The sequence below is a fragment of the Gaetbulibacter saemankumensis DSM 17032 genome (genome assembly GCF_000425645.1).
GTDB lineage: Bacteria > Bacteroidota > Bacteroidia > Flavobacteriales > Flavobacteriaceae > Gaetbulibacter > Gaetbulibacter saemankumensis.
Genome location: NZ_KE384430.1, coordinates 1,419,540 through 1,534,882, shown reverse-complemented (window position 1 = coordinate 1,534,882; position 115,343 = coordinate 1,419,540). Strand labels below are relative to the sequence as shown.

Here is a 115,343-nt window from a genome sequence, read left to right as displayed (position 1 = left end):
GTCTGTTAGCACAAAACGAGGTCGCTTCTGGATAATTAAAAATAATTAACTCCCCTCCAGCCGATGTAGTTCCTGATTCCGGACAAGGATCGGCAAAAGCTTGATTTAAACTAAAAAATGCCGCAATAGCTAAAAAGTAGATTTGTTTCATAAATGGTTGGTTTTGGTTGATTTATAAAGTTAATAATTTCTTACAAAACTAGATATTTTTTTTCAATTATTTTGAGGCTAAATAACTCTGTAATATGAGCGTAGCACTAATTTCGTCTACGAGGGCTTTGTTTTTCCTTTGACTTTTTTTCAATCCACCATCAATCATGGATTGAAAAGCCATTTTAGAAGTAAAGCGTTCATCTACTCTGACTACAGGAATGTCTGGGAATTGCTTTACCAATTTTTGTAAAAATGGGGTAATTAATACTTCACTTTCGGATGCTGTATTATTCATTTGTTTTGGCTCTCCCACCACAAACAATTCAACTTTTTCTTTAGCCGTATAAGTCTTTAAAAAACCAAGTAACTCTGGTGTATTTACCGTTGTTAATCCAGATGCGATAATTTGCAACTCATCAGTAACCGCTAAACCAGTCCGTTTTTTACCAAAATCTATTGCGAGTATTCTTGCCATAATAATTCTTTAGACAAAAATAATGTAATAAAAACAAAAGGCTGTCTTAAAGACAGCCTTTTTATTATCGAGAGTTTTTGTTGATATTAAGCTTTTGCAGCTTTATGTATTTTTGGGAAAAGTAAATTTAGATTATCCACTTTTCTTACTCGGTTTAAATATATTCTAATATCGCTAGCACTTTTAGCTATGGACTCTTTTAGTTCCTTAGCGTCAATTAATACTGCCTCATTAATTTCTGTATTCTCATTATTATTAGAAACAGAAACCGCTTTAACATTTTCATTATTTACAACTTCAACTTTATTTTGAGCACCTGCGAAAGAAACAGTTAATAAGAAGATAATTAATATGTAAAAATTTGTTTTCATTTCTATTTGGGGTTGTTTGATGATTCAAAGATATATTCAGATAAGAGGTTGAACACAAAAAAATAGTTGTAAATCACTGTATTTTCGATTAGTAGAGGAGTTGCTGTTTTCGCCCGATTAACTGATAAAAACCCTGTTTTTACGGATAAAAAACAAGCCTTTTGCATTTAATCGAAAAATGCAAAACGTTCATAGGTAGGATTACAACTTCTCCTACTAAAAATCACGCCTTCAATATGTACTTTATCGACCTTGAACAACATATTCTAAACACTAAATTCTCGTTATTTAAGTAAGAGGTATTATATTTGCGCAAAACTATTTAAAATGACAGAATTAAGACAAATTATAGAAGCGGCTTGGGAGAACAGAGAACTTCTTAAAGAAGAAAAGACTACAAACGCTATTAGAAAAGTTGTTGATTTATTAGATAAAGGAGAGTTACGAGTTGCAGAACCTGTTGATGCTGGCTGGCAAGTAAATGAATGGGTGAAAAAAGGTGTTGTATTATATTTCCCTATTCAAAAAATGGAAACAATAGAATGTGGTCCTTTAGAATTCCACGATAAAATACCTTTAAAGACAGGTTATGCTGAAAAAGGCATTCGCGTAGTTCCGCATGCGGTAGCTAGACATGGAGCATATATTTCTCCTGGCACTATACTAATGCCTAGTTATGTGAATATTGGAGCTTATGTCGACGAAGGTACCATGGTTGATACCTGGGCCACTGTAGGTAGCTGTGCACAAATAGGCAAAAACGTTCACTTATCTGGTGGTGTAGGTATTGGTGGTGTTTTAGAACCTTTACAAGCAGCTCCTGTAATTATTGAAGATAATGTATTTGTCGGATCACGCTGTATTGTAGTTGAAGGTGTTCATGTTGAAAAAGAAGCCGTATTGGGAGCCAATGTTGTTTTAACTATGAGTACTAAAATTATAGATATTACTGGAGATACCCCTATTGAAATGAAAGGTCGCGTTCCTGCCCGCTCGGTTGTTATTCCTGGAAGTTACACTAAAAAATTCGCTGCAGGTGAATACCAAGTTCCTTGTGCATTAATTATTGGAAAACGTAAAGAAAGTACCGATAAGAAAACATCTTTAAACGATGCCCTTCGCGATAACGATGTTGCGGTATAAATGAAGATTCTCATTATACAACAAAAAATGATTGGTGATGTGCTTACAAGCAGTATCATGTTTGAAGCACTTCACCAAAAATTTCCAAACGCTCAATTAGATTACTTAATTAATGAGCACACTCTTCCGGTTGTTAAAAACAACCCATTTATAGATAATTTCGTTTTATTCACGCGACGAGATCAAAAAAACATAATTAGCCTTTTTAAATTTACTTTAAAAATACGTCGACAAAAATACGACATCGTAGTAGATGTATATTCTAAATTATCGAGCAATATAATTAGCTTACTTTCTGGTGCTGAAACAAAAATCTCTTATTTTAAACCTTATAGCGCTTTCTTTTATAGTAATAATATAAAAAGAGATAAAGAATCATCTTCAACTAATCTTGCCTTAAGGCACAGATTACAACTTCTGGAACCTCTGGATATTCAAATTTCCAGTGTCATTCCAAAAATCTATTTAAGCAATGAAGAGATTTCAGAAAGTTCAAAGTTGCTATTAGAAAATGGATTAAATCTCGATAATCCATTGTATATGATTAGTGTTTTAGGAAGTGGCAAAAATAAAACCTACCCTTTAAATTATATGGCAGAGGTTATTGATACCATAATTAGTGAAAAACCGAAGGCTCAGATACTGTTTAATTATATACCGGCGCAGGAGTCTGATGCAAAAAACATCTATAATCTTTGTAAGCCAGAAACACAAAACCGTATATTTTTACATGTTTTTGGCAATAGTTTGCGTCAATTTTTAGCGATTACTTATCACTGTAATGCCCTTATAGGAAATGAAGGTGGCGCGGTAAATATGGCTAAAGCCCTCAATGTTAAAACATTTTCAATATTCTCCCCTTGGATTGATAAATCTTCATGGAACCTTTTTGAAAACGAAAGTAATATCGGTGTTCATTTAAAGGATTACGAACCTAATATCTATACTAAAGCAGAAAAGCACTATAAGCAAGAATCTGAAACATTATATCTTAAATTCAAACCAAATTTTTTTAAAAATAAACTCATTAAGTTTTTAAATTCTTAATACTCACCCCCTAGCCTCCCCTTTAAAGTAGATTAATATTTACCAAAAGATAATACATTTTAACGGTCTATTTATTTAATGTAATTTTGCAGAAAATTAAAACATATAGATGTACGACTATTTAATTGTTGGTGCCGGACTGTTTGGTTCTGTATTTGCTCACGAAGCAAAAAAAAATAACAAAAAATGTCTGGTAATAGATAAAAGAAATCATGTGGGAGGAAATGTTTATTGTGAAAACATTGACGGTATTAATGTTCACAAATATGGTGCTCATATTTTTCATACGAATGATAAATCTATTTGGGACTATGTTAATCAATTTGCTGAATTCAACAATTATATAAACTCACCGGTATCCATATCGAAAGGTAAACTTTATAATTTACCTTTTAATATGAACACTTTTTATCAATTATGGGGCACTAAAGCACCAGATGAAGCAAAAGCAATAATTAACAAACAAATCGAAAAATTTGGAGTTAAAACACCTCAAAATCTGGAAGAACAAGCACTTTCTCTTATTGGTAAAGATGTTTATGAAGTTTTAATAAAAGAATATACCGAAAAACAATGGGGTACCAAGGCAACTAAATTACCTCCATTCATAATTAAAAGACTTCCCGTTCGATACACTTTCAACAACAATTATTTTAACGACAAATACCAGGGGATTCCAATTGGAGGTTATAATAAAATTATTGATGGGTTGTTAGCAGGTATAGAAGTGAGAACCAATGTAGATTTTTTTAAAAACCGAGAAGCCTATAAAAACATAGCAAAAACTATCATTTTTACAGGTAAAATAGATGAATTTTTTGATTATAAATATGGTAAATTAGAATATCGTTCGCTTCGTTTTGAAAATTCCACCTTAGAAACAGATAACTTCCAAGGTAATGCCGTTGTTAATTATAATGATGGTGATATTCCTTATACGAGGATTATAGAGCACAAACATTTTGAATTCGGCACCCAGCCAAATACGGTAATAACCAAGGAATACCCTGAAAAATGGACGCCTGAAAAAGAGGCATACTACCCCATTAACAATGATGAAAACCAAAACAAATATGAACGCTATAGAAAGCTCTCTCAATCTGAGTCGAATGTGATTTTTGGTGGTAGATTAGCAGAGTATAAATATTATGATATGCACCAAATTATTGCGTCCGCTCTAAAGAAAAGCAAAAAAGAATTTGGGAATAAAGTATCTTAGCTGTGTTAATTCATAAACCAACCTATTGAGTCTATTCAAATTGAATACTACAAAAAAAATATCTGCATTAATGATTACTTTCAACGAAGTTAATCATATTGATGCTGTATTAGAATCCGTGAATTTTGCAGATGAAATTATAGTGATAGATTCTTATAGTAATGATGGTACTTACGAAAAGTTAAAATCCCATAAAAATGTAAAAACCATACAGCGGGAGTTTATCAACTTTGCCAATCAAAGAAACTTTGCATTAGAGCAGGCTAAATACGAATGGGTTCTTTTTATTGATGCCGACGAACGTATCCCGGAAAATCTAAGAAAAGAAATCATACAACATGTTAACTCAACCGATGATATTGTTGGTTTTATGTTTAAACGTCTCTTTTTCTTTAAGCAAAAACGTATTAGATTTAGTGGATTCCAAACGGATACCACTTACAGATTGTTTAAAAAAGATTTTGTGAAATATAATGAATGTAAAACGGTACATGAAATGCCTGTTTTAAACGGAAAAAGCATGTTACTTAAAAACAAAATGCTCCACTATTCTTTTGACAGTGCTTCGCAATATAAATCTAAAATGGAGCACTATGCCAAATTAAAAGCAGTTGAGTTACACCAAAAAGGTAAGAAAGCAAACATGCTCCATTTTATATTGAGACCAACCTATAAATTTGTTTTAAATTATTTTTTAAGACTTGGATTCTTAGATGGTAAAGAGGGCTTGATTATATCTTACTTAAGTGCCTATGGTGTACATTACAGATATCAAAAATTAAAAAGTCTAACTAAACAATCTTAGCCCGCTTTCCAAAATTTCAGTTTCTTTTTAAGCCGACGTTTACGGTGATATTTTTCTTGAAAAACTTCAGTTTCATACCACATTAAACCGAATACTTCTTCGTAATCATATCCGGAACATTTCGCATACTCATCACTCATAATTTCAACCATAGATTTATGTATGGTTAAACGTGAAAAATTCTTTATACGCGTTTCAAAATCTAGAGACTTAAATTCCATACGATTGAGATCAACTAAATAAAACTTATAATCACCATTATTTAATTTAATTAGAGTATTTCCAGGCGAATGATCTAAGAAATGAACGCCCTTTTCATGTAATTGAAAAGTGAATCGCGTAAATGCTCTTAAAATATTCTCGTAATTAGGAATATCAAAATCGGTTGTTAATTCTCTATAGGTTAACTCACAACTTAAATGCTCACTGATATAATAACTTTTTTTAAAAAGAAAAAAGGTCTTAAAAATATAATACCCTATTGGTTGTGGGGTTCCTATTTCTAATTCTATTAATTTATTGGCATATTCATAAGAGCGTTGTGCCTTACTTTTTCTAAAAAAACGATACGCTATTTGGTTAATTAAATGAGGGACTTTAAAAGATTTTACATTCAATGTTTTATCTCCCAGAGCAAACAACTTTAATGAATTCCTATCCTGATTTCCAAAATTTTCACCTTTAGTATTATAATTGAAAATAATATCATCAAAAAAGGCTATATGTTCCTTAAAATTCTCGTGTATCGTTTTATTAATTATCATTTTTATCTACTTCAACCTTAATAATTGCAATGAACTACTGGTATTTTATTTTTTCAAAAATACTGATGTATTATTGAAATTTTTATTCTTTTATAAAAGTAATTTCATGTAACACTAAGGCTAATTAAAGGTATTTCCCAACACCGTTTTCACACCATGCAGCCTTATTTCTTTTAGTACTTGATTCTATAGAATTATTAAACTCTAATCTATTTTTTGATTTTTCCTGATGATAAATATGAAAAACAATACCCCTATACCTCAATCTGCGACCTTGAAGACCATAATTATGTAGACGAAGTGCCAACTCAGAATCCTCTCTACCCCAGCCTTGAAACTCTTCATTATAACCATTTACGGCAATAAAATCCTCTTTAAAATAGGAGGTATTGCAGCCTCTGTATTTTTTTGAAAAATTTGGTTTTGGCAAATACAATCTACTTAGTAAAGGAAAACGCAATGCCCGGGTGCGCTTTTTTATACCCTTTGAAAATACTGAAAAATTTGTCTGCTTTATTTCGAAAAGACTTCTTAAATGAGCCTTCTGAATATTTACTCTGCTTCCAAATAAATAGTAACCCTTTTGAGCAAATTCTATATGATCTTTAACAAAACATGGATGCAAAATACAATCGCCATCTGCCTGAATAATATAACTTCCTTTAGCTTCCGCAATAGCTTTGTTTAGAATAGCCGATTTTGTAAACCCAATATCCTTATGCCAGACATGTTTTATTGGAACTGGAAATTCTTGATTAAATGCTTCAATTAAAGTTTTTGTTTCTTTTGTCGACCCATCATCTGCTATAATGACTTCATCTGGAAACACCCTTTGCTTTTTTACACTCAGTAAAACAAGTTCAAGAGCTTCAGGCCAATTATATGTTGATAAAATTAAACTAGTTTTCAAATCCTTCTACTTAAATAAATATTTAAAAAATTGTCCAAGATTCTTCTTGAATATAAAGAAATTGGATTTATAAAGCCCTTGTTCTTTTTCCTTTCTAAAATTTTCAAACAATTCGGAAAAATTACTACCTGCAACAAAATCCAAATACTTCCATTTTTCTGGCTCTAAAAAAAAGAAGTTCTCCTTTTCTTTATAATTCAATTCGTTTACGCTATCCCATTTGTTCATAAATCTTTCTAAATCGACTTCTTCATTATGTCCCCAATTAGTCAATTTTTGCACCAATTCTTCGCGTGTTCTGGCCAAACATTCATGCAAAATTAACGCATTATAATAAATTACTCTCCCATTGGTCTTTCTACCAACAGTATAATCAGGATAATTAGTTGCAACCACTGTTTTAGTGGCTTTATTTACATACAAATATCCATTTTTAGTCTTCTTGTATAAACTTACATGAAATGGTTGTATTAATACTTTATGTTTTTCTGGAGAATTTAAATAATGATTTTTGCTCTTCAAAAAAGAAACAAAACGCTCAAAATTTATGAAATACTCATCTGCATCTAATTGAATAATCCAGTTTCCAATTCCCATCTTTTCTGCCAACATTTTACGCTCTCGAACCTCACATGCCATGGTAGACATTTCGTTTACGTAGAAGTAATCTTCATATAATTGAATTTTATTATCAACATCAATAGATTTTATCCAAGCAAAAAACTCGGGAGCAATGTGAATATGGTTTCCATTCCAAGTTTTCCTATCTTTGTCCACAGCAAGATAAATGGTATCGGCATGTTTATATACTAATGGAATGGCATTTTTTAACAATTCATAATCATAGGACACTAAAAAACCTACCTGAATTTTGTTCATCGTTGCAAAATTTGATAAATGGACGACAAATATACGTACTTATGCTTACACATTATTATAAATAAGCAACATGTATACACTTTCAGATATTAATAAAAATACTAATTATTATTATCTATAGTTTAGATATTTTATCTCAACCAAAACAACAACTTATACGTATATTCAACTACAAGAAGATTTATGTTAACTTAAAATCCGAATGGTAAAAATTTTCATCATAACTCACCAACAAACACCTGCTTTAAATAACAACCTGTATATTCCATTACAAGTCGGCTCCAACCATGAAATTTTCAAAGGCATTTTAAATGACCATACAGGAGACCATATTGCAGAAAAAAATAAAAACTTTTGTGAATTAACTGCTGCCTATTGGATATCAAAAAATTATGATGAGGCTGATTATATAGGTCTTTGCCACTACAGAAGGTATTTTAATTTTTATAAGAATCCTTTAAGTTTAAAACCATCAACACAAAAAAAAATAACCGAAGGGACATTTAAAAAATCTAAACTATACAAAATAGCTCCCGAAAAACAGGAACAATTAATTTTAGACATTTTTAAAAGTTATGATGTCATTTTACCTGTTTCATACGATTTAGGTATTTCCTTATCAGAAAATTATGCTATTGGCCACCAAAAAGAAGATTTCGATTTAACCAAACAAATAATACTCGAAAAATACCCAGAATACGAATCAAGTATTGAAAAATATTTAAACAGGGAATCGAAATTCTACGTCGCCAATATGCTTATTACTTCAAAAAAAATCTGGCAAGCGTATTATAAATGGTTATTCGATATATTATTCGAATTAGAAAAACGAATTTCTATTCCAGAAGACTCATATCAAGCTAGAATTTTTGGTTTTATATCTGAAAGGTTAACGGCCTTATATTTCCAACACCATAATTTTAAAATAAAAGAAACCCCTTTATACAAAATAATTTAATTTGAAAATACTTATTGCCACACATAAAGACAAAACCTTTATAAATAATAATCTAATGACACCTATTCAGGTGGGAGCAGATTGTTCTCAATCGGTTATTGACGAATCGTACCTTTTAGATAATACAGGAAATAATATCTCTCTAAAAAACATTAACTATAATGAACTTACTTCTCTATATTGGATGTGGAAAAACATGGCTAATGAAAATGTTGTAGGCCTTATGCATTATAGACGATACTTTCATTTTTTCAAAAAACCTTTTAGCAGAAAATCATCAAGGTTAAAAAAAATAGATAGTAATAGTAAACTTATTACAAAAACACAGGATAAACATGATAAAATAGAAGAAAAAATCACTAAATGGCTTTCAGAATATGACATCATACTTCCGTTTCCTAGAACCTATACTGTTCAAGATGCACCAGCAACTATTGCAGAAGACTACTGTTTTCATCATAGAGCCTCTGACTGGAATACAGCTATGGAAATCATTAAAACGAATTATCCAGAATATAAACCAAGTATAGAAAAATATTTATATAATAGCTATGACCGATTTTATATGGCCAACATGTTTATTGCTCAATATGATTGGCTAAATGATTATTGCTCATGGCTTTTTGATATTTTGTTTAAACTGGAATCTCGAATAACCATAAGTGAAGATTCCTATCAAAAAAGAGTCTTTGGTTTTTTATCTGAACGTCTTCTTTCACTTTATATTCATCATAATAAATTCAAAGTAAAACATTTACCACTTTTATTAGTGAATGACTTTTTTGAAGATAATCCAGAAATCACAAAACCAAACGAATTTATCGAATAAAAAGGATCGTCTTTTCAACTCTACCATTTTTTAAATCAAACAATTACATATCATAATATCTATAATCCTTGATTAAGAGTTTAATCAAGGATTATAGTACTTTTTTAAATCCGTAGTCTAATTTGATTACTCCATCTGTTCATTTTTGTTGCTACTTGAATCTCAATATAAAATTAGTCATCCCATATTGTTGTAAGTTAATAACATCAATAAAAAAAATATTAAATTAATACCTTTACCCAATAGACAATTTAATGATTTAAAGAAAACTTAATGAATTTAAAGAAGGGGCTCAGCAGTATTTTTCCTGTTTTAGATAGTGATAAGAGAAAACTAAACGTGATAAATTCTGTAATGGAATCGGCTCAAAAGAATCATGACGTTATAAACATCCACAGACACGATGTTAATAATGTAGGAGATTATTATTGCGCTCCTCACTTATATTTTGAAGTTCTTAAAGACAAATATTTAGATATAAGTGATTTTAGAAGCATTTCTAAAAAAAGGCGAAATAATTGGGTTGAAAACATATCAAACGATTCCTTAATCATTGGAGGTGGTGGTTTACTAAATCTTCGTCATTTTGAAATGCAGATGAAACTCTTTGAACAGTTAAGTGTAGATGGTAAAAAAACTGTGATTTGGGGTGCTGGACACAATGAAATTAAATCAAAAAATACAGGTGCTTTTACAAATTACAATGTAGATATTAAAAAATTTGGCTTAGCAGGTACTAGAGACTTTAGTATGAAAAATGAATGGGTTCCTTGCGTTAGCTGCTTGCACCCCATTTTTGATAAAAAATTTAAAACAACCCAAGAAATTGGAATTTTATTTGGAAAGGTGTCAACAAAAAATAAAAAGCTACAAAATAAATTAAATCATTTTCCCGTTAGTTCGAATACAACAAGTTTGGATGAAATGGTTTCATTCATAGGTAAATCTAATACTATCGTCACAGATAGTTACCACGCCATGTACTGGGCTATTCTATTAGGTAAAAAAACCGTTGTTATTCCAACAACATCTAAATTTTATGATTTCAAATACCCTCCAGTTATAGCTTCTTTTGATAATTTTGAAAGTAAACTAAAAGAAGCCCAATCTTATAGCGGAGTGCTTGAAGAATGTAGAGAGATAAATAATATATTTGCCATAAAAGTATTTGATTTTCTTAACTTATGATACATAAAGAAGTTGCAAACGCATTAACTATTTTAAAACAAGGCGGACTTATTCTCTATCCTACCGATACTGTTTGGGGAATTGGCTGTGATGCTTCAAACCATGAAGCCGTGAAAAAAGTTTACGATTTAAAACAACGTGTCGATAGTAAAGCCCTAATCTGTTTAGTTGCTGACGATAGAATGCTAAAAAAATACGTAAAAGAAATTCCTTATGCAGCTTTAGATATCATAGATATTAGTGACAAACCAACAACTATAATATATGATGAGGCCCAAAATCTGGCTCCTAATTTAATTGCAGATGACGGAAGTATTGCTATTCGAATTCCAGATGATGAATTTTGCTATCAACTTACAAGACGGTTTAATGGAGCTATAGTGTCTACCTCAGCAAATATTAGCGGACAACCAACCCCAAAATCCTTTGAAGAAATAGCACCTGAGGTTTTAAAAGGTGTAGACTATGTTGTAAATTTGCACCACGAAAAAATCTGCGCTAAACCATCGTCTATTATTAAGTTGAGTAACAATGGTATTGTTAAGATAATTCGTAAATAAAGTCATGAATTTTATTAATGAATTACAAAGAAGCTTTACAAAACAAAATTTTTGAAATAATTTCTCAATCTGCCAAAGAATTACAGCTGGATAGTTATGTTATAGGTGGTTTTGTTCGCGATTTTATTTTAAATCGAGGTATTCCAAAAGATATTGACATTGTAGCCATTGGCGATGGTATTAAATTGGCCAAGCAAGTAGCCAAAAATCTACCTAACAAACCTAAGGTTCAAGTTTTTAAAACTTATGGCACAGCCATGCTACGCTACAAGGATATAGAAATTGAATTTGTAGGGGCTCGTAAAGAATCATATCAGGAAAACAGTAGAAATCCTGCGGTTGAAAACGGTTCTTTACAAGATGACCAAAATCGCCGTGATTTCACTATTAATGCGCTTGCTTTAAACCTGAATGAAACCGAATTCGGAAAATTACTAGATCCGTTTGGAGGTATTCAAGATATAGAGAATAAAATAATCCGCACCCCGCTAAATCCAGACATCACTTATAGTGATGATCCTCTGCGAATGATGCGTGCGATACGATTTGCAACACAGCTTAACTTTTCAATTGAGGAAGCTTCTTTAAATGCCATTACTAGAAATGCCGAACGCATAAAGATTATAACGAAAGAACGAATTGTTGTAGAATTAAATAAAATTCTCGAAAGCCCGGAACCCTCAGTTGGGTTTTTACTCTTAGAAAAAACAGGGCTCTTGCAATACATTCTTCCAGAATTACTAGCTCTTAAGGGGATAGACGAAGTTGAAGGTCAACGCCATAAAGACAATTTCTATCACACTCTAGAAGTAGTCGATAACATTGCAAAAAACACCGACAACCCTTGGTTACGCTGGGCTGCTTTATTACATGATATAGGCAAAGCACCTACTAAGAAATTTAGTAAAAAAGTAGGATGGACCTTTCATGGACATGAATTTAAGGGATCTAAAATGGTGTATCATCTGTTTAAGCGATTGAAAATGCCTCTGAATGATAAAATGAAATTTGTTCAGAAAATGGTTTTAATGAGTTCGCGACCTATTGTTTTGGCACAAGATATTGTTACCGACTCTGCCGTTAGGCGATTAATTTTTGATGCAGGTGATTATGTTGAAGATTTAATGACGCTTTGCGAAGCTGACATTACCACAAAAAACCCTAAAAAATTTCAAAAGTATCATAACAACTTTAAAATTGTTCGTCAGAAAATAGTTGAAGTAGAAGAACGCGACCATGTTAGAAACTTTCAGCCACCAGTATCTGGAGAAGAAATTATGGAAACCTTTAATATAAAACCTTCAAAAGAAATTGGTATTATCAAAGAAGCCATTAAGGAAGCTATTCTGGAAGGCGAAATTCCAAACGAACATAAGGCTGCATTCAATTTAATGGTTAAAAAAGGAGAAGCCTTGGGCTTAACGGTTGTAAAATAAAAGATAAATCACACCTTCTAAAACGTACTTATCACATGAAAAAAGACAACAATGCAGTTATTTATTGGTTATTAACAGGCTGTTTCATGATTTTTATTATGGTAGTCGTAGGAGGTATCACCAGACTAACTGATTCCGGTTTATCCATTTCAAATTACAAACTCATTACAGGCACCGTTCCTCCGATTGGTGATGCCGAATGGCAGGAAGCTTTTGAATTGTATAAACAGTATCCCGAATATCAAAAATTACACAGTCACTTTACTCTTGAAGACTTTAAAAGCATTTATTTTTGGGAATGGTTACACCGTGTTATAGGGCGTTCTATTGGATTGGTATTTATCATTCCGTTTTTATATTTTCTTATCAAAAAAAGACTTACCAAAAAGACTATAAAAAAATGTTTGGTCCTATTGAGTTTAGGAGCCTTTCAAGGTTTTTTAGGCTGGTACATGGTAAAAAGTGGCTTGGTAGACATGCCTGATGTCAGTCACTTTAGACTAGCAGCCCATTTAACTACTGCTTTTCTAACGTTTGCAGCAACACTTTGGGTAGCTTTAGACTTAAAGTTTCCCGATATAAAACCAGCCAATAAACCAATGAAAAAATTTATTATTGCGGGTTATATCGTTTTAATAATTCAAATTGTTTATGGAGCCTTCGTTGCCGGTTTAAAAGCAGGGCTATTACACAATCACTGGCCAATGATGAATGAAGGTAAGTTTCTTCATTTTTCAGCGCTCACCTATGAACCATTTTATTTAAATTTAATAGAAAACCCCAGCGGCATACAATTCATACATCGCACCCTGGCATATCTGGTAGTCATTTTTACATATGTCATCTGGCGTAAATCAAAATCATTCTCTTTAACTCCGGAACAAAAACTGGGTATCAACGCTCTAGTTTCACTGGTTTTACTTCAGTTTATATTGGGTGTATTTACTATTTTATTGCAGGTTCCTTTATGGTTAGGTGTAGCCCATCAAATAGGCGCATTTTTCTTATTAACAGCCATGACTTTTGCCTTGCATCGTTTCTCGAGATAATTAAAAAATGATACCTTTGCATTATAATTTTTTACCATGATTTACAGATTTAGAGTTATACTTGATAACGATACTGAGGAGGATATTTTTCGCGATTTAGAAATCCGTGATACCGATACACTTGAAGACTTACACAATGTCATTACCCAGTCTTTTGGATTTGATGGTACTGAGATGGCCTCTTTCTACTTAAGTGATGACCAATGGAATCAAGGTGAAGAAATATCACTTTTCGATTTGAGTGAAGATGGTTCTGCCAGACTTATGGAAGAAACATCTTTAAGTGATACGGTTCATACGGAACAACCTAGACTAATATATGTTTACGACTTTTTAAGTATGTGGACTTTTTATGTTGAATTGGCTGAAATCGCAGAAGAAACAGAAGGTATAGATTACCCGAATTTAATGTATGTACATGGCCAGATACCAGACACTGCTCCGGAAAAATCTTTTGAAGCCGATACGGAATTCGATGATTTCAACGAATTTGATGATGCTATGGATTTAGATGATTACGATAGTTTGGACTTTGATGAAAACTGGAATTAACCTTATCTAAATTTTTCCATATTTACATTCTCATAGTTTTGAGTTAAATAGTTCAAAGCACATTTTAATATATCACCCATAGTTTTAGACTTTTTAAATTTTCGATCTAAGGTATAATCAAATATCTTAGACTTAAGCAAATCGATATTTTCTTTCTTAGAAATCACATCGTCTTGCATACATTCTAATAATTGATCAATTCTATTGTGATAACTTTTTAGACGTTTAACTAAAATAGACCGTTCTTCGATTTTATACTGATCGATGGACAAACGCTGAAAGGTTTCAGAAACCAGCTCTACCATCTTTAAATTCTCTTTAAAAAACTGAGGACGATAAATATTAAACTTACCTTCATAAGATTGTTGATCGAAATCTATCGCTCTAATTTTATATACTACATGATCAAAATCGTGAGTGGGTACAATCACATAATTGTAAGAACGCATATCGCCTAAGAGACGAATCATACAGCGCTCGTTAAACTTCACAAATTCTTTGGCTATTTGCGACTTTTCGGACTTATCACATTTAGGTAAAAAATTCTTAATAAATTCATCACCTGGAATTCCCGCAATATGCTCTTCAATTAATGTGTTTTGATATACCAAAAAGTTAAGATTGTAGGGAGATAACATATGCTCTAACTCCAAACCATAAATCCGAGAAGCATCAGCGGTTTTTATATAGAAATACGTGTAATTATCATTTAAAATGTTTCTTATTTTTATTCTGAAGGGTTTCGAATTACCGAAAGTACAATAATCAATAGCATCAACGCTTAAAAAAGGAATAGTACTTTCATTACCATCAGAATGTAAAATAGTATAAACTTTCTTTAAAGACAACTCAATTTCTTCTCTTTCATATTCATTATAATAAACACGGATCCATAGTGTGTCGTTATCATCTTTATCATACACAACTATAGAGCCCTGAAAACGTAACAAATCATCATAAAAAATTGGTAACTTTAAATTTCTATTATATTCAGAAAGATAGTTATGCAATTTTTGTGAGATTGGGTAAGAAGGTTTCCTTTTAGATATTTTTAAATCGTCCATACATAATAAGAAATTAGTCAAATTTAAAGTTTTTATTTTAAGACTGTAACATTTTATATCCCCTTTCGTCTTATTTTAAAACTAACATAGTCTAATTTTAACCAAAAAAGAATTATACATATCTTGGAGCCTATACTTACTATCAATAACCTCACAAAAAAATTCGGACACCTCACTGCTGTTAAAGACCTATCCTTTCAAATAAACAAAGGCAATGTTTATGGCATACTAGGACCTAATGGAAGCGGAAAATCGACCACACTGGGTATTGTTTTAAATGTGGTTAATAAAACTTATGGTGATTTTAAATGGTTCGACGGTGAAACAAGTACCCACGATGCCTTAAAAAAAGTAGGTGCCATTATAGAGCGGCCAAACTTTTACCCCTACATGACTGCCGAACAAAATTTAAAATTGGTGTGTAAGATTAAGGGAGTGAATCATAGTAAGATTGACGAAAAACTTGAAATTGTCGGGCTTTTAGATCGAAAAAACAGTAAATTCAGAAATTACTCTTTGGGTATGAAACAGCGTTTAGCCATTGCTTCTGCCCTCCTAAATGATCCCGAAATATTAGTTTTAGATGAGCCTACTAATGGCTTAGATCCACAGGGTATTCATCAGATACGTGAAATAATTAAAGAGATTGCCAACAAAGGTACTACCATTTTACTGGCATCACATTTATTAGACGAAGTAGAAAAAGTTTGTACCCATGTTGTTGTTCTCAGAAAAGGTGTAAAATTATATTCGGGTCGTGTAGATGACATGATTTCCAGTCATGGCTTTTTCGAACTGAAATGCAACAATCAAGAAACCCTTGTTAAATATTTAGAAAATCATTCTGCAATTTCTAAGGTTTTGGTAAAAGATAAATTAGTGACTGCCTTCTTAAATGAACCCTTCGACACCGAAGCCTTTAATAAAGAATTATTTAATCAAAACATCATCCTTACCCATTTGGTACAACGTAAAGAAAGTTTAGAAGAACAATTTTTACAATTAACCGATAATAATTAATCTACAAAACCAGCCAAATGTTACGATTACTCAGTTTAGAACTACAAAAATTATTACTCAACAGAACCAGTAAAATACTCATTTTCATATCGTTTATTTTACCTTTTTTTGTTATTCTGCTATCTTCTTTAAAAATTAATGTTTTTGGATTTTTCACCTTAGAATTAGGAGAACTCGGGATTTTTAATTTTCCTGTTATCTGGCATTTAACAACCTTCTTTGCCTCTCAATTCAAATTCTTTTTTGCCATTGTAGTAGTTAGTATGATAGGCAACGAGTATAGTAATAAGACCATTAAACAGAATTTAATTGATGGCCTAAGCAAGAAAGAATTTATACTCTCTAAGTTTTATACTATAATTTTCTTTTCAATAGTTTCTACTTTATTAATTGGTATGATTTCTTTATCAATAGGAATGTACTATTCCAGTTATACCGAATTTTCATTAATTATAAGAGAAACTAATTTTTTACTGGCTTACTTAGTTAAGTTAATTGGTTTTTTTAGTCTCTGCTTATTCTTTGGTATGCTCGCAAAACGATCGGCATTTGCTCTCGCTTTTATTTTTATTCTCTTTATTCTGGAATGGATTTTATTTGCATTAATGACCTGGAAAATTAATATGGATATCGCTGAAAAAATTCAGAATTTCTTCCCTTTAAAATCGATGTATAATTTAATAGAGCAGCCTATACAAAGAATTGCTATGACTAAGATTCCGGATAAAACTGCCATCGTCTACGATTACGCCGTTCACTGGTATGAAATAACCATTGTATTAGGTTGGACAGCCCTCTTTATCTTTTTATCGTACAGATTGTTAAAAATACGAGATTTGTAATTTCTTTTAATAGATTTGTTACTAATGAAAAAGAAAATAGTAACATTTCTTGTTATGGCTATAACGGCCATTACTTTCAGTCAGAATGAAGCTTCCAATTGGTTTTTTGGTGAAAATGCAGGCATTACATTTAATTTAAATGCGGCTTCAATTTCGAATAATTCAAATGGACGCTTATACACACGTGAAGGTTGTGCGTCTATCTCTGATGAAAATGGGAATTTGTTATTTTACACCGACGGCACAACAGTTTATAATGGGACACATCAAATCATGCAAAATGGTACCGGATTGTTGGGTGATGAATCCAGTACGCAATCAGCAATAGTAGTTCCTAAACCTGACAACCCCAATATTTATTATATTTTTACCGTAGGGTCTAGTCAGCGTAACACAGGTTTAAACTACTCTACTGTAGATATGACACTAGATAGTGGACGTGGAGGAATCGTTTCGAAAAACAATAGCCTCTTAGAACTTTGTTCTGAAAAAATAACGGCCGTTTTAAAAGATTGTATTACTAAATCCATTTGGGTAGTAACCTTTGCTTCTAAAAATGGGCTCGACCAAGTTTATGATACTTTTCATGCGTTTGAAGTTAATAACAGTGGTGTGAACACTAGTTCTGTTACATCAACATTTGAAATTGTAATTGGTGATGCCCGGGGTTATTTAAAATTATCTCCAGATGGAACCAAGGTAGCCTGTGCCAATGTATTTAATGGTTTATACATTTATGACTTCGACACTAATACTGGACAAGTAACGAATCAGGTTCCATTAACTATAAACACTCAAAATGACAGTAGATATCCTTATGGTGTAGAGTTTTCCCCTAGTAGTGAATTACTTTATGTACATGCTTCCAACGATTATTTTAATCGTGATGATATTGATGAAAATGACAACCCTGACAACCACACCTCGATTTTAATACAGTACGATTTAACACAACCCGATATTCAAAATTCGCAGGTTACAATAGACAATCGAAACCTCTATCGCGGTGCTTTACAATTAGGCCCTGATGGTAAAATTTATCGAGCACTGAGCTCTACTTACGATTTTGGCTTATCCTATTTGGGAGCCATTAACAATCCTAACGCTCGAGGTTTAAGCTGTAATTATGTGCATAATGCCGTAAACTTGGCACCAAATAAATCGTCACAAGGCTTACCTCCTTTTATATCATCATTTTTTAATTCTGAAATAGACATTATAAAAAACGGAGAAAGTACCATTTCGCTTAATTTATGTACTAACGATTTGTATACCTTATCTTCCATAGATATTCTGGGAGCTACTTACACCTGGACAAAAGACAATATTACATTACCTGAGACTGGTTTTGAATTAGTAATTTCTGAAGCTGGTCATTACCAAGTGTATATAGACCCTCAAAATGGCGATTGTGCTTTCGAAGGTCAGGCATTTGTAAATTACAATGCTATTCCGATTGCTAATAACCATATACTTTTTCAATGTGATGAAGATGGCATTAATGATGGGATTACCATGTTCAATCTCAATGAGGCTAACAATGTTCTTACCAATGGCGAACCTGAAACACGTCGTTTTACGAAATTTTACTCAGATATTAAGAGAACGACTGAAATTAACGCTGCCAATTATCCCAATACTTCAAATCCGCAAACCGTTTATGTTGAAGTATACGATTCGAAATCACTTTGTATGAACACCTCCGAACTCATATTAGAAGTTAGCGTTACCTCTGCTAATAATGTGGTATTACCACCTGTTTGTGATGATGATGGTATAGAAGATGGCTTATACGAATTCAATTTAAAATCTATCGATCCCTATGTTCTCAATGGCCTGCCTGCAGGTTTAGATTTAAAATACTACGAATCGTATAACGACGCTCTTTTAGAAACCAACGAAATAGTTTCTACTTACCGGAATAGGACTGCTTACTCACAAACAATTTATGCCAGAGTAGAAAATACAAATAATTGCTATGGCATTAGTGAAGTATTGTTAACAGTTAATAAACTACCAGATATTGAGACAGAAGCCACCGCTTATTACTGCCTTAATAAATACCCTGAACGTATAACTATTGATGCTGGTATTATAAATGATTCTCCGAATAACTACACTTACAAATGGTCTACAGGCGAAGACACCTATGACATACAAGTAAACCAAACAGGAACTTATGATGTTGTAATAACGAACAACAATGGTTGTTCAAAAACCAGAACAATAACGATCATAGCTTCCAACATTGCTAGCTTTGAAGCTATTGAAATTAAAGATGCCAGCAGCAATAATAGTGTTTCCGTTATCACAACAGGAGACGGGTTATATGAATATGCCCTTTATGATGAAAACAACCTCTTAATTATGCCTTACCAAAGCAGTAATTTATTTGAAAATGTGAAACCTGGGTTTTACACGGTTTATGTTAAAGACATTAAAAATAATTGTGGCATCGTTACCAATAAAATATCTGTTATTGGTTTCCCAAAAGTTTTTACACCAAATAATGATGGCTATAACGACTTTTGGCAAGTATATGGGGTTTCAAATATGTTTCATCCTGATACCAAAATTTTAATTTATAATAGACTAGGGAAACTATTAAAAGAATTAAGTCCCAAAAGTAAAGGTTGGGATGGTCAATTAAATGGAGAAAAACTACCCGCCGATGATTATTGGTTTTGGGTAAAACTTCAGGATGGCCGGGTATTCAATAGTCATTTTACACTCAAACGTTAATCTATTACATCCTGAAATCTTATTAAATTGCATTTCGTCGTGTTTATTTTGCGTTTCATCCAAATAATAAGTAATTTTCGCCTTGATTTTTAATCAATTAGATTTATTTACCCAAATAAACCATACGTGAAACACAACCTACAATTCCTTCTGATTTTAGCTATTTGTTTTTGTAGCTTTAATGCGACATTCTCTCAGCAGATAACCATCGACAATTCAATATCAGTTCAGGATTTAGTGCAAAATAATTTAGCAAACGACTGTGTTGAAATTTCGAATATAGATTCACCAGTTAACGGAAGTGTTGATGGACTCACAAGCTATGGTGCATTTAACCGAGGAAACAGTTCTTTTCCTTTAGAGAGTGGCATCATAATTTCTACTGGAAATGCGGCTTCTGGTGCTAATACTACAATATCAACCGATTTAAGTGAAGGCTCACAAAACTGGGGCACCGATCCAGATATCGAAGCAGCCTTGGGAGTTAGCAACACACTTAACGCTACTGTTATTGAATTCGATTTTGTAGCACTATCAGATGTGATTCAGTTTAATTATTTAATGGCTTCCGAAGAGTATTATGCTAATTACCCTTGTAATTCATCTGATGGATTTGCGTTCTTAATTCGTGAGAGCACCAGTACTGGTCCCTATCAGAATATAGCACGCGTTCCTGGCACCAACGACCCCGTAACGATAAGTAATATTCATGAAGAAATATTAAATATATGTTCAGCTTCTAATGAATCTTATTTTCAAGGCTACAATACAGGAAACACCAATTATAATGGTAAAACAACGGTTATGACCGCTGCCAGCGCTGTAACTCCCAATGTACAATATCATGTCAAGTTAATTGTTGCCGATCAGGCTAACGACCCAGAATATGATACAGCTGTATTTATAGAAGCTTCTACCTTCTCTTCTCTAGATTTGGGTGAAGATATTAATACCTGTTCTGGAAACGTAACATTAAATGGAAATATCAATAATCCGGAAGCGACCTATGCTTGGTTCCAAGATGGTGTGGAAATTATAGGTGAAACTTCACCAACCTTAACAACTTCCGTAAGTGGTTTATATCAAGTACAAATTAGTATTGATGGGTTAAACTGTACCATTACAGATGAAGTAAATGTTACTATCGACACTGAATTAATGGCTAATTACATTCCGCCATATCAATTATGCGATGATAATGGAGACGGAGAAGAGACTTTTAATCTAAGTTCGAAAAATTCAGATGTTGAGAATGCCATTCCTAATTTACCAGCTAATTATAGCATCAATTATTATGAATTAGAGAATGACGCCAGAAATAATCCTTCAAACAATATTTCTGGTCCAATCACTAGTGCTTCTCAAACCATTTATGTTCGTGTTGAAGATACCGATATGGGATGCTTAATTTATGGATCGTTTGAATTGGAAGTAAATGAAATTCCTGCCATAACCCAACCATCCACTTTAGAAGTATGTGATAATGATGGTACTCCAGATAGTAGAACTGAGATAGATTTAAGAGTTAAGGATGATGAAATAACTGGTGGACAAAATAATCTAGTAGTCACTTTCCATTACAGCTCAAACCACGCTGCTTCGGGATTTAATGCCATCCCGCCTCCTTATAGGAACACAAATACAATAGAGACCCTATATGTAAGAGTTACCAATACCATTACCGGCTGCGTAAATACTACAACCTTAAATATTGAATTAACAAATGGTAATACCGGTATTGTTAGAGACACCCAATATATCGATGCTTGTGATCCCGACCATGATGGTTTTGCAACATTCGATTTAACTTCAGTGATTGATAACATACTAAACGGAGAAACTAATTTCCTTCCTCCCACTTACCACACAAGTGAAGCCGATGCCGAATCGGGAACTAATCCTATTCCTAATCCAACAGCATACAATAATACAACTCCAGAACAAGAAACTATTTATGTGAGATTGGAAGATAGTACAACGGGCTGTTACGCCATTATACCTATTGAAGCCCATACAAATATCCTATTAACGGGAACCGATTTGAGTGATTTTGCATTATGTGATGAAGAAGACAGTAACGGATTTATAGATTTCGATTTAATCACTGTACAAGGGTATATTGCCAATGATTTACCATACAATATTAGCGTAACGTATTATGACAATCAAAACGATTTAGATAACCGAACCAATCCTATTGACAAAACGGCCCTTTATCCAGTAAGCACTACCGAACCCAAAACTTTATATATTGAAATTGACAAAGGTGACTGTACGGATGTATCAGAAATTATCTTGCGCGTAAATCCCATACTATTATTTAATCCTCAAGATCCTTTACCATATTGTGATACAGACAGCGATGGCACTACTACCGTATATTTGCCTTCATTTAATGATAATGTTACCGGAGGAAATACAGACTTTGGTGTAAGATATTTTGCTTCCGAAGCAGATGCTATAGAAAATCTAAGTACACTTCCAGACAATTACGATGTTACAAACTCCGAAACCATTTGGGCACGTATCGAACATATGGAAACAGGATGTAGAACTTATAATAGCTTCGACATAACAATTATTCCTGCTCCGGAGGCTACCGCTCCTAACCCAATTATTATATGTGATGCCGACAGCGACGGATTTTCAAATGTAGTATTAGAAAATGTTATCGATGAAGTGGTTTCAGACAGAACCGGATTAACCATTGAATTCTATGCTTCAATAAATGAAGCCGAAAACAATCAGAATCCGTTAAATAAAAACGCTTACAATGCACAAACACAAACATTATATGTTCGCGTTGATAATACACAGTGTTATAACATTCAACCGTTAGAAATTACAGTGAATACCTTACCTCAAATTCCAACAATAACCCCCTATAAAATTTGTGAAGATGATGGCAACCAATTAGAAGACTTTATTTTGTCAGATAAGGATGCCGAGATACTTAATGGCCAATCTGGAAAAGAAGTATTTTACTTTGAAGACTCCACATACACGACACTTATTGATAAAAATAGCCCCTATTCAAGCAGTGGCTCGCAAACCATCTATATCCGTGTTGAAAATATATTAGATCCCAATTGTTTTAGCACCGCTACATTCACTTTAGAAGTAGCCCAAAATCCAACTTACAATACTAATTTCACCGATTTTCCTCCAGTATGTCAAAGTATTCAACGAGATTACACCTTTGATTTAGATTCTAAACGTCAGGAAATTGCTCAGGGAAGTCCTGATGATTTAAATATTAACTTCTACTTAAGTACGAGTGACGCCATAAACGACTCAAATGCATTACCTGATTTATTTACTTACGATGCACTTCAGGGGCAGTTTTATGTGAGAATTGAAAACACTAATAACTCATGTGTGGTTTATGATGAAGTCCGGTTTATTACATTCCCGACACCATATATTGCTTCTGCTCAAATTGCTCCAGTATGTGATACAGATTATGACGGCAGCTATTTTGTAGATTTAAATACCGCCATATTTGACATAGAAAATGTAAGGTTTAGTGATGTGTCCATCTCGTTTTTTGAAGATGAAGAATTAAACACCCCTATTGCAAATGCACAAATAACCAATTATCCCGTTACAAACAGTAAAACTATTTATGTAAAGGCTGAAATAACGCAAACTCAATGTGATCATGTTGCACCTCTTGAATTACAGATTAACTTACCTCCGGCCACCAACAATATTGACACTATATATATTTGTGATAATGATACTAATACTTATGATTTATCACAAGTAGATGAGATGCTAGTTGATAATACCAACCAAGTAAGTATTTCGTATTACAACTCTCAAAATGATGCAAGCAATAACATCAACCCTGTTGGCCCGATATATAATTATACCAGTAATTTACACACCCTATTTGCTCGGGTCACAGATAATAATAACGGGTGTCCTATTATTACAAGTTTCAATCTACAAATAAATCAAAACCCGATAGCAAATACACCTCCTGATTTAGTTAACTGTGATGACGATTTTGATGGTTATTATGAATTTGATTTGGATGAGAATAAAGACATCATTCTAGGAGGGCAGGACCCTTCCCAATTTAACGTGTATTACTATAACTATGACATTAAAAATGCCATTGAAGACACTAACCGATTAAGCAATTTTCACGCGGCTGTTAATGGTGAAACTATTTTTGTAAGGGTTGAAAACAACAATTCAGGATGTTATAACCTTACGCAGTTTAGAACCATTGTAAACCCTTTACCTATTATTCCAATTGATGATATTGAACCACTATGCTTAAATGATTTACCTTTAACTATAAGTGCGGAAACAGGTAATTTTGGTGACAGCTATTTATGGGATAATGGTAACACCTCTCCAGAAAATCTATTTAATGAATCTGATCTTGGTGAACATTGGGTACAAGTAACAACGCCATACGATTGCAGATATACAAAATTCTTTTCTTTAATAGAATCTGAAGCGGCCACGATAAACTTTACAACAAAAGTAGATTTTGCCGATCCCAACAGTATCACCGTAAACATAAGTGGTATTGGTGATTATGTTTACATTTTAGACAATGGAGAACCTCAGCAATCTAATGTATTCGAAAATGTCGCCTTTGGAGTACACCAGGTAACAATTAGAGATTTAAACGGCTGTAATGACGTTACCACAGAAGTAGTCGTTATTGATGTTCCTAAATTCTTTACACCAAATAATGATGGTATTTTTGACACGTGGCACATTGTTGGTATAGAAGAATTGCCAGGTACTGTAGTCTATATCCATGACCGATATGGCAAGCTTCTTAAAACCCTACCTGTTACTTCAAGAGGTTGGGACGGCACATTTAATGGGGCTAATATGCCCTCAGACGATTATTGGTTTGTAGCCCAAGTAATTCAAGATGGCAATGCTTTTGAAGTTAAAGGGCACTTTTCGCTAAAACGATAAACACAGAAATTAGCTATACTTTTTATAATTTAATTCACTTTATCTAAAAAGAGAACAACTTGTTACATTTTTATCAATTAAATATTGAATTTATCCTACCTTAGTATTTCGTTTAAACATTAAACGAAAGATTAATATCTAATTATTACGCACTTAAATGGCATTGATAAATTCTTTGAAAAGGTTATTTATAATAGGTATCCTTTTATTTTGGTTTAATGGGCACTCGCAACTTAGTAAGACGCATTATATCCCGCCACTTACAGAGTCAGGGGATAATTCATCCATACCTCAAGATCAATATATTTACATATCAACACCAAGTAATACTACAGTTACGTTTACTATAAAACCTATTGGGCAAAGTACTAATAGTTATATTTCAGGCACCGTTTCAAATACTATTCCATACGAATATAATATAGGTTCTAGTAGAGATACTCAATTATTTGTAAATGCTAATGAAACCAGCACCATAAAAACTAATAAAGGCTTCATTATTGAAGCAGAGGCTCCTATTTATGTTTCTGTTCGTATTAATGCAGGAGCACAAGCCGGTGCCTTAGTAAGCAAGGGACTTTCTGCTTTAGGCACTACATTTAGAGTAGGATCATATACGAATGAAAACCCACAAACAAATTACTTAAATTTCGTATCTGTGATGGCTACAGAAGCAGATACCAAAGTTACTTTTAGTGATCTACCTACAGGGTTAATTATTCAAAACTATACCGGACCAACACCTATTGACATTACATTAAACGCAGGCGAAAGTTATATAATTGCTACTAATAGTACCGATGCAATTGTTAATAGAGATGGTTTAATTGGCGCCTTAGTTCAATCGGATAAGCCCATCGTTGTGAATTGTGGTTCTGCCAATGGAAGTTTTCATAACGGTAATGGCAGAGATTACGGAATAGATCAAATTGCTGATTATTCAAAAGTAGGTACAGAATATATTTTTGTTAAAGGTGACGGAAGTAATAGCTGGGAAAATATTCTTATCGTAGCACATACAGATAATACAACTATCAGTATTAATGGAAATGCTTCGACTGTTACCATAAATGCCGGAGAATATTATTTAATTGAAGGCAATATGTACAACGCTTCAGGAAACATGTATGTAGAAACCAACAATCCTGTTTTTACATATCAAGGGGTTGGCGCAACCACTTCGGAGGCTAATCAAGGTATGTTTTTTGTACCTCCATTAAGTTGTGAAGCCAAAGGCAACTTAAATAATATAACTCAAATTGAAAAGATTGGTAACACCTCTTATTCTGGTGGTGTATCAATTGTAACCAAGGTAGGAGCTACCATAACAATTAATAATACACCTCTAAGTAATTTTACGTCCTTCGGACCGAATACAGTCACAGGCAATCCAGATTATGTTACTTATAAAATATTAGATCTAATTGGAAATATCTCCGTAGAAAGTAACGACGAATTATATTGTGCCTACTTTAATTATAACGGTGCGGCCACTTCGGGCAGTTTTTATTCAGGCTTCCCGACCTCACCAGAAATTATTTTCGACCCAGAATTTGCTACTTTAGGTAACTGCATCCCCAATATTACGCTCTCGGCTGCAAATACAGATGTCTTTGATAGTTTTCAATGGTGGTATGACGATGGCTTAGGGGGCGGATTCGTAAACACCAATGCAAGCACTCCAGATTTCACACCATTAGTTCCTGGTAAATATAAATTAATAGGCTACATTGCCTGTAGTGGACTAACACTAGAGTCCGTAGAAGTACCTGTAAGCATTTGTCCGGATGATATTGATAATGATGGTATCATTGATAATATAGATATTGACAATGACAATGATGGTATACTCAATTGTACTGAATCCAGAGGTGATGTTATTATAAATTTATCAGACCCCATGAATCCAGAATTTAACTTTCAGGATGGTACCATAAATTCAACTATGGCAAATACATCTTTTTCACAAAATAATAGTTCTGGTTTAAACAACAACACCTTTACCGGGGCTACTTTGGGAGATGCCTCACTTGGAGATTTCACCAGTACCGTTGAAGCAGATAACAATGCAGAGAGTCAGTACACAATGGATTTTACAGAACCCGTTAATATCATTCTTTCTGAAAATAACATAACACATACTATTATTGATGGCGAACACTTTATTGTAAAAATATTACCAACTAATAAAAACATTACACTTATCGATCCTGATAACCGATTATTGATAGACTCTAATTTTGATGGTGATTATGAATCAGGTGTCACACAAATATCCAGTACCGAAATACATTTTAAAATAAATCCGAATCCCAATGGAAATACACCTTACAAGTTTGTTGCCAACCAAGTAGAAAGTTTTACTTTTTCACATCATTTATCAAATGCAAACGATACCTCTTCATTTTCAGCCAATTTAGCACTAACCTGTTTTAATTTAGATACCGATGGAGATGGTATTCATGACAGTCTTGATTTAGATAGTGACAATGATGGTATTCCTGATATCATTGAAGCACAAGGTATCGTGCAAACCATTTCGAACATAGACTCTAATAACGACGGATTAGATGATATATTTAACAACACAGTCCCAATAGATTCCGATTCTGATGGTGTTTATGATTTTTACGATCTTGATAGTGATAATGATGGTATTTACGATTTAGAAGAATCGGGAAGCGGACTCCCAGATTCAAATCAAGATGGTATCATAGATAATGTTTTAGCTACCATAGGTGTTAATGGTTGGGACGATAATGCCGAGAGCGCCTCCGACAGCAATGACCTAGGTTATACCGTATCCGATACTGATTCTGATAATTTATTAAATTATATAGACTCAGATAGCGACGGAGATACCTGCAATGATGTTATTGAAGCTGGATTTTCAGACGGTAATGCAGATAATCAATTAGGCGACAACCCCTCAACTGTAAATACATTTGGTATAGTAAATAATGCTGCAGGTTATATCACACCAGACCCTAATTATTTAATTAATGGTTCTATTAGTATTTCGGTACAACCGATAAACACTACGGTTTGTGAAAATGCTTCAACAACTATTTTTGTTGATTCCCCTGAAGCTGATGCTTTTCAATGGGAACTTAGCACAGATGGAACAAATTGGACGCCTATAAATAATAATGCCGTTTATGGTGGAACCCAAACATCGACCTTAACTATTTCAACAGTTCCGATTAACTATAACAATAATCTATACCGTGTAAAACTCGATAGAACCGGCAACACATGTGGACTATATTCAGACGAAATCACCTTATTTGTTAATCCAGTACCCATCGTTAACCCAACAGTCGAGTTAATACAATGCGACGACGATGACCCTTCAACATTTGGGTATAGTGCATTTAATTTAACCGAAGCAAACAATAAAATATCGACTAATGCTACCAACTTATCTTTCTCCTATTATCTTTCTCAAAACGCAGCCATTGCAGGAGACCAAACAAGCCCAGATTACATAGACAGTCCTACGGCTTACAAAAACAAAACTATTAATACAGATTATGTCTGGGCTCGGGCCGAAAATAATTCAGGCTGTGCATCGGTAAGCCAAATAACTCTAAAAGTTTCAACTACAACCATTCCTTCAAGTTTTTTAAGATCATTCAACCAATGTGATGATTTTCTGGATATAAACGGTGATGATACTATCAATAATGATAATAGAGATGGTGTGGCTTCTTTTGATTTCAGTAGTGCAAAAAGTGATATTGAAAATTTATTTATACCACAAACACCAACTGTAACCTTTTATAGAAATGAAATGGATGCATTAGCCGAACAAAATGTCATTACCAACATTTCTAATTATAGAAATATTGGCTATCCAGAGTCGCAATATATTTATGTAAGAGTCGATAGTGAGATTTCTAATGATTGTCTCGGGCTAGGACCCCATATTTTACTCACTGTTGAGGCTTTACCTGTAGCCTATTCAGTTATCATAAATCGCGAATGTGATGATGATCAGGATGGTCAATTTCCCTTCGATACTTCAAATGTCGAAACCGATTTATTAGGAAATCAAAATCCAGCTGATTTCACTATAACATATACCGATGAGGCAGGCAACAGCTTACCAAGCCCTCTACCTAACCCCTTTTTAACATCCAGTCAGACACTAAGTATCAGAATTGAAAACAACAATACCAATGCCCCAGATGGCCCTTGTTACGATGAAACTACCTTAGAATTTATCGTGGATGAAAGTCCTATAGCAAACCCGATTACTCCGATTACGGTTTGTGATGGCGATGCTGGAGATATTGATGACGATGGCCTATACCCCTTTGAAACATCTTCTTTTACAACCACCATATTAGGATCTCAGACTAACATGGAGATTTTTTACACCTTTATTACCGAATCTGGTAATACTGAAAGAGTAAGCAGCTTACCCAATCCGTTTAATTCAGGAACACAATCTATATTAGTAGAAATCATAAATCCTTTGAATACGAATTGTAGCGCAAGTACAACCATTGATTTAACTGTGAACCCCTTACCAGAATTTACAATTGAAACCCCACAAATTGTCTGCTCTTCAGACCCTACATTTACAATTGTTTTAGATCCCGAAGAAACAAATACAAACGAAAATTTTACTTATGTATGGACCTATGAGGACGGCACTAAATTGGGTACCACCCCTACACTTACCGTTTCTCAACCAGGCACCTATTTCATTACTTTAACAAAAACAGATGGTAGTAACTGTAGCAGAACAAAAGAAGTTTATGTTAATGCATCAGAATTAGCAACAATCACCCAAAATGATATTACTATTGAAGATATTTCTAGCAACAACAAAATTATAATAAATGAAAATAATTTAGGTCTAGGTGATTATGAATACGCCTTAGACTCTGAATTTTCATTTCAAGACGACCCTTACTTTGAAAATGTAAAAGCCGGTTTTCATACTTTATATGTTCGTGATAAAAGAGGTTGCGGAACTAGTAGTATCATCGTTTCAGTGGTAGGATATCCAAAATACTTTACGCCAAATAACGACGGACAAAATGATTATTGGCAACTACTAGGTGTTAATGCCCAATTTCAACCTTCAACAACCATATATATTTTCGATCGCTATGGAAAACTTGTTAAGGAACTATCGCCTAAGTCACAAGGTTGGGACGGTACATCAAGAGGATACCCAATGCCAACAGATGATTATTGGTTTTCTGTTATTTTACAAGATGGCAGAGAATTTAAAGGACATTTTACACTAAAACGATAGCATCTAATTTTTACGTAATTTTGCTACATGAAGTTCAAAATTACATCAGAATTTAGCCCAACCGGTGACCAGCCTCAAGCCATAAAACAATTGGCGAAAGGGATTGAAGACAATCACAAATACCAAACTCTACTCGGGGTTACTGGTTCGGGTAAAACCTTCACTGTAGCGAATGTTATTCAAGAGGTACAAAGACCAACATTGGTTTTGGCACACAACAAGACTTTAGCCGCTCAGTTATATTCTGAATTCAAGCAGTTTTTTCCTGATAATGCCGTAGAATACTTTGTATCATATTACGACTATTACCAACCCGAAGCCTACATACCCGTAACCGGCGTCTATATAGAAAAAGATTTATCTATTAATGATGAAATAGAAAAAATGCGACTAAGCGCTACGTCATCGCTACTTTCCGGGCGCCGAGATGTTTTGGTAGTGGCCTCTGTTTCCTGCTTATATGGCATTGGAAATCCGGTAGAATTTCAGAAAAATGTAATTTCTATTGAACGCGATCAGGTTATTTCCAGAACAAAATTATTACATCAGCTAGTTCAAAGTTTATATTCCAGAACCGAAGGTGAATTTAATCATGGTAACTTCAGAATTAAAGGTGATACCGTTGATATTTTCCCTAGTTATGCTGATGATGCCTTTAGAATTCATTTTTTTGGTGATGAAATTGAAGAAATCGAATCTTTCAATATTCAAACCAATGACATTGTTGAAAAATACGATCGACTCAACATATACCCGGCCAACATGTTCGTAACTTCTCCTGAAGTATTACAAAATGCCATTAAAAGCATTCAGGACGATTTGGTAAAGCAGCATGATTATTTTAAAGAAATAGGGAAACATCTGGAAGCAAAACGTTTGAAAGAACGTACCGAATTTGATTTAGAAATGATACGCGAATTAGGGTATTGTTCGGGCATAGAAAACTATTCGAGATATCTTGATGGACGGCAACCCGGCTCACGCCCATTCTGTCTATTAGATTATTTCCCTGATGATTATTTAATGGTTGTAGACGAAAGTCACGTAACCATTTCACAAGTACACGCCATGTATGGTGGAGACCGCAGTAGAAAAGAAAATTTAGTAGAATACGGATTCCGATTACCGGCAGCAATGGACAACCGTCCATTAAAATTTGAGGAATTCGAAGCCATTCAAAATCAAGTTATCTATGTTAGTGCTACACCAGCTGATTATGAATTGGAAAAATCGGATGGTATCTATGTGGAACAAGTCATTCGACCTACCGGCTTACTGGATCCTGAAATTGAAGTACGTCCGAGTTTAAATCAAATTGATGATTTAATAGAAGAAATTCAACAGCGCGTAGAAAAGGACGAACGTACGCTGGTAACAACCTTAACGAAACGAATGGCCGAAGAACTGACTAAATATTTAGATAGGATACAGATTCGATGTCGCTATATTCACAGTGATGTAGACACCTTAGAGCGTGTAGAAATAATGCAGGATTTGCGCAAGGGTTTATTTGATGTACTGGTTGGTGTAAACCTTTTGCGTGAAGGGTTGGATCTTCCAGAGGTATCGCTCGTGGCCATTTTAGACGCCGATAAGGAAGGTTTTCTGCGTTCGGCACGTTCACTTACCCAAACAGTTGGTCGGGCTGCAAGAAACCTTAATGGTAGGGCTATTATGTACGCTGATAAAATTACCAATAGCATGCAAAAAACTATTGACGAAACCAACTACCGTCGAGAAAAACAAATTGCATACAACACTAAACACCATATTAAGCCTAAAGCTTTAAATAAAAGTCTGGATAATGCTCTTACAAAAAATTCAGTAAGCACATATAGTTACGAATTGGAGGCCGCCAAAGCTGCAGAACCAGAAAGTGCTTATTTAAGTAAGTCTGAACTTGAAAAGAAAATTAGAGAAAAACGAAAGCTAATGGAGGAAGCTGCGAAAGCATTAGACTTTCTTGTCGCTGCACAGTTAAGAGACGAGATAAAGAGATACCAGAATAAATTAGAAAAGCTAAAAGTGTAAACTTTTAGCTTTTCCTACCCTTTGCGGGCAAATAAAACACAAATATTATAAACTTAGCAGATTATTTTAATTATACTGTGTTTTAAATATATCTATTAAAACGTCAGGTGGAACCACTTTATTCGGAAAACTCTCCATTAAATAAAGCACCTTAGAAATGGATTCATGACTTAAGCCCATTCTTAAACCAAAGTTATATAGCTTTATAACATTCTTAGCATTATTATCTGCTTCACTGTCAATATTCATTAATAATACTAATCGGTGAAACTGAACAATGCGTTCGCTATGCGATTTTAAATGAATATAATTAATTGGATGTTCTATTAAATAATCGAAATCTTCACGTGAAATTTCGAGCTGTTTTGCAACACCTAATAAAAAATTATATTCAATACTCTTAATGTTCTTATCATATTTAGCAAATGCAATCATTTCTGATAATAAACTGAGTTTTTCTACTCTATTAACCATATCTCAAGGGATTAAAATGGATTAATTAACTTCACTATAAAGATACGAACACCTCTTATTATATAATCATGCGTAATTTGTAACTTATCGAAAATCAGCGTGTTGTTTATCGAATATTTTATTTATTTCATCTCATAAAATATTAATCTCATAATTTTAAGGTCCATTATTTTTATTTCTAACCTAAAAAAACACGAACACAATAAACATGTATTTATTTGATTTATAGTCGATTACAGAATACACTTCCTTACAAACTATCTCATTTATATTCTAAAAATTTAAAGTATCTTTACGCAAATTATCAAAACATTAGAAAACGAGAGGTTCCATGAAACTTCTAGATGCCTTTCATTTTCGCTTTCCAAACAAGAAATATGACAAATAATGATATTTTAAAAAAATTGCGCGTGGCCTTACAACTACGTGATGACGATATTGTAAAAATCTTAGAACTGGTAGATTTTAGAATTTCTAAAAGTGAATTAGGCGCCTTTTTCCGTCGTGAAGATCATCCTAAATATATGGAATGTGGCGATCAGATTTTAAGAAATTTTTTAAACGGACTGGTTATTCATTTACGAGGTCCGATGCCTCCAAAAAACAAAAAGCCCTTAAAGAAATAAGGGCTTTTAATTTATATTTAATTTTTAGTTTTGAAGGTCAAAAGCAATTAAAAAAATAGGGTTGTAAATTTTACCTTCCTTACCATTTAAACTCTTAATTGAACATCATTCATTCTGTTCTTTATAAAGCTTATTAACGCCTTAGAAGTTGTATCAACCATCAACACAGCAATTTCATTATTTCCGTTAATGATAAACTTAACTTGAGCTTCTAAGCTTTGCGTAGCTTAGAAATGAGGATTTTTTAATAGCTGAACAATCTCATCAGTTACTTGTAATGATTTTTCTTTTTATAATTCAAGTTAGCATTCAGCAAAGTTGTGAATGTAAATAGACTAAGGACTCAGATTAATTTAATGGTTTTCATAATAATTTGACTTTAATAATAATTAATAGATTCTGAATTCCTTCCTATACTGTCAATCAAATACAGGTCAAAATTAGGCAAGAAAAAAGAGTAGTGCTTTACACACTACTCTTATTATAATTGTTCTAATATGTTAAGAATATTACGCTTAATGTTAAGCGAACATCTACTATATTAAGTCTAAGCTAATACTTGTTGAACTTTATCCGCAGCCTCTTGGAATTCTGTTGCACTAAGCACATCTAAACCAGAGTTATCGATTAGTTCTTTAGCGATATCTGCATTGGTTCCTTGTAAGCGAACAATAATTGGCACATTAATATTCCCCATGTTTTTGTAAGCATCAATAACACCTTGTGCTACACGATCACAACGAACAATACCTCCAAAAATATTAATTAAGATCGCCTTTACCGCAGGATCTTTTAATATAATTTTAAAGGCAGCTTCCACACGAGCTGCATCAGCAGTCCCTCCAACGTCTAAGAAGTTTGCAGGCTCACCACCAGCTTGCTTTATTAAATCCATTGTTGCCATGGCAAGACCAGCACCATTTACCATGCATCCAACGTTTCCATCAAGATCTACATAGTTTAAACCTTTTTCTCCAGCCTCTACTTCAATAGCACTTTCTTCTCTAATATCTCTTAAATCTACATAATCCTTGTGTCTGTAAAGTGCATTATCATCAATCGTTACTTTAGCATCAACAGCCAATATTTTATCATCACTTGTTTTTAAAACAGGATTAATTTCAAATAAAGACGAATCCGATTTTACATAAGCAGTATAAAGATTAGTAACAAATTTTGTCATCTCTTTAAATGCTACACCAGATAACCCTAAGTTGAAAGCCACACGTCTAGCTTGAAATGGCATAATACCAACAGATGGATCAATTTCTTCAGTAAAAATTAAATGTGGCGTTTCTTCAGCAACAGTTTCGATATCCATACCTCCTTCAGTCGAATACATAATCATGTTACGTCCAGTACTTCTGTTTAATAATACAGACACATAAAACTCACTTGTTTCACTCTCTCCTGGATAATACACATCTTCTGCAACTAAAACTTGATGTACTTTTTTACCTTCGGCAGAAGTTTGTGGTGTTACCAGATTCATTCCTATTATTTGTCCAGCAATATCTTCAACTTCCTGTAAATTTTTAGCAAGTTTAACTCCGCCGCCTTTACCACGACCACCAGCATGAACTTGAGCCTTAATTACGTGCCAACCTGTTCCTGTTTCTTCTGTTAATTGTTTCGCAGCTGCTACAGCTTCTTTTGCATTTTGGGCTACAATACCGCGTTGGATACGAACTCCAAAACTGCTAAGTATTTCTTTACCTTGATATTCGTGTAAATTCATAATTCGCTTAATAGTTTAAGAGTGGCAAATGTAAATAATCGTAATAACTTACCCTAATATTTAATTATTAAAACTTTGGATTTAAGAAGAGGAAAAGCCTCATGTTAAATAATTAACAAAATGTTTTATTTGTTTAATTTTTTAGTTATTTATTTTTTATTCCTCTTAAAGAAATATCTTTGAGCAAAATTTTGAAAAAGTTATGTCGGAAGATCAATTATTAAAAATCGCCGAAGAATTTGGTAGCCCTGTTTATGTATATGATGCTGAGAAAATTGAGGCACAATACAACAGACTTACAAATGCGTTTAAGGATGTAAAAAAATTAAAACTTAACTATGCTGTTAAAGCATTGTCTAACGTATCTATATTAAAGCTTTTTAATAAATTGGGATCTGGAATTGATACCGTTTCAATTCAAGAAGTACAATTAGGACTTGCTGCTGGTTTTTTACCAGAGCAAATTATTTTTACGCCTAACGGGGTCTCTTTAGCCGAAATAGAAGAAGCTGCTAAATTGGGTATTCAAATTAATATCGACAATTTATCGATATTAGAACAATTTGGAACAAAACACCCAAATATACCGGTATGTATCCGTATTAATCCTCATGTAATGGCCGGTGGAAATGCAAATATTTCTGTTGGTCATATCGACTCTAAATTTGGTATTTCAATTCACCAGATACCTCATATTTTACGTATTGTAGAAAATACTAAAATGAATATTAATGGTATACACATGCATACGGGTAGTGATATTTTAGATATTGAGGTATTCTTATATGCGAGTGAAATATTATTTAAAACAGCTAAAGAATTCAAAAATTTAGACTTTATTGATTTTGGTTCTGGTTTTAAAGTACCTTACAAACAAGGTGATATTGAAACTAATATTGAAGAATTAGGTAAAAAACTTTCAGAGCGTTTTAATGACTTCTGTAAAGAATATGGTAAAGATTTAACCTTAGCATTTGAGCCAGGTAAATTTTTAGTAAGTGAATCAGGACGTTTTTTAACAAAAGTAAATGCTGTAAAGCAAACAACTTCAACGGTATTTGCTCAGGTTGATTCCGGATTTAACCACTTAATCAGACCAATGTTTTATGGTTCTCACCATGACATAATTAATATTTCAAACCCAAATGGACGTGAGCGTTTTTACACAGTGGTTGGTTACATATGTGAAACAGATACTTTTGGTAACAATAGACGCATTACAGAAATTAACGAAGGGGATGTACTTTGCTTTAAAAATGCTGGAGCATACTGTTTCTCCATGGCAAGTAATTATAACTCCAGATTTCGTCCAGCGGAAGTTTTATGGTACAACAATAAAGCACATTTAATACGTAAAAGAGAAACTTTTGAAGATATTATGAAAAATCAAATTGAAGTTGATTTTTCATCTAAAAAACCAAAAGCACTAGCGAAATAATATGTCAATTTTTATATAAATCTTAGTGATTATAAATCCCAACAAATGTTGGGATTTTTTTTATTTCCAAAATTAAACACGCTTTAAAGCTCCTAATTACTCACATTAATTATGCGCAACTTCATTGAAACCAGGCTTCAATAATAAAAATATATTTTATCACTATAATTATTTTTACTATATTTAAAATACTTTCTTACAATAAGTTACCCCGTTTCTCACATTGCTACCTACTAGTGCCCTAAATTAATTTTAAAGTAAACATCAGGTTAAGCATAGGCTTAATCACACTATACTAACTTTTAAAATTAATAACTAATCAAACATTAAACACTATGAGAAAATTACTGTTTTTATTATTTGTACTTCCATTAGTACTAATATCTCAAGAAAATGAAAGTTACCTATTAAACATTACCGAAATTACGGTAAAAATGGGGCATAACGACCAATTTACTGAAGGTGTAAAAGCCTGGAAAAACTGCTATATAGAGAATGAAGGTGAAGACCATTGGAATTTCTGGCACCGCTTTCAGGGCGTTGGCAATGTTTACACTTTAACAAGTAGAATGGCCAATTGGGCTGAAATAGATAAAAAAGACGAAGCAGGAAAAAAATGCCGCATAAAAGTAGTTAACCTAATTATGCCTCATGTTGAAAGTATTAACTACAATATTGCTAGATCCATGCCTGATATTAGTAGAAGTGGAGGATTTCCGGAAGACACAGAAATTGTATGGGTATATAATGTACAAACTTCAAATTCCACACATTTTAAGGAGGTTGCTTCTGAAATTGGTAAATCTGTAAAAAAAGCTGAAGGTGATAGCCGTGGCATCTGGTACAGTACTATGGGTGGAGCTCCTGAAGTCGCAGACTATTTTATTGGAGTCCCTATTAAAAACTTTGCAGCCATGGATGTTGAGCGTGATGGTGTATGGGAAATATACGAAAAAGAACATGGTAAATCTAAGGCTGATGCCTTAAGATCGAAATTTAGATCGGCTGTTTCTTCTGACTGGAGCTACATCTACACCCTGAACAAAGAGTTATCTCATTAATCCTTAAAAACCCAAACTAAAGAAACCTTAATAAAAATCAAATTTATTAAGGTTTCTTTTAGTTGTTTTAAATTTAAATCAAATAATTATCATTTAATTTCGCTAAATTCAATAAATTTCATAATATTATAGGAAATTACCCCTAAGTCTTTTTTAACTAATAACTTTTATTAAACAAAGGCTTATATGATACATCCCTCTCCCTTGTGCATTGTTCCTGAATTTATTGATTATATCACAGAAATATATAGTACTGTATAGCTTAAAAATAAATTCACATTATCACCTTCAACTAATCTAACAAATACAATTTATTATGAAATCATCAACTAAATTATTTCTACTTCTAGTTTTATTAACTTATTACTCTTGTACTAATACTGTAGACAAAAACATTACAACCTATAGTGACGTATGGGATGAAATAATAAACCAAGGTAATCTTGACTTATTCAATTCCAACAATTTTGACGAGCAGGTTACTGTAATAATGACTCCAGAAAATCTAGTTGGTATCGACAATATGAGAAACTTATACTCAAACTACATCACTGGATTTTCAGATCGTGAATTTGCTATTATAGATATTTTTGGACAAGGAGATAAAATAGTTAAACATTGGCGATTTAAGGGGGTTAACACTGGTGAATTCTTCGGCATGCCTCCTACTAATAAGGCAATTGACATTGAAGGCTCAACCATAGCCATAATGAAAAACGGAAAAATTGTGCAAGAACAAGATTTCATGGATAGCATGAGCTTTCTGCAACAACTAGGAATTGTTTCTTCTTCCGACAACACCAGTATCATCCAAGGCATGTACGATGCTTTTAAAATAGGTGATATAGAATCGGTTCTCTCTAAATTAGATAGCCAAGTTATTTGGAATGAAGCTGAAGGAAATGCTTTAGCAGATGGCAACCCATATATTGGTCCTGAAGCCGTTTTAGAAGGTGTATTTTCCAGATTAGGTGAAGAACACGAATATTTCAACTTAGTAGACATAAAACTTCACAACATGGATAATAACCATGTACTTGCCACATTGAGATATAATGCAAAACTGAAAAAAAATAGCGCATTAGTTGATGCTCAGGCGGCACATCTATGGACACTTAATAATGGAAAGGTAACGGCTTTTCAACAGTATGTAGACACCAAACAATTAGATGATGCCTTGAACAAATAGTATATGCCAAAAACTAAGTTTTTAAAACTCAAAAACACTGTTTTATCTGAAAGTGCCATTTTAAGATACTTCTCCTTTTCTTTACTCTACGTATGTGAAGGCATTCCAATTGGTATGATGATATTTGCAGTACCTGCCTGGCTTGCTGCTAACGATAAATCCCCGATGGAAATAGCAGCATATTTGAGTGTGCTTTTTATACCCTGGAGTTTTAAAATAGTCTTAGCACCTTTAATGGACCGATACACCTTTTTACCTATGGGGCGAAAACGTCCATGGATAATTTTCAGTCAAATATTTTTAATAATTAGTTTTTTATCGGTTGCATTTGTAACAAATCCACTTTCAAACCTAGGTGTCGTAATGGTTGTTGGATTTTTTATAAGTTTCTTCGGGGCATTACAGGATATTGCCATTGATGGTATGGCGGTAGATATTATTCCGGCACATCAGCAAGCCAAGGCCAATGGAATTATGTGGGGTTCACGTATTATAGGACAATCTCTGTCTCTATTAATTGGCACTTATTTAATAAATTCTATCGGATTTTCAGATGCTATAGCATCATTATCATTCGTAGTAGCAATACTCATATTTATACCCATATTATTTCGAGAGCGTAAAGGTGAGAAACTTATGCCATGGACAAAAGGCAAACCATCAATCGCTTCTAAAAAAGCTCAATTAACTAACTGGGGCTCCCTACTAAAAAGTTTATACAAAGTTATTTTACTACCTACCAGTTTATGTCTTGGCATAGGGATGATTTGCACTGGAAGTTTGAGTGGACTTATGACAGCGTTCTTACCCATCTTTACCGTTCAGGAATTATCTTGGACTAATACAGATTACTCACACGTCTATTCGACTGCCACATTAATAGGCGGGTGTCTCGGTATGGTTTTAGGAGGCACACTCATTGACCGTCTTGGCACTAAAAAAATGATACTCGTTTTATTAATTGTTATTAGTATGCTTTTAGGAACATTTGTATTGTTTTCTGGATATTGGCATATCACTGGGATTATATACAGCTTTGTGATTATTTATTTTATATCTACAACATTGCTTGATATAGCTATTTTGGCTACAGCGATGAAAATATCATGGGAAAAAGTATCAGCTAGTCAATTCACCTTATATATGACCTTGAACAACTTAGGGAATTCATTCGGTTCCTGGTCTCTAGGATCTTTAAAAGAAAATCTCACTTGGACTTATGTTATTATCATCATTGCTTTAGTTCCAGTGTTAGCTATTCTTATTTACCGAATGATTCAGCTAAAACAACACTCCATTAGCATCAAAAATTTCAATCAACAGGAAAAACTTAACACTTCTATAATTTAAACTAACCAAAAATACTATGCACCTAAAACAATCAATAATTATAGCTTTTTGTTTAACTACAATTCTTGTTGCTGGTTGGGAAATTTACTGGCGATCTACAGGTAGAACACCTTCTATAAATGATGACAAATCGCTGTGGGCTGTTGAACGGTTTAAGGTATCATCAGCCACTGAAAACGATGTTATAATTTTAGGTTCATCACGAGCCTATTTTGATATCCAGATTAAAACATGGGAAAATGAGATTGGCAAAGCTCCTATTCAACTTGCATCCACAGGATCTTCTCCACTGCCAACATTCCATGATATTGTCGAGAACACTAAGTTTAAAGGAACCGTTTTAGTAGGTGTTACACCCGGTTTATTATTTTCAACAACTTATCCTGAAGCCTTTCCATGGGCTAGAGCACAATCTAAAGTAGACTATTACGCGAATCGCACTTATACCCAGAAGTTAAATCACATTTTATCTATTCCCCTTCAAGAAAATTTAGTTTTAATGTCAGGTGATGAAGAAGAATGGTTTGATGATATTGATTTAAAATCTTTACTTAGAAGTATACAAATTGGAAATCGTATATCAGGACCAAAAATGCCTCCTTTCCGTAATTTCGGCGAAACTTCAATACCTAGAAATATGCGTATGATGCAAAAAACAATTCAGGACACTGCCTTTGCAAATAGCATTATACGCGTGTGGCATTTTTTTGGCAAAACAGCACCCCCTCCAGACAAGGATTCAACCATGGCATTTTTTCTTAAAGATATTGAAACATTTAAAAACCGAGGAGGAAACCTAATTTTAGTAAGATGTCCTTCCAGCGGCGGTTTACGCATGGGTGAAAATAAAGGATTACCTCGAAAAGACTTTTGGGACGAATTAATATCAAAGGCACAGGTTGCCAATTATCATTTTGAAGACTATCCCCAATTTAAAAAATTAATCTGTCCCGAGGAATCACACTTATCTTCTAAGGATGCCGATTATTTCACTAAAGAACTTGCTAGACTACTAATTTCAGATGGTATCATCTCTAAACAACCCTAAAATTTAAATATGTTATTCAACTCTCTAACTTTCATAGTATTCTTAGTAATCGTTTTAATACTCTACTACTCAAAATGGTTCAACTGGACAAATAAAAAAAGAATACTGCTTTTAGCTAGTTATATTTTTTATGGGTTTTGGAATCCTCCATTAGTAATTCTATTATGGATTTCAACTTTAGTCGACTGGACAGCAGGAAAGCAACTAGCTATTGAAGAAAACCAAAGAAGGCGAAAGTTCTGGTTAATTACTAGTATGGTTGTAAATTTAGGTTTTTTGGCCTTTTTTAAATATCGAGATTTTTTATTAGATAATTTCACTACTGTAATAAATACGGCATATGGCTATGGTTACCATTCCGAGCCTATGGATATTATTTTACCAATGGGTATTTCCTTTTACACCTTTCAAACAATGTCTTATACTATCGACATGTACCAGCGTAAGACTGAACGAGCCAAAACCTTTTTAGATTTTGCTCTTTACGTAACATTTTTTCCACAACTAGTCGCAGGTCCTATTGTTCGAGCAAAAGATTTAATAACGCAATTCTATAAAGAAAAACGAGCGACTAGCAAGCAGTTTATCTGGGGGCTATTTCTTTTAACCATTGGACTATTTGAAAAAGTTGTAATTGCAGACACTCTGCTTTCCGGCACATCAGACATGGTGTTTGGGTCGAATAAATTACTTCATGGTTTAGATGCCTGGATAGGAACAATTGCCTTTTCAGGACAAATATTTTTTGATTTTGCAGGTTATTCTACCTGCGCTATCGGAATTGCATTATTGTTAGGTATTGTACTTCCAGACAACTTTAAATATCCTTATGCCTCATTAGGTTTTTCAGATTTATGGAAACGGTGGCATATTTCATTATCATCATGGCTAAAAGATTATTTATATATTCCTTTAGGAGGAAATCGCCATGGCATTGTTAGAATGTATGTAGCTTTAATGATAACCATGTTATTAGGTGGATTATGGCATGGAGCCGCATGGACATTTATTGTTTGGGGTGGCCTACATGGTACATATCTAATTTTAGAAAGGCTTCAGAGACAATATTTTCCTTTTAAAATTACCCGTTGGAATGGTATATTTTTAGCTTTTATAACTTTCTCTTGTGTTAATATCACCTGGGTATTTTTTAGAGCAAGATCATTTGAAAGCGCCTGGAGCATGATAAAGTCTATGTTCTACCTTCAAACAGATGGCGAGAAAATATTAGATATGTTTAGCATAATAAAAGTAAGTATTGTTATTAGTATTATGTTTTTGTGTCATTGGTTCATGAGAAATACCTCACTAAAAGAAGTTTCTTTAAAAATTTCACCGTATGCTTTAGGCATAATATGGGCTCTTATGACGTTTTTAATCATAATAGCTCAGGGTAACAGCGAACAATTTATTTATTTTCAATTTTAATAGTCTCATAATATGTCCCTTGTAAAATCTTCACGAATCGAGTCCATTGATATTTTAAGAGGCATAGTCATGGTCATTATGGCTTTAGACCATGTTCGTGATTTTTTTCATTATGGCAGTTTCACTGGAGACCCAACAAATCTGGAAACCACGACCCCTATTCTATTTTTCACAAGATTTATAACTCATTATTGCGCTCCAGTATTTGTGTTTTTAGCTGGCACCTCTGCCTTTTTATACGGGGTGAAAAAACCAAAACAAGAGCTATTCAAATTTTTATTCTCTAGGGGTATATGGCTAATCTTGTTGGAAATTGTGTTAAACAATCTGCTTTGGAAATTCGACATTTACTATAGTCGGGTCATTCTACAGGTTATATGGGCCATTGGTTTTAGCATGTTTAGTCTCTCGTTTTTAATTTATCTACCTAAAAAAATCTTATTGTTGGTTGGTATTCTGATTGTTTTTGGGCATAATGCTTTAGATAGCATTACCGCTGAGGGCAATACTTTTACTTCAATAATTTGGTATGCCCTTCATCAACCAAATATGGTAACTATTTCACCGGAGTATAGTGTTGGTATATTTTATCCGGTTCTGCCTTGGATTGGCGTCATGATTTTAGGCTATAATTTCGGATACCTTTACAAAAGTGATTACGACTCGAGCAGAAGAACAAAATGGTTACTCCTATTGGGTTTCGGCGCCACTGTTTTGTTCTTTATTGTAAGAGGTATTAATCGTTATGGTGATTTAGTTCCTTGGAGTGTTCAAAGAAATTTCACTTACACCATACTGTCTTTTTTTAATGTTACAAAATACCCGCCTTCATTAGCCTATGTATTAATCACTTTAGGACCTTCAATATTACTCCTTTATGGTTTAGAAAAGATAAAAAATAACATCACCAACTTTTTTTTAGTTTTTGGTCGTGTCCCACTATTTTATTACTTCCTACATATTTTTGTTATTCATATAAGCGCTATTCTTGGCTTAATAATTACGGGAGGAAACTGGCGTATCATGATACTGGACAAAAATGCCTTTTCTAACGGACAACTACTAGACTATGGTTATTCTTTACCAACAGTCTATTTAATTTGGGTTGTCACGATTACAATACTTTATTTTCCAACCAAAAAATACATGACATACAAAGCGAAAAACAGAGATAAATGGTGGCTTAGCTACCTTTAGACAATGTGTAAAACTTAGCTAAACAATAATATTATTATATTAGTACTGCTCATAAATAATATTTGTTTTGATAAACCACACACTCACACTGAAACTCCTCGTCATTGTTTTTATGCTATTTGGCTACACTATTAACGGGCAATCATCAGAAGATTCTGAAGAACTAATGGGGTTTAAGGAGGAGATCTTAACAAAAACCAATGCTGACAACAGATATGCTAGCTATAACAAAGAAGGCTCAAAAATTATCTTTGAATCGAATCGCGACGGACACTGGCAAATTTATGTGATGGATATTAATGGCAACTCCCAACGTCGTTTAATAACAAGTGATTCGAACGATAGACGCCCCCGATGGAATCCGTTTAAGGACATGATCTTATTTGAATCCGACAGAACGGGAACTAGTGAAATTTATTCATACGATTTTGAAACAAATCGTGTAGAACAATATCCCATTAACCTTAATGGTAATAAATATTTTGCCGATTTCGCTCCCAATGGCGTACAACTTATTTTCTCACACGCAAAAAACAGCGAATACTTTGATATTTATACGTGTTCAACCAAAGGAAAACGATTAAAAAAAGTCATTAGTAACGAGTATAAAAATTTGTACCCCAATTTAACTCCCAGGGGTGATAACATTATTTATTATTCAAATAAAAATGTCCAAGGTGAAAGCAATATAATTTATACTTACAATCCGTACACCAAAGAAAAGAACCGCCTTACTTATTTTAAAGATGAAAGCTTAACACCTAGTTGGTCTAACGTAAGAGGAAGTCGTATAGCCTATTCTGCGAAAGTCGACGATATGGTGCATTCCGAAATTTTTATCATGAGAAACGACGGGACTCATAAAATCCAAATTACCTATAACGACACAGAGGACATTTTACCCATTTGGTCTCCAAACGACATCAACTTATTAATAACTGGATTTAGAAACGGGCACTACCAGATATGCAAGATTTTGCTAAAAGAACCTTTAAACCCCGAACAAAAGCCTTTAGACTAACTCTTGTTTTTTATTTTCCCTGAAAACAAACTCACATTAGATGTGAACGGATTTCCTGAAGCACGCCTAAAGGCCACAATTTGACCGCAATGCCAAAGCGCGTCCGATATAGGACCATTAATTAAATTCCAAAAAGGAATTTCCGTCTCTTCCAGATTAAACGGATTATCCTTTCTTCTCAAAACTTCTGAAACCAATTTTAAATTTTCTAGCGTTTTTTTTCGCTTGTCTTCGAAACTCAATTCTGCTTTATTAGCATCCTTATTACTTTCTAAAATACTGTTTCTAATAAATTTAGATAAACCATATAAATGCTCAATGGTTTCATCAGATGTTCGCGCCGACTCTATTGTTTTATATGCTAGATCTTCTGGTCTTAAACCTTCCGTAGCCCAGTAATAGCGAAATCCTAAACCATCAATCATACGTGCCGCGACACTAGCTGCAGTATAAGCTTCATCATAATCTGGAATTTCGTAATAAGGCAATGTTTCATCATTCATAGTTTGTGCAAAACTTTGGAAAGTTAAAATTGAAAAAAGAGCGATTAAAAATTTAGTCATAATTATTGTATTCCATATTTATCAAATAAGTAAACTAAGCTCGTCATGGTGGCAGCTCCTAGCTCTAGTTCACGTTTATTAACAGCATCAAATGTGTCAGTACTAGCATGATGATGATCGAAATAACGTTGCGAATCTGGCACTAAACCAACCAATACATTATCTTTCGATTTCAGAGGCCTTACATCTGCACCAGCATATCCTTTCTCAAAATAATGTATTAAATAAGGTTTAAATAATTCCTGCCAACTGAGTGCCTGCTGATAATTAGCTTCACTACAATTAAAATGAAATCCTCGGGGTGTAAATCCTCCAGAATCACTTTCTAGAGCAAAAACATGTGTCTCGCCTTTTTGTTCGGCCTCTTCAGAGTACTTATTTCCGCCACGCAAACCATTCTCTTCATTCATAAACAGCACCACTCGAATGCTACGTTTAGGGTTAATTCCTAAGGTTTTAAACAAACGCAACACTTCCATAGATTGTACCACACCAGCCCCATCATCATGAGAACCATCTCCTAAATCCCAGGAATCTAAGTGCCCGCCCACAAGCATGTACTCATTCGGAAATTCACTCCCTGTAATTTCTCCTATCACATTATAAGACAAGACATCTTTTAACTGTTTGCAATTAGTTTTAAAATAAAGTTTAATATTCTTATCCAGTTGAAGCATGGTACTTAATACCTCTGCATCATTGGTACTAATGGCTGCTGAAGGAATTCTCGACTCTAAAGGTAAATCATTATAAGTCATACTTCCTGTATGTGGCAAATCGTCTAATCGTAAATTCATAGATCGAACAATCACACCAACGGCACCAAATTTTGAAGCCTGAACAGCCCCTTCATAACGTTGATTCACACAACCCGAATAAGCTTCAAAAGTTTGTATTAAGTCCGCTTGCATAGGACGATTGAAAAAAACAATTTTTCCTTCAACCATCTCTTTACCTAAAGCCTCTAATTCTTCAAAATCATGAACCTCAACCACCTGTGCTTTTATCCCTAATGATGGGGTGGCCACAGATCCTCCCAAGGCACATATATTAACCGTAGTGGTTTTACCTGGCACAGTTTCTATGTAGGCGTACTCTTTGGCTCCTCTAACCCATTTAGGAACCATAACAGGCTGTAACCAAACCTTATCTAATCCTAAATTTCCAAGTTCTTCTTTGGTATATTCTACAGCACGTTCTGCACCTAACGATCCAGATAATCGACTTCCAATTTGATTCGACAAGTAATTTAACCAATCGTAGCTTTTTCCATTAGTTAATGAAGCTTTATAAATAGATTTAATTACAGCCTCATCCTTCTGAGCATGAGTATAAGCACCTAATAAAACACAAGTACAAATCAATATTTTTTTCAACATATCATGTAATATTTTACGCTAAAAATACCATTTATGTTAACAAGACTTCCAAATAAAATCTTAAATTAATTAAAGAACCTATTCATTTTCTAATTGTTCTTTATACAAATCAAGATTAGCTTTAACATCATCATCAAGCTCAGGCTCCTGTATATCGGTATATTGACTTAAGGTTTCAAGCATAATTTTTGCTACTAAATATCGTGCCGTAGGTTTATCATCAGCTGGTATTACAAACCAAGGCGCATGAGGCTTAGAGGTTTTATTAATAGCTTCTTGATAACATGCCTGATAATCTCCCCAGAGTGCTCTTTCTTTTAAATCACCTGGAGAAAATTTCCAATTTTTATTTCGTTTTTCTAACCTCCTAAGTAACCTATCTTTTTGTTCTTCTTTAGACAGATGCAAAAAGAATTTAAAAATAACAGTACCATTATTGGCAATATGTTTTTCGAAATTATTAATTTGTTCGAAACGAGTATTCCAGAAGGTTTCGTCAATATCATCAACCGATTTAATTTTTGGAATATTTTCACCCAAAATATACTCCGGATGCACTCTTGTTACCAACACATTTTCGTAATGTGTTCTATTAAATACTCCAAACTTTCCTCTAGCTGGTAAAGCAATATAATGACGCCATAAATAATCATGCTTTCGCTCTAAATCGGTAGGCACTTTAAAACTATGTACAATTATACCACGCGTATTAAACTCCTTAAAAACTTCTCGAATTAAGCTATCTTTACCGGCAGTATCCATGCCTTGCAAACAAACTAACACCGCATATTTACCATGTGCATACATGGTATCCTGCAAATCACTTAATTCGTCTCTCACGTCATCCAATTTCTTTTTTGCTTTATTTATTATAAGATGCGTGGATCTGTTTTTCAATAAAATATCTGAATCTACCTTAAAATCGTCTAGGTTTAATTTCTCCATTAGTTTATTCTTTATTCCTTTTAAATATAGGAAAAAGTATAAATTCGATGAACAGCAAAGCATTTTATTTAGTTTTACCTACATTTGGCTTACCTATTTATGTTTTAACCCTAAAATTATGAAACCCTATCTATTACTTTTTTTATCATTATTTATAACCCACCATTTTTTCGGTCAGGCAAAATGTGGTGATGCCGATTCCTATTTAGTCTATGCATATTCGAATGTTAAAGATTCTTATGAGGCTAATAATATTTCACATTTAAAATATTACGCCCACAAATCATTAGAAAATTTTGAAAAGGCAAAACAAAAATTAAAAGATTGTGGCTGTGAAACAGCTCATGAATTAGCCTTCAATAGTATTGAGCTATTGGCTAAGGTTGATGCTGCTGAGACTTATGAAGATGGTCGTTTTTTCGTTAAACGCGCTAAAGAACTTGCAAAGAACAGCATAATTGAACTGGATAAATTTAACGTAGCTGTTGCTAATAATACACCAACTGAGAGCATTAATGAAGATACCAATGACCTCGCGACCCTAGAAAGTGAGCAACTTAAACTAGAACAACAACAAAAAGCTTTACAACAAAAAGCCTTAGAAATACAGCGTAAACTTGAAGCCCAAAATGCAAAAGCTCTGGAATTAAAAAAAGAAAAACTCATCCAGGATTATGAATCTGTTATTCTTTTGAATATTAATGCTTACAATAATGCTTTAAAAACATGCAATTGCACTAATGACAGTATGGGGTCTAATGACTCTGGTTCTATATCAACCGATAACAGTTTGGAAGAAATAAAATCCTTCTATATATTAAGACTAAAAGCATTGGCCAACAAGTACATAAACTCATTAAACATATGTACTTCTACAACAAATTAAAGCAACGAAACACAATTAAAAAAGCCCTGATTTTATTTTAATCAGGGCTTTTTTTTTCTTAAAAGTTCTAATTATTTAGAAGCAAACAACTGTACATCTTGTTCACTTATCTCTTTACCTCCAAGGATAATTAAACGTTCTACGACATTACGTAATTCTCGAATATTCCCCGTCCAATCATATTCTTGAAGGAGTTTCACTGCCTTATCAGAGAACGATTTGGTTGCCGTACCATTTTCACCTGCCATTTTTTCGGCGAAATAATTAATCAGCAACGGAATATCATCACGTCGGTCATTTAATGGTGGGACTTGAATTAAAATAACAGCTAATCTATGGTATAAATCCTCTCGAAATTTACCTTCGGCAATTTCCTTTTTCAAATCCTTATTGGTTGCGGCAACAACCCGAACATTTACTTTAATATCTTTATCACTACCTACACGTTGTATACGGTTTTCCTGTAAAGCCCTAAGAACTTTAGCTTGTGCAGAAAGACTCATATCTCCGATTTCATCTAAAAAAATGGTACCACCATTAGCCGCTTCAAATTTTCCGGCACGGTCTTTCACGGCACTGGTAAAAGCACCCTTAACATGTCCAAAAAGCTCACTTTCGATTAATTCACTTGGGATGGCCGCGCAATTAACTTCAATCATAGGACCTTTAGAGCGCCCACTCTTTTGGTGTAACCAGTGAGCAACAAGTTCTTTACCTGTTCCATTAGGACCAGTAATGAGAACACGTGCATCCGTTGGTGCTACTTTTTCAATCATATCTTTAATTCGCGTAATACCATCGCTATCACCAATCATTTGAAAATTCTTCCCAACTTTTTTCTTAAGAAGTTTATTTTCAACAACCAATTCTTTTCTATCCAAAGCATTTCGAACCGTGTTTAACAATCGGTTTAAATCTGGCGGTTTCGAAATATAATCGAAAGCTCCTAAACGCATCGTGTTAACGGCTGTATCTAAATCGCCATGACCGGATATCATTACAATAGGGGTTTCTGGTTTCAACTTTTTCGTTGCCTCTAGCACTTCAACACCATCCATTTTAGGCATTTTAATATCGCAAAGAACCAAATCATAATCTTCATTTCTAATTTTTTCTATACCGGCTAAACCATCCTCAGCTTCTTCCACTTGGTAAGTATCACTCTCCTCGGATAATATTTTTACCAGCACACGTCTTATCGCAGCTTCATCTTCAACAACTAATATTTTTGGCATATCTCTATTTCTTTATTATATGAATGTCTCTTTGCGGGAATGGGATTGAAATGTTATTTTCTCTAAACAATCTATCAATTTCAAATCTTATATCACTCTTTGGAATATTGGCATTAAAACTATCTCCCAACGTAAATACGACTTTAAAATCTAAGGAACTATCACCGAAATTCAAAAATTGAACAACAACTTCTGGTTCAGGTAAGACCTCGGGATGTGTACTTGCCGCCTGTGTTAGAAGCTTCTTTACCAACTGTACATCGCTCCCATAGGCAACTCCAACCGTAACACTTTCTCTGGTATTTACTCCATTCTGAGTCCAGTTGTAAAGACTGTTTTCTAAATATAAATGATTAGGTATTACAAGTACTTTATTATCTATAGTTACGGCTCGTGTGGTTCTTAATTTAATTTCCTCAACACGACCTATCTTTCCATCAAGTTCTATTATATCACCTACATGAACCGTTTGATCGACCAAAATAAAAATTCCCGAGATTATATCTTGAAATAAGGTTTGCAAAGCTAAACCAACACCAATTAATAAAGCGGCAGATGCGGCAAATATGGCGGTAACATTTATACCCACGGAATCAAACACTACCAACATGACGATCATATAAATAATCCAACGAGCAAAAGAAAAAACTGTATTAAACTTTGCCTTATCCTCATTAGGCATTTTTCTCGTAACCAAGCTTTTTACCCACCTTAAAAGATAAGTTGTTATTATAAGAACAAATGTTACAAGTAATACATACTTAACTTTAAGAACTATTTGATGAGCTTCCTCGCCAGTGCCACTGGTAAAATCAATTAGTTTATAATTTAAAAACTCTACAATCTTTTCCCAAACAGAACTTTTAGATATTGTCTCTTCTATTTTTTCTAAATCTTGTGTCATTCTAATATTTTATCCATTTAATTAATTCTTTATAACTCGGCTTTTTACCATACATTAAAATGCCGACTCTATATATTTTTGCAGCAAACCAAACCGTTAACCTAAAGGTAGCAATCAAAATCAAAAATGAAACCAACTGTTGCCATATAGGAACCCCAAACGGAATACGCATAAGCATTACTACGGAGGACGTAAAAGGTATAAACGAAAATACCGTTGAAACCGTGCCGTGTGGATCCTCTATAACTGTGAAAATACCAATATAAACAGCCAACATAAGCGGCATAATAACAGGCAACATAAATTGTTGCGTATCAGTTTCATTATCGACCGCAGCTCCTATCGCAGCATACAATGAACTGTATAACAAATAACCTCCTATAAAAAATAGCACAAAAGCCACAATAAGATTGGTTAAAGGAAGATTGAATAAAGCTAATACAAAATTCTGAATCCCAACATTAACTTCCGGATTAGTCATAGCTTGTTTCATTATCTCCTCCTGAGGTGATTGCATTTCGGACATATTAATACCAAATACAAACGATAATACAGTTATCAAAACACCTCCTAAAATTAACCAAATTACAAATTGTGTTATTCCCGCAAGTGAAGTCCCTATTATTTTCCCCAACATAAGCTGAACGGGCTTCACCGAAGATATTATCACTTCAATAATACGACTCGTCTTTTCTTCGATTACGCTTCGCATAATCATGTTGCCATAAATAATAATAAACATAAATAGCAAATACCCCACCGCAATACCAAAGATTAGTTTTACCAGACTATCGGTTTTTGAAGTTTTTTCACCAGCAAAACTTTCCTGTTGTATGTCAACAGAAATCTTTGTTTTGTTAATAATATCAAGGTCTACCCCATTATTACTCATGTTTAAATTAGTGAGTTTTTGTTCTAACTTACTTTCTAAATCCGAAATTAAAGTTAACGATGGTGTCTCTTCAGAATAAAACTTGATACGATTGGAAATAGCTTGAAGACTATCATGCCTTTCTATATAAAGTAATCCGTAAGCACTGGTTTCTTTTACTACATTAATGGCATCGTCTAATGAAAGTTGCTCAAGCAAATTATAGGTAGTATGCTCTGTACTATTAAATACGTCCATTACCAATCTAGATTCATCTAAAACCGCAATGGTACGCACTTTATCTTTATTTATTTGAGATAAATAGGCTATAAATGCTGAAAGGGCAATGACAATAATTGGACTCAAAAAAGTCATAACTATAAACGACTTATTCCTAACTTTCGTTAAATATTCACGCTTAATTATAAGAGGTAAATGATTCATTAATACTAATTATTCTTTACGGTTTCAATAAAAATGTCGTTCACGCTAGGTATTAATTCAACAAAATGTGACAATTCGCCTTTAGTTGTTAAATAATTAATTAAGTCGTTAGGCAAATCGCCATTAACAAGCTTTATATTCAATTTTAACTCATTATCTAGTGTTTTAAAATTTGCCGTTGAAATTTCAAATTTCTCAGCCAACTCATGGGTAACAACCTCATGATTATCGGTTTTTAAACCTACCTCGAAGGTATTAATTTTATACTGTCGTTTAATATCGATTAGCTTACCATCGAGAATTTTATTTGACTTGTTAATTAATGCAATATCATCACAAAGTTCTTCTACTGATTCCATACGGTGTGTAGAAAAAATTACAGTAGCACCTTCATCCCGGAGGTGTAAAATTTCATCTTTAATTAAATTAGCGTTAATAGGATCAAATCCTGAAAAAGGTTCATCAAAAATTAACAGTTTTGGCTTATGAAGCACCGTAACCACAAATTGTATTTTTTGAGCCATCCCCTTGGAGAGCTCCTGAATTTTTTTATTCCACCAGTCACCTATTTCCAACCGATCAAACCAGTATTCTAATCGAGCTTTAGCTTCTGTTTTACTTAAACCCTTTAACTGTGCGAGATACAATGCCTGTTCTCCAACTTTCATCGATTTATAAAGTCCTCGTTCTTCCGGAAGATAACCAATATCTTTAATATGGTTTTCGTTTAAAAATTCATTATCAATTTTTACGGTTCCTGAGTCAGGCATCGTAATTTGATTTATAATACGAATTAAAGTGGTTTTTCCCGCACCATTCGGACCAAGAAGTCCAAAAATACTCCCCTTAGGCACTGATAAAGACACATTGTTAAGGGCTTTAAACTTCCCGAAATTTTTAGAAACCTCGTTAACTTCTAATAAGTTACTCATTTGTATTTTCTGAATTGACTTGTAGCTGTAAATATATTAAATGTTGAGTCATCACCCCCAGAACTTCAGGTTAATTTAAAAAAAGTCAACCTGCATAAATACCTAATTTGGTTATAGCAAACACATTTTAAATTACTTAGCAATTAAAAAACAAAACCCACCCTTTAAAAAGATAAAGGATGGGAAAAAAATTGCTATGAAAAAGAAAAATTATCACTAATACGTGATTAGTGATGAACCAAATATAGTTTTTTTTTCTTAAAAAATGTTAAAAAAATTTAAGAACTTATAAAAAAATGTAGCATAAATATATTAACTAGGAATAAGCTACATTTTATGAAAACATATCTTTTACTTTTTCAAAAAATGATTTATCCGAACTTTCTGGTTTTGGGGAAAAATGCTCATCATCCAACATGTTTTCAAAAAATTCGCGTTGTTGTTTATTCAGTGTTTTAGGTGTCCAGACATTAACATGTACTAATAAATCACCTCGGCCATAACCGTTTATATTTGGAATACCTTTTCCTCGTAAGCGTAAAATTTTACCAGACTGTACACCCGACTCAATTTTAATACGCACTTTACCTGTTACCGTTTCAATTTCCTTTGAAGCGCCTAAAACCGCCTCTGGGTAACTAACATATAAATCGTAATGCAAGTTATCGCCTTCTCTCTGAAGTTTATCATTGTGTTCTTCTTCAATAACAACAATAATATCTCCCGAAATTCCATTACCAGGCGCCTCATTACCTTTACCAGATACTTTTAATTGCATGCCATCAACAACCCCCGCAGGAATTTTGATCGTTACGGTATCTTCGGCAATTTTTAATCCTTGAGCGTCGGCATCAGCAGGTTTTTTATCAATAGTTTCACCCGCACCACCACAAACATTACAAGGCGCAGAAGTCTGCATTCTACCTAAAATAGTATTTGCTATGCGTGTTACCTGTCCTGTACCGTGACATGTTGCACATGTTTTATAGGTAGTTCCAGGGGCCTTTACTTTACGCTTTACCTTGATTTTTTTCTCAACACCATTGGCTATCTCCTCTAAAGTTAATTTAACACGAATGCGTAAGTTACTTCCTTTAGCACGACGTTGACCTCCGCCTCCGCCAAAACCGGAGAATCCTCCACCAAATCCGCCGCCAAAGATATCACCAAACTGACTGAATATGTCATCCATATTCATGCCTCCGCCACCAAAACCACCGCCATTTTCGAAGGCTTGATGACCAAATTGGTCGTAGCGTGCTTTTTTATCAGCATTGCTTAAAACTTCATAAGCTTCAGCAGCCTCTTTAAATTTTGTTTCTGCCTCTTTATTATCTGGATTTTTGTCAGGGTGATACTCTATTGCTTTTTTACGGTATGCCTTTTTAATTTCGGCCGCCGACGCTCCTTTACTTAATCCTAATACTTCGTAATAATCTCTCTTCGCCATGGTTTTGTTTTATTGCCCAATTACAACTTTTGGAAAACGAATCACTTTTTCGCCTAGTTTATATCCTTTCTCCACCACATCGATAATTTTACCTTTTAAATCGTCTGATGGTGCCGGAATTTGAGTAATGGCCTCATGTATATCTGCATTAAAAACATCTCCTGAAGCTACTTCAATCTGCTCTAATCCCTTTTGTTTTAGAGTCGTTTTAAGTTTATTACTAATTAACTCAACTCCTTTTAGTAATTCTTTCTCTTTAGTTTTTGAAATTTCTAAATAAGCTCTGTCAAAATCATCAAGTACTGGTAATAATGACACCATTACATCCTGACTAGCCGTTTTAAATAATTCGACACGTTCCTTTGATGTACGACGCTTATAATTTTCAAATTCAGCGAACAAACGCAAAAACTTGTCTTTTTCCTGCTTTAGTTCTGTTTGAAGTTTTTCTTCCGCCGTTTGCTCTTCTACCTGTTCTTCAACAACTTGCTCTTCAACCTCTACTGCTTCATTTTGCACAGCATCTTGTGGTTCTTTTTCTATATCTTTTTCTTGTTTACTCATTGCTGTATCCTATTTTTCAAATACTAAAATTAGTTGGCAAAAGTACTGCCATTATTATTAAAATGTCATAATGTCACCTAATTATTTTAATCTAAATAGTGAGAATTATAAATTTTATAGAATTTTTTGACTGAAATAATCAATTATGCTAGAATTAATTTAGCTTTTTGAATAATCCGAAGGTATTAAAATGTATAAAACGTGCAGTATTTACTCAAGTAAATTTTTAAGAGCTGGTTGTAAATGATGATATTTAAATAAGAAGCCCTTATCTTCAATTTTTTTGCAACTCACACGTTGACCTTCAAACAAAAGAACATGCATTTCACCTAAAATAATCTTCATTAAAAACTTAGGAATATTAGGCAACCATAAAGGTTTATGCACAATTTTAGCTACTGTTTTTACAAGTTCCTTATTAGAAACAGGATTGGGTGCCACCCCATTAAACACTCCTTCTAACTGATTCTTATAGAGAAAAATAAACATTCTTGCTAAGTCGTAAATATGAATCCATGATTGCCACTGTTTACCATTACCAAATGCCGAACCCAATCCATATTTTATTGGTCGGAGTAATTCCGGAAGAGCCCCGCCATTATTTGAAAGTACCAGTCCAACACGAATCTTGGTAACCTTAATACCCAGGGACTTAAAAGCATCAACTTCTTTTTCCCAGATATGAACAACTTCAGCTAAAAATGAGGTTATGTCTTCATGGTAGCTTTCATCATAATAATTCGTTAAGGAGTCTGGGTAGATACCAATAGCACTAGCCGAAATAATTTGATTAATAGAATGCAACTCTCCTTTTAAAGCATTACATAACAATCTCGTAGTATCACGTCTACTTGATATTATCTCTTCTTTATAACTTGGTGTCCATCTTTTAGAAATGGAAGCTCCTGCAAGATGAATAATAGCGTCTACTTCTTTAAAACAGGTTTCATCAATTTCCTGAGTTTTGGGGTTCCAATAAAATCCATTGTAAAGATTGCTTTGCTTAATTTTAGACTTTCGTGTAGTTAAATAATTAACTGCGATATTTTTTTTTAGACAAAGCTTAACAACCTCTTGCCCAATTAAACCCGTTGCCCCTGTAATTAAAACTTTCATCTAAATTGCTTTTTTTAATGAATCTAATTATCATCCATACCTTCCCTTATGAATCTAACTTATTTTAACTAAAAATACTAAAACAGCCACCCATTACCTACAGATTTATACTAGGTTTAACATATTTAATAAAGCTGTGTATCCTTTTTTAAAGAGGGACCTTTATAAATCAGGTTCTAATACCTTAGTAGCCCTAAGCATTTCTCGTTTTCCAGGCGGTCCAGGAAGTTTTTCAACTAAAAAACCAACTGCTTGCATGGCACGACGCACACTACCTTTTGCGGCATAAGTAACTAAAACTCCGTTGTTTTTTAAAGCGTCATACATGATTTTAAACATATCTTCTGTCCATAACTCCGGCTGAACTCTCGCGCCAAAGGCGTCAAAATAAATTAGGTTATAAATATTGACATCTCTAATATCTGCGAATTTCTTCTGTTGCTTTATAATTGAGAATGTATTAGAAACGACCTGATTTTTCTCCCACGAAACTTCATGAAGTTTAGTGAATTCAGTCAATTTAACTTCTGCCTTTAACTGTTGTACATAATTTAACTGAGCTACTTCTTCTAATGCAACTGGAAAAGCTTCTACTCCAGTATAATTAATATTTAAATTATGCTTTTCGGACTCCAATAAAGTTATAAAGGCATTTAGACCAGTACCAAAACCTATTTCTAAAATACAAATATTATTTTCTAACCTTTTTTTAGAATCAATTTCCAAGATATACGACAACCCGTGTTTTATAAAAACATGATAAGCTTCTTGTATAGCCCCATGTTTAGAATGATACTGTTCATTCCATTCCGGAATATGTATAGTAGAAGAGCCATCAGCTGTAACGATTACTTCTCGTTTCAAATTATTATTTTATTACAAAAATATCATTTTGAATAAATTTTATTTAAAAAATAAAGAAATAATCAATAATTCAATAAACCACTGTTTAAATCCGCAATATTTATTAAATCTTAAATAATTTCAAATAAAATTGATAATTTTAATTAATACCTGTAAATATACCTCTTTTTTAAAAACGAATTTGCTTAAATTTGTAGCTCAAAAATTATTATTTATGAGTGCAATAATCAACGATATAGAGATTATAAAGTCAGAATCATCGAAAATAAATGACGTAGATTTTGAAAACCTAAAGTTTGGCAGTGTGTTTTCTGACCATATGCTAGAATGTAATTATAAAGACGGAAAATGGGAATTACCAAAAGTTGTACCATTTGCTCCTATTACTTTAGATCCTTCGGCTAAAATTTTTCATTACGGTCAATCGGTATTTGAAGGAATGAAAGCCTACAAAGACTCGAATGATGACGTTTGGTTATTTCGTCCGTTAGAAAACTTTAAACGATTAAATATTTCTTCGAAACGTTTAGCTATTCCTGAATTACCAGAAAGTTACTTTATGGAAGGTTTAAAAGCGCTTCTAGAAGTTGATAAAGATTGGATTCCTAAACAAGACGGTAGCTCATTATATATTCGTCCGTTTGTATTTGCTTCAGGTAGTGGTTTTCATGCCTCTCCTGCCGACGAATACAAATTCATCATAGCAACTGCTCCATCAGGATCGTATTTCTCAGGAAAAATTAAGGTATTAATAGAGCAAAAATACTCACGCTCGGCTAATGGAGGCGTAGGTTTTGCTAAAGCCGGCGGTAATTATGCCGGACAATTTTACCCTACACAATTAGCTATTGATAAAGGTTATCAGCAAGTTATCTGGACAGATGATACTAACCACGAATATATTGAAGAAGCTGGTGCGATGAATATTTTTATTCGTATTAATGATACTTTAATTACAGGTCCAACAAGCGATAGAATTCTAGATGGTATAACCCGTAAAAGTATTATTGAACTGGCTAAATCTAAAGGTATCCCTGTAGAAGTTAGAAAAATCTCGGTACATGAAGTTGTTGAAGCCGCGAAAAATGGTAGTTTAAAAGAAATGTTTGGCGCTGGTACTGCAGCTGTTGTTTCTCCTATTTCAGGATTCGGTTTCCAAGATAAGGATTACGAATTACCAGAAATTGAAAGCACTTATGCTGACTTTATTAAGAAGAGCATTACCGATATTCAAACTAATAAATCTGAAGATCCGTTTGGATGGCGCTATAAATTATAATCACCCATTTTAACATAAAAAAAGAGAAGCCATAAGCTTCTCTTTTTTTATTTATCTAATATCGCTGCAATGTCAGGTTTAAAATAATTAGGCCCTTTTAATACTTTACCATCTTCTCTATAAATGGGCTGCCCGTCTTCTCCTAACTTACTCATATTGCTTCGTTGAATTTCTTCAAATACCTCTTCTATTTTATATTGCATACCATGCTCGATTATCGTACCACACAATATATACAACATATCTCCTAAGGCATCAGCAACCTCCACTAAATCATTATTATTTGCGGCTTCTAAATACTCTTCATTTTCTTCTTTCATTAAATTAAATCGCAACGTGTTTTTTTCAACACCTAAATCTGCATGAGGAGATTCTCTATGTCCTATTTTAAAAGCCTCATGAAATAATTTTACAGCTTCTATATTCTTCTTCATTTGCTATTATTTTCGTTAAATTTGCATAAAAATAACTATATGTTCAGTAAAGGTCAAATCATTTTCGGTGTTTTATTTTTTATCGCCTTTTCACTTATTATTGCCTACACGTACCGCAAAGATTTAAAACTACATAAAAAGTTTTATTCAGGGAGCATTTGGATGCTTATAGCCTTTATTAGTTTTATTTTATTTATAGTGGCCATTAAATTTATATTTAAATAAAATTAGGTTAGAATAATATTTATTTGTTTTTTAACGTTTTAAGACGCAACCATTTTATAAGTACCGCATCTTATAATCAACTAACTAAAAAGACTAACCAATGAATATTCTATTAATTATCGGTGCTCTTATTTTTATTAATGCCTTACTATTAATATTTAGTGTAAACAAAAATACTGAACCATAAATAGCACATCAACTAATCTATAGTATTCTATTTATTTTCAGTAATTAGATTTTCAATTTACTGGGGAAGATTTCCTAATGACAAAATCGTTTTTATTTGATTATATTTGTTATAACCACTCCCTATATTATGAAAATTTTAAAATTCTTTTTGCTATTACTGCTTACCGCTATTATTGGCATTTCTGTATATATAGCTGTACAACCAAATGAATTTGAAGTTACTCGAAGTCGTAAATTAAATGCTCCTGCATCTGTTGTCTATGACAATGTTATCGACTTCAAAAATTGGCCAAAATGGTCTTCCTGGGTGGAAGAAGACCCTAATATAATTATAAAATTCTCCGAGCAAACTAGTAATGTAGGTGGCTCCTATTCTTGGCAAGACAAAAATGGAGCGGGTACGATGAAAACTTTGAAAGCAACTCCAACATCTTCTATAATTCAAGAAATGCAATTTGAAGATTTTCCACCTTCAGAAGTCACATGGAATTTTAAGTCCAGTTCCGACAATACCACCAAGGTAATCTGGACTATAAAAGGTGAAAAATTACCTTTCGGATTTAAAGCATATACTTTATTTTCCGGAGGTATAGATAAACAAATTGGCCCTCACTACGAACGAAGCCTAGAAAAATTAGATAGTATTGTTTTGGCTAGTATGAAAGTTTACGATATTACTATCGACGGCCCCACATATCATAGTGGCGGCTTCTATATCTATAATACCACATCTTGTAAAATAAGTGATCTATCTAAAAATATTCATAACAAATTTCCTGAAATTATAAATTATGCGAACACTCATAATATTCATTTTTCGGGTAAGCCATTTGTAAATTATGAAAAATGGGATAAAGAAAATAATGCTGTTATTTTCTCATGTTGTGTTCCAACCACCGAAAAAGTAATTACTACAGCCGATAATATTCTTACAGGCAAATTAGACTCTTTTAAGGCGGTAAAAACAACTTTAACTGGCGACTATATTAATTTGAAAGAAGCTTGGGATACAACGTTTGAATATATTTCGGAAAATGACATTACGTTTTCTGAAAATGGTCCAATGATAGAAACCTACCATACTTCACCAAGTGACACTCCAAACCCTGCCAAATGGCGAACAGAAATTTATATAGCCATTAAAGAGGTAAAAACAACAAATTAATTTTACCTAAGGCTAGCTGATTTAGTGATCTTTGAACTTTTTAACCCCAGCTTCAATTCGGGTTTTTAAATAATTTTCTCGCGGCACTATGGGACAAGAATATTTATCATTATAAGCACAATAAGGATTATACGCCTTGTTAAAATCTATGATTAAAATATGACCATCAGGAATTCTCGCATCAATATAACGCCCACCTCCATAACTTTCTAAACCGTTAGTTTCGTCTAAAAAAGGTAAAAACAAATAATCTTCATAACCTTCCTTTTTCATTAACCCTAAATTCTGATAAATATTTAGGTTAAAAGTTTCACCTTTTAATTCGAATGTTAAGATGCCATATTTTACGTACTCAGGTAGCCTATCGGTTGTCGTTTTCATTTTAAATGATTGGCTATTGGGCGTTCTTTGTAGTTTAGCTTTTACCACATAAGTGGAATCGAACGTAAAGAAATCTAAACCTTCAAACTCAGTTCTGTCCTTCTCTTTTAACGGTGACTTAGTCGCGTCTTTAAATTCGGCATTTAACTCTTTTTGGAACGCCGTTTGCCCTTTTAGGTACTGCTTACCATTATCACAAGAAACACAACAAACCACTAATAATGTGACAATTAAAAAGACCTTTTTCATAAATATTTTATTTTGAAAGGAGCAACTTACAATATTTTTATATAAGTTTGTAACAAATAAAGGAAGAAATGCGTCGTAATATCACTATTTGTAAAATGCAAAACACCTATACTTCTAAAAGGAGAAGAAGGACTTGCTATACATTGTGCTGATGTTATTATAAAATATTACAATGTTTAAAAGTCCGACTTCATAGTCGGACTTTTTATTTTTAGTCGATAAACGACTTTTAATCAAAATTAACTATGATTAAAACAAACCAATGAAAACCCTTTTTAATAATTACCTAAAATCCTTTCATGGCCTTTCTTCCGAAATCTGGTGGCTGGCACTTATTACACTAATTAATCGTGCCGGAACCATGGTGATACCATTTTTATCATTATATCTAAAGGAAGATTTAAATTTCACGAACAGTCATATTGGTTGGATTATGAGCGCTTTTGGCTTAGGATCTGTTGCCGGTTCATGGCTTGGCGGTAAATTAACCGACACTTTTGGTTATTATAAAGTTATGGTTTACAGTTTATTTTCCACAGGGTTTTTATTTATAGCCATGCAGTATTTAAATACCTTTGTTTCTATTTGCATCGGTATATTTATTGTAATGTTAGTGGCTGATAGCTTTAGACCAGCCATTTTCGTAGCTCTCAACGCCTATAGCAAACCAGAGAATAAAATCCGCTCTTTAACGCTTATCCGTTTAGCAATAAACTTAGGCTTTTCTGCAGGTCCTGCCTTAGGAGGTCTCATTATAACAGAGCTCGGTTATGCTGGTCTATTTTGGGTTGATGGTATTACTTGTATTATTGCTACACTTTTAATGATAAAAGTGCTCAATCCCAAAAAAGCTAAAGTTTTAGATGAAATAAAAGTAGAAAATCCTGTTTCAGCTTATAGTGATAACATTTTTATGATATTTTTACTCGCAATGGCTTTATTTGGTATTGTATTTTTACAATATTTTTCAACCATTACCATTTATTATAAAGAAGTACATGTGCTATCTGAATTCGAAATTGGTATACTTTTAGGGCTTAATGGATTTCTAATTTTTATATTTGAAATGCCTTTAATAAAATGGCTAGAAAACTCAAAATACAGCAAATTAGGCCTCATGTTCTTTGGTGCTATACTTACTGGATTAAGTTTGCTAATACTTAATTTAACAAGTTGGTCGGGGATACTCGTAGTAGGTATGCTACTCATGACATTTGGGGAAATGATCGCCTTTCCTTTCTCTAATGCATTTGCTATCGAACGCGCTAAAAAAGGAAATCAAGGCGAATATATGGCATTGTATTCCATATCATTTTCTATTGCTCATATATTTGGGCATAATGCCGGATTGCAGTTAACAGCTCAGGTTGGTTACAATAATACTTGGTACATTATAACAGGAATAGCTGCCATCTGTGCATTCATTTTATTTAGCTTGAAAAAGAAGTTGAATACTGAAAAAAGAATTAAACTATGGAAAACAACTTAGATATATTAATTATTGGCGCAGGTCCTATTGGAATAGCCTGCGCTTTAGAATGTAAAAAACGAAACTGGAACTATTTAGTTATAGAAAAAGGAGCGCTAACGAACTCCTTGTTTAACTATCCAAAAAACATGACATTTTTCTCGACGTCAGAGAAGTTAGAAATCAATGACATTCCTTTTATTAGTAATAATCCAAAACCCAATCGGGATGAAGCTTTAGAATATTACAGACGTGTGGTTACCTCCAATAACTTAAATATTCATTTATATGAAACTGTTGAAGCTGTCAATAAAGAAAATGATGAATTTCAAATTTCTACCAACAAAAAAAAATACATTTCAAAACGTGTTATAATCGCAACCGGATTCTACGATATTCCTAAATTATTACATGTTTCTGGTGAAGAATTACCTAAAGTTACACATTATTACAAGGAAGCCCATAATTATTCCCTGCAGCATGTAATAGTGGTTGGCGCAAGCAATTCGGCGGTAGATGCAGCCTTAGAAATTTGGCGTAAAGGAGGTCGCGTTACTATGGTTGTACGTGGTGAATCTATTGGAGAGCGCGTAAAATATTGGGTTAGACCAGATATTATTAACCGCATTAAAGAAGGCAGTATCGATGCTTATTTTAATTCAGAAATTAAAAAAATTGGTACAGATACCGTAGATATTGAAACGCCCAATGGACTTATTACCATTCCTAATGACTACGTTGTTGCTTTAACAGGATATTTACCAAATTTTAAATTATTAGAGCAATGTGGCATTACTTCATCGGATGATGAAAAACATATCCCAACATACAATACAAATACTATGGAATCGAATGTTCCCGGATTGTTTCTAGCTGGTGTTATTTGTGGCGGTAAAGAAACCCATAAATGGTTTATAGAAAATTCTAGAATTCACGCAAAACGTATTGCTCAGTATATCGAAAAAAAACTATAGAATATTACAACGTATTATTTTGGCGGTTTTATTTCTTTATAACGAATAACATGAGATAATACAATCTGGGTTTTAGTTTCTCCATAAATAATCAATTGATCTATAAACGATTCCAAATGCTTCTGATTTCGTAAAACCACTTCCATGACTATATTTTCATTACCTGTTATTCTATAGCAATTTAAAACCTCATCATAAGTTTTAACTTTCTCTAAAAATGGCTTTAATTTTCCTATAAAAGCACGTAATGTAATAATAGCCTTTAATTGATGTCCCATGTCTAAAGGAGAAACCACTGTCTTATAACCTACTATAATTCCTGCATCTTCCATTTTCTTTATACGTTCCGAAACTGCCGGAGAACTAATACCTACTTGACGTCCAATTTCTGCATTAGACTGCCGTGCATTATCCTGCAAACACTTTAAAATCTTCCAATTAAGCGTATCAATATCCATATACAAAGAAATTAAGCATTAAATAATTAAATATTAAAGTAAAAATACAAATTAACTTTAAAACTTAAAGACATAAATCATTTCTAGTGAGTAATTTTGATACAATTGCTAAGAAAACAAAGAATATGCTATCGAATACCCCACCAAACCTATCGGATTTACCGATTTATAAAAAAGCCATAGAGATATTCACTCTATCGCAAAGCATTTCCTCGTATTTAAGTGATGACTTATCAAGTCTCAAAAATGATGGTACAGAAGATACAGATGTCTATTTTTCGGGTGATATTGTACAACAATCTGTTTCGTTAGCTCCGGAAATTTTAAATGCCGAAATGGAGCGTCATTCTGAAAGAAAATACAAACATATTGCTACTTTAAAAAGATTAACTACTTTACTTTATAGAAATTCATATAGATTAGAAAAATCTAATAGCAATGGCAAGGATTTCTTACCTATGTTACGCAGTGAATTAAAGAAATTTAAACAGTTACAACGCTCTTGGTTATTAACTTTATAATATTTGTAACCCATATAAAATAAAAAAACACATCGAAGGATGTGTTTTTTTATCTAATTATCCAGCTCAATTAATAATCACTGATAATAGAAACCTACTTTTGATAATAGCATTTACCAAGACTTCATAAGACATTATTTTATGAAAGCCACTGCTAATGTAATAGTAGATTAATTATTTTTATTACATAATTTAATCACAAATTGACCTAAATCAATTTTCTCACGAATTTTCTTTAAACTCAGGTATCTCAATTCTAGATAAAGTTTCTGGTCGCACATTTAAAAGTGATGCTAAATATTTCTTTGGCAATCGTTTAACGATCTCTGGATTAGAAATCTTCACAAAATAATCATATCGGTCTCTTGCCCGCGGAATTCTAGTCATAAATGCCCGGTATTCTGAGTGCAGATAGTATTGTTCCATTAAAATTCTATTTAAATGAGCCATTTCCTTGAAATGCTCTAATGCATAATGCATATCCTCGTAACTAATACTTTCGGTATAAGTATCTTCTAAACACTGAATATTTTCTAAGGCTGGTACCTTTTTAAAATAACCCGAAATTGAAGTTACCATTTCATTGTCGACACTCACCCAAGTTGTAATTTCCTTGTCATCAAAATAAAAGAAACCACGAATCAACCCTTTCCGAATTAAATGTAGTCGATTACAATATTCGCCATTTTTAACAATAAACTCTCCTTTTTTATATTGAGTTGAAATGATAGATTGTGATAAAAATTTATTTAAAGATTTCGATAAGGGATATATAGAATTCAACAATACAATGCTGAACAAATTATTATTCTTTAGTATAGGCATATTTAAATTGTATATTACCTTACCAAATATAAGTGTTTTTCAATGTTGAATTATTCTAAAATATATTATTATTACATATTTCGACGATATTGTCCACCTACTTCAAATAATGCATTCGTTATCTGACCCAAAGAACAATATTTACAAACTTCCATTAACGCTTCAAAAGTATTTTCATTTTCAATAGCCTTTTGTTGTAATCCTTTCAATAATTCATCTGTATTATAAGCCTTATGAAGATTTTGTAAGGTATGTATTTGTTGCTGTTTCTCTTCTTCAGTTGCTCTAATAACTTCAACAGGAACTACTGTTGGCGATCCCTTACTGCTCAAGAAGGTATTTACACCAACTATTGGAAATTCTCCATTATGTTTTAAGGTTTCATAATACAAACTCTCTTCCTGTATTTTACTACGTTGGTACATGGTTTCCATCGCTCCTAATACACCTCCTCGTTCTGTAATCCGATCAAATTCTAATAAAACGGCTTCTTCAACCAACTCTGTAAGTTCTTCTATTATAAAAGATCCTTGTATTGGATTTTCATTCCTGGCCAAACCTAACTCCTTATTAATTATCAACTGAATCGCCATGGCACGACGCACGGATTCTTCGGTAGGTGTTGTAATTGCCTCATCGTAAGCATTGGTATGCAATGAGTTACAATTATCATATATAGCATAAAGCGCTTGCAAGGTAGTGCGGATATCGTTAAAATCGATTTCCTGAGCATGTAAACTTCTTCCTGAAGTTTGAATATGATACTTCAACATTTGAGCCCGTGGGTTAGCACCATATTTATGCTTTAGAGCTTTAGCCCAAATTTTTCTAGCCACTCGACCTATAACAGCGTATTCAGGGTCTATCCCATTTGAAAAGAAAAATGATAAATTTGGTCCAAATTTATTAATGTCCATACCTCTGGACAGGTAATATTCAACATAAGTAAATCCATTGGCTAAAGTAAACGCCAGTTGAGAAATAGGATTCGCTCCAGCCTCGGCAATATGATATCCAGATATTGAAACGGAATAAAAATTACGAACCTGATTTTCAATAAAATATTCCTGTACATCTCCCATCAATCGTAAGGCAAACTCCGTAGAGAAAATACAGGTATTTTGTGCTTGGTCTTCCTTTAAAATATCGGCTTGAACGGTTCCTCTAACCTGAGAAATAGTTTGTTTCTTTATTTCTTGATAGATCTCTTCTGGTAACACCTGGTCACCGGTAACCCCCAATAACATTAATCCTAATCCATTATTCCCCTCCGGAAGTTCACCATGATACTTAGGGCGCTCCACCCCTTTATCCGCATATATTTTAGCTATTTTGGCTTCTACATTTTCTTCTAAACCATTGGCTTTAATGTAAAGTTCACATTGTTGATCGATAGCAGCATTCATAAAAAACCCTAACAACATAGGAGCTGGCCCGTTTATTGTCATACTCACGGAAGTCATAACATCTGCTAAATTAAAACCGGAATATAATTTCTTAGCATCGTCTAAACAACAAATACTTACTCCAGCATTTCCAATTTTTCCATAAATATCAGGTCTGTAATCTGGATCATTACCATACAATGTTACACTATCGAAAGCCGTAGATAAACGCTTTGCGGGTAAGCCCATACTCACATAATGAAATCGTTTATTGGTACGCTCTGGACCTCCTTCACCTGCGAACATCCGTGCCGGATCTTCTCCGGTACGTTTAAACGGATATAACCCAGAAGTATATGGGAATTCTCCGGGTACATTTTCCTGCAAACACCATTTTAAAATATCGCCCCACGCCTGATATTTAGGCAAAGCCACTTTAGGAATTTGCAAATGAGATAAAGATTCTGTGTGTGTTTCAATCTTAATTTCCTTATCCCGAACCTTAAAAGCGTAAATGGGATTTTTATATTTATTTACCTTTTCTTTCCAATCTAAAATCACTTCCCAGTTGTATGGATTCAGATTTAATTTTACACGGTCAAATTCCGAAATAAGCATTTTTACAAAATCGGGATTTTCTATACTTTCAATTGTTTCTGGTGATAATTCAACTCCATACTTATCCAAGCTTATCGGTAATTCCAAGACGGATTCAAGCGTTTTATAAATACCGTAAAGCTTCTGTGCCACTTCAACTTGTACTAAGCCCTCTTTATCATAATTTCTGTTATTCTCGGAAATTTCAGATAAATAACGGGTTCTATTGGGGGGTATCACAAAAATCTTTTTACTCATCTCCTTAGAAATAGTAAATGAAGATTCTAATGCCGCATCAGTCTTTTCAACAAGCGTATCCATAACAGCTTTGTAAAGGCTATTCATTCCAGGGTCGTTAAACTGAGAAGCTATTGTTCCATACACTGGTAAATCTTCTGTCTTAGCATCCCAAAGATTATGGTTACGCATGTATTGTTTTTTCACATCGCGAATGGCATCTAAGGCACCTCGCTTATCAAATTTATTCACCGCTACTAAATCGGCAAAATCAAGCATATCAATTTTTTCCAATTGGGTAGCTGCACCAAATTCTGGCGTCATCACATATAGCGACACATCACTGTGTTCTAAGATTTCGGTATCGCTTTGACCAATTCCTGAAGTTTCTAAAATAATTAAATCGTAAGCGGCCGCTTTTAATACTTCAACCGCTTCGCTCACGTGCTTAGACAAGGCTAAATTAGACTGTCTTGTCGCTAAACTACGCATATAAACACGGGGATTATTAATAGCATTCATGCGAATTCTATCACCTAAAAGTGCGCCCCCTGTTTTTCGTTTTGAAGGATCAACCGAAATAATTCCAATGGTTTTCTCGGGAAAATCAATAAGAAAGCGTCTTACTAATTCGTCTACCAGACTAGATTTTCCTGCACCTCCTGTACCTGTAATTCCTAATACGGGTACATGCGAGCTTCTATTTTTTTCAACAACTTGTTTTAATACCAATTGCGCTACTTCCGGAAAATTTTCAGCCGAAGAAATTAATCTTGCAATGTCCTTAACATTTTTATTTTTTAGATTCTCAACATCAATTTGGATACTTTCACCTAAAGGAAAATCTGACTTTTCAACCAAATCGTTAATCATTCCTTGTAAGCCCATTTCACGACCATCGTCTGGTGAATAGATTCGGGTAATTCCATAATCCATTAACTCCTTAATTTCAGCAGGAAGGATAACCCCTCCACCTCCACCAAAAATCTTGATGTGCTCCGCACCCTGTTCTTGAAGCAAATCGTACATGTATTTAAAGTACTCATTATGTCCTCCTTGATAAGACGTTAAGCAAATAGCATTAACATCTTCCTGTATTGCCGTGTTAACAACCTCCTCTACACTTCTATCATGTCCCAAATGAATAACTTCTACTCCTGTAGCCTGTATAATACGACGCATAATATTAATGGCCGCATCGTGACCATCGAATAATGAAGCGGCTGTTACAATTCTTACTTTGTTTTTTGGCTTATATGGAGTTATCTGCATGTTTATAAAATAAATTAATATCAAGGCCTCAAATTTACGAAATATTCAAAAAAATCAATTGATTACAAATGATTTTCTAAAATTTATAATTCTAGCTTTACTTATCTGATATTTAAGTTATTTTTGATTTAAACACCAGCTAAAAATGTAATGTACATATCACATATAAGGCAAAAGATACATTTTCATGAATAAAATCACCCTTTTAGTACACTGTGAAGACAAACCAAATATAATTGCTTCCGTAACTAATTTTATTGCAAAAAATAAAGGAAATATTGTTTATTTAGACCAGCATGTAGATCGCGAACAAAATGTCTTTTTCATGCGTTTGGAAAGTGAATTTAACCATGAGGGGTTTTCTACTGAAGATTTTAAAGCTTCATTTAAATTGAATCTAGCAGATACTTTCGAAATGAAATGGCGTATTTATTCTTCGCAAAAGAAACCTAAAATGGCTCTTTTTATATCTAAATACGACCATTGCTTATATGACCTGTTAGGTCGCTACAATTCTGGAGAATTAAACTTAGAAATACCCTTCATTATAAGTAATCACTTGGATCTAAAACCAATTGCAGATAATTTTAAAATCCCTTTTCATCATATCCCCGTAACCAAGGATACCATAGAAATTGCAGAACAAAAGCAATTAGAATTATTAGAATCTTATAACATCGATTTTATTGTATTGGCTCGCTATATGCAAATCATCTCTAGCAAGCTCATTGAAAAATACCCGAATAAAATAATAAACATTCACCATTCTTTCTTACCCGCATTTGTAGGAGCAAAACCCTACCATTCTGCATTTAAACGAGGCGTTAAAATTATTGGGGCTACCAGTCATTATGTTACCGAAGAACTAGATGGAGGCCCAATTATAGAACAAGACGTTGCTCATGTATCGCATACACATTCTATTGCCGATTTAATAGCAAAAGGTCGCGACTTAGAGAAAATTGTACTTGCAACGGCTGTAAAGTTACATACCAACAGAAAAGTAATGGTATATAATAACAAAACAGTTATTTTCTCTTAATGCAATAAATAGCCAAGGTATCAATTTATCCGATCTGCACTTAATGCGGCTTTTATTAAATGCTGTAATACAGGATTGTTGTTTTCTGAATAGCTATTATCCTGAAATCTTACAAGAAAAGGAATCATTTTATCAATACCTGTATCCTCATTCATTTTAAAAAACACTTCTTTCCATAGGCATACCATCTCTTTTAAAAGTTTAGATTGAGTTTTTGGCATTTCATTCAATTGATTCGATAGACTTTTAATATAACTTTTACAGAGCAATGGATTCTTAATTAATCTTCTAAAAAATATTTGTGTCTCAAGCATAACGTCGGTTCTGGAATTCAACGATTTTATATAGAAGTTATTTCGTTCTTTTTTTATACCTGCTGTTACTAGTAAAAACGAACTTACTATTAATTCCTCATGTGATGTAACCCCCAGATAATAAATATCTAATCCTAAATTAGTATTAATAATTAAAATATCTTCTCCAATAACTTCTTTCAAAAAATTTCTCAATGAAGTTACCTCATTGGAAGAAACCATTAATTCTTTCTTTAAATTTTTGTTTGAAATGCTAACTATTTTAAGATTTGGATTAGACATAGCACTTAATTAAACTTTAATTTTTTAAAATATTATTATTATTTCATTTAGTTTGATAGCTAATTTACAAAAAAACACCTAATATTTTATTAATACACAATTGATTTTAGTTATTAACAAATAAAACTTCATGATATAAGTAAAACATTTTGATTTACTATTTTTAGCGCTCTTAACAATCTACTATGAAAAAAATACTTTTAGGATTATTAATCACATGTACATTTAATACGTGTGCTGAATTACAACAAGTAGTTAACCAGCTCCCTCAAGGGACTACTACAGGTATTGGCAATGACCAAATAGCCTCTGGCTTACGTGAAGCCTTAAATTTAGGTATAGAAAAACAAGTCACTAAATTGACCCAAACTAATGGCTTCTATAAAAATGATCTCGTCAAAATTTTACTACCTGAAGAACTTCAAAAAGTTGATAAAACTTTAAGAGATATAGGCTTAGGCAATTTAGCCGATGAAGGTTTAAAAATTATTAACCACGCCGCCGAAGACGCGGTTAAAGAAGCTACTCCAATTTTTATTGATGCTGTTAAGGGTATTACTTTTAGTGATGCTAAAAATATATTATTAGGCGGAGATCATGCAGCAACAACCTATTTAAATAACAAAACAGAAAGTGCTTTATATAACAAATTTCATCCGGTTATAAAGAATTCATTTTCTAAAGTTGGAGCCGATCAAATTTGGTCTAATATTATCAATAAATATAATTCCATCCCATTTACTTCTAATGTAAATCCTGATTTAACCGATTATGTAACACAGGAGGCTCTTAAAGGAGTGTTTACTATGATTGGCGTTGAGGAAAAAGAAATTCGTACTAATTTAAGTTCTAGAACTACAGATTTGCTGCAAAAAGTATTTGCTTTACAAGACTAATTTCGTTTTAATTTTACTTTAAAAATCTGATAATAAAATTTTTATCAGATTTTTTTATTTCAAAATAAAAAAAAACGTATATTTAAATACTTGTTATTCAGAACTTAACGATGGACCGAACGAATATTATAAAAAGCAATCAAGAAAAACTTAACGCCCGCTACAAAGAATTAGTTGAGCAGGCTTATAATTTTCGTCAAACAGATTCTGCTTTAAGTGACATCTCTGAATACCAAGCGATAAAACTTCTCAATAAATTAAATAGACTTAAGTATTTAAACCGAGAGATAACCAAGCAAAATCCACTGCATTACTAAAATATTTTACATTTTTTTAACTTTAAGGAAACATCTAATTCCCTCATAAACGCGTACTTACACTAAAACAAGTTTATGAACAATCATTTTTGTAAAGTAGGGTATATAAGGCCAAACCTCAGGAAAGTTTTAAGTCTTAATGAATTAGAAAATTTATACAATAATTTCATTGTTGAAGCATATAATTTGATTCAATCAGATTCGAAGTCTAGTGATATTTTATACAATGAAGCCTTTAAGATGAAAAAAACAATTTTTACACTTAAGGAATCACATTTAAATGCTGCTGACGCAAGTTTTTAAAATAATCAAAGGCCTTTATTAACCTAGATCCGTACCAAGAAAACATTTCTCCATCTACTAAAAGTATTTTAGCATTTGGTATCACTGTTTTTAAGTAGTCTTTATGTTCTTCTTTAAACGGATAAGGCTCACTTGAAAGTAATACCAGTTCTACACCAGAAAGGTTCTCTTCGCTTAGCTCTATATCCGGATACCTCTTTAAATGCCTAAACTGATTTTCAAAACCTTGCAAAGCCATCAAGTAATTAATAAAAGTATTATTTGCAGCTACCATCCATGGTGATTTCCAGATAAAATAAGCTGTTTTAAAATATCTTTTCCCTTTTATATAAGCTTCAAAATCAATTTTTTTTAAACGTATCAGTTCTACTAATTCCTGAGCGCGCTTTTCACAATTAAATAATTTACCATATTGTTCTATGAGCTGAAGACTATCATCTAAAGTATAGATATCAGACACATGAACCGGACAAACACCTTCACAGGCTTCGACAATGTCCTTTGTATTCTCTTCTTTATTACACAGTATAATATCAGGTTGTAGTTGTTTTATTCTATTAATATGAATCTGTTTAGTACCACCTACGACTGCTACTTCCTTTTTAATTTGATGCGGATGCACACAAAACTTAGTCACCCCAACTAATAAATCTTTTAGTCCCAGATCGCAAAGCAACTCGGTTTGACTAGGTACTAAAGAGACGATTCGCTTAGGAAATTGCCCTAAACGAATCGTTCTATTCATTTGATCTTGATATTTAATCTGCATTAAATTATATCTTGAATACTAAAACCACAAAATCTAAGCCTCTAATATCACAGCCATTTCCTTTTGTAATTCAGCAGCCTTTTGTCCTGCCACTTCTGCGAAGTTCGTTTCCTTGGATGCGTATATAATACCTCTTGAAGAATTAATGAGTAGACCAACATTTTCAGTCATTCCGTATTTACAAACATCTTGTAAATTTCCACCTTGCGCTCCTACTCCAGGAACTAACAAAAAGCTTTCAGGAATAATATTCCTAATTTCAGCTAAATACTCGGCCTTTGTTGCTCCTACTACATACATTAAATTATGGGCATTTTTCCAAGACTTTGAGGTTTCAAGAACTTGCTTATACAATTCTTTACCATCTACCAGTTTAGTTTGAAAATCGAAAGCACCTTCATTGGAAGTTAGGCCCAGCATAATAGTATGCTTATCTTCAAACGCTAAAAACGGCTCCACAGAATCTTTCCCCATGTATGGTGCTACAGTAACCGAATCGAAAGCCAAATCCTCAAAAAATGCTTTAGCATACATCGTGCTGGTATTCCCAATATCACCGCGTTTAGCATCGGCAATAGTGAAAATTTCCGGATGATTTTCGTTAATATACTTTATGGTTTTCTCTAAAGCTTTCCACCCCTTAATACCATACGCCTCATAAAAAGCTGTATTAGGTTTATAGGCCACACATAAGTGATGCGTTGCATCTATTATAGCTTTATTGAAAGCAAAAATGGGATCTTCTTCTTCTAATAAATGCTGAGGGATTTTATTTAAATCAACATCTAATCCTACACATAAAAAAGATTTCTTTTTATTAATCTCGTTAATAAGTTGTGCTGTTGTCATACATAAAAAAGCCTCTTTACGAGGCTATTTAAATTTTAAATCACGTTATCGTTTGCTTTCAGTTTCTCAGTATTTTCAGCTAACTGCAATTCGTCTATTATTTTTTGAATATCACCATTTACAATATTCGATAAATCGTATAATGTTAAGCCAATTCTGTGATCGGTAACACGGCCCTGCGGATAATTATAAGTTCTAATTTTAGCACTCCTATCACCACTACTAACCATACTACCACGTTTCGCTGCATCCTCCTCTTGTTTCTTTGCCAGCTCTAAATCATATAAACGTGAACGTAATACTTTAAAGGCTTTCTCTTTGTTTTTATGCTGCGATTTCTGATCCTGACATTGCGCTACCAATCCTGTTGGAATGTGTGTTAATCGTACCGCCGAGTAGGTTGTATTTACCGACTGACCTCCAGGTCCTGATGAGCAGAAATAATCTATTCTTACATCCTTAGGATTAATTTCAACATCGAACTCTTCAGCTTCTGGAAATACCATTACAGTGGCTGCACTGGTATGTACACGCCCTTGGGTTTCTGTTTGTGGCACTCGTTGCACACGGTGAACTCCCGCTTCAAACTTTAGAGTTCCGTAAACATCCTCCCCAGAAACTTCAAACTGAATTTCCTTAAAACCACCGTTGGTTCCCTCGCTAAAATCTACCGTATCAACTTTCCAGCCTTTACTTTCACAGTATTTTGTATACATTCTAAACAGATCTCCAGCAAATATACTAGCTTCATCACCACCTGTTCCAGCACGCAACTCAACTACCGCATTTTTAGCATCCTCAGGATCTTTAGGTATTAAAAGAAATTTAATTTCATCTTCAAGTTTAGGAATACCTTCTTTAGCTTCATCATACTGCATTTTAGCCATTTCTACCATTTCAGGATCACTGCCGTCTGCAATAATCTCTTCAGCTTCAGCTAAATTTTCAGTTAATTCTATGTAGGCTTCACGTTTATCCATTAAAATACGCAAGTCCTTATATTCCCGGTTTAGCTCGACATAACGCTTTTGATCACTAATAATATCTGGCTGAATGATTAAATCACTAACCTCATCAAAACGCTGTTTTACTATTTGTAATTTCTCTAACATCTACCAATTTTAATTGAGGACCAAAAATACGATATTTTATGAATTTTCAACCACTACAATTTACATCTGTTTATTTAAATTTTATCCACACTTTGACGAGCCACAATCTTTACATGTTAAGCACCCTTCCTGATAAATTAAATTCTCAGATTTACACGAATCACAAGTTTGACCTTTTGCCTGAGTTCCATCGGCTACATAGCGTTTTAAAGCTCTCACCACACCATTTTTCCACGTATTTATTGACTCGCTATCTAATTGTAAACTATTGATTAAGTCAACAATCTTATCGATAGGCATGCCATGACGCAGGGTACTTGATATTAATTTAGCATAATTCCAGAATTCTGGATTAAACTTATGTGAAAGTCCTTCAATTGTAGTCTTATAGCCTCTTTTATTTTTATACTGAAAATCGTAGCGTTTGCTTCCATCATCGTTTTGACTCTTAATAATCAAGCCTGTATTCACCCATCGAGGAATTAAAATACCATCTTCATCATCTAACAACCCGGTAAAAATTTCATAAGGCTTGCCATCAATTAATCCAATAAAAGCAATCCATTTGTCTTTATTATTCTGAAAACGCACCACATCTGCTTCAAGAACTTCCGGACGTTTTTTAGGGAATGCCGTTAATAAATCAGGCGTACTGGTTTCTTTCTTTTCTTCATTAGAAATTAACACTCCGGAACGAGAACCATCACGATACACGGTTACACCTTTACAACCTACTTCCCAAGCCTTTAGATATAAGTCTCCAACTAAATCTTCAGACACATCATTTGGCAAGTTAATTGTTACGCTAATTGAATGGTCTACCCATTTTTGAATAGCACCTTGCATACTAACCTTGCTTAACCAGTTTACATCATTTGAGGTCGCTTTATAATAAGGCGATTGCTTTACTAAATTATCTAATTCTTCCTGAGTATAATTAACGGTTGTATCATGACCATTCACCTCCATCCATTGCTTAAATCTGTGGTGAAACACCACGTATTCTTCCCAAGAATCGCCCACCTCATCAACAAAATCGATGCGTACATTTTTATCGTTAGGATTTACTTTTCGACGACGTTTATAAACAGGTAAAAACACGGGCTCTATTCCTGATGATGTTTGCGTCATTAAACTTGTAGTCCCTGTAGGAGCAATAGTTAATAAGGCTATATTACGACGTCCGTATTCCAACATATCGTAATACAGTTTTTCATCTTCTTCCTTTATTCGATTAATAAAAGGATTGTTTTTTTCACGCTCCGAATCATAAATAGTAAAAGCGCCACGATCTTTAGCCGTGTAAACCGATGCTCTATAAGCCTCAATACATAATGTTTTATGTACTTCTAATGAAAATGCATTTCCAGCTTCACTTCCGTATTGGATACCTAATGCAGCTAACATATCACCTTCCGCAGTAATACCGATTCCGGTTCTTCTTCCTTCTTCTGCTTTTCTTTGAATGTTTAACCAAAGGTTTCTCTCGGTGGCTTTTACTTCATCTAATTCAGGATCTGAATCTATTTTCCCAAGAATGACATCAATTTTCTCAAGTTCTAAATCGATTATATCATCCATGATACGCTGGGCATAAGCCACATGTTTTTTAAACAAATCAAAATTAAACTTCGCATGACTTGTAAAGGGATTTTCTACATATGAAAATAGGTTAATAGCCAACAAACGACAAGAATCGTATGGGCAAAGCGGGATTTCACCACATGGGTTTGTTGATACCGTTTTATAACCTAAATCGGCATAACAATCTGGCACAGATTCTTTAGCAATCGTGTCCCAGAATAAGATTCCTGGCTCTGCAGATTTCCAGGCATTATGAACAATTTTCTTCCAAATTTTATTTGCCTCAACCGACTTTGAATATTTCGGCGTCTCACTAAAAATAGGATATTTTTGAATATAATTAGAGTTTGCTTTCACCGCCCTCATAAACTCATCATCAATTCTAACAGATACATTTGCCCCAGTAACCTTCCCTTGCTCTAATTTAGCATCGATAAAATCTTCTGAATCCGGATGATTAATAGACACAGATAACATCAAGGCTCCGCGACGTCCATCCTGGGCCACCTCCCTCGTTGAGTTAGAGTAGCGCTCCATAAATGGTACAATCCCCGTAGAGGTTAAAGCCGAATTTTTTACTGGCGATCCTTTAGGACGAATGTGCGATAAATCATGACCAACTCCTCCACGCCGCTTCATTAACTGCACTTGCTCCTGATCTATTTTCATAATCCCACCATAAGAATCAGACTCACCAGAATTTCCAATTACAAAACAATTAGACAGAGATGCTGTTTGATAAGGATTTCCAATACCAGCCATAGGACTTCCTTGAGGTACGATATATTTAAAATCCTTGACAAGATTAAACACTTCTTCCTCACTAAGCGGATTTGGATACTTTGCTTCAATTCTTGCAATTTCTCCTGCAATACGACGATGCATATCGTTAGGAGTAAGTTCGAATAAATTACCTTCAGAATCTTTTAAGGCATATTTATTAATCCATACACGAGCCGCTAGGTCATCGCCTTTAAAATAAGCTTTTGAAGCTTCAAAAGCTTCCTCTTGTGTGTACGTAATTGGTTCTTTGAGGGTTTGTGTGTCTACAGGCATAAGGTTGGATAATTTTTAGTTCAATAATAACACAAAGAACGTAAAAAAAGTTCAACATTAAATATGACAAAAGTCATAAAGTTTACACAAAAAAAACACAAACAACTGATTGTCAGTTTCTTAATTATTTATCAACAACAAAAAGTTAACAAATTTTCAAATTTTACAAATAAGAGAGATCCTCTAAAAATCTACAGCAAAACCAATACCTAGAAACTGTTTCCACTGCACTTTTGCGCCAGCTTCTTCAAATTCTCCCTCAAATTCTGTAGCCTTTGAAGTTTTAATATCATCATCATAACGAAGGTGCGAACCCAAAGTAGCACGTATAAAGTTATTCACTTTAAAATCGAAATCTAAGCTCCAATCGATATCTATATTCCCGAAGTTATTAATATAATCTGAATATAAGCTTACTTGATTTTTTATCGTAATATTCTCAGCAACTTCCCGTATATAATTATTAGTTACCAAAATACCAACCTCGCGCCTAATACGTTCACCAGGCCTTATTAAATTACCTAAGTCATCGAACTCTGCAGGTTTCACTCCAAAAGCTCCATCATTAGCCAAATCTTCATCTAGTACAAAAGTAGCTTTTAATGTTAATGGTGAGAAATAAAAGTCTAGGTTATCAATATGCTTACCATATTCCATACCTCCCCCAAAAAAGAGATACCCTGGTGCCATTAATCGTGAAATAGGATTATCTGTATCAGGGTACTTATAACCATTGGTCATCTGAGTTCGAAAATTAAGCCTTGCAGAATAATACCAGTTAGAATTTTCATCTGGCCTATAACCCATATTTGAGTTAATTTCAAAAATATCATCGGTTTTTCGTAACTCTCTCCCCTGCTGCCTGTTAATACCATACCTAAGCATAGCATTATTTTTCCATGTAAAATATTTGTCGCTATAATCTGCAGAGGTAGCCAACCCAATTAATCCTGAAATAGAATTAGTACCCCCTGAGTTCCAGTTTACAAATACAACTTCGCTTAAATCGACAGAAGCTTTATTTTTCTGCACCCATATTGGTCCCTCATATTTTTCTTCCTTTACCTTTAAAAACAAAGAATCTGGCTGGGCTAATAACAATTGAAAACAAAAACATGCTAGGATTACTAATATATTCTTCATGGTTAGATTAGAGTGTTTTTTCTATAAAATACATTTCCTATCAACAATTGTTCCAATTAAAACAACAGTTACGAAAACCTAATAAGAAAACTCCCCGAACTCACTTTTTATTGTAAGCTTTTTAGTTTCCGATGCCTCCACACGACCAATAATTTTTGCGTCAACATTAAACGATTTTGAAATACCGATAATATCTTCAGCTATCTCTGGCGACACATATAACTCCATTCTATGCCCACAGTTAAACACTTGATACATTTCTTTCCAATCCGTTTTGCTTTGCTCCTGAATTAATTTAAACAAAGGAGGAATTGAAAACATATTATCCTTAATTATATGAAACTGATCTACAAAATGAAGAATTTTGGTTTGAGCTCCACCTGAACAATGCACCATACCGTGAACCGCATCCGAATTATAAGCCGCTAAAATTTTCTTGATAATTGGCGCATAAGTACGCGTAGGAGACAAGACTAATTTACCAGCATCGATAGGCGCATCTTTAACGTCATCAGTTAATTTAACCTGTCCCGAATACACTAGGTCTTCTGGTACTGAAGCATCAAAACTCTCAGGGTATTTCTCGGCTAAATATTTATTAAACACATCGTGTCTGGCCGATGTCAAGCCATTACTACCCATACCACCATTATACTCTTTCTCGTAACTTGCCTGACCAAAACTTTCTAATCCAACAATAACATCACCAGCTTGAATATTTGCATTATCAATCACATCACTGCGTTTCATTCTTGCAGTAACCGTAGAATCCACAATAATAGTTCTTACCAAATCACCTACATCGGCCGTTTCACCACCAGTAGAATGAATGGTAACACCAAAGGATTTTAAATCTTCAAGCAACTCTTCAGTTCCATTAATAATAGCAGAAATCACTTCACCAGGAATTAAATTTTTATTTCTTCCAATGGTCGATGACAACATAATGTTATCGGTCGCCCCAACACATAATAAATCATCGATATTCATGATAAGTGCATCCTGAGCTATACCTTTCCAAACAGAAACATCGCCTGTTTCCTTCCAATACATATATGCTAAAGACGACTTAGTACCCGCCCCATCGGCATGCATAATTAAACAATAGTCCTCATCGTTTGTTAAATAATCGGGTACTATCTTACAGAAAGCCTTAGGAAACAATCCTTTATCGATATTTTTTATTGCATTGTGTACATCCTCTTTAGATGCTGAAACTCCGCGTTGTGCGTAGCGTTTAGAAACTTCTTGACTCATAATGTTGAATTGTGGTGCAAATTTAATTTTTTTGAATTAAAAAATCCCGCTTTTTGAAACGGGATTTTCTAATAATACCAACTATCGGGTAAATAATAATTCTCTATATTTTGTTAAAGGCCAAATCTCATCATCTATGAGCAACTCCAATTTATCACAATGATACCGAATCTCATCAAACAAAGGTTTTATCTCAAAGCAATACGCCATTGCCTTTTTCTCTAAATCTTCAATAACATTAGCTTCTCGTCGAGCATTAATCATCTTGGTTACATTGGCATTAATCGCCTCAATATGACTAGAAATTTCCTCTATTAAATTAATTTGCTCCTTAGACACCGAGGCATATTTCTTATCGAAAATCTCTTTTAAACCTTTTACATTTTCAATTAAGATATTCTGATACTTCACTGCTGTTGGCACAATATGATTTCTAGCTACATCGCCCAACACACGCGCTTCAATTTGAATATGCATAATATAGGCTTCCATTTCAATCTCATAACGCGCCTCAGACTCTACCTTACTCATCACATTCATATCTTCGAACAACTTAATCACCTTATCCGAAATTTTCGCTTTAAGCGCTTCGGGAGTCGATTTGTTATTACTTAACCCCCGTTTCTTAGCTTCTTCTTCCCACTCTTTTCCATAACCGTTACCTTCAAACAAAATCGCTTTAGTTGATTTAATATATTCACGCAACACATTAAAAATAGCCTCGTCCTTTTTTAAATCCTTTTTATTAATTAGAACATCGACCTCCATTTTAAAATCTTGAAGCTGCTTAGCTACAATAGTATTTAAAACGGTCATTGGATTTCCGCAATTCGCAAGAGATCCTACGGCTCTAAATTCAAATTTGTTCCCTGTAAAAGCAAATGGCGATGTTCGGTTTCTATCCGTATTATCTAATAATACATCCGGAATCTTTCCAACCACATTAAGCTTTAATTCGGTTTTTTCTTTGGGAGATAATTTTCCTTTTGTCACCCCTTCAAGCTCTTCTAACACCTTTGTAAGTTGCTGACCAATAAACACCGAAATAATAGCCGGTGGCGCTTCATTAGCACCTAATCGATGATCGTTACTTGCGGATGCTATAGACGCTCTCAATAACTCTTCATATTCATGAACCGCTTTTATTGTATTAATAAAGAACGTTAAAAACTGAAGGTTACTCATAGGGGTTTTTCCAGGAGCAAGCAAATTCACGCCAGTATCTGTAGATAACGACCAGTTATTATGTTTACCTGAACCATTAATACCCGCAAACGGTTTTTCATGAAGTAACACCTTGAAATTATGTTTAGAAGCAACACGTCCCATAATATCCATAAGCAGGGAATTATGATCGACTGCTAAATTAGCCTCTTCAAAAATAGGTGCTAATTCGAACTGATTAGGAGCCACCTCGTTATGTCTTGTTTTCACTGGAATTCCGAGCAACATGCACTCCGTTTCCAAATCACGCATAAAATTTAAAGCGCGCCCTGGAATAGCTCCAAAATAATGATCATCCAACTGTTGTCCCTTAGCAGAAGTATGACCTAATAAGGTTCTACCTGTTAAAGTTATATCTGGTCTGCTCGAGGCTAACAACTTATCTATTAAAAAATATTCTTGTTCCCAACCTAAAGACGAGGTTACCTTTTTCACATTTTTGTCGAAGTATCGACACACGTCGGTGGCTGCCTGATCGACTGCATTAAGAGCTCTAAGCAAAGGGGTTTTATAATCTAAAGCTTCACCAGTATATGCTACGAAAATAGTTGGAATACACAGGGTTGTGCCATATATAAAAGCAGGAGATGTTGGATCCCAAGCAGTATATCCTCTTGCCTCAAAAGTATTTCTAATTCCTCCACTAGGAAAACTAGACGCATCCGGTTCCTGCTGTACTAACTGCCCCCCACCAAACTTTTCAATAGCCATTCCTTCTCCTATAGTTTCAAAAAACGCGTCATGTTTTTCGGCCGTTGTTCCTGTTAAAGGTTGAAACCAATGCGTATAATGAGTCACTCCTTTAGACAAAGCCCAATCTTTCATCGAAGATGATACTTGATCAGCAATACTTCTATCTATTTTCTTTCCAAATTTAATAGCATTCATAACGCCTTTAAATGCATCTTTAGTTAAATATTGACGCATAGTATTTTCGTTAAAAACATTGGTTCCGAATAACTCAGAACGACGCACTTTTTCTTCAACTGGCAATGGTTTATGAAAAAGAGACTCCTTTAAGGCATGAAATCTTAGTGTTGACATTAGTATCTTAAATTTACTTGTGTGAATTTTAAACAAAAATACGAATATCATAAATAAATCAACATATAATTGTGATTTTAATGATTAAGAATCTTTCAATTAAATGATAAAAAAATATACTTCTTTTAAAATAAGCCTAAAAAAAATAGGGTATAAATAAAAATAACTCGAACATTTCGGAAATACCCCCTCTAAAATATGAAGTACGAAAGAATAATTTATATTTGTGCTATTAACATCAAAATATTATCATTTTAAAATAATTATTATGGCAAAAATTAAGCTAGAATATATTTGGTTAGATGGATATTTCCCTACCCAAAATATGAGAAGTAAAACTAAAGTTGAAGAGCACGAAGATTTTAAAGGTACCTTAGAAGAAATCGGAAACTGGTCTTTTGACGGATCTTCAACAAGACAAGCTGAAGGTGGTTCTTCTGATTGTATTTTAAAGCCTGTTGCTATCTATCCTGACCCAGAGCGTGTTAATGGATATTTAGTAATGACAGAAGTTTTAAATGCAGATGGTACTCCTCATGTTTCTAATGGTAGAGCAACTATTGATGATGAAGATGATGATTTCTGGTTTGGTTTTGAGCAAGAGTATTTCATTATGGATACTAAAACGCAATTGCCATTAGGATTCCCTGTTGGAGGATACCCTGCTCCACAAGGAATGTACTACTGTTCTGTTGGTGGTAAAAACACACATGGTAGAGATTTAGTTGAAGAGCATGCAGATTTATGTATTGAGGCTGGATTAAACTTTGAAGGTATTAACCAAGAGGTTGCATGTGGACAATGGGAATTCCAATTATTCGCTAAAGGAGCTAAAAAAGCAGGTGACGAAATTTGGATTGCAAGATATTTATTAGACCGTTTAACTGAAAAATACGGATACTATATTGATTACCACCCAAAACCATTAGGTAAAGATATGGATTGGAATGGTTCTGGTATGCACGCAAACTTCTCTAATACCACTCTAAGAACTTGTGGAGATAAAGCAACTTACGATACTATATGTGAAGCTTTCCGCCCTGTAGTTGATGAGCACATTGCTGTATACGGTGAGTTTAACGACCAACGTTTAACTGGATTACACGAAACGGCAGCGATAACAGATTTCTCTTATGGAGTATCTGACCGCGGTGCTTCAATCCGTATTCCAATTATCACAGTTGAAAAAGGATATAAAGGTTGGTTAGAAGATAGAAGACCTGCTTCTAACGGTGACCCATACAAAATTGCAGCAAGAATTATCAAAACTGTTAAATCTGCAAACGTTTAATAATTAGGTTTATTATTTTGTTCATAATAAAAAAGGCTTTACAAATTGTAAAGCCTTTTTTATATCCATTAATTTCTTATTTATTTCTTTATAAATAACAAGGTTGTAAAGATTCCATAAGCTAAAACAAGAATGAAACCTTTCACCCTTGTTATTTCAAATCTCTTAGGCATAAAAACCATTGGAAGTATCACAAAGGCATAACCTAACATCCAAAAAATATCTCTGGTAACAATAGTAATCTCAGTAACCTCCACAGGTTTAATTATTGCCGTTAAGCCCAAAACAGAACCAATATTAAAAATATTAGAACCCAATAAATTACCAAGTGAAATAGCTTTCTCCTGCTTGGCCGCCGCGACTACAGAAGCTGCTAATTCGGGCACACTAGTCCCAACAGCAATTAAAGAAATCCCAATAACCGCTTCACTTACACCTAAGGACAGGGCAATATCTTTGGCTCCATCAACTAACCAATCACTACCAAAATACAAAGCCACCGCTCCGATGAGCAGCCATATACCAATTTTAAAATTTGAAACTGTAGATAAGGTATCATCTACTTCTTCTATTTGAGCATCCTTTTTAGAACCTCGTAATAGTATAAATAAAAATACGATCAGCCCTAAAAACAAAATAACACCTTCATCTGCCGTCAAAATCTTATCACGCCATAAAAAGAAATACAAAGCAAAACTAAAAAGCATCATAACCGGCCAATTTAATTTGTAAAAAGACTTATCAACAGCTATATTACTTATCATTGCTGTTACACCAAGCACCAAGCCTATATTAGCTATATTTGAACCCACAACATTATTAATAGCAATAGCAGGCGAACCTGATAATGCTGCCTGGAGACTCACCAGCAATTCCGGCACCGATGTCGCAAAGGATACCACAGTCATTCCAATCACCATTTTTGATATGCTAAATTTAAACGACAGTGCGACTGATGAACGCACTAAAAACTCACCTCCAATAACTAAAAGTGCAAAACCAAGAACAACAAGAAGGATACTCATAAAACTTATTTTTTGCGAAGATAGTATTTCCTTTTTAGTGGATATATTTTACAATTAAAAAGTACACAAATATGCCTGTACTATTTACATTTTAAATATATTTAAAGTTTATTATTTTAATTTAATGAGAAAACAGTTTTTTAAAATATTAGCAAAAATTAATAAGGTAATTTTGCCAAGTTACAGCAAAAGAAAACTTGACATATCGAAGGCTAATAAACTACAATTAGTCATAATAGGTTGGCGTTCCTACGTTACTAAAAACGCATTAAACTAATACTTATTTAGTTTACGTTTCTTTTTCCAAATAATAAAACCCGTAACCGACAAAAACGGTCCACTTAGACCAATTATACAATAAAGTAAAGTAATTCCGAAACCTCCATACTCTCCAAAATGAAGCGGAATCATCATACTGTTTAACTTATTGAGTACTGATGCTTCAGATATTTTGATTACAGAATGAATATCTCCCGTTTGACTATTTATCTTGAATGTATTATAGTATTCACTCAAATAAAAAGGATCTCTACTAAAAACACCATTTACAACCAAGTCTGATTGCATATTTTTTGGTAACCGAATATAGGTTGGCTCAAAATCAGGGTATTCATTTTTTATCTTTTGGATACATGTTTCTACAGATATATTTAGAGAAACTGGAGCAGGCGTTTCAGGAGTTTGTAATCCCGCTTTGGCAACATTAAATGAAATAAACACACCCGTTACCACTAAAAGTAAATTTAATAATAAAGCCCACACGCCAACATAACGATGCAGAGCAGAATAAAAGTTTCGTCTACGGCTTCTATTTAACTTTACTCGAAACAGCAAGGTTTTTACAATTACTTTACGATAAAGAATAACGCCTGTGATTAACGCTAAAAAATATAAAATCCCAATAACAAATACCATAATACGCCCCACAGTACCGGCATGCAATGAGTAATGTAATTTTAAAATCCATTTAGTAAAATAAGTATTAGCATCAATATTAGCTATAACATGTCCTGTTCTAGGGTGTACAAAAACATATCGTCTAGCATCAGGTAATCGTAAATTAAATAATATCGATTCTCCCTTATTAAACCTCACAATTCTTGTTTCCCATTCTGGAAACTGGTTTTGTATGGTTTTTATAGCCTTATCAAGTTCTAAAACCCCAGCATCTTCATACACCTGATACTCTTTAAACAAAACAGCATCAATCTCCTTATGAAAAGCCAAAACAGCCCCACTAAGTCCAATTATAAGTAGAAAAACTCCCGTTATAATACCTAAATACGAATGATATTTTAGAAGAATTCTATTATTCACTTTTCAGTAATACTATTATTTTAATAAACATAAAAGCATCCTGAAATAACTTCACAAGATGCTTTAATTCTAGCAATTTTATAAGTTAACAATCAGAGACAGATTAAAACGTGCCCCATTAGCTTTTATATAATCTCTATCCCGAGCTGAAAATTGTGATAATAAATTGTAATAATCTTTATTGAGTAAATTTTCAATTCCTAAACCAATTTTCGTTGTTGGTGTCATTTGGTAGCTAGCCGTTAAATTCATAATACCAAAATCAGAAATTGGCCCCTGGCCATAAGAATATTCACCGGATGCATTTGGATTGAAGTGGTCACGTTTTCCAGCATAAATATATGACACACGCGCATTGAACTTTTTAGCCCAATTATAAGCTAAATAAGTAACTGTTTTTAAAGGTGGAATGCGGTCACTATTAATGTATCTATCATAATTCCCATCGTTTTGCGAATCTAACTTACCCTCTGTATACGACACAGACCCCCCTAAATTTAAATTACTGGTAAGCTTGGTATCTAATGCTAATTCAAATCCATACACACGTTCTGGTTGACGAAGAATTTCGAAAATTCCGTTTGGCGTTTCATTATATGTCGCCCCAAATTTAGACGTACTTAAAAAGGCTGCACCGCTAAGTCTGGTATTCCCTAATCGACTAGCAAAACCTATCTCGTAGTTATTGGCAATAACAGCATCAGAATTAATTTGACTTACAGTATTTTCAGTAGCTTCACGTAAAGTTCTACCTAAATCGGCAATTGAAAAACTTTGAGAAAAGCTAATAAAAGGTTGAAAAGCATCAAGTTTATTATAGCGCAAACCAATATTAAAGGTTGTCGCATTATATTCTAACTTTCCTCCTTCAACATTAACCCCGCCTCTACTTGGTGTTGTTTCTCCCAAGTTATATACTTTTAACGTTGTGAAATCGTCGATATCTATACCAATATTTTCAAATCGGATACCTGCTTTTAACACAAAATTATTGTACAAGGCTTTAACCTGAGCATAAGGCGCAATGTTTGTCATATCGGTCTCAGGAACCCATGCTCTGCCATCTACTAATTCTTGAGCTGTAAGATCGTTAAGTACATCTATACCGTAGAGTACATTCCCGGTAACACCTCCCATAGTATAAGGTGAATTGAAATTAAATCGTGCCCCCTTTTTTGTCGAAATGATGGATGACTGCCCTCCATCGAAACCTAAATCTGGATCATAAAAGAATGTTGAAAAACCATAAACTGTTCTAAAATCCTGAGCATACAGATTGAGTTTGAAATCGGTTTCTCCAAAAATATTGAAGTAATCGTAAGTAAGCTGAACATTATGATTATAACGATTTCCTTGATCCGCACCGAGATCCTCTCCTATAATACCAATAGTTGGGGTTTCACCATATTCTCCAACTTGTGATACATAATCAGAATTTTGATTACTGCTAAAGTAATTGTACATTAATTCAATATTCTGCTTTTTAGATATTTGATAATTTAATTTACCAAACAAACTATACTGATTGGTTTCACCAAGACCATAATAAGGCGATATCACTTCGCCATCCGCATCGCGAAACACACCTGTTTGTCTAAATGTACCACTAGCCACATAACCTAATTTATTAGTATTACCCGAAATAGTCTGGGTTATGTTAGCACCAACTGTTTTGTCAATTGTTTTTAGCGCACCCGTACTTCCAATAATAGTAGTACCCTCAAAAGGTTTATCGGAATGTGTTTTCTTTGTAATATAATTGATTATACCTCCGTCGGCACCGTTACCATATATGGCTGTTGCTCCTTTTATTACTTCAATGCGCTCTATGGTGGTTGGATCGATCGTATTAACATCTCTGCTTCCGTTACGAAGTGGTGTTGATTGCGGAATCCCATCAATTAACACTAACATTTTTCTACCTCGTAACGTCTGCCCCGTATTACTGGTTTGATTTGTACTAAAGGCCATTCCAGGAATTTCTAAAAGCACATCTGCTATATTAGTACTGGTTTGTCCATAATTTTCTATTTGCTCGGAGGTTAATACAGAAACCGATGATGGTACTTCGTCTAAAGTCTCTTTTACCCTATTGGAAGTAATCACAACTTCATTTAACGCTTGTAAATCGGTTTCTAATGTCACATCCAGTTCAACATTCTCATCTTGATTAAGAGTAAATTCTTGTGAAAACTTAGCATATCCTACAGCTGTTACTTGGATTGTATATTGACCTGCATCCAAATTCGTTATTTTATATATACCATCTTCATCAGCCATTGCACCTCTCGACGTTTTTTTAATTACAACGGTAGCATAAGGCACAGCTTGATTTTTTTCATCGGTAATTTTACCATAGATTACTGCTTCTTGGGCATACATACCAAGGCAACACATAAATAATAGGTTGGAAAGTAAAAATTTCATTATTATATTTATTTAGACTATTTATAAATAACAGCAAAAATAATAGATATTATGATTTTACAAACACTTTAAATCAAACTATAACAAAAAATTAATGGAAAACAACCTCCTTAAAATACAGAGAACTAATAATTAATAAGTTACAAAAACACACCCAACTAGACCTATTGCTAAATCTTATAATAAAATGTTAAAATCTAAAATTTAAAACAAAAAAAAAAGACTTCCAATTAATTGAAAGTCTTTAGTCGTGACCACGCCAGGATTCAAACCTAGAACCTCTTGAGCCGTAATCAAGTATTTTGCTATATGATTATTATTCAATTCTTAAGTAAATACTACTAAACTTGCCCTTAATCACTACTAATATAGAACTAATTGTTAATATCTATTATCTGTTCATTAAGTATTATTTTCTGCAAATATTCTGCAAATATGTATATTTGTATAAATCAATAAGTAATGAGTTATAGTATTTCGATTAAACTTGATAAAAGACGCTTAAAAGACAACGGCAAATACCCTGTAAAACTGCGCGCCTATTATAACAAAAAAGAAAAATGGTATTCACTAGATACCGACATGACAGAAAAGGAATTTAAAAATATTTGGATTAATCCGGAAAACAAAAATCTAAGAGGAGCAAATAAAGAGATACAATTAAAACTTCAAAGAATAGTTACGCGAGCTAATGAGGAAGCCAATGAAATGACCGTTTTTGATTTTTCTAGGTTTGAAACAAAATTATTTAGAAAGTCCTCTGACAAAAATAATGTTCTCTATCATTTCAATTTAGCTATTCAAGAGAATATTAAAAATGCTAAAGTTGGAACCGCTGAGAGTTATAAATACACCCTTAATTCACTCGGAGAGTTTAGCCTAAATAAAAAGAACTGCCCTATTGAAAAACTCACTTTTGAAGCCATCAATGTAGACTGGCTTTATGACTACCAAAAATACATGGTTTCAAATGGAAAAAGCTTTACGACAATTTCAATCTACACAAGAACTTTAAGAGTAATTTTCAACAATGCCATTCGCATGAATGACATAAGTAAAGACATCTATCCCTTTGGGCGTAAGAAAGATAATAAATACAAAATACCTGGCTCTAAAAAAGTAAAAAAAGCTTTAAACTCATCGCAGTTAAAAGCCTTATTAAATGCTAAGACTAGTAATCAAAATGAAGCCAAAGCTAAAGCATTTTGGTTTTTCAGCTACGCTTGCAATGGTATGAATTTAAAAGACATTGCTTTATTGAAATACTCTGATATTAAAGACGATAAATTTGAATATTACAGAGCTAAAACATTTGAGAAATCTACAGAGAAAACCGTCATTACAATTTACTTAACAGATTACACAAAAGGAGTTATAGCTAGATATGGGAATAAAAATAAAAGTGGCTTTGTTTTTAATATAATCGACATTAAAGACGATAGCATAACTCAATACAAAAAAATCAAAAACTTCACTCGATATATTAACGACCATATTAAAAGAATAGCTAAAGCAAACGATTTACCAAGTGAAATATCAACCTATTGGGCTAGACACTCGTTTGCTACTAATTCATTACGTAAAGGAGCCAGCATTGAATTTATAAGCGAAGCCCTAAACCATAGTGACCTCTCCGTAACAAAAAATTATTTTGCCGGTTTTGAAGATGAATCAAAAAAAGAATTTGCTAATTCATTAATGGATTTCGAATAACTAATAACCAAAACAAATGAAAAACAGAGAATTAACATTCTATTCGCTGTTGCCTAATGAGGATTTAAGGCATATATTTTATATGGCTGACACAATGGAATCTCAAGAATTTATTAATCTAGGTTTTGATGAAAAATGGCGTCATCATTTATGGGTTGTCCACAATAACAATGCTTTTGTTGGGCTTATTGAAAATCAAGTAACCATTAAAGCTTTAAATAGTATTCTAGACAGACAGCTTAAGCTCTATATAAGAAAACATAGTGAGGGATGCAAAGAGAATAATGAAGATTTACTAAGGATTAATGAAGAACAAAAAAACTGGCTAAAACACACAATATTCATTTGTAAAAACGAATTTAATAGAACCGATAATGAAATATATAATGAGGCGGTAAAGTGGTGTAAAAAACAGTTAAAACAAGCCAATAAAAAAAGAAGCAAACCTAAAAACACCCATTTAAATAAAGAGGTTTTATTAAATAAACAAAACAAACTAATTCCTAATGTCAGTATAGAAGATGTCTTCACTCATTTCGAAATACTAACAAAAGCAACCAACAAAGATCAAAAGTGTTATTTAACAGAGCAACAACTTTTAATATTCATTAAATCCACCTTTATAGACTTAGCACCAATAAAACAAAATTTTAATTGTATCATGTACTCAAAAAAAGATATTAGAAGTGTCTTTTATAGATTTTTTAAAAAAAGTACAATTTTAGAAGGCAAACAATCAAGATTAAAACAAAAATATTTTAATATTATGAATGATGCCTTTGTAGGATTCAATGACACTGATCTGAAAGAGTTTAACAAAACAAATAATAACATTGAAGCCTAAAACAATAACTAATAAACCTAAAATGAAACCTAATAAACCTATTCAGTTTGTAACTATCTAGCAAACCAATATCTATGCAGTAAATAATCAAAACATTTCTGTCATGGAACATTTAACATTTGAAAACTTACCTAAAGCAATCGCTGAGCTTAAACAAGGGCAGAGCGAATTAAAAGACCTAATCCTTAATAAGGATACTTCACAACCACAACCTGAAGCACCAATACAACTTGACGACGTTGTGCCTTTAACCGGCAAAACCAAAACAACCATTTATGGGTATGTTCAAAAAAACAAAATTCCTCACCATAAAATTGGAAACCGTTTATACTTTTTTAAATCCGAAATTATAGACTGGATAAAAACAGGAAAACGAAAAACTCTAAGAGAGATTGAATCAGAAACAGACGAATATCTATCCAAAAAATAAAGTTATGCCAGTAAGATATATACAATTAATGGGGATGCCTAATCAGATAGAGCAAGTCAAAAACACGATCAACAAATTCAATTTAAATGGAACCGTTTTGAACGAAGAAACAATTCGATTAGGATTAGTTACGATGGAAATTAGAATCGAAGGAAGTAATACCGATATAGAAAAATTAACAGACCATTTTAAAACAAAAAAATAAAATGAGCCCAACAAAAAAAGAGCCCAACACTTCGCAGGTGATAGACTCTAATCAAGGTGATATAAAGATACAAAAATCAGTTTTCATAAGCAAAAGTGCCAACCAATTAATCATGGATGCTATAAACGAACCTATGCCTAGAAAACTAGTTGGAGATTTAATCTATGAAAAGGAACAAACCATATTATTCTCTTCAACAAATTTAGGGAAGTCTATTCTTGCAACCCAAATTGCAGTAGCCGTTTCAAGTGGTAATAGTTTAGATTTAGGCAACGGGTTAATATTAGAAAATGAAGTTGGAGCAGTAAATACACTATTCTTCGATTTTGAGTTATCAGATAGGCAATTCTTAAAAAGAATTGGAAAATCAACTTTACCTAACAACTTTTATATTTCAAAAATTCAAAGAGGAAACGTACTAAAAGGAAATCCAAAAGAAATATTTCAAACATTAAAAAGTGAAGCCGAAGGTGTTAAAGCCAAATTTATTATTGTGGATAATATTTCAAAAATAGGAAACAAATTAGAGGAAGGCGATAACGCAATTGAATTTATGAGTGCCCTTTGGGATTTAGCACGACACGAAAACTACACTATTTTAATAATAGCTCATACACCTAAAAGAATTAGAACCGAACCAATTACTAGTGATAGCATTAGCGGTTCAAGTAAAATAGGACAATTGGCTGATTCCATAATTGGAATAAATGAATTCGTTTCTGATAAGGAAGGACAAGTGTATATCAAGCAAATAAAAACAAGAAACGACACAATAAAGTATGGGCGCAGCAATGTAATCTGTACCAATATAGCACCCGACAACAATTCTTTTGTCAAACACCAGATGTTTACCCTTACATCAGAATTAAACGCGCTAAAAGGCAACAAAGGAGCTCAAACAGAAACTCTTTATGATAAAATTTACTCATTTGCCGCATATCGTTTTTACGGAACTTATGATAAGGCTTCAATTGAAATAGGAATACCAAGAAGCACTTTAAATCAAAGAGTTAAATCTCTACAAACAATGAATCAGAAAGAATACAAACGAATAGCTAAAATGAGCCAAAAGGAATTATCTGAAGAAATGATTATTTACCGCCGAGAGGAAGAAATAGATTATGATCAAGTCGAAATGGAGCTAAAAGGAACGTAATCGGGAACCACATGTATTTACAGAAAAAAACCTCTAACCCCATAAATATAAAGAGTTTATCATTAATTTACTTATGGATATTATATGGATGTTGTACAGATAAAATAAAATTGAAGTTTATTGTGTTCTGGCATCCGTATACATATCCGTATTTAATCCATAAAGTCATCCGCACCACAACACGCATAAATAATTGATAAACAATACATTACAAAAACTTCCTTAAATCTATAATAAAACAACTTCAAAAAAGATACCCTACACCACCTTTAATTAACATATTTACTACACCCTATTAATTTATTATAGCTATCATTTTCATTTGCATTATTATAAAATTGTAGACAATAACCCGTTGTACAATTATCTACAGTTCCTCAAATTTATGGAATGAATATTAAAGTCAAATTTGGTAAAAAAATCAAAGAGTTAAGGCTTAAAAATGGCTTATCTCAAGAAGCATTAGCAAACCTCGCTGATATTGATAGGACATATTTACCAAGCATTGAAAAAGGCGATACTAATGTTTCAATTGTCATTGCTGATAAACTTGCTTCAGCTTTGGGAGTGGAACTTAAATCCCTTTTTGAATGAAATTTACATATAATCCCACTTATTATAACAATGGAAAAATATTCTATAATAGAAATGGTTATCATGAGTCTGTAAAAATATTTCAACTAAATGATGGTATAATAATTGGCATATTTCAAGGTAGTAGAGGTGCAAATCCAAAGTTAGATTTTATTGTAAAACAACTAGAGCCCGGTAAGAAATCTAAAGTTAGAACTCCTTCCCATACACATTGGATAGTAGATTTATTATTAAAAGCAGAAAAGCATAAGACATTAGTACTGGAGTTTGTCCAATTCTATATAGTTCAATACAATAAACTACAGTGTTTTAAAACTATTTCAGAAAGAAATAATTGTTCAATTACAACGGAAAAAATTGTATTGAAAAAGTTTTCGAAATTAAATGAAACTGGAAATTATTCTATTCAATATTTAGCCACAATAATAGAGTTATTTATAAGGTGTGAGAAGCAAACTCCTAAGGCTTTTATGTTTTTCAATTTATTGAAACTAATAGAAAATTACTGCAATGGTTCTAAAGATTATTATTCAGTTGTTAGCTTGTCTAAAAGAGTATAATTATGGCAATGAATTATTTCGATAAAAAAAATATTAGAGAAACTTTCAATAATAGACATAGAACTGCAAAAAGTAAAGGAATCGATAAATTATCAGGGGTTAAGTTTTTATCAAAGTTAGATGAAGAAGTTGATTTGATTTCAAATAAAATATCTAAAAACAATTATAAGTTTTCTCCGTATTTAGAAAACCTTAAAAGTAAGGGAAGAAATAAGAAACCAAGAATAATTTCAATACCAACTATAAGAGATAGAATTGTTCAAAGCATAATGAAAGAATATCTACATTCTAATTATGACAAAAGAGTACACCGCTTACCACCTAACTTAATGGTTAAAAATATTTATAAGGAATTTGGTAATTATGATTATTGTGTAAGAGGTGACATCAAAGGTTTTTATGACGAAATAGATAGAGAACATTTACTTTCTTTAATTCATAAAGATGATATTTTTTATGATTTAATCGAAAGGAGTATTGAAAATACAACTGTACCTAAAAATTATTCTAAAAATAAAATAGACAAGTATTATAGAAAAAAGGGTATTCCACAAGGATTAGCTATTTCAAATATATTAGCTCAAATATACTTAACAAATTTCGATGCATTTTTTGAAACAAATACCGAAATCTACTATAAAAGATATGTTGATGATTTTATTATTTTATGTAAAACAAAAAGTAGTCAAGACAACATACATAAAGAAATCAAAAGTCAGTTAAAACAAATTAAATTAAAATTAAACAAGGAAAAATCAAAAAAGGTTCAAATTAACCACAATAATTGTTTTGATTATTTAGGATATAAACTGTCAAAATCACATATTTCGGTTAAGGATAGTAATGTTGAAATATTTATTCAAAAAATTGCAAGTATTTTTACATGGTATAAAAATGGAATGGCTAACCCTTTAAATAGGCCAAGAAACCTTAAGAATGATGATAGGTTCATAGAGGTATTTATTAATAAGCTAAATTTTAAAATTCGAGGAGCTACAAGTGGCAATAAAGTTTATGGATGGCTATTTTATTATATTGAAATTAATGATAAAACTTTATTATATAAACTAGACAATATTATTAATACATTTTTTGAAAGAGTGAATTTATCAAAACCAGATAATTTTAAAGGTATAGTAAGATCTTATTTTAAAATTAAGCATAATGAATATGATGGTTTTGTTCTTAATTTTGATAAATTAATTAGTATTGAGGATAAACTTAAATTTTTAGTAGATTTAGGCAAAATTAATTTTGAAGATAAAGACAATTATTCTGATGATGAAATTGATAAAATTTATTCTGCAGAGAGAAATAAACTATTAAAATCATTAAAAAAAGATTCAGGTTACAAATATTTTTAATTAGGGCTGCGTTGCTTTTGCAAGACTTTTAGATAAGTATTTTTATTGTTAATCCTATTTAAGGTTTAATTCCTAACTAGTTTATTTAGGAAGTATGATCATGATTTTTCGCAGCCCTTTAATTTAATTTAATTATGCTAGATAAAATAAAACTTTCGATTTGGGATATATTGACTTTTTTTACGACTGGTACAATATTAATAGGAAACATTCTTTTATATTTTCCAGAATTATTTTCTCATGAGTTAGAAAAATTATCTTTAATTAAAAGTGATGTTATATTATTGGTCGTTTTCATAATAATATCCTATTTGGTTGGGATATTATTTGAACCTATATGCAATAAGTTCTTTTGGTTAATTAATAAAATAATTGAGCCCAAAAGTATTAAAAGTTTACAACAAGAAAGTAATCTATTAGAAGCAACAGTAAAATCAATGATTGAAGAAAAATTTAATTTTAAAAATGCCCCTCTTGATTATTTTCAAATAGCGAGATTAAACGCGATACAAAATGGAAAGCCTAATAACTTTATGGCTTTTCTAACAAAATATGGGTTTTATAGAAGCATAACGATTATATTATTAATAAACGCAATAACACTGAATATTTACAAAATTTATCATTGTGATTATAACTTATTAGTCTTTTTCTATACTATTGCTTTATTAATCGTATTTTATCTATGCTTTGTTCGGGCTAAAGAATTTTACTTTTATTCAGGAAATGAAATATTCAGAAACTATATTTTAAATAACTAAAATTTTAATTCAATTTTATATTCCGTTTTTGGTTCTTCAGCTAAAAACAGACTCAACTGCTTTTTGTCTTTGAACCCCTTGATTTTTGATTTGTATAGTTCAACAACTTGAGGGTTTAAAATTTCTTTTTTTCTTGCTTTACTAATATCTAAATATTCTTTTTCCATATCAATACCAAGATACCTTCTACCAAGAATATTTGCAGCAATACCTGTAGTACTACTTCCTGCAAAAGGATCTAGTATCCATGCATTTGGTTGTGTTGATGCTAAAATAATTCGAGTTAAAACAGATAGAGGTTTTTGAGTTGGGTGTTTTGTACAACTTTTTTCCCATGGTGCAATAGCTGGTAATTTCCATACATCTTTCATTTGTTTGTTTCCGTTAAGCTCTTTCATTAATTGATAATTAAAATAATGAGGAACTTTTGGAAGTTTTCTAGCCCAAATAATTTGCTCGGTTGAATGTGTAAAATATCTACATGAAAAATTTGGCGGTGGATTTGACTTTTGCCAAGTAATTACATTTAATATTTTAAAACCTAACTCGGTTAGAATTTGTCCTACACTAAAGATATTATGCATAGTTCCACTTATCCAAATGGTACCATTATCTTTCATTTTATCACGAGCTAAAGTTAACCATTCTCGATTAAAATTGTTTATATACTGTATACCTAAAGATTTGTCCCATTTACCCTTATTAACAGAAACAATTTTACCACTTTGTATTGACAGGCCATTATTAGATAAAAAATATGGTGGGTCGGCAAATATCATATCAAACTTATGGTCAAACTTTTGCATAAGTTCATTTGTATCCCCATGTAGCAAATAAAAATTTTTATCTCTCGACCTATAATATGGGCTTAGTTTTGCCATTTAATTAAAAATAGTAAATAAAAAGATTAATTAGAAAATTTCAACATTTTCTTCTTTTACCTTTTTAATAAAATCCACTAAAGAAGTAAGATTATAGAGACTTGGTATTATGTTATAAGCTTCTTGAAGCTTGCTTTTTGCCTTAAACCAACCTTGACCATCTGTAATCCATACAAACTCAAAATTGTTATATTGATTTATTTTGGGTGCTAAATCAGAATATGATCTAGCTGTTTCATTTAGTTTAGAGCCTCCTGAATTATAGTAGTTAACCTCAATCAGATAAAGCTTTTTACTTGTTTTCACAACAAAATCCACTCTTTTTAAATCATCACCCAAACTTAATATTTCCGGATAATCTGTTAAATAAACTTCCTTTTTATGAAAAATACTATGCTTCTGAAATATTCGTGAAACTGCTTTTTCCATATTAGTGCCTCCTCTATTCTTACGTGCATTGGTATCTAAACCAACTTCTACACCAAATACATAATCGACTAAATTTGTAATATTTTTATTTCTAAAAACACCACCTAACCCAGTTTCTTCAATAAACTCAAAAATTTTATTGGGATCATTAAAATAAGAATCAAACGATGCTATATTTCCATTTGAATCAATTGTTTTTTTATTATCCTTACTTCTTACAGCAATAAGAATATCAAGTACTTCAAAAGCTTTTGGGTTTTCATTAAAAACGTCACTAATTGCAGTTTTTAAATCATCCTTACCAATTAAATAGTTTAGTTGATTTAACTTTAATGAAATCTTATTAACATTTTTAATTATCTTACCAAAGTCAGTAAAATAATCAAGAGTAGCATTAGTTTCACTTAATTCATTTAAGAATTCATCAAATTGCTTATACATATTCAACTTCCGTAGTGTAATTAGTTATTAATAACTCGCTAAGTTTTCCTCTTTTGCTCGGATTAGCATTGATATTCCTTCTAGCTTGTACTCTAGATATATTAAAGTTTGAATACAAATCATCAAAAAAATCATCGTTAGGATTCTCCCCTTTAACATCTGAATTACTTAACATCCAGTAATATTCATTTAAATCTAACTTTTCACAAAAATCACGCAAACGTATTTGTTCATTATCATTAAACTCATCTTTTGCGTACGAATTAAAACTTGAAGTATTGCTTAAAGGTTTATATGGTGGATCAAAATAAAAGAAAGTATCTTTTTCTGCATGAACCAAAGTATCCTCGAAATCTCCATTTAAAATCTCAACTTTTTCCAAAAGCTTACTTACTGCTATCAAATTTTCATCATCACAGATCAAAGGTGTTTTATAACTCCCTATAGGAACATTAAATCCATTTGATTTATTTACTCTATATAAGCCATTAAAACATGTTCTGTTCAAAAAGATAAACAAAGAAGCTTGTACTATACTATCTGATTCACGAGTATTAAACAACGCTCTTTTTTCATAATAATATTCCTTTCTCGATTCACTATCATTTATAAACTGATGATATTGTGATTGCCATTCATCCAATTGTACAATTACTTCTCGAACATTATTTCTAATTGTGATATATGTATTTGTAAGATCTGTGTTAATATCATTAATAACAGCTTTCTTTATGTTAGGATACTTATTAAGCATCCAAAACATTACTGCTCCACTACCTACAAAAGGTTCTATGAAAGTAAATTGTTTCTCTTTAAAATCTTGCGGTAAAGAATTTTCAATTTCATTAATGAGTTGGCTTTTACCTCCAGCCCATTTAAGAAACGGTTTCGCTGTTTCCAATAATTTGTTTTTTTTGATTTCTCAAATATAGCAAGTACAGGTTGAATCTATCACTATAACTTATTAAAGTTTTTAACACCAAAAACAATTCCATTCAACTACTCAACTACTCGCTATTTAATGATTAGATTCCATCAACTACTACAAATTATCCTTAAAATTATTTCCTATTAATTACTATAAAATGTTCAAAATATTGCAATGTATAGCTAATCAATAAATTAAAAGATAGCGCGTTATTTTCATTTAACTGATTTGTTAAAACAACAGATTTAACCTCAATATAATTTATTCAATTCTATTTTTGTGTGATAAATCCCATAATATTTTGTAATTTAACTATGTAGATTTAAACCTACACTTAATCAAACTAACCTAATTAAAATCTAGTGATATGAAAAATGCTCTTTCCTTAATACTTTCATTTGCATCCGCTTTATGTTTATATCAGGGCTTTAACAAAATGTTCAGATATAGTAATAGTGACTCAGTTCTATATGAAAAAGTTAACGCCTATGTTGCAGGAGACGCCTATAACTATATTATTAACTCCAATTTATCTGCATCTTATTTTGTGTTAGCCGCTTTTTTTGGTTTAGCAGCTATAGGTATTAGGATAATTACAACCATTGAAAACAAAAATCAAGAAAAAGAAACTTCAAATGAATAAACTAAAAATTATAAAAAAATACGTTCTAGTACCTTTTCTTTTTTTAATATTTAATTGTCAAAGCATAGACACTCATAAAGTTAAGTCTATTTTGAACGCACACATATTAGAAACAGAAAACATTATTGCAGATGGGGATATGCCGGAAACAAGCAAGCATAATAGCCCTGATTCTATTATTGTTTCTTACCTATATGAATTCTACGCCATGAACAATAAAGGCGACTCTGTTGTGATATATCCAAAAAGGTATTTTGTTTTCAATAAGAAAAATTTAAATTTTCGAGAAATCATAGAACTAAGAGAAAGACAGGAATTCGTTCATTACAGAGACCTAGAAGCGAAAAAAATAAGAGATAGCTTACTCATTATTAAAAAGGATAGTATTATTAAAGTTGAACAAAATAAAGTACTAGCAGATATAACTTTTGGAATGTCCATCGAAGAATATTTAAAGAAGAAGGAAAAATTTATGGACAAAACCAAATACCTAGAATATGAATGGTCGAATAGCATCTTTGCTAATAAAATTGGTGATTACAAATTCCAGGATATTTACGGAGATTTTCATGATGGTAAGCTATATAAAATTGAAATAAAAGGAGACTTAATCCACTACAATTATTATGACATTGAAATGCCAAAGCAAGTAGACGCCATAAAATTACCATATATTGAAAAGTACGGAGAACCTATAAAACATTTTGATATTCCTAAATGGCATACTATGGACAATGGATACACTTACTTAGTAGATAGATGGGAAATAGGAACGAAGACTATTGAATTAAGAATTGAGCGAACCGGAAGTTATAATCAACTATATATTAAAATCTTCCAACCTGAAGTTGTAGAAAAAATAAAACTAGAAATAGAGAAAAAAGAAAAAGACCAAATAAATAAAGCAACAGAAATGTTGTAAGCAATATTATTATATTAACGCGATATAAAACAGACATACAAAAACACTAGTATTGTTGCTTTTTACATTTTTCGTATATACAGAATTGTATATACAAGATAAATTCAAAATAGACGTGCGTCCGGCAACGAAAAGTGGTGATAGGGGGGCTGTTTTTTTTATATCATTTTAGATGTAAAACCCTTTTATATTCTAATCTTAACCAAACAATTACCAACTTAATTTAGTTCACCTTAAATTCTAAATATTCTGCAAATATTCTGCAAACGAATAAAAAAAAAGACTCTCAATCTCTTGAAAGTCTTTACTATTACAGTGACCACGCCAGGATTCAAACCTGGAACCTCTTGAGCCGTAATCAAGTGCGCTATTCAGTTGCGCCACGTGGCCTGATTTTGTGCGTGCAAATATATAACTTTTATTAAATATCAAACCATAATTTCTAAAAAAAATTCGAGTATTTTTTTTCGGACAATATAACTCATTAAAAAACAAACTTTAATAGTATTTTTGCATCACCATAAAAAACCTTCTGTAACATTTATTACATAAGGTCACTTTGCTTAAATTACTTTTGCGCAAAAAACAACAGGTATGAATTACATTTTAGACCCTTGGCCATGGTATGTTTCTGGCCCTTTAATAGCCATTGTAATGGCTTCATTATTATACTTTGGTAAAACGTTTGGTATGTCATCCAATCTTAGAACGCTCTGTACGATCGCAGGCGCAGGAAAAGCGGCAAATTTCTTTAAGTTTAACTGGAAGGAGCAATCTTGGAATTTAACAGTTGTTATAGGAGCTGTTTTAGGTGGCTTTATTGCTACACACTATTTATCTAACGATAGTGGTACAGATTTAAATCCTACTACAATAACAGAACTAGAAGCTATGGGGTTTCAAAACCCTGGCACAACTCTGGTGCCTGAAGAAATGTACAATTTTGAAGCTATTTCTTCTCCAGAAGGAGTTCTTCTATTAGTTATAGGAGGACTTTTGGTAGGTTTTGGTACGCGCTATGCTGGTGGATGTACTTCAGGACATGCCATTACTGGTCTTAGCAGTTTACAGGCCCCGTCGTTAATTGCCGTAATTGGCTTCTTTATTGGAGGACTTATTATGGCTAATATTCTTTTACCTTTAATCTTTTAGCAGATGAAATATTTAAAATTTTTATTAGTTGGTATATTTTTCGGAATTGTATTAGTAAAATCTGAAGCCGTATCCTGGTATCGTATTTATGAAATGTTTCGATTCCAATCGTTCCACATGTATGGCATTATTGGAACAGCCATAGCATCTGGTGTATTGTTTCTTCAAATTTCAAAAAGAGGTCATATTAAAAACCTTCAAGGTGCAGACATCTATGTACCTAAGAAAGATAAGGGCTTTATTAGATATATAATAGGAGGAACCATTTTTGGATTTGGCTGGGCTCTTATAGGCGCTTGCCCTGGCCCTATGTATATCCTTTTAGGGACAGGTGTTTACAGCATGCTCATTGTAATTGCTGCCGCTATTTTAGGCACATTTATATATGGGGTTTTAAAAGATAAACTCCCTCATTAATTAGGTATTAAATTATCTCTGCACTTAACCCCGCCTCTAACAACATGGAACAGCGCGGTTTTAAATCGTCATAAAGACCGGTTTTAACCGTGCATTTTCCTTTAAAGTGTACAATAAGCGAACATTGCTCGGCCTGCTCTGCCGTATGATCACAGGCATAGATAAGTGTTTCTATAACATGGTCGAAGGTGTTTACCTCATCGTTATATAAGACAATTTCATTTTGAGCAATTACTTCTTCTTCTAATAGTACTTCTTCCGATGTTTTTTCTCGAGTACTCATAAATAAAAGTTTTTACTAATTTAAAAATTTTAGAGCAACCCACTGATTTCTTTCAAGCTTTTCGTTATATTTTAACATATACTTCTCACATTCTGCTTGAATTACAGGAATATCATCATTGTAAAATCCACTTAAAAACAGCATACCATTTTCGTTTAAACATGAGATATAAGTCTGCATATCCTGAAGTAAAATGTTACGATTGATGTTTGCAATAATCACATCGTATTTTTTACCTTTAAGAACAGCTGCATCGCCTTCAATTACATTAATATCTTTACAATTATTTCGTTCAACGTTCTCTAAACTGTTTATATAACACCAATTATCATAATCTACAGCATCAACTGTTTTAGCTCCTTTCATTTTTGCTAAAATGGCCAATACTCCTGTGCCGCAGCCCATATCAAGAACAGATTTATTAGTGAATTCGTTTTTTAATATATGCTGAATCATCATATGTGTGGTTTCATGGTGGCCGGTACCAAAACTCATCTTAGGCTCGATAATAATATCGTATTCGGTATCAAACTTATTATGAAATGGGGCACGAACCGCACAAATATCATCGACTACTATCGGGTTGAAATTCTTTTCCCATTCTGCATTCCAGTTGGTTTGTTCAATTTCGCTAAATGAATAATCGATTTTAAACTCTTCAGAATTTAAAATTTGAACATCTTCTAGAATAGCCTCTTGCCATTCTTCTTTTTGAATGTAGGCTGTTACGCCATAATCGTTTTCTACAAAACTTTCGAAACCTGCATATCCTAATTCTGCAATTAATATTTCTACGCCTGGCTGTAACGGGGTTACTGTAAATTCGTAACCGATATAAATGATATTAGACATATATGTATATGATATATTAAATCGCCAACGCCACCTACAAAGTTACTGTAGATTTGCGTTAGCGATAGAAACGGTATCCTTTGTGGCGTCTATACGCAACAAAGATTTAGTGTATAGCGCGACCCTTGGGTAACGCCCAATTTTTAAATTAATTAAAATGCGTTTACGATAGCAAAGAAATCATCTGCATTTAGTGAAGCCCCTCCAATTAAACCACCATCTACATCTGGTTTAGAGAAAATTTCCTCTGCGTTTGATGGTTTCACACTACCACCGTAAAGTATGGATACTTGATCGGCTATGTTATTTCCGTATTTATCAGCTAAGGTTTTTCTAATAAAGGCATGCATATCTTGTGCTTGTTCTGGACTAGCTGTTTCCCCTGTCCCAATGGCCCACACTGGTTCGTAAGCCAATACAATATTTTGGAAAGCCGCTGCCTCTAAATGAAATAAAGCATTTTTAATCTGATCACCCACAACGGTTTCTTCATTGCTAGCTTTTCTATCGGCTAACTCTTCTCCAAAACAAAAAATAACGCGCATCCCTTTGGCTAAGGCTGCATCTACCTTTTTAGCTAACAATTCATCGGTTTCATTAAAATATTCACGGCGCTCGCTATGCCCTAAAATAACGGTATTAACCCCAATACTTTTAAGCATGCCTGCGCTAATTTCTCCAGTATAAGCACCGTTTTCTGCGAAATGCATGTTTTGTGCCACTACCTCAATGTCACTCCCCTTTAAAGCTTGTGAAGCCGCATATAAATTGGTGAAGGTTGGAGCAATCATTACTTCTGCATCAGAAGTTCTAGTTTTTCCTTTTAAATCACTGATTAAGGCATCCGTTTGAGACAAATCATTATTCATCTTCCAGTTACCTGCTACTATTTGTTTTCTCATTTTAATTATACCCATTGCTAAGCAAAAGGATTTTTATTTCTAGTTTATAATAGTTCTGTTATCTGAGTATCGTCGGCTTCAACCGCACGAAACAATTTAATTTTTCCTTTAGGACTTACTACCATGTAACGAGGAATCCAATCTAAATCAGCAAACGTACCAAAAGGTCCTTTTCTCCCCGAAACCATATAATAATGATTGCCTTGTATATCATATTTATCTATACCATGTTTCCACGCTTCTAGGGAGCGATCTAAAGACAAAAATACGTATTCAACCTCGCTATATGTTGCTTGTAAAGCTTTTACTTTAGGCAATCCCTTTAAGCAATCGCCACACCAAGAGGCCCAAACATCAATAACTATCGTTTTTCCTTTGTATTGCTTTAATATATTACTTAGGGTTATCTCCTCCCCCCCTTCATAGCTAATAAACTGATCGTTTAAGGCCGCTTCTGAAAACTTAGTAGGTTCTGCCTTTTGGGCATGACAACTTACAAACACTAATACAATTACTGATAATATATAAGTTGCTTTTTTCATAGGTTTTTTCTATTGTAATTTCACTTTGGGATCGAGCCAAACATAAATAATGTCTACAAAAATATTAATAATTATGAAGAGTAGCGCAATAATTAAAACAGAACCCATTATAACAGGTAAATCTAAGGTATTAAGCGCATTAACTATTTCTTTCCCCAGTCCATTCCAACCAAAAATATACTCGACAAATACAGCTCCTGCAAGCATGGAAGCAAACCAACCAGATATAGCCGTTACCACTGGGTTTAAGGCGTTTTTTACGGCATGTTTTTTTATAATTTGAAACTCAGTCAGTCCTTTAGCCCGAGCCGTACGGATGTAATCCTGATTAAAAACTTCCAACAAAGAATTGCGCATTAATTGTATCACTACAGCTAGAGGACGAATTCCTAAAACGACGGCTGGTAAGATAAGATTTTTCCATTTTATATGCATGGCTTCACCAAAATCATCTAATTCATAGAGGCTGCCCGTCATTTCTAAATTTGTAAATTCATGTAACACATAACCAAAAAACCAGGCAAATAATATCGCACTAAAAAAGGAGGGTACGCTCATACCCAAAGTGCTAAATATTTGAATGGTTTTATCGAGCCATTTGTCCTTATATAAAGCAGAAATAATACCAAATAAGATCCCAATAATAATGGCGATTGTTATAGATGAAATGGCTAATACAAATGTATTGGGTAATGTTTCAGCAAGTACCTGACTAACTTTTTTACCTTGTTTAGTAAAAGATTCTCGCAAATAAGGCCACTTTAATGCTATTGTTCCATTTCCAATGGAAAACAATTCGTTACCTGAATATTTATCTCTATTGAAATAAGTATAATCACTTTGATTGTTTAAATGATACGAGATGGGTGATAAATCATTTAAATAATAAGCATACTGCGTACTTAGGGGTTTATCAAAACCATATTTTTGCTTTACCCGAGCCAATTGCTCGCTATCTTCATTCTGACCAAGCATCATTTGAGCCGGATCGCCAGGAAGTACATTAAATAAAAAGAATATGACTGTAACCACCCCAAACAGAGTGAGTACAGCATATGTGATTTTATTTAAAAAGTAGCTTATCAAATAGAATGATTTTATATTATAATTTTAAGTCTTCAAAATCATTCCAATGCAACTTTTGCTTAACTGTTCCTTTATTAAGTTCTATAACACCAGGATTTGAACGCACAACCGTTTTAAGAGCCTTTTCATCACACAGATAAAAATCGAAATCTAAGTTATAAGCCGATTTTATCTTTTTCTTGGCATCTTCTCCTGAAGCTGTTAACCCGATTACTTTATACCCTTGATTCATAGCACGCTGGGATAACGATTTCAACTTTTGAGCTCCACCAGTTTCAATCTTTTCTAAGCTGTAAGAAACAATAACGATTAATTTCTCTTCAGCTAAAAATGCTTCGGTTAAATCTTCATCTTCACTTTCTATCGAAAAATCATAAATAGGCGGCTGGTATCCTTCTTCAATTACTTTGGTTTCAACATCTACAAAATCACCATCTACTTCAGGATATGAACCATCGGTAGTAACAACTTGTTCAGTTCCATTTACATTGAATTTCCAACTATACTCAATTACAGGTTTTGGGGCGTTTTCAGGAACGTTCATGCCCTCTTCAATATTTGCACCTATCTTATAGGCTCTAAAATCGACCACAGGTAAATGCATTAACACATGATACCCCAACCATAAACTAAATACAAAACTTAAAAGTGCCAATACGGTGGTGTACAACTTATTAAACACAGGTGTAATGTATTTAACTCCAACAAATAAAATCAGGATAAAAACAAGCAGGACCAAGTCTTTTGTGAAACTTTGCCATGGCGTAAGTTTTAAAGCATCACCAAAACATCCACAATCTTTAACCTTATCAAAATAGGCCGAGTAAAATGTTAAAAAGGTAAAGAACACAATCATAGCTAGTAAGCTCCATACGGTAAACTTTCGCTTATATCCAATAAGCAAAAACACCCCCAGGACAACTTCGAATACGACAACTAAAACCGATATTATTAGAGCATACGGTTCTAAAAAAGGTAAGTTTAATACATCAACACTAAAATATTCCTGTAGTTTATATGAAAACCCTAACGGATCATTTAATTTGATTAAACCTGAAATAATAAATAAAACTCCGACAAATATTCTGCTTAAGGCAACTAAAATCTTCATACTAGGCGTTTAAATGAATTAAGGCAAATACGGCATAATTAATCATATCTTGATAGTTGGCATCAATGCCTTCGCTCACGATGGTTTTTCCCGAATTGTTTTCAATCTGCTTGACACGTAACAACTTTTGTAAAATCAGATCGGTTAAACTACTAACGCGCATATCTCGCCAAGCTTCTCCATAATCATGGTTTTTATCTTCCATAAGTTTTTTAGTGACAGCCACTTGCTTTTCATATAATTCGGTAGCTTCTTCGGTCGATAAATCAGGTTGCTCTACAACCCCTTTCTCTAACTGAATAAGTGCCATAATGCAATAGTTAATAATTCCTATAAATTCGCTCACTTCATCTTCATCCACTTTTCTAACATCATTCTCCTGAAGTCCTCTGATACGTTGTGCTTTAATAAATATTTGATCCGTTAAAGAAGGTAAACGCAATATGCGCCAGGCACTTCCATAATCGGACATTTTTTTAATAAATAAACTTTTACAGGTACTTATGACCGCGTCATATTGTTTTGAAGTATCTTGCATGAAATAATTTGAATTTTGCGTAAATTTCGCCTAATTTTTTTAAAAGTTCAAAGTTTAGAGTTTAAAGTTTTAACACTTTAACAAACAATTTGAAATATATTATAAATGACTATTAACTGCAAAGGAAACCTCATTGATTTAACATCGGCTAAAGTGATGGGGATTTTAAATATTACACCCGATTCCTTCTACGATGGTGGAAAACACAAGGATGAAACCCAAATTTTAAAACATGTTGAAACCATGCTTTTGGATGGAGCTACCTTCATCGATGTGGGCGCCTATAGCTCAAGACCAAATGCCAAACATGTTTCTGAAGATACTGAATTAAAACGTATTCTCCCTATTACAGAGCTTTTACTTAAAGAATTTCCTGAAATTCTACTTTCTATTGATACCTTTCGAAGTAAAATAGCTGAAAAAACCATCGAAGCCGGAGCCGCGGTCATTAATGATATTTCTGCAGGCAAACTAGATACTAATATGTTACCCACCGTGGCCAAATTACGAGTTCCGTATATCATGATGCACATGGTAGGCACTCCACAAAATATGCAGCAACATGTGAGTTACAACGATTTATTAAAAGATATCATTTATTATTTTTCCGAACGTATCGCTACCGCAAAACAACTGGGTATTATTGATATGATTATCGATCCTGGTTTTGGCTTTTCTAAAACCATCAAACAAAACTATCAGCTTCTTAATCGCATGGAATTACTTAATATGATAGACAAACCTATTCTAGCGGGTATTTCAAGAAAATCTATGATTCATAAAACTTTAAATAGCAGCCCAGAAGAAGCCTTAAACGGCACTAGTGTTTTAAACACCATTGCTTTACAAAAAGGGGCATGCATATTGCGAGTTCATGATGTAAAAGAAGCTATGGAGTGTGTAAAATTATTGGAAGCATTAAACAGATAAAATCAAATTATGAAACAAATTATCATATTTATATTCGTCTGTTTTTTACACTCTTGTGGAGAAGACAAAATTATTGAATTAGCTGAAATTTCACATTCGGACATTCATGAAATTACAGATGTTTCGGCGGCTTATTTATTTTATGATGAAACATCTGAAAAAGGTTTCGAACTAAACCGCAAAAACTTAATAAGCACCACTAACTGGCTTGTTAATGTTGATAAACGACTTAGTCTAAAACAAGTTATTCCTAACATTATCTTTTTACAAGACAAAAAAAACAATGCTTCACATAAAAATGAAACCGCTAAAAACTATTACACATGCCACGATTTAGAAATGAACGCTCTTGGTTTTATAGATTTTACGAACATCATTTATCATTTGGAAGCATCTACAAACACTGAAGGTGTTCAGTTTCAAATTATTTACACCTCTGCAGATACCATTAAAATTCAATCTTCTGAATCTAATGCGGAAACCATTTACACAACGCTCGCTGATTTTGAAAATAACCTTACCAGGTTAACAAAGGAAGCCCTTGAACCTATTAAACTTATTTTGAGTTTTCATGATTCGATAAGTTTTCAAAGTTACATGAGCCTAAAATCGATACTTATTAATTCTGATGACAACATTTTAATTGCACGCGACGAATTCATTTTTAATTAATCTTTTATTTACTAAATTTACCAAAACCCATATTCCTTGGAAATTTTTGACGACCTATTAAAATTCTCTATCATCGATGTGATCGATGTGTTTTTAGTGGCACTTCTGCTCTACTACGTTTATAAATTGGTAAAAGGAACGGTGGCTATAAACATCTTTATCGGTATCATCATTATCTACATGGTATGGCAACTTACTATGTTTCTAAACATGGAATTACTCTCCGGTATTTTTGGCGGTTTCATGAAGGTGGGAATTATAGCACTTATTGTAGTGTTTCAGCCTGAAATTAGGAAGTTTCTACTTATGGTAGGCTCAACCAATTTTAAAAGTCGACAAAAGTTCCTAAAACAATTTACCTTCTTAAAAACAGAAACCGCCGATGAAACCAATGTCGATGCTGTTGTAGCGGCCTGTAGTAAAATGGGGCTTTCAAAAACCGGAGCTTTAATTGTTTTTGAACGTAATAACAACCTCGATTTTTTAGGAACTACAGGTGATGAAATGAACATAAAAGTCACTCAACCCATTATTGAAAGCATCTTTTTTAAGAATAGTCCTTTGCATGACGGCGCAATCATTATTCATAACAATATTGTTAAGGCAACACGTGTTATACTACCTTTAAATAATGAAAAAAGCATTCCTAAACGCTTTGGATTACGTCATCGTGCTGCCATTGGAGTTACCGAAAAAACCGATGCACTAGCTGTTGTAGTGAGTGAAGAAACCGGACAAATTTCTTATTTTAAAGATGGAGAGTTTATCGTTTTCGATGATATTAACCAGTTGAAATCTATCATTAAAAAGGATTTAGCTTAAATCTTCTACCTAAAAACCAATTATAAATACTTTTAGCTATATTAAGAGATAATAACTAGATTACTTCTTCTTTTAGAAACTGTACTTCATATAAGTTTTTATAATAACCATGTTCTTTTTGAAGCAATTGGTCGTGCGTCCCTTGTTCTACAATTTCACCCGCATCCATCACTAATATCTTACTAGCCTTTTTTATAGTTGCTAATCGATGAGCGATAACTATGGAGGTTCTTCCTTTCGTAATTTTATCGGTAGCATTTTGAATAAGTTGTTCCGAATAAGAATCTACAGACGAGGTTGCTTCATCTAACACCAAAATACTCGGATTGGTTACATAGGCACGTAAAAATGAAATTAACTGTCTCTGACCAGAAGAGAGCATAGAACCACGCTCCTTCACGTTATAATGATACCCTTCAGGAAGACTTGTAATAAATTCATGCACACCTATTTCCTTGGCAGCCGCTTTAACCTGAACTTCAGTAATCTCAGGATTATTTAAAGTTATGTTATTTATAATGGTATCGGCAAACAGAAAGACATCCTGTAAAACTACGGCAATCTGCGTGCGCAATGAAGCTAAGGTCACCTCTTTTATATTTCTTCCATCAACCGAAATAACACCATCTTGAATTTCATAAAATCGATTCAATAAATTAATAATAGTGGACTTACCAGCACCGGTAGCTCCAACAATGGCAATGGTTTCTCCGGCTTCCACCTCAAAAGAAATCCCTTTTAATACGGGCTCGTTTTCTATATAACTAAAAACAACATTATCAAATGAAATATCCCCTTTAAAATGTTCTGCAACATGTGTCCCTGTATCATCAATTTGAGAGGTCGTATCAATGACTTTAAATACGCGATTAGCAGCCACCATTCCCATTTGCAGTGTGTTAAATTTATCGGCTATTTGACGCAAAGGTCTAAACAACATTGGAATAAACATGATGAATGCAATTAAATCCCCCTGAGATACCTCTGTTCCTTTAAGCACAATATTCAAACCCCCATACCAAGCTACAGCACCAATACAAATAGATGACACTAAATCGGCTAGTGGAAAAAATATGGAGTTATACCAAACCGTTTTTAACCAGGCTTTTTTATGACGATGATTTATTTCTTTGAAATTTTGGTATTCAATAGCTTCTCTGGTAAACAATTGAAGGATTTTCATACCTGTTATACGCTCCTGTACAAATGAATTAAGATTAGATACTTCATTACGAACATCTTCAAAAGCCTTTTTCATGTACTTTTGAAACAATCGTGTAGCATAAAGTAAAATTGGCAACATAACCAATACTATTAAACTCAATCGCCAGTTAATATAGGTCATAACAGCAAACACGACTACCATGGTAAGTAAATCTCGAATAATCATAAATAATCCCTGACCAAAAATATCGGCAATACGTTCCATATCGGTAACTGCACGAGTTATTAACACCCCTACCGAAGAGTTATCATAATACTTCATTTTAAAACGAAGCAAATGATTGAATAATTTCACGCGCACATCCATAACCAGATTTTGCCCAAGCCATGCGGCATAATAAATAAACGCCAATTGAAATACAGTCTGAAAAATTAAGACCCCAAACATGAGCAACACATAAAACATAAAACTTTCTGGTGCTTTAACGGCTATACTATTATCTATAGCATATTTGGTAATATAAGGCGTAGCCGCACTAAAAGCAGCTAATAAAATAACCAAAATTACCAGTCCTGAGAATACGCCCTTGTAAGGTTTTATATATTGAAACAACCTCTTAAAAAGTACAAAATCAAATATGTTATCTTTCTTTTTCGTCATTTATAATTTTATATGTTCCGGATAAATCACCTCTGTTAAATATAAGGCGTGCCCGGGCACTGAATACCCAGCTTCTCCACGGTTTTTAGATTGTATGATGGTATGCAAGTCTTGAACTTCTATTTTACCTAACCCAATATTTATCATTGTTCCAACAATAGCCCTTACCATATTTCGCAAAAACCTATCTGCCTTTATTTTAAAATGAAGCTCATCCTTTTCCAAGGTCCAAACAGCTTCCATTATTTTACAATTATAGGTTTTTACATCGGTATTTACCTTTGAAAAACATTGAAAGTCGTTATAAAGAAACAGTATTTTGGCTGCTTCATTCATTTTATCAACATCTAATTGATGCTTGATATGGTAAGCAAAATCATAATTGAAAGCATTTTTTTTAAGACTAACTCTGTAAATATAAGCCCTACTGGTTGCATCGAAACGCGCATGTGCTTCTGGTTTTACTTTAAAAACACTATGTATAACAATATCTTTAGGCAAAAAAGCATTCAATTTATACGTTAAATGGGGCTCATCAATATCCTTTTCAGTTTCAAAATGCGCAAACATTTGTGTTGCATGTACGCCAGCATCCGTTCTTCCTGCACCTACAATAGCAACAGATTCACCTAGTAATTTTGACAATGAATCTTCTATAACTTCTTGTACCGAAATTGCATTAGGCTGATTCTGCCAACCATGATAAGCCGCACCATTATAAGCAAGTTCTATAAAATACCTCAATCTGTTTTTTTACTTTTGTGAATTAACAAAGATATAGAGTTTTACACTTATCATTCGCTCCTATTTCTTAATTATATATTAAAAGATTTCCATAATTCGCTTATGACTAAAATATTATTACTTTCAGATACCCACAGCTATATCGATAAAGACATTCTAAAATACGTAAAGCAGGTAGATGAAGTCTGGCATGCCGGTGATATTGGTGATATCAAGGTTACCGATGCTATTAAAGCCTTAAAACCTTTACGCGGCGTATACGGAAATATCGACAAAGCAGAAATACGTAGCGAATTCCCAGAGAACAACAGGTTTATATGTGAAAATGTAGATGTATGGATTACTCATATTGGAGGTTATCCGAATGCGTATAATGTTCGCGTTCGTGAAACTATTAAAGAAAATCCTCCAAGACTATTTATTTGTGGACATTCACACATATTAAAAGTAATGCCCGACAAAAAATTGAATTTAATACATATGAATCCAGGTGCTGTTGGAAAGCATGGCTTTCATAAAACCAGGACCATGCTACGTTTCACTATCGATGGTAATAAAATTGATAATTTAGAAGTTATAGAATTTAATAACCGCTATTAATTAAGCATAAAAAAGCCCAAGATCTTCACCTTGGGCTAACGCACTAATACTACTAAGATGTTAGGTTTATCGTAATCGATCTACAGATTTTACAAGATCTTCATCCTTTTTTATAGCCTTGTTTGCCAAGACTAAAAATACGATAGAAATGATAGGAAGAAACATCCCAATACCTTTCTCAGAAACATACGTTTCTCCAGATACATTTAGAGATTGATATACAAAAAATCCTAGTAAAATAAAGTTTAATATGATGTTAAGTCGCCCCAAAACAAACTGAGACTTCCTATTGTTATATCTAAACACCGAAACTAAAGATAAAAGGGCCGAACCTAAAAACAGACCTAAATACAGCAAGTTATCTTTAGCAAATACTGCAACACCCGCATTATTTACCCATAAATGAAATACAAATATTAGACCAGCAGAAACCCCTGTGGCTAATAGTAAATATACAGTCTGGATGCGTTGTAACATATAAATTTTAAAATCTAGACCGCAAAAATAATAGTTCTTTTGTAAAAATGATGTAAAAACTTAAAATAAAGTCGTATAATTGCAATATAAATTCTCAACCATCGCATAAACAGGTGGTTAATTCTTCAGAATAAAATCATTTTTTTTCAGAATAACACAATATTTATTATTCAAAACTTATTATAGTAAACATCAATGTTTGAAATCTCACAATTAAACGCAAAAAAACTCTCGGAACTTCAAGAGATTGCTAAAAAACTGAACATTCCTAAATACCGTTCATTAAAAAAAATGGATTTAGTATACCAGATACTAGACCAACAAGCTGCTGATCCTAAAGCAGTTCAAGCTGTAGTCGAACCTGTAGAAGCTAAAGCTGAAACCAAAGAAGCCGACACCAAAGAAACTAAAAAGCCAGCTAGAAAGCCCAGACAACGAGTTCAAAAGCCCGTTAAAGCTACTCAGTCTAAGGAAGAGACTAAACCCCAAGAAACTAAGGCTAAAGCTGAAACTAAAACAGAAATTGAAGCTAAGCCTAAGCCAGCTGCTAAAGAAACTAAAGAGGTTAAACCAGAAAGCAAACAGGAAAATGCGCCTAAGCGTCCTGCTCCAAAAGAACGCCAAAATGAAGGTCAGCAAAAACCGCAACATAAAAGAGAGCATGGCCATCAAAAAAACCAGAATAAACATCAGAAAGGTAATCAAGTAGATTCAGGTAACAAGGATAATAGAAATCGTTACCGTGAGCCAGATTACGAATTTGATGCTATTATTGAAAGTGAAGGTGTTTTAGATATCATGCAGGATGGTTACGGGTTTTTAAGATCTTCTGATTATAATTACTTATCATCACCCGACGATATTTATGTTTCTCAATCTCAAATCCGATTATTTGGACTAAAAAAAGGAGATACCGTATTAGGAAATGTACGTCCCCCAAAAGAAGGTGAAAAATATTTTCCGCTAATTAAAGTAACCTTAATCAATGGTCAAAAACCAGAAGTGGTAAGAGATCGTGTAGCTTTCGAGCATTTAACACCTTTATTTCCAAAGGAAAAATTCAATATCGCAGAAAAACAAAGCACCATTTCTACGCGTATTATGGACTTGTTCTCTCCTATTGGAAAGGGACAACGTGGTATGATTGTATCACAGCCAAAGACTGGTAAAACCATGCTCCTTAAAGACGTAGCTAATGCGATTGCTGCTAATCATCCGGAAGTGTATTTAATGATTTTATTAATCGATGAACGTCCGGAAGAAGTTACCGATATGCAACGTAATGTACGTGGTGAAGTTATTTCTTCAACTTTCGACAAAGAAGCTCACGAACATGTGAAAATTGCAGATATTGTACTAGAAAAAGCAAAACGACTGGTTGAATGTGGACATGATGTAGTTATTTTATTAGATTCAATAACTCGTTTGGCCAGAGCTTACAACACAGTACAGCCTGCTTCAGGTAAAATTTTAAGTGGTGGTGTTGATGCTAATGCCTTACACAAGCCAAAACGTTTCTTCGGTGCTGCCAGAAATATAGAAAATGGAGGGTCTTTAACAATCATTGCAACAGCCTTAACCGAAACAGGTTCTAAAATGGATGAAGTTATCTTTGAAGAATTTAAAGGAACTGGTAATATGGAGCTTCAGTTAGATAGAAAAATTTCTAACCGAAGAATATTCCCTGCTATCGATTTAACATCTTCAAGTACGCGTCGTGATGACTTATTACTAGATGAAAACACAATTCAACGTATGTGGGTAATGCGTAAATACCTTGCCGACATGAATCCTGTGGAAGCGATGGAATTCATAAACGATCGTGTGAAACAAACCAGAAACAACGAAGAGTTTTTAATCTCTATGAACGGATAATTTCAGCATATATATAAACCAAAAAAAGCTTTTAAAACATGGTTTTAAAAGCTTTTTTTTATTCTATTTCTTTCCTTTTTTAATACTTATTTAAAAGATCTCTATACTCCTTTAAATCGGCTATATTCCTTTTGTTATTTAGGTTTCTTGTAAGGGACACTAAATACTTTAAACTCTCAACAGGTGTATTATCTAATGCTCCTTCTAAACCAAATTCCTCGTCATTCGGCTCATCGTCCTCATCAAGAATAGGAATTAAAAAATTATCATGTTCTTCAATATGCTCATACGTTAATCTCAAAACCTTTACAACCAAAGGTATTTGTGCTTCTAAAGCATAGCTCCTTAATTTTTTAAGATCTTCAATTAATGCATCCGTATTAATCCCTGTCTCGTCAAGATTTAATAAAATCTTATCTACTAATTTAATGGCGTCTCTATTTTCCAAAAGGGTAATATATTTAAGTAATTAATTTCTTTACGAATGCAAATTTAAATCTTTAGAATTCATTTTACACTCTTTTTGATTATGATTTTATAATATAAAGCCTAAGAAATCCTATTTTGAAGAAGTAAAAAGCAAAAAAAAGCCTCTCAAAAATGAGAGGCTTTTTTTATTTAAATTTTTTAACTCTTATAGAGCTGCAACATGCTTAGCTAAACCAGATTTTAGGTTAGCAGCTTTATTAGCATGAATAATGTTTTTCTTAGCCAATCTATCTAACATAGATACTACAGAAGGATATAAAGC

The 115,343-nt window shown here is 33.2% G+C and carries 106 protein-coding genes and 2 tRNA genes (1 of these 108 only partly in view); 55 read left to right on the top strand and 53 right to left on the bottom strand.

Features of this window, described 5'->3' with window-relative positions; genetic code table 11:
• From H611_RS0113545 to H611_RS0113535, 3 genes are all read right to left on the bottom strand, one after another.
• Window positions 1-151: the start of a T9SS type A sorting domain-containing protein gene (locus H611_RS0113545; protein WP_027138894.1), read on the bottom strand. Its footprint begins 437 nt before the window's first position; 151 of the gene's 588 nt are visible here — the first part of the coding sequence; it begins with the start codon at window positions 149-151; the stop codon falls past the left edge of the window.
• Window positions 152-217: 66 nt separating this feature from the next.
• Window positions 218-628, bottom strand: coding sequence for a Holliday junction resolvase RuvX (ruvX, locus tag H611_RS0113540; RefSeq protein ID WP_027138893.1), 411 nt, complete (start codon window positions 626-628; stop codon window positions 218-220).
• Window positions 629-714: 86 nt separating this feature from the next.
• Complete coding sequence (locus H611_RS0113535; RefSeq protein WP_027138892.1) at window positions 715-999, bottom strand: hypothetical protein; 285 nt, start codon at window positions 997-999, stop codon at window positions 715-717.
• Between the two features lie 327 nt (window positions 1,000-1,326).
• On the opposite strand from H611_RS0113535, the gene H611_RS0113530 reads away from it, so the two are divergent.
• The 4 genes from H611_RS0113530 (at window position 1,327) to H611_RS0113515 (ending at window position 5,213) form a co-directional block, all read left to right on the top strand.
• Complete coding sequence (locus H611_RS0113530) at window positions 1,327-2,142, top strand: 2,3,4,5-tetrahydropyridine-2,6-dicarboxylate N-succinyltransferase (protein WP_027138891.1); 816 nt, start codon at window positions 1,327-1,329, stop codon at window positions 2,140-2,142.
• A complete protein-coding gene (locus H611_RS0113525) occupies window positions 2,143-3,189 on the top strand; it encodes a glycosyltransferase family 9 protein (protein ID WP_027138890.1) in 1,047 nt (348 codons plus the stop codon).
• 109 nt (window positions 3,190-3,298) lie between these two features.
• Entirely contained in the window at window positions 3,299-4,408 is a 1,110-nt protein-coding gene (gene glf, locus H611_RS0113520) for a UDP-galactopyranose mutase (RefSeq protein WP_027138889.1), read from the top strand.
• Between the two features lie 70 nt (window positions 4,409-4,478).
• On the top strand, window positions 4,479-5,213 hold the full coding sequence (locus tag H611_RS0113515) for a glycosyltransferase family 2 protein (protein ID WP_051238819.1): 735 nt from the start codon (window positions 4,479-4,481) through the stop codon (window positions 5,211-5,213).
• Here H611_RS0113515 and H611_RS0113510 read toward each other — a convergent pair.
• The 3 genes from H611_RS0113510 to H611_RS0113500 all read right to left on the bottom strand — a co-directional run bounded on the left by H611_RS0113510 (window position 5,210) and on the right by H611_RS0113500 (window position 7,766).
• Window positions 5,210-5,977 carry a lipopolysaccharide kinase InaA family protein gene (locus H611_RS0113510; RefSeq protein ID WP_051238818.1) on the bottom strand — a complete coding sequence of 256 codons (768 nt, stop codon included), beginning with the start codon at window positions 5,975-5,977 and terminating at the stop codon, window positions 5,210-5,212. The two genes, H611_RS0113515 and H611_RS0113510, sit on opposite strands and share 4 nt — an antisense overlap.
• Window positions 5,978-6,101: 124 nt before the next feature.
• Window positions 6,102-6,887 carry a glycosyltransferase family 2 protein gene (locus tag H611_RS0113505; protein ID WP_027138886.1) on the bottom strand — a complete coding sequence of 262 codons (786 nt, stop codon included), beginning with the start codon at window positions 6,885-6,887 and terminating at the stop codon, window positions 6,102-6,104.
• 6 nt (window positions 6,888-6,893) lie between these two features.
• Entirely contained in the window at window positions 6,894-7,766 is an 873-nt protein-coding gene (locus H611_RS0113500; protein ID WP_027138885.1) for a hypothetical protein, read from the bottom strand.
• A gap of 202 nt (window positions 7,767-7,968) precedes the next feature.
• Here H611_RS0113500 and H611_RS14375 point away from each other — a divergent pair, with 202 nt between their 5' ends.
• The 7 genes from H611_RS14375 (at window position 7,969) to H611_RS0113465 (ending at window position 14,338) form a co-directional block, all read left to right on the top strand.
• Complete coding sequence (locus H611_RS14375; RefSeq protein ID WP_051238817.1) at window positions 7,969-8,724, top strand: DUF4422 domain-containing protein; 756 nt, start codon at window positions 7,969-7,971, stop codon at window positions 8,722-8,724.
• Between the two features lies 1 nt (window position 8,725).
• Complete coding sequence (locus H611_RS14370) at window positions 8,726-9,553, top strand: DUF4422 domain-containing protein (RefSeq protein ID WP_051238816.1); 828 nt, start codon at window positions 8,726-8,728, stop codon at window positions 9,551-9,553.
• A 273-nt stretch (window positions 9,554-9,826) separates the two neighbouring features.
• Entirely contained in the window at window positions 9,827-10,741 is a 915-nt protein-coding gene (locus tag H611_RS0113485; RefSeq protein ID WP_027138884.1) for a polysaccharide pyruvyl transferase family protein, read from the top strand.
• Complete coding sequence (locus tag H611_RS0113480) at window positions 10,738-11,301, top strand: L-threonylcarbamoyladenylate synthase (protein WP_027138883.1); 564 nt, start codon at window positions 10,738-10,740, stop codon at window positions 11,299-11,301. The genes H611_RS0113485 and H611_RS0113480 overlap by 4 nt, the downstream gene beginning before the upstream one ends.
• Window positions 11,302-11,318: 17 nt before the next feature.
• Window positions 11,319-12,737 (top strand): CCA tRNA nucleotidyltransferase, encoded by a 1,419-nt coding sequence (locus H611_RS0113475; RefSeq protein ID WP_035483868.1) that lies wholly within the window; start codon window positions 11,319-11,321, stop codon window positions 12,735-12,737.
• Window positions 12,738-12,772: 35 nt separating this feature from the next.
• Window positions 12,773-13,786, top strand: a complete 1,014-nt coding sequence (locus H611_RS0113470) for a COX15/CtaA family protein (RefSeq protein WP_027138881.1) — start codon at window positions 12,773-12,775, stop codon at window positions 13,784-13,786.
• Between the two features lie 36 nt (window positions 13,787-13,822).
• On the top strand, window positions 13,823-14,338 hold the full coding sequence (locus tag H611_RS0113465; RefSeq protein WP_027138880.1) for an IS1096 element passenger TnpR family protein: 516 nt from the start codon (window positions 13,823-13,825) through the stop codon (window positions 14,336-14,338).
• A gap of 2 nt (window positions 14,339-14,340) precedes the next feature.
• Here H611_RS0113465 and H611_RS0113460 read toward each other — a convergent pair whose 3' ends face one another.
• Window positions 14,341-15,402, bottom strand: coding sequence for a hypothetical protein (locus H611_RS0113460; RefSeq protein WP_027138879.1), 1,062 nt, complete (start codon window positions 15,400-15,402; stop codon window positions 14,341-14,343).
• 123 nt (window positions 15,403-15,525) lie between these two features.
• On the opposite strand from H611_RS0113460, the gene H611_RS0113455 reads away from it, so the two are divergent.
• The 6 genes from H611_RS0113455 (at window position 15,526) to uvrB (ending at window position 32,259) form a co-directional block, all read left to right on the top strand.
• A complete protein-coding gene (locus H611_RS0113455; RefSeq protein WP_027138878.1) occupies window positions 15,526-16,422 on the top strand; it encodes an ABC transporter ATP-binding protein in 897 nt (298 codons plus the stop codon).
• Between the two features lie 17 nt (window positions 16,423-16,439).
• Window positions 16,440-17,264, top strand: coding sequence for an ABC transporter permease (locus H611_RS0113450; RefSeq protein ID WP_027138877.1), 825 nt, complete (start codon window positions 16,440-16,442; stop codon window positions 17,262-17,264).
• Window positions 17,265-17,288: 24 nt separating this feature from the next.
• On the top strand, window positions 17,289-20,006 hold the full coding sequence (locus tag H611_RS0113445; RefSeq protein ID WP_027138876.1) for a T9SS type B sorting domain-containing protein: 2,718 nt from the start codon (window positions 17,289-17,291) through the stop codon (window positions 20,004-20,006).
• 126 nt (window positions 20,007-20,132) lie between these two features.
• A complete protein-coding gene (locus H611_RS0113440; protein WP_027138875.1) occupies window positions 20,133-24,956 on the top strand; it encodes a T9SS type B sorting domain-containing protein in 4,824 nt (1,607 codons plus the stop codon).
• A 157-nt stretch (window positions 24,957-25,113) separates the two neighbouring features.
• Window positions 25,114-30,228 (top strand): T9SS type B sorting domain-containing protein, encoded by a 5,115-nt coding sequence (locus H611_RS14365; protein WP_051238815.1) that lies wholly within the window; start codon window positions 25,114-25,116, stop codon window positions 30,226-30,228.
• A gap of 27 nt (window positions 30,229-30,255) precedes the next feature.
• Window positions 30,256-32,259, top strand: coding sequence for an excinuclease ABC subunit UvrB (gene uvrB / locus H611_RS0113430; protein WP_027138874.1), 2,004 nt, complete (start codon window positions 30,256-30,258; stop codon window positions 32,257-32,259).
• A gap of 66 nt (window positions 32,260-32,325) precedes the next feature.
• On the opposite strand, the gene H611_RS0113425 is transcribed toward uvrB, so the two are convergent.
• Window positions 32,326-32,733, bottom strand: coding sequence for a hypothetical protein (locus H611_RS0113425; RefSeq protein WP_027138873.1), 408 nt, complete (start codon window positions 32,731-32,733; stop codon window positions 32,326-32,328).
• Between the two features lie 377 nt (window positions 32,734-33,110).
• Between H611_RS0113425 and H611_RS0113420 the strand changes: the two genes are divergently transcribed.
• A complete protein-coding gene (locus tag H611_RS0113420) occupies window positions 33,111-33,359 on the top strand; it encodes a DUF1456 family protein (protein ID WP_027138872.1) in 249 nt (82 codons plus the stop codon).
• Window positions 33,360-33,906: 547 nt separating this feature from the next.
• Here the strand turns inward: H611_RS0113420 and sucC are convergent.
• Window positions 33,907-35,097 carry an ADP-forming succinate--CoA ligase subunit beta gene (sucC, locus tag H611_RS0113415; protein ID WP_027138871.1) on the bottom strand — a complete coding sequence of 397 codons (1,191 nt, stop codon included), beginning with the start codon at window positions 35,095-35,097 and terminating at the stop codon, window positions 33,907-33,909.
• A gap of 202 nt (window positions 35,098-35,299) precedes the next feature.
• Here sucC and lysA point away from each other — a divergent pair, with 202 nt between their 5' ends.
• The 8 genes from lysA to H611_RS0113370 all read left to right on the top strand — a co-directional run bounded on the left by lysA (window position 35,300) and on the right by H611_RS0113370 (window position 44,829).
• Window positions 35,300-36,535 carry a diaminopimelate decarboxylase gene (lysA, locus tag H611_RS0113410; protein ID WP_027138870.1) on the top strand — a complete coding sequence of 412 codons (1,236 nt, stop codon included), beginning with the start codon at window positions 35,300-35,302 and terminating at the stop codon, window positions 36,533-36,535.
• A 335-nt stretch (window positions 36,536-36,870) separates the two neighbouring features.
• Window positions 36,871-37,596, top strand: coding sequence for a hypothetical protein (locus H611_RS0113405; RefSeq protein ID WP_027138869.1), 726 nt, complete (start codon window positions 36,871-36,873; stop codon window positions 37,594-37,596).
• Window positions 37,597-37,912: 316 nt separating this feature from the next.
• A complete protein-coding gene (locus H611_RS14830; protein ID WP_084158192.1) occupies window positions 37,913-38,785 on the top strand; it encodes an ester cyclase in 873 nt (290 codons plus the stop codon).
• Between the two features lie 3 nt (window positions 38,786-38,788).
• Window positions 38,789-40,135: an MFS transporter gene (locus tag H611_RS0113390; RefSeq protein WP_084158191.1), complete on the top strand. Its 1,347-nt coding sequence runs from the start codon at window positions 38,789-38,791 to the stop codon at window positions 40,133-40,135.
• Between the two features lie 16 nt (window positions 40,136-40,151).
• Window positions 40,152-41,183 (top strand): hypothetical protein, encoded by a 1,032-nt coding sequence (locus H611_RS0113385; RefSeq protein ID WP_027138866.1) that lies wholly within the window; start codon window positions 40,152-40,154, stop codon window positions 41,181-41,183.
• A gap of 9 nt (window positions 41,184-41,192) precedes the next feature.
• On the top strand, window positions 41,193-42,611 hold the full coding sequence (locus tag H611_RS0113380) for an MBOAT family O-acyltransferase (RefSeq protein WP_027138865.1): 1,419 nt from the start codon (window positions 41,193-41,195) through the stop codon (window positions 42,609-42,611).
• Between the two features lie 12 nt (window positions 42,612-42,623).
• Entirely contained in the window at window positions 42,624-43,808 is a 1,185-nt protein-coding gene (locus H611_RS0113375; protein WP_027138864.1) for a DUF1624 domain-containing protein, read from the top strand.
• 67 nt (window positions 43,809-43,875) lie between these two features.
• On the top strand, window positions 43,876-44,829 hold the full coding sequence (locus tag H611_RS0113370; protein WP_157515090.1) for a PD40 domain-containing protein: 954 nt from the start codon (window positions 43,876-43,878) through the stop codon (window positions 44,827-44,829).
• Here the strand turns inward: H611_RS0113370 and H611_RS0113365 are convergent.
• The 3 genes from H611_RS0113365 to H611_RS0113355 all read right to left on the bottom strand — a co-directional run bounded on the left by H611_RS0113365 (window position 44,826) and on the right by H611_RS0113355 (window position 47,716).
• Window positions 44,826-45,392 carry a hypothetical protein gene (locus tag H611_RS0113365; protein ID WP_051238814.1) on the bottom strand — a complete coding sequence of 189 codons (567 nt, stop codon included), beginning with the start codon at window positions 45,390-45,392 and terminating at the stop codon, window positions 44,826-44,828. The two genes, H611_RS0113370 and H611_RS0113365, sit on opposite strands and share 4 nt — an antisense overlap.
• Window positions 45,393-45,394: 2 nt before the next feature.
• A complete protein-coding gene (locus H611_RS0113360) occupies window positions 45,395-46,771 on the bottom strand; it encodes a M20/M25/M40 family metallo-hydrolase (protein WP_035483865.1) in 1,377 nt (458 codons plus the stop codon).
• 78 nt (window positions 46,772-46,849) lie between these two features.
• The gene (locus tag H611_RS0113355) at window positions 46,850-47,716 is read right to left on the bottom strand and encodes a PPK2 family polyphosphate kinase (RefSeq protein ID WP_027138860.1); all 867 of its coding nucleotides are present in this window, start codon (window positions 47,714-47,716) and stop codon (window positions 46,850-46,852) included.
• Between the two features lie 118 nt (window positions 47,717-47,834).
• Here H611_RS0113355 and H611_RS0113350 point away from each other — a divergent pair, with 118 nt between their 5' ends.
• Window positions 47,835-48,602, top strand: a complete 768-nt coding sequence (locus H611_RS0113350) for a hypothetical protein (RefSeq protein WP_157515089.1) — start codon at window positions 47,835-47,837, stop codon at window positions 48,600-48,602.
• Between the two features lie 71 nt (window positions 48,603-48,673).
• Here the strand turns inward: H611_RS0113350 and H611_RS0113345 are convergent, their stop codons facing one another.
• The 8 genes from H611_RS0113345 to mnmD all read right to left on the bottom strand — a co-directional run bounded on the left by H611_RS0113345 (window position 48,674) and on the right by mnmD (window position 56,982).
• Window positions 48,674-49,837 (bottom strand): sigma-54-dependent transcriptional regulator, encoded by a 1,164-nt coding sequence (locus H611_RS0113345; protein WP_027138858.1) that lies wholly within the window; start codon window positions 49,835-49,837, stop codon window positions 48,674-48,676.
• Window positions 49,838-49,841: 4 nt separating this feature from the next.
• Window positions 49,842-50,741, bottom strand: a complete 900-nt coding sequence (locus H611_RS0113340; RefSeq protein WP_027138857.1) for a mechanosensitive ion channel family protein — start codon at window positions 50,739-50,741, stop codon at window positions 49,842-49,844.
• 1 nt (window position 50,742) lies between these two features.
• The gene (locus tag H611_RS0113335) at window positions 50,743-52,056 is read right to left on the bottom strand and encodes an ABC transporter permease (RefSeq protein WP_027138856.1); all 1,314 of its coding nucleotides are present in this window, start codon (window positions 52,054-52,056) and stop codon (window positions 50,743-50,745) included.
• Between the two features lie 5 nt (window positions 52,057-52,061).
• Window positions 52,062-52,988 (bottom strand): ABC transporter ATP-binding protein, encoded by a 927-nt coding sequence (locus H611_RS0113330; RefSeq protein ID WP_027138855.1) that lies wholly within the window; start codon window positions 52,986-52,988, stop codon window positions 52,062-52,064.
• Between the two features lie 334 nt (window positions 52,989-53,322).
• On the bottom strand, window positions 53,323-54,438 hold the full coding sequence (dnaJ, locus tag H611_RS0113325) for a molecular chaperone DnaJ (RefSeq protein WP_027138854.1): 1,116 nt from the start codon (window positions 54,436-54,438) through the stop codon (window positions 53,323-53,325).
• A gap of 9 nt (window positions 54,439-54,447) precedes the next feature.
• Entirely contained in the window at window positions 54,448-55,002 is a 555-nt protein-coding gene (locus H611_RS0113320) for a nucleotide exchange factor GrpE (protein ID WP_027138853.1), read from the bottom strand.
• A 210-nt stretch (window positions 55,003-55,212) separates the two neighbouring features.
• Window positions 55,213-56,118, bottom strand: a complete 906-nt coding sequence (locus H611_RS0113315; protein WP_027138852.1) for a TIGR01777 family oxidoreductase — start codon at window positions 56,116-56,118, stop codon at window positions 55,213-55,215.
• Between the two features lie 162 nt (window positions 56,119-56,280).
• Window positions 56,281-56,982, bottom strand: coding sequence for a tRNA (5-methylaminomethyl-2-thiouridine)(34)-methyltransferase MnmD (mnmD, locus tag H611_RS0113310; RefSeq protein ID WP_027138851.1), 702 nt, complete (start codon window positions 56,980-56,982; stop codon window positions 56,281-56,283).
• 214 nt (window positions 56,983-57,196) lie between these two features.
• On the opposite strand from mnmD, the gene H611_RS0113305 reads away from it, so the two are divergent.
• Window positions 57,197-58,261 (top strand): branched-chain amino acid aminotransferase, encoded by a 1,065-nt coding sequence (locus H611_RS0113305; protein ID WP_027138850.1) that lies wholly within the window; start codon window positions 57,197-57,199, stop codon window positions 58,259-58,261.
• A gap of 47 nt (window positions 58,262-58,308) precedes the next feature.
• Here the strand turns inward: H611_RS0113305 and H611_RS0113300 are convergent, their stop codons facing one another.
• On the bottom strand, window positions 58,309-58,695 hold the full coding sequence (locus tag H611_RS0113300; RefSeq protein WP_027138849.1) for a pyrophosphohydrolase domain-containing protein: 387 nt from the start codon (window positions 58,693-58,695) through the stop codon (window positions 58,309-58,311).
• 541 nt (window positions 58,696-59,236) lie between these two features.
• Here H611_RS0113300 and H611_RS0113290 point away from each other — a divergent pair.
• Window positions 59,237-60,274, top strand: a complete 1,038-nt coding sequence (locus tag H611_RS0113290) for an SRPBCC family protein (RefSeq protein WP_027138847.1) — start codon at window positions 59,237-59,239, stop codon at window positions 60,272-60,274.
• 21 nt (window positions 60,275-60,295) lie between these two features.
• On the opposite strand, the gene H611_RS0113285 is transcribed toward H611_RS0113290, so the two are convergent.
• A complete protein-coding gene (locus H611_RS0113285) occupies window positions 60,296-60,904 on the bottom strand; it encodes a DUF1684 domain-containing protein (protein ID WP_027138846.1) in 609 nt (202 codons plus the stop codon).
• Between the two features lie 262 nt (window positions 60,905-61,166).
• Between H611_RS0113285 and H611_RS0113280 the strand changes: the two genes are divergently transcribed.
• Window positions 61,167-62,393: an MFS transporter gene (locus H611_RS0113280; protein ID WP_027138845.1), complete on the top strand. Its 1,227-nt coding sequence runs from the start codon at window positions 61,167-61,169 to the stop codon at window positions 62,391-62,393.
• Window positions 62,378-63,346: a YpdA family putative bacillithiol disulfide reductase gene (locus tag H611_RS0113275; RefSeq protein ID WP_027138844.1), complete on the top strand. Its 969-nt coding sequence runs from the start codon at window positions 62,378-62,380 to the stop codon at window positions 63,344-63,346. The genes H611_RS0113280 and H611_RS0113275 overlap by 16 nt, the downstream gene beginning before the upstream one ends.
• 14 nt (window positions 63,347-63,360) lie before the next feature.
• Here H611_RS0113275 and H611_RS0113270 read toward each other — a convergent pair whose 3' ends face one another.
• Window positions 63,361-63,804 (bottom strand): Lrp/AsnC family transcriptional regulator, encoded by a 444-nt coding sequence (locus H611_RS0113270; protein ID WP_027138843.1) that lies wholly within the window; start codon window positions 63,802-63,804, stop codon window positions 63,361-63,363.
• An 86-nt stretch (window positions 63,805-63,890) separates the two neighbouring features.
• On the opposite strand from H611_RS0113270, the gene H611_RS0113265 reads away from it, so the two are divergent.
• Window positions 63,891-64,325, top strand: coding sequence for a hypothetical protein (locus tag H611_RS0113265; protein ID WP_316928857.1), 435 nt, complete (start codon window positions 63,891-63,893; stop codon window positions 64,323-64,325).
• 222 nt (window positions 64,326-64,547) lie between these two features.
• Here H611_RS0113265 and H611_RS14585 read toward each other — a convergent pair whose 3' ends face one another.
• Both H611_RS14585 and H611_RS0113255 read right to left on the bottom strand, forming a co-directional pair.
• Entirely contained in the window at window positions 64,548-65,150 is a 603-nt protein-coding gene (locus H611_RS14585) for a Crp/Fnr family transcriptional regulator (RefSeq protein WP_027138841.1), read from the bottom strand.
• Window positions 65,151-65,221: 71 nt separating this feature from the next.
• Window positions 65,222-68,641, bottom strand: a complete 3,420-nt coding sequence (locus H611_RS0113255) for a methylmalonyl-CoA mutase family protein (RefSeq protein WP_035483862.1) — start codon at window positions 68,639-68,641, stop codon at window positions 65,222-65,224.
• Window positions 68,642-68,828: 187 nt separating this feature from the next.
• Between H611_RS0113255 and purU the strand changes: the two genes are divergently transcribed.
• Window positions 68,829-69,683: a formyltetrahydrofolate deformylase gene (gene purU / locus H611_RS0113250; protein WP_027138839.1), complete on the top strand. Its 855-nt coding sequence runs from the start codon at window positions 68,829-68,831 to the stop codon at window positions 69,681-69,683.
• Between the two features lie 20 nt (window positions 69,684-69,703).
• Here the strand turns inward: purU and H611_RS0113245 are convergent, their stop codons facing one another.
• Window positions 69,704-70,279: a hypothetical protein gene (locus H611_RS0113245; protein WP_027138838.1), complete on the bottom strand. Its 576-nt coding sequence runs from the start codon at window positions 70,277-70,279 to the stop codon at window positions 69,704-69,706.
• Window positions 70,280-70,464: 185 nt separating this feature from the next.
• On the opposite strand from H611_RS0113245, the gene H611_RS0113240 reads away from it, so the two are divergent.
• On the top strand, window positions 70,465-71,175 hold the full coding sequence (locus tag H611_RS0113240) for a DUF4197 domain-containing protein (protein WP_027138837.1): 711 nt from the start codon (window positions 70,465-70,467) through the stop codon (window positions 71,173-71,175).
• A 110-nt stretch (window positions 71,176-71,285) separates the two neighbouring features.
• Window positions 71,286-71,492: a Lacal_2735 family protein gene (locus H611_RS0113235; RefSeq protein WP_027138836.1), complete on the top strand. Its 207-nt coding sequence runs from the start codon at window positions 71,286-71,288 to the stop codon at window positions 71,490-71,492.
• Window positions 71,493-71,754: 262 nt separating this feature from the next.
• On the opposite strand, the gene H611_RS0113230 is transcribed toward H611_RS0113235, so the two are convergent.
• The 7 genes from H611_RS0113230 to H611_RS0113200 all read right to left on the bottom strand — a co-directional run bounded on the left by H611_RS0113230 (window position 71,755) and on the right by H611_RS0113200 (window position 81,833).
• On the bottom strand, window positions 71,755-72,540 hold the full coding sequence (locus tag H611_RS0113230) for an ABC transporter substrate-binding protein (protein WP_245574796.1): 786 nt from the start codon (window positions 72,538-72,540) through the stop codon (window positions 71,755-71,757).
• A gap of 57 nt (window positions 72,541-72,597) precedes the next feature.
• A complete protein-coding gene (gene pyrF, locus H611_RS0113225; protein ID WP_027138834.1) occupies window positions 72,598-73,413 on the bottom strand; it encodes an orotidine-5'-phosphate decarboxylase in 816 nt (271 codons plus the stop codon).
• Window positions 73,414-73,448: 35 nt separating this feature from the next.
• Entirely contained in the window at window positions 73,449-74,525 is a 1,077-nt protein-coding gene (gene prfA / locus H611_RS0113220; RefSeq protein ID WP_027138833.1) for a peptide chain release factor 1, read from the bottom strand.
• Between the two features lie 81 nt (window positions 74,526-74,606).
• Window positions 74,607-77,165: an adenosylcobalamin-dependent ribonucleoside-diphosphate reductase gene (locus H611_RS0113215; RefSeq protein ID WP_027138832.1), complete on the bottom strand. Its 2,559-nt coding sequence runs from the start codon at window positions 77,163-77,165 to the stop codon at window positions 74,607-74,609.
• Window positions 77,166-77,348: 183 nt separating this feature from the next.
• Window positions 77,349-78,308 carry a DUF3078 domain-containing protein gene (locus H611_RS0113210; RefSeq protein WP_027138831.1) on the bottom strand — a complete coding sequence of 320 codons (960 nt, stop codon included), beginning with the start codon at window positions 78,306-78,308 and terminating at the stop codon, window positions 77,349-77,351.
• Window positions 78,309-78,386: 78 nt separating this feature from the next.
• The gene (locus tag H611_RS0113205) at window positions 78,387-79,565 is read right to left on the bottom strand and encodes an AIR synthase related protein (RefSeq protein ID WP_027138830.1); all 1,179 of its coding nucleotides are present in this window, start codon (window positions 79,563-79,565) and stop codon (window positions 78,387-78,389) included.
• Between the two features lie 81 nt (window positions 79,566-79,646).
• Window positions 79,647-81,833 carry a glutamine synthetase III family protein gene (locus H611_RS0113200; protein WP_027138829.1) on the bottom strand — a complete coding sequence of 729 codons (2,187 nt, stop codon included), beginning with the start codon at window positions 81,831-81,833 and terminating at the stop codon, window positions 79,647-79,649.
• Window positions 81,834-82,101: 268 nt separating this feature from the next.
• Here H611_RS0113200 and H611_RS0113195 point away from each other — a divergent pair, with 268 nt between their 5' ends.
• A complete protein-coding gene (locus H611_RS0113195; protein ID WP_027138828.1) occupies window positions 82,102-83,124 on the top strand; it encodes a glutamine synthetase beta-grasp domain-containing protein in 1,023 nt (340 codons plus the stop codon).
• Window positions 83,125-83,204: 80 nt separating this feature from the next.
• On the opposite strand, the gene H611_RS0113190 is transcribed toward H611_RS0113195, so the two are convergent.
• Window positions 83,205-84,149: a calcium/sodium antiporter gene (locus H611_RS0113190; protein WP_027138827.1), complete on the bottom strand. Its 945-nt coding sequence runs from the start codon at window positions 84,147-84,149 to the stop codon at window positions 83,205-83,207.
• A gap of 124 nt (window positions 84,150-84,273) precedes the next feature.
• Here H611_RS0113190 and H611_RS14935 point away from each other — a divergent pair, with 124 nt between their 5' ends.
• A complete protein-coding gene (locus H611_RS14935; RefSeq protein ID WP_027138826.1) occupies window positions 84,274-84,426 on the top strand; it encodes a hypothetical protein in 153 nt (50 codons plus the stop codon).
• Here the strand turns inward: H611_RS14935 and H611_RS0113180 are convergent.
• From H611_RS0113180 to H611_RS14780, 3 genes are all read right to left on the bottom strand, one after another.
• The gene (locus tag H611_RS0113180; protein WP_027138825.1) at window positions 84,423-85,466 is read right to left on the bottom strand and encodes a PepSY-associated TM helix domain-containing protein; all 1,044 of its coding nucleotides are present in this window, start codon (window positions 85,464-85,466) and stop codon (window positions 84,423-84,425) included. The genes H611_RS14935 and H611_RS0113180 overlap by 4 nt on opposite strands.
• Before the next feature lie 78 nt (window positions 85,467-85,544).
• A complete protein-coding gene (locus tag H611_RS0113175; RefSeq protein ID WP_027138824.1) occupies window positions 85,545-87,893 on the bottom strand; it encodes a TonB-dependent receptor in 2,349 nt (782 codons plus the stop codon).
• Window positions 87,894-88,144: 251 nt separating this feature from the next.
• Window positions 88,145-88,245: transfer RNA gene (locus H611_RS14780), tRNA-Arg, on the bottom strand.
• A gap of 110 nt (window positions 88,246-88,355) precedes the next feature.
• On the opposite strand from H611_RS14780, the gene H611_RS0113170 reads away from it, so the two are divergent.
• From H611_RS0113170 to H611_RS0113130, 9 genes are all read left to right on the top strand, one after another.
• Window positions 88,356-89,606 (top strand): site-specific integrase, encoded by a 1,251-nt coding sequence (locus H611_RS0113170; RefSeq protein ID WP_027138823.1) that lies wholly within the window; start codon window positions 88,356-88,358, stop codon window positions 89,604-89,606.
• Between the two features lie 16 nt (window positions 89,607-89,622).
• Window positions 89,623-90,450 (top strand): hypothetical protein, encoded by an 828-nt coding sequence (locus tag H611_RS0113165; protein ID WP_027138822.1) that lies wholly within the window; start codon window positions 89,623-89,625, stop codon window positions 90,448-90,450.
• A 103-nt stretch (window positions 90,451-90,553) separates the two neighbouring features.
• Window positions 90,554-90,880 (top strand): helix-turn-helix transcriptional regulator, encoded by a 327-nt coding sequence (locus tag H611_RS0113160; protein ID WP_035483858.1) that lies wholly within the window; start codon window positions 90,554-90,556, stop codon window positions 90,878-90,880.
• Between the two features lie 4 nt (window positions 90,881-90,884).
• Entirely contained in the window at window positions 90,885-91,085 is a 201-nt protein-coding gene (locus H611_RS14775; RefSeq protein ID WP_157515088.1) for a hypothetical protein, read from the top strand.
• A gap of 1 nt (window position 91,086) precedes the next feature.
• Complete coding sequence (locus H611_RS0113150) at window positions 91,087-92,241, top strand: AAA family ATPase (RefSeq protein ID WP_027138820.1); 1,155 nt, start codon at window positions 91,087-91,089, stop codon at window positions 92,239-92,241.
• 390 nt (window positions 92,242-92,631) lie between these two features.
• Complete coding sequence (locus H611_RS0113145) at window positions 92,632-92,835, top strand: helix-turn-helix transcriptional regulator (RefSeq protein WP_027138819.1); 204 nt, start codon at window positions 92,632-92,634, stop codon at window positions 92,833-92,835.
• Entirely contained in the window at window positions 92,832-93,395 is a 564-nt protein-coding gene (locus H611_RS0113140; RefSeq protein ID WP_027138818.1) for a hypothetical protein, read from the top strand. Before H611_RS0113145 ends, H611_RS0113140 begins: the two co-directional genes overlap by 4 nt.
• A gap of 2 nt (window positions 93,396-93,397) precedes the next feature.
• A complete protein-coding gene (locus H611_RS0113135) occupies window positions 93,398-94,759 on the top strand; it encodes a reverse transcriptase domain-containing protein (protein ID WP_027138817.1) in 1,362 nt (453 codons plus the stop codon).
• A 134-nt stretch (window positions 94,760-94,893) separates the two neighbouring features.
• Window positions 94,894-95,520: a hypothetical protein gene (locus H611_RS0113130; RefSeq protein WP_027138816.1), complete on the top strand. Its 627-nt coding sequence runs from the start codon at window positions 94,894-94,896 to the stop codon at window positions 95,518-95,520.
• On the opposite strand, the gene H611_RS0113125 is transcribed toward H611_RS0113130, so the two are convergent.
• The 3 genes from H611_RS0113125 to H611_RS0113115 are packed head-to-tail and all read right to left on the bottom strand — an operon-like array spanning window position 95,517 to window position 98,172.
• Window positions 95,517-96,401 carry a DNA-methyltransferase gene (locus H611_RS0113125; protein ID WP_027138815.1) on the bottom strand — a complete coding sequence of 295 codons (885 nt, stop codon included), beginning with the start codon at window positions 96,399-96,401 and terminating at the stop codon, window positions 95,517-95,519. The genes H611_RS0113130 and H611_RS0113125 overlap by 4 nt on opposite strands.
• Window positions 96,402-96,431: 30 nt before the next feature.
• Window positions 96,432-97,271 carry a type II restriction endonuclease gene (locus H611_RS0113120; protein ID WP_027138814.1) on the bottom strand — a complete coding sequence of 280 codons (840 nt, stop codon included), beginning with the start codon at window positions 97,269-97,271 and terminating at the stop codon, window positions 96,432-96,434.
• Window positions 97,264-98,172 (bottom strand): DNA adenine methylase, encoded by a 909-nt coding sequence (locus H611_RS0113115; protein ID WP_245574795.1) that lies wholly within the window; start codon window positions 98,170-98,172, stop codon window positions 97,264-97,266. Before H611_RS0113115 ends, H611_RS0113120 begins: the two co-directional genes overlap by 8 nt.
• Before the next feature lie 394 nt (window positions 98,173-98,566).
• Between H611_RS0113115 and H611_RS0113110 the strand changes: the two genes are divergently transcribed.
• Together H611_RS0113110 and H611_RS0113105 are read left to right on the top strand one after the other, a co-directional pair.
• Complete coding sequence (locus tag H611_RS0113110) at window positions 98,567-98,842, top strand: hypothetical protein (protein WP_035483855.1); 276 nt, start codon at window positions 98,567-98,569, stop codon at window positions 98,840-98,842.
• Window positions 98,843-98,933: 91 nt separating this feature from the next.
• The gene (locus tag H611_RS0113105) at window positions 98,934-99,764 is read left to right on the top strand and encodes a hypothetical protein (RefSeq protein ID WP_157515087.1); all 831 of its coding nucleotides are present in this window, start codon (window positions 98,934-98,936) and stop codon (window positions 99,762-99,764) included.
• 316 nt (window positions 99,765-100,080) lie between these two features.
• On the opposite strand, the gene H611_RS0113100 is transcribed toward H611_RS0113105, so the two are convergent.
• Window positions 100,081-100,154, bottom strand: a tRNA-Arg gene (locus H611_RS0113100).
• Window positions 100,155-100,358: 204 nt separating this feature from the next.
• On the opposite strand from H611_RS0113100, the gene H611_RS0113095 reads away from it, so the two are divergent.
• Both H611_RS0113095 and H611_RS0113090 read left to right on the top strand, forming a co-directional pair.
• Window positions 100,359-100,916, top strand: coding sequence for a YeeE/YedE family protein (locus H611_RS0113095; RefSeq protein ID WP_027138810.1), 558 nt, complete (start codon window positions 100,359-100,361; stop codon window positions 100,914-100,916).
• A gap of 3 nt (window positions 100,917-100,919) precedes the next feature.
• Window positions 100,920-101,333 carry a DUF6691 family protein gene (locus H611_RS0113090; protein ID WP_027138809.1) on the top strand — a complete coding sequence of 138 codons (414 nt, stop codon included), beginning with the start codon at window positions 100,920-100,922 and terminating at the stop codon, window positions 101,331-101,333.
• 7 nt (window positions 101,334-101,340) lie between these two features.
• Here the strand turns inward: H611_RS0113090 and H611_RS0113085 are convergent, their stop codons facing one another.
• From H611_RS0113085 to H611_RS0113055, 7 genes are all read right to left on the bottom strand, one after another.
• Window positions 101,341-101,616, bottom strand: a complete 276-nt coding sequence (locus H611_RS0113085; RefSeq protein ID WP_027138808.1) for an ATP-dependent Clp protease adaptor ClpS — start codon at window positions 101,614-101,616, stop codon at window positions 101,341-101,343.
• A gap of 15 nt (window positions 101,617-101,631) precedes the next feature.
• Window positions 101,632-102,468, bottom strand: coding sequence for a 50S ribosomal protein L11 methyltransferase (prmA, locus tag H611_RS0113080; protein ID WP_027138807.1), 837 nt, complete (start codon window positions 102,466-102,468; stop codon window positions 101,632-101,634).
• Window positions 102,469-102,620: 152 nt separating this feature from the next.
• Window positions 102,621-103,370: a triose-phosphate isomerase gene (gene tpiA, locus H611_RS0113075; RefSeq protein WP_027138806.1), complete on the bottom strand. Its 750-nt coding sequence runs from the start codon at window positions 103,368-103,370 to the stop codon at window positions 102,621-102,623.
• A gap of 44 nt (window positions 103,371-103,414) precedes the next feature.
• Complete coding sequence (locus H611_RS0113070; RefSeq protein WP_027138805.1) at window positions 103,415-103,912, bottom strand: TlpA family protein disulfide reductase; 498 nt, start codon at window positions 103,910-103,912, stop codon at window positions 103,415-103,417.
• Window positions 103,913-103,921: 9 nt separating this feature from the next.
• Complete coding sequence (locus H611_RS0113065; RefSeq protein WP_027138804.1) at window positions 103,922-104,998, bottom strand: ABC transporter permease; 1,077 nt, start codon at window positions 104,996-104,998, stop codon at window positions 103,922-103,924.
• A 16-nt stretch (window positions 104,999-105,014) separates the two neighbouring features.
• Window positions 105,015-106,109, bottom strand: coding sequence for a BT_3928 family protein (locus H611_RS0113060; protein ID WP_027138803.1), 1,095 nt, complete (start codon window positions 106,107-106,109; stop codon window positions 105,015-105,017).
• 1 nt (window position 106,110) lies between these two features.
• A complete protein-coding gene (locus tag H611_RS0113055; RefSeq protein WP_027138802.1) occupies window positions 106,111-106,647 on the bottom strand; it encodes a DUF1599 domain-containing protein in 537 nt (178 codons plus the stop codon).
• A gap of 105 nt (window positions 106,648-106,752) precedes the next feature.
• Between H611_RS0113055 and folP the strand changes: the two genes are divergently transcribed.
• From folP to H611_RS0113040, 3 genes are read left to right on the top strand one after another with little or no spacing between them, the layout of a single operon-like run.
• Entirely contained in the window at window positions 106,753-107,577 is an 825-nt protein-coding gene (gene folP / locus H611_RS0113050) for a dihydropteroate synthase (protein WP_027138801.1), read from the top strand.
• Window positions 107,578-107,586: 9 nt separating this feature from the next.
• Entirely contained in the window at window positions 107,587-108,249 is a 663-nt protein-coding gene (locus tag H611_RS0113045) for a hypothetical protein (protein WP_027138800.1), read from the top strand.
• 36 nt (window positions 108,250-108,285) lie between these two features.
• The gene (locus tag H611_RS0113040; RefSeq protein WP_027138799.1) at window positions 108,286-109,071 is read left to right on the top strand and encodes a diadenylate cyclase; all 786 of its coding nucleotides are present in this window, start codon (window positions 108,286-108,288) and stop codon (window positions 109,069-109,071) included.
• 55 nt (window positions 109,072-109,126) lie between these two features.
• On the opposite strand, the gene H611_RS0113035 is transcribed toward H611_RS0113040, so the two are convergent.
• Both H611_RS0113035 and truA read right to left on the bottom strand, forming a co-directional pair.
• Window positions 109,127-110,896 (bottom strand): ABC transporter ATP-binding protein, encoded by a 1,770-nt coding sequence (locus tag H611_RS0113035; protein WP_027138798.1) that lies wholly within the window; start codon window positions 110,894-110,896, stop codon window positions 109,127-109,129.
• Window positions 110,897-111,640, bottom strand: a complete 744-nt coding sequence (gene truA / locus H611_RS0113030) for a tRNA pseudouridine(38-40) synthase TruA (protein ID WP_027138797.1) — start codon at window positions 111,638-111,640, stop codon at window positions 110,897-110,899. It lies immediately after the preceding gene.
• A gap of 102 nt (window positions 111,641-111,742) precedes the next feature.
• Here truA and H611_RS0113025 point away from each other — a divergent pair, with 102 nt between their 5' ends.
• Window positions 111,743-112,240, top strand: a complete 498-nt coding sequence (locus H611_RS0113025; RefSeq protein WP_027138796.1) for a metallophosphoesterase family protein — start codon at window positions 111,743-111,745, stop codon at window positions 112,238-112,240.
• A gap of 66 nt (window positions 112,241-112,306) precedes the next feature.
• On the opposite strand, the gene H611_RS0113020 is transcribed toward H611_RS0113025, so the two are convergent.
• Window positions 112,307-112,717 (bottom strand): DUF4293 domain-containing protein, encoded by a 411-nt coding sequence (locus tag H611_RS0113020; RefSeq protein ID WP_027138795.1) that lies wholly within the window; start codon window positions 112,715-112,717, stop codon window positions 112,307-112,309.
• 195 nt (window positions 112,718-112,912) lie between these two features.
• Here H611_RS0113020 and rho point away from each other — a divergent pair, with 195 nt between their 5' ends.
• Window positions 112,913-114,592 (top strand): transcription termination factor Rho, encoded by a 1,680-nt coding sequence (gene rho, locus H611_RS0113015; protein ID WP_027138794.1) that lies wholly within the window; start codon window positions 112,913-112,915, stop codon window positions 114,590-114,592.
• Window positions 114,593-114,671: 79 nt separating this feature from the next.
• Here the strand turns inward: rho and H611_RS0113010 are convergent, their stop codons facing one another.
• A complete protein-coding gene (locus tag H611_RS0113010; protein ID WP_027138793.1) occupies window positions 114,672-115,040 on the bottom strand; it encodes a hypothetical protein in 369 nt (122 codons plus the stop codon).
• A 186-nt stretch (window positions 115,041-115,226) separates the two neighbouring features.
• A partial coding sequence (gene rpsT / locus H611_RS14350) for a 30S ribosomal protein S20 (protein ID WP_035484020.1) occupies window positions 115,227-115,343 on the bottom strand: 117 nt, incomplete at its 5' end.

Coding starts and splice junctions, on each gene's coding strand:
- ruvX (WP_027138893.1), bottom strand. CDS start 628: ATGGCAAGAATACTCGCAATAGATTTTGGTAAAAAACGGACTGGTTTA.
- H611_RS0113535 (WP_027138892.1), bottom strand. CDS start 999: ATGAAAACAAATTTTTACATATTAATTATCTTCTTATTAACTGTTTCT.
- H611_RS0113530 (WP_027138891.1), top strand. CDS start 1,327: ATGACAGAATTAAGACAAATTATAGAAGCGGCTTGGGAGAACAGAGAA.
- H611_RS0113525 (WP_027138890.1), top strand. CDS start 2,143: ATGAAGATTCTCATTATACAACAAAAAATGATTGGTGATGTGCTTACA.
- glf (WP_027138889.1), top strand. CDS start 3,299: ATGTACGACTATTTAATTGTTGGTGCCGGACTGTTTGGTTCTGTATTT.
- H611_RS0113515 (WP_051238819.1), top strand. CDS start 4,479: ATGATTACTTTCAACGAAGTTAATCATATTGATGCTGTATTAGAATCC.
- H611_RS0113510 (WP_051238818.1), bottom strand. CDS start 5,977: ATGATAATTAATAAAACGATACACGAGAATTTTAAGGAACATATAGCC.
- H611_RS0113500 (WP_027138885.1), bottom strand. CDS start 7,766: ATGAACAAAATTCAGGTAGGTTTTTTAGTGTCCTATGATTATGAATTG.
- H611_RS14375 (WP_051238817.1), top strand. CDS start 7,969: ATGGTAAAAATTTTCATCATAACTCACCAACAAACACCTGCTTTAAAT.
- H611_RS0113485 (WP_027138884.1), top strand. CDS start 9,827: ATGAATTTAAAGAAGGGGCTCAGCAGTATTTTTCCTGTTTTAGATAGT.
- H611_RS0113480 (WP_027138883.1), top strand. CDS start 10,738: ATGATACATAAAGAAGTTGCAAACGCATTAACTATTTTAAAACAAGGC.
- H611_RS0113475 (WP_035483868.1), top strand. CDS start 11,319: ATGAATTACAAAGAAGCTTTACAAAACAAAATTTTTGAAATAATTTCT.
- H611_RS0113470 (WP_027138881.1), top strand. CDS start 12,773: ATGAAAAAAGACAACAATGCAGTTATTTATTGGTTATTAACAGGCTGT.
- H611_RS0113465 (WP_027138880.1), top strand. CDS start 13,823: ATGATTTACAGATTTAGAGTTATACTTGATAACGATACTGAGGAGGAT.
- H611_RS0113460 (WP_027138879.1), bottom strand. CDS start 15,402: ATGGACGATTTAAAAATATCTAAAAGGAAACCTTCTTACCCAATCTCA.
- H611_RS0113450 (WP_027138877.1), top strand. CDS start 16,440: ATGTTACGATTACTCAGTTTAGAACTACAAAAATTATTACTCAACAGA.
- H611_RS0113445 (WP_027138876.1), top strand. CDS start 17,289: ATGAAAAAGAAAATAGTAACATTTCTTGTTATGGCTATAACGGCCATT.
- H611_RS14365 (WP_051238815.1), top strand. CDS start 25,114: ATGGCATTGATAAATTCTTTGAAAAGGTTATTTATAATAGGTATCCTT.
- uvrB (WP_027138874.1), top strand. CDS start 30,256: ATGAAGTTCAAAATTACATCAGAATTTAGCCCAACCGGTGACCAGCCT.
- H611_RS0113425 (WP_027138873.1), bottom strand. CDS start 32,733: ATGGTTAATAGAGTAGAAAAACTCAGTTTATTATCAGAAATGATTGCA.
- H611_RS0113420 (WP_027138872.1), top strand. CDS start 33,111: ATGACAAATAATGATATTTTAAAAAAATTGCGCGTGGCCTTACAACTA.
- sucC (WP_027138871.1), bottom strand. CDS start 35,097: ATGAATTTACACGAATATCAAGGTAAAGAAATACTTAGCAGTTTTGGA.
- lysA (WP_027138870.1), top strand. CDS start 35,300: ATGTCGGAAGATCAATTATTAAAAATCGCCGAAGAATTTGGTAGCCCT.
- H611_RS0113405 (WP_027138869.1), top strand. CDS start 36,871: ATGAGAAAATTACTGTTTTTATTATTTGTACTTCCATTAGTACTAATA.
- H611_RS14830 (WP_084158192.1), top strand. CDS start 37,913: ATGAAATCATCAACTAAATTATTTCTACTTCTAGTTTTATTAACTTAT.
- H611_RS0113390 (WP_084158191.1), top strand. CDS start 38,789: ATGCCAAAAACTAAGTTTTTAAAACTCAAAAACACTGTTTTATCTGAA.
- H611_RS0113385 (WP_027138866.1), top strand. CDS start 40,152: ATGCACCTAAAACAATCAATAATTATAGCTTTTTGTTTAACTACAATT.
- H611_RS0113380 (WP_027138865.1), top strand. CDS start 41,193: ATGTTATTCAACTCTCTAACTTTCATAGTATTCTTAGTAATCGTTTTA.
- H611_RS0113375 (WP_027138864.1), top strand. CDS start 42,624: ATGTCCCTTGTAAAATCTTCACGAATCGAGTCCATTGATATTTTAAGA.
- H611_RS0113365 (WP_051238814.1), bottom strand. CDS start 45,392: ATGACTAAATTTTTAATCGCTCTTTTTTCAATTTTAACTTTCCAAAGT.
- H611_RS0113360 (WP_035483865.1), bottom strand. CDS start 46,771: ATGTTGAAAAAAATATTGATTTGTACTTGTGTTTTATTAGGTGCTTAT.
- H611_RS0113355 (WP_027138860.1), bottom strand. CDS start 47,716: ATGGAGAAATTAAACCTAGACGATTTTAAGGTAGATTCAGATATTTTA.
- H611_RS0113350 (WP_157515089.1), top strand. CDS start 47,835: ATGAAACCCTATCTATTACTTTTTTTATCATTATTTATAACCCACCAT.
- H611_RS0113345 (WP_027138858.1), bottom strand. CDS start 49,837: ATGCCAAAAATATTAGTTGTTGAAGATGAAGCTGCGATAAGACGTGTG.
- H611_RS0113340 (WP_027138857.1), bottom strand. CDS start 50,741: ATGACACAAGATTTAGAAAAAATAGAAGAGACAATATCTAAAAGTTCT.
- H611_RS0113335 (WP_027138856.1), bottom strand. CDS start 52,056: ATGAATCATTTACCTCTTATAATTAAGCGTGAATATTTAACGAAAGTT.
- H611_RS0113330 (WP_027138855.1), bottom strand. CDS start 52,988: ATGAGTAACTTATTAGAAGTTAACGAGGTTTCTAAAAATTTCGGGAAG.
- dnaJ (WP_027138854.1), bottom strand. CDS start 54,438: ATGGCGAAGAGAGATTATTACGAAGTATTAGGATTAAGTAAAGGAGCG.
- H611_RS0113320 (WP_027138853.1), bottom strand. CDS start 55,002: ATGAGTAAACAAGAAAAAGATATAGAAAAAGAACCACAAGATGCTGTG.
- H611_RS0113315 (WP_027138852.1), bottom strand. CDS start 56,118: ATGAAAGTTTTAATTACAGGGGCAACGGGTTTAATTGGGCAAGAGGTT.
- H611_RS0113305 (WP_027138850.1), top strand. CDS start 57,197: ATGAGTGCAATAATCAACGATATAGAGATTATAAAGTCAGAATCATCG.
- H611_RS0113300 (WP_027138849.1), bottom strand. CDS start 58,695: ATGAAGAAGAATATAGAAGCTGTAAAATTATTTCATGAGGCTTTTAAA.
- H611_RS0113290 (WP_027138847.1), top strand. CDS start 59,237: ATGAAAATTTTAAAATTCTTTTTGCTATTACTGCTTACCGCTATTATT.
- H611_RS0113285 (WP_027138846.1), bottom strand. CDS start 60,904: ATGAAAAAGGTCTTTTTAATTGTCACATTATTAGTGGTTTGTTGTGTT.
- H611_RS0113280 (WP_027138845.1), top strand. CDS start 61,167: ATGAAAACCCTTTTTAATAATTACCTAAAATCCTTTCATGGCCTTTCT.
- H611_RS0113275 (WP_027138844.1), top strand. CDS start 62,378: ATGGAAAACAACTTAGATATATTAATTATTGGCGCAGGTCCTATTGGA.
- H611_RS0113270 (WP_027138843.1), bottom strand. CDS start 63,804: ATGGATATTGATACGCTTAATTGGAAGATTTTAAAGTGTTTGCAGGAT.
- H611_RS14585 (WP_027138841.1), bottom strand. CDS start 65,150: ATGCCTATACTAAAGAATAATAATTTGTTCAGCATTGTATTGTTGAAT.
- H611_RS0113255 (WP_035483862.1), bottom strand. CDS start 68,641: ATGCAGATAACTCCATATAAGCCAAAAAACAAAGTAAGAATTGTAACA.
- purU (WP_027138839.1), top strand. CDS start 68,829: ATGAATAAAATCACCCTTTTAGTACACTGTGAAGACAAACCAAATATA.
- H611_RS0113245 (WP_027138838.1), bottom strand. CDS start 70,279: ATGTCTAATCCAAATCTTAAAATAGTTAGCATTTCAAACAAAAATTTA.
- H611_RS0113240 (WP_027138837.1), top strand. CDS start 70,465: ATGAAAAAAATACTTTTAGGATTATTAATCACATGTACATTTAATACG.
- H611_RS0113235 (WP_027138836.1), top strand. CDS start 71,286: ATGGACCGAACGAATATTATAAAAAGCAATCAAGAAAAACTTAACGCC.
- H611_RS0113230 (WP_245574796.1), bottom strand. CDS start 72,540: ATGAATAGAACGATTCGTTTAGGGCAATTTCCTAAGCGAATCGTCTCT.
- pyrF (WP_027138834.1), bottom strand. CDS start 73,413: ATGACAACAGCACAACTTATTAACGAGATTAATAAAAAGAAATCTTTT.
- prfA (WP_027138833.1), bottom strand. CDS start 74,525: ATGTTAGAGAAATTACAAATAGTAAAACAGCGTTTTGATGAGGTTAGT.
- H611_RS0113215 (WP_027138832.1), bottom strand. CDS start 77,165: ATGCCTGTAGACACACAAACCCTCAAAGAACCAATTACGTACACACAA.
- H611_RS0113210 (WP_027138831.1), bottom strand. CDS start 78,308: ATGAAGAATATATTAGTAATCCTAGCATGTTTTTGTTTTCAATTGTTA.
- H611_RS0113205 (WP_027138830.1), bottom strand. CDS start 79,565: ATGAGTCAAGAAGTTTCTAAACGCTACGCACAACGCGGAGTTTCAGCA.
- H611_RS0113200 (WP_027138829.1), bottom strand. CDS start 81,833: ATGTCAACACTAAGATTTCATGCCTTAAAGGAGTCTCTTTTTCATAAA.
- H611_RS0113195 (WP_027138828.1), top strand. CDS start 82,102: ATGGCAAAAATTAAGCTAGAATATATTTGGTTAGATGGATATTTCCCT.
- H611_RS0113190 (WP_027138827.1), bottom strand. CDS start 84,149: ATGAGTATCCTTCTTGTTGTTCTTGGTTTTGCACTTTTAGTTATTGGA.
- H611_RS14935 (WP_027138826.1), top strand. CDS start 84,274: ATGAGAAAACAGTTTTTTAAAATATTAGCAAAAATTAATAAGGTAATT.
- H611_RS0113175 (WP_027138824.1), bottom strand. CDS start 87,893: ATGAAATTTTTACTTTCCAACCTATTATTTATGTGTTGCCTTGGTATG.
- H611_RS0113170 (WP_027138823.1), top strand. CDS start 88,356: ATGAGTTATAGTATTTCGATTAAACTTGATAAAAGACGCTTAAAAGAC.
- H611_RS0113165 (WP_027138822.1), top strand. CDS start 89,623: ATGAAAAACAGAGAATTAACATTCTATTCGCTGTTGCCTAATGAGGAT.
- H611_RS0113160 (WP_035483858.1), top strand. CDS start 90,554: ATGGAACATTTAACATTTGAAAACTTACCTAAAGCAATCGCTGAGCTT.
- H611_RS14775 (WP_157515088.1), top strand. CDS start 90,885: ATGCCAGTAAGATATATACAATTAATGGGGATGCCTAATCAGATAGAG.
- H611_RS0113150 (WP_027138820.1), top strand. CDS start 91,087: ATGAGCCCAACAAAAAAAGAGCCCAACACTTCGCAGGTGATAGACTCT.
- H611_RS0113145 (WP_027138819.1), top strand. CDS start 92,632: ATGAATATTAAAGTCAAATTTGGTAAAAAAATCAAAGAGTTAAGGCTT.
- H611_RS0113140 (WP_027138818.1), top strand. CDS start 92,832: ATGAAATTTACATATAATCCCACTTATTATAACAATGGAAAAATATTC.
- H611_RS0113135 (WP_027138817.1), top strand. CDS start 93,398: ATGGCAATGAATTATTTCGATAAAAAAAATATTAGAGAAACTTTCAAT.
- H611_RS0113130 (WP_027138816.1), top strand. CDS start 94,894: ATGCTAGATAAAATAAAACTTTCGATTTGGGATATATTGACTTTTTTT.
- H611_RS0113125 (WP_027138815.1), bottom strand. CDS start 96,401: ATGGCAAAACTAAGCCCATATTATAGGTCGAGAGATAAAAATTTTTAT.
- H611_RS0113120 (WP_027138814.1), bottom strand. CDS start 97,271: ATGTATAAGCAATTTGATGAATTCTTAAATGAATTAAGTGAAACTAAT.
- H611_RS0113110 (WP_035483855.1), top strand. CDS start 98,567: ATGAAAAATGCTCTTTCCTTAATACTTTCATTTGCATCCGCTTTATGT.
- H611_RS0113095 (WP_027138810.1), top strand. CDS start 100,359: ATGAATTACATTTTAGACCCTTGGCCATGGTATGTTTCTGGCCCTTTA.
- H611_RS0113090 (WP_027138809.1), top strand. CDS start 100,920: ATGAAATATTTAAAATTTTTATTAGTTGGTATATTTTTCGGAATTGTA.
- H611_RS0113085 (WP_027138808.1), bottom strand. CDS start 101,616: ATGAGTACTCGAGAAAAAACATCGGAAGAAGTACTATTAGAAGAAGAA.
- prmA (WP_027138807.1), bottom strand. CDS start 102,468: ATGTCTAATATCATTTATATCGGTTACGAATTTACAGTAACCCCGTTA.
- tpiA (WP_027138806.1), bottom strand. CDS start 103,370: ATGAGAAAACAAATAGTAGCAGGTAACTGGAAGATGAATAATGATTTG.
- H611_RS0113070 (WP_027138805.1), bottom strand. CDS start 103,912: ATGAAAAAAGCAACTTATATATTATCAGTAATTGTATTAGTGTTTGTA.
- H611_RS0113060 (WP_027138803.1), bottom strand. CDS start 106,109: ATGAAGATTTTAGTTGCCTTAAGCAGAATATTTGTCGGAGTTTTATTT.
- H611_RS0113055 (WP_027138802.1), bottom strand. CDS start 106,647: ATGCAAGATACTTCAAAACAATATGACGCGGTCATAAGTACCTGTAAA.
- folP (WP_027138801.1), top strand. CDS start 106,753: ATGACTATTAACTGCAAAGGAAACCTCATTGATTTAACATCGGCTAAA.
- H611_RS0113045 (WP_027138800.1), top strand. CDS start 107,587: ATGAAACAAATTATCATATTTATATTCGTCTGTTTTTTACACTCTTGT.
- H611_RS0113035 (WP_027138798.1), bottom strand. CDS start 110,896: ATGACGAAAAAGAAAGATAACATATTTGATTTTGTACTTTTTAAGAGG.
- H611_RS0113025 (WP_027138796.1), top strand. CDS start 111,743: ATGACTAAAATATTATTACTTTCAGATACCCACAGCTATATCGATAAA.
- H611_RS0113020 (WP_027138795.1), bottom strand. CDS start 112,717: ATGTTACAACGCATCCAGACTGTATATTTACTATTAGCCACAGGGGTT.
- rho (WP_027138794.1), top strand. CDS start 112,913: ATGTTTGAAATCTCACAATTAAACGCAAAAAAACTCTCGGAACTTCAA.